The sequence below is a fragment of the Lysobacter rhizosphaerae genome (genome assembly GCF_054779795.1).
Map to the genome: position 1 here is coordinate 230,687 of NZ_BAAGXO010000003.1, position 114,843 is coordinate 345,529.

103 protein-coding genes and 1 pseudogene (2 of these 104 only partly in view) are annotated in these 114,843 nt (G+C 65.8%); 61 read left to right on the forward strand and 43 right to left on the reverse strand.

The genetic code is table 11. From position 1 onward, the window contains the following. From ACYVGE_RS06025 to ACYVGE_RS06050, 6 genes are all read left to right on the forward strand, one after another. A protein-coding gene (locus tag ACYVGE_RS06025) for an FAD-dependent oxidoreductase (RefSeq protein WP_460728007.1) crosses the window boundary here: on the forward strand, positions 1–454 show its 3' portion. The gene continues 905 nt to the left of window position 1, outside the view; only the last 454 of its 1,359 coding nucleotides appear in the window; its start codon lies beyond the left edge, outside the window; it ends in the stop codon at positions 452–454. Between the two features lie 76 nt (positions 455–530). Continuing rightward, positions 531–1,973 (forward strand): exodeoxyribonuclease I, encoded by a 1,443-nt coding sequence (gene sbcB, locus ACYVGE_RS06030; RefSeq protein ID WP_460728009.1) that lies wholly within the window; start codon positions 531–533, stop codon positions 1,971–1,973. Between the two features lie 33 nt (positions 1,974–2,006). Further along, positions 2,007–2,693, forward strand: a complete 687-nt coding sequence (locus ACYVGE_RS06035) for a DUF2461 domain-containing protein (protein ID WP_460728011.1) — start codon at positions 2,007–2,009, stop codon at positions 2,691–2,693. Positions 2,694–2,757: 64 nt separating this feature from the next. Beyond that, the gene (locus ACYVGE_RS06040; RefSeq protein WP_460728013.1) at positions 2,758–3,327 is read left to right on the forward strand and encodes a DUF2939 domain-containing protein; all 570 of its coding nucleotides are present in this window, start codon (positions 2,758–2,760) and stop codon (positions 3,325–3,327) included. Positions 3,328–3,536: 209 nt separating this feature from the next. Further along, positions 3,537–4,592, forward strand: a complete 1,056-nt coding sequence (locus tag ACYVGE_RS06045; RefSeq protein WP_460728015.1) for a glycosyltransferase family 4 protein — start codon at positions 3,537–3,539, stop codon at positions 4,590–4,592. Between the two features lie 2 nt (positions 4,593–4,594). After that, a complete protein-coding gene (locus tag ACYVGE_RS06050) occupies positions 4,595–6,709 on the forward strand; it encodes an amylo-alpha-1,6-glucosidase (protein ID WP_460728017.1) in 2,115 nt (704 codons plus the stop codon). A 52-nt stretch (positions 6,710–6,761) separates the two neighbouring features. Here ACYVGE_RS06050 and ACYVGE_RS06055 read toward each other — a convergent pair whose 3' ends face one another. From ACYVGE_RS06055 to ACYVGE_RS06070, 4 genes are all read right to left on the reverse strand, one after another. Next, entirely contained in the window at positions 6,762–7,670 is a 909-nt protein-coding gene (locus ACYVGE_RS06055) for a 5'-nucleotidase (RefSeq protein WP_460728019.1), read from the reverse strand. A 148-nt stretch (positions 7,671–7,818) separates the two neighbouring features. Then, positions 7,819–8,592 carry an NAD kinase gene (locus tag ACYVGE_RS06060; RefSeq protein ID WP_460728021.1) on the reverse strand — a complete coding sequence of 258 codons (774 nt, stop codon included), beginning with the start codon at positions 8,590–8,592 and terminating at the stop codon, positions 7,819–7,821. A 194-nt stretch (positions 8,593–8,786) separates the two neighbouring features. Then, on the reverse strand, positions 8,787–13,829 hold the full coding sequence (locus tag ACYVGE_RS06065) for an NAD-glutamate dehydrogenase (RefSeq protein ID WP_460728023.1): 5,043 nt from the start codon (positions 13,827–13,829) through the stop codon (positions 8,787–8,789). Between the two features lie 108 nt (positions 13,830–13,937). Further along, positions 13,938–15,134 (reverse strand): acyl-CoA dehydrogenase family protein, encoded by a 1,197-nt coding sequence (locus ACYVGE_RS06070; RefSeq protein ID WP_460728430.1) that lies wholly within the window; start codon positions 15,132–15,134, stop codon positions 13,938–13,940. Positions 15,135–15,246: 112 nt separating this feature from the next. Here ACYVGE_RS06070 and ACYVGE_RS06075 point away from each other — a divergent pair. The 3 genes and pseudogenes from ACYVGE_RS06075 to metH all read left to right on the forward strand — a co-directional run. Next, a pseudogene (locus tag ACYVGE_RS06075) lies at positions 15,247–16,170 on the forward strand (ArsR/SmtB family transcription factor); the annotation flags it as partial. Positions 16,171–16,219: 49 nt separating this feature from the next. Then, complete coding sequence (locus tag ACYVGE_RS06080; protein WP_460728025.1) at positions 16,220–17,317, forward strand: homocysteine S-methyltransferase family protein; 1,098 nt, start codon at positions 16,220–16,222, stop codon at positions 17,315–17,317. Further along, positions 17,317–20,007, forward strand: a complete 2,691-nt coding sequence (gene metH, locus ACYVGE_RS06085) for a methionine synthase (protein ID WP_460728027.1) — start codon at positions 17,317–17,319, stop codon at positions 20,005–20,007. The genes ACYVGE_RS06080 and metH overlap by 1 nt, the downstream gene beginning before the upstream one ends. Positions 20,008–20,076: 69 nt before the next feature. Here metH and ACYVGE_RS06090 read toward each other — a convergent pair whose 3' ends face one another. From ACYVGE_RS06090 to ACYVGE_RS06110, 5 genes are all read right to left on the reverse strand, one after another. Beyond that, complete coding sequence (locus tag ACYVGE_RS06090) at positions 20,077–20,712, reverse strand: DUF2058 domain-containing protein (RefSeq protein ID WP_460728029.1); 636 nt, start codon at positions 20,710–20,712, stop codon at positions 20,077–20,079. Between the two features lie 42 nt (positions 20,713–20,754). Next, positions 20,755–20,988: a SlyX family protein gene (locus ACYVGE_RS06095; RefSeq protein ID WP_460728031.1), complete on the reverse strand. Its 234-nt coding sequence runs from the start codon at positions 20,986–20,988 to the stop codon at positions 20,755–20,757. Positions 20,989–21,004: 16 nt separating this feature from the next. Next, positions 21,005–22,354 (reverse strand): UDP-glucose dehydrogenase family protein, encoded by a 1,350-nt coding sequence (locus ACYVGE_RS06100; RefSeq protein WP_460728033.1) that lies wholly within the window; start codon positions 22,352–22,354, stop codon positions 21,005–21,007. Positions 22,355–22,493: 139 nt separating this feature from the next. Further along, the gene (locus tag ACYVGE_RS06105; protein ID WP_460728035.1) at positions 22,494–23,276 is read right to left on the reverse strand and encodes an FKBP-type peptidyl-prolyl cis-trans isomerase; all 783 of its coding nucleotides are present in this window, start codon (positions 23,274–23,276) and stop codon (positions 22,494–22,496) included. Positions 23,277–23,388: 112 nt separating this feature from the next. After that, positions 23,389–24,327 carry an FKBP-type peptidyl-prolyl cis-trans isomerase N-terminal domain-containing protein gene (locus tag ACYVGE_RS06110; RefSeq protein WP_460728037.1) on the reverse strand — a complete coding sequence of 313 codons (939 nt, stop codon included), beginning with the start codon at positions 24,325–24,327 and terminating at the stop codon, positions 23,389–23,391. 551 nt (positions 24,328–24,878) lie between these two features. Between ACYVGE_RS06110 and ACYVGE_RS06115 the strand changes: the two genes are divergently transcribed. From ACYVGE_RS06115 to ACYVGE_RS06135, 5 genes are all read left to right on the forward strand, one after another. Continuing rightward, on the forward strand, positions 24,879–25,220 hold the full coding sequence (locus ACYVGE_RS06115; RefSeq protein WP_460728039.1) for a hypothetical protein: 342 nt from the start codon (positions 24,879–24,881) through the stop codon (positions 25,218–25,220). A 3-nt stretch (positions 25,221–25,223) separates the two neighbouring features. Beyond that, a complete protein-coding gene (locus ACYVGE_RS06120; protein ID WP_460728041.1) occupies positions 25,224–25,595 on the forward strand; it encodes a GntR family transcriptional regulator in 372 nt (123 codons plus the stop codon). After that, positions 25,592–26,476, forward strand: coding sequence for an ABC transporter ATP-binding protein (locus ACYVGE_RS06125; protein ID WP_460728043.1), 885 nt, complete (start codon positions 25,592–25,594; stop codon positions 26,474–26,476). Before ACYVGE_RS06120 ends, ACYVGE_RS06125 begins: the two co-directional genes overlap by 4 nt. Next, entirely contained in the window at positions 26,473–27,516 is a 1,044-nt protein-coding gene (locus ACYVGE_RS06130; protein ID WP_460728045.1) for an ABC-2 transporter permease, read from the forward strand. The genes ACYVGE_RS06125 and ACYVGE_RS06130 overlap by 4 nt, the downstream gene beginning before the upstream one ends. A 320-nt stretch (positions 27,517–27,836) precedes the next feature. Continuing rightward, positions 27,837–28,613 (forward strand): YggN family protein, encoded by a 777-nt coding sequence (locus ACYVGE_RS06135; protein ID WP_460728047.1) that lies wholly within the window; start codon positions 27,837–27,839, stop codon positions 28,611–28,613. 64 nt (positions 28,614–28,677) lie between these two features. On the opposite strand, the gene ACYVGE_RS06140 is transcribed toward ACYVGE_RS06135, so the two are convergent. Continuing rightward, on the reverse strand, positions 28,678–30,096 hold the full coding sequence (locus tag ACYVGE_RS06140) for a class II fumarate hydratase (RefSeq protein ID WP_460728049.1): 1,419 nt from the start codon (positions 30,094–30,096) through the stop codon (positions 28,678–28,680). 156 nt (positions 30,097–30,252) lie between these two features. Here ACYVGE_RS06140 and purB point away from each other — a divergent pair, with 156 nt between their 5' ends. From purB to pilH, 12 genes are all read left to right on the forward strand, one after another. Beyond that, positions 30,253–31,623, forward strand: a complete 1,371-nt coding sequence (gene purB, locus ACYVGE_RS06145; protein WP_460728051.1) for an adenylosuccinate lyase — start codon at positions 30,253–30,255, stop codon at positions 31,621–31,623. Positions 31,624–31,708: 85 nt separating this feature from the next. After that, complete coding sequence (locus ACYVGE_RS06150; RefSeq protein WP_460728053.1) at positions 31,709–32,110, forward strand: VOC family protein; 402 nt, start codon at positions 31,709–31,711, stop codon at positions 32,108–32,110. Between the two features lie 26 nt (positions 32,111–32,136). Then, on the forward strand, positions 32,137–33,381 hold the full coding sequence (locus ACYVGE_RS06155; RefSeq protein ID WP_460728055.1) for a JmjC domain-containing protein: 1,245 nt from the start codon (positions 32,137–32,139) through the stop codon (positions 33,379–33,381). Continuing rightward, positions 33,378–34,295, forward strand: coding sequence for a GNAT family N-acetyltransferase (locus ACYVGE_RS06160; protein WP_460728058.1), 918 nt, complete (start codon positions 33,378–33,380; stop codon positions 34,293–34,295). Before ACYVGE_RS06155 ends, ACYVGE_RS06160 begins: the two co-directional genes overlap by 4 nt. Before the next feature lie 382 nt (positions 34,296–34,677). Further along, positions 34,678–37,509, forward strand: a complete 2,832-nt coding sequence (locus ACYVGE_RS06165) for a 2-oxoglutarate dehydrogenase E1 component (protein WP_460728432.1) — start codon at positions 34,678–34,680, stop codon at positions 37,507–37,509. 65 nt (positions 37,510–37,574) lie between these two features. Further along, on the forward strand, positions 37,575–38,807 hold the full coding sequence (gene sucB / locus ACYVGE_RS06170; protein ID WP_460728060.1) for a dihydrolipoyllysine-residue succinyltransferase: 1,233 nt from the start codon (positions 37,575–37,577) through the stop codon (positions 38,805–38,807). A gap of 88 nt (positions 38,808–38,895) precedes the next feature. After that, entirely contained in the window at positions 38,896–40,323 is a 1,428-nt protein-coding gene (lpdA, locus tag ACYVGE_RS06175) for a dihydrolipoyl dehydrogenase (protein WP_460728062.1), read from the forward strand. A 93-nt stretch (positions 40,324–40,416) separates the two neighbouring features. Next, the gene (locus tag ACYVGE_RS06180) at positions 40,417–41,274 is read left to right on the forward strand and encodes a class I SAM-dependent methyltransferase (RefSeq protein WP_460728064.1); all 858 of its coding nucleotides are present in this window, start codon (positions 40,417–40,419) and stop codon (positions 41,272–41,274) included. A 10-nt stretch (positions 41,275–41,284) separates the two neighbouring features. Continuing rightward, entirely contained in the window at positions 41,285–41,878 is a 594-nt protein-coding gene (locus ACYVGE_RS06185) for an LOG family protein (protein WP_460728066.1), read from the forward strand. An 84-nt stretch (positions 41,879–41,962) separates the two neighbouring features. Further along, on the forward strand, positions 41,963–42,253 hold the full coding sequence (locus ACYVGE_RS06190; RefSeq protein ID WP_460728068.1) for a GIY-YIG nuclease family protein: 291 nt from the start codon (positions 41,963–41,965) through the stop codon (positions 42,251–42,253). A gap of 81 nt (positions 42,254–42,334) precedes the next feature. Continuing rightward, entirely contained in the window at positions 42,335–43,327 is a 993-nt protein-coding gene (locus ACYVGE_RS06195; RefSeq protein ID WP_460728070.1) for a YhdH/YhfP family quinone oxidoreductase, read from the forward strand. A gap of 67 nt (positions 43,328–43,394) precedes the next feature. After that, positions 43,395–43,760, forward strand: a complete 366-nt coding sequence (gene pilH / locus ACYVGE_RS06200) for a twitching motility response regulator PilH (RefSeq protein WP_310052862.1) — start codon at positions 43,395–43,397, stop codon at positions 43,758–43,760. Positions 43,761–43,810: 50 nt separating this feature from the next. On the opposite strand, the gene ACYVGE_RS06205 is transcribed toward pilH, so the two are convergent. After that, on the reverse strand, positions 43,811–44,716 hold the full coding sequence (locus tag ACYVGE_RS06205) for a DnaJ C-terminal domain-containing protein (protein ID WP_460728072.1): 906 nt from the start codon (positions 44,714–44,716) through the stop codon (positions 43,811–43,813). A gap of 169 nt (positions 44,717–44,885) precedes the next feature. Here ACYVGE_RS06205 and ACYVGE_RS06210 point away from each other — a divergent pair, with 169 nt between their 5' ends. Beyond that, positions 44,886–45,374, forward strand: a complete 489-nt coding sequence (locus tag ACYVGE_RS06210; RefSeq protein WP_460728074.1) for a redoxin family protein — start codon at positions 44,886–44,888, stop codon at positions 45,372–45,374. A gap of 79 nt (positions 45,375–45,453) precedes the next feature. Here the strand turns inward: ACYVGE_RS06210 and ACYVGE_RS06215 are convergent, their stop codons facing one another. Next, positions 45,454–45,882: an EF-hand domain-containing protein gene (locus tag ACYVGE_RS06215; RefSeq protein ID WP_460728077.1), complete on the reverse strand. Its 429-nt coding sequence runs from the start codon at positions 45,880–45,882 to the stop codon at positions 45,454–45,456. Between the two features lie 168 nt (positions 45,883–46,050). Here ACYVGE_RS06215 and ACYVGE_RS06220 point away from each other — a divergent pair, with 168 nt between their 5' ends. Both ACYVGE_RS06220 and ahr read left to right on the forward strand, forming a co-directional pair. Continuing rightward, positions 46,051–47,061: a methyltransferase gene (locus ACYVGE_RS06220; protein WP_460728079.1), complete on the forward strand. Its 1,011-nt coding sequence runs from the start codon at positions 46,051–46,053 to the stop codon at positions 47,059–47,061. Positions 47,062–47,149: 88 nt separating this feature from the next. Next, positions 47,150–48,160, forward strand: a complete 1,011-nt coding sequence (ahr, locus tag ACYVGE_RS06225) for an NADPH-dependent aldehyde reductase Ahr (RefSeq protein ID WP_460728081.1) — start codon at positions 47,150–47,152, stop codon at positions 48,158–48,160. A 42-nt stretch (positions 48,161–48,202) separates the two neighbouring features. Here the strand turns inward: ahr and ACYVGE_RS06230 are convergent, their stop codons facing one another. Beyond that, positions 48,203–49,744 (reverse strand): phospholipase D-like domain-containing protein, encoded by a 1,542-nt coding sequence (locus ACYVGE_RS06230; RefSeq protein ID WP_460728083.1) that lies wholly within the window; start codon positions 49,742–49,744, stop codon positions 48,203–48,205. Positions 49,745–49,940: 196 nt separating this feature from the next. Between ACYVGE_RS06230 and ACYVGE_RS06235 the strand changes: the two genes are divergently transcribed. The 5 genes from ACYVGE_RS06235 to ACYVGE_RS06255 all read left to right on the forward strand — a co-directional run bounded on the left by ACYVGE_RS06235 (position 49,941) and on the right by ACYVGE_RS06255 (position 58,520). After that, positions 49,941–50,573 (forward strand): DUF4136 domain-containing protein, encoded by a 633-nt coding sequence (locus ACYVGE_RS06235; protein ID WP_460728085.1) that lies wholly within the window; start codon positions 49,941–49,943, stop codon positions 50,571–50,573. A gap of 150 nt (positions 50,574–50,723) precedes the next feature. Beyond that, positions 50,724–51,500, forward strand: coding sequence for a phosphatase PAP2 family protein (locus tag ACYVGE_RS06240; RefSeq protein ID WP_460728087.1), 777 nt, complete (start codon positions 50,724–50,726; stop codon positions 51,498–51,500). Positions 51,501–51,917: 417 nt separating this feature from the next. Then, positions 51,918–57,557 (forward strand): NEW3 domain-containing protein, encoded by a 5,640-nt coding sequence (locus ACYVGE_RS06245; RefSeq protein WP_460728089.1) that lies wholly within the window; start codon positions 51,918–51,920, stop codon positions 57,555–57,557. Positions 57,558–57,731: 174 nt separating this feature from the next. Continuing rightward, positions 57,732–58,160 (forward strand): GFA family protein, encoded by a 429-nt coding sequence (locus ACYVGE_RS06250; RefSeq protein WP_460728091.1) that lies wholly within the window; start codon positions 57,732–57,734, stop codon positions 58,158–58,160. Positions 58,161–58,247: 87 nt separating this feature from the next. Beyond that, the gene (locus ACYVGE_RS06255; RefSeq protein WP_460728093.1) at positions 58,248–58,520 is read left to right on the forward strand and encodes a hypothetical protein; all 273 of its coding nucleotides are present in this window, start codon (positions 58,248–58,250) and stop codon (positions 58,518–58,520) included. A gap of 128 nt (positions 58,521–58,648) precedes the next feature. On the opposite strand, the gene ACYVGE_RS06260 is transcribed toward ACYVGE_RS06255, so the two are convergent. Beyond that, on the reverse strand, positions 58,649–59,140 hold the full coding sequence (locus ACYVGE_RS06260) for an EF-hand domain-containing protein (RefSeq protein WP_460728095.1): 492 nt from the start codon (positions 59,138–59,140) through the stop codon (positions 58,649–58,651). 379 nt (positions 59,141–59,519) lie between these two features. Between ACYVGE_RS06260 and ACYVGE_RS06265 the strand changes: the two genes are divergently transcribed. Further along, a complete protein-coding gene (locus ACYVGE_RS06265) occupies positions 59,520–61,127 on the forward strand; it encodes a tryptophan halogenase family protein (RefSeq protein WP_460728097.1) in 1,608 nt (535 codons plus the stop codon). 39 nt (positions 61,128–61,166) lie between these two features. Here the strand turns inward: ACYVGE_RS06265 and ACYVGE_RS06270 are convergent, their stop codons facing one another. Next, complete coding sequence (locus tag ACYVGE_RS06270) at positions 61,167–62,306, reverse strand: glycoside hydrolase family 18 protein (RefSeq protein WP_460728434.1); 1,140 nt, start codon at positions 62,304–62,306, stop codon at positions 61,167–61,169. A 203-nt stretch (positions 62,307–62,509) separates the two neighbouring features. On the opposite strand from ACYVGE_RS06270, the gene ACYVGE_RS06275 reads away from it, so the two are divergent. Next, the gene (locus ACYVGE_RS06275) at positions 62,510–63,247 is read left to right on the forward strand and encodes an rRNA pseudouridine synthase (protein ID WP_460728099.1); all 738 of its coding nucleotides are present in this window, start codon (positions 62,510–62,512) and stop codon (positions 63,245–63,247) included. A 111-nt stretch (positions 63,248–63,358) separates the two neighbouring features. Here the strand turns inward: ACYVGE_RS06275 and ACYVGE_RS06280 are convergent, their stop codons facing one another. The 3 genes from ACYVGE_RS06280 to ACYVGE_RS06290 all read right to left on the reverse strand — a co-directional run bounded on the left by ACYVGE_RS06280 (position 63,359) and on the right by ACYVGE_RS06290 (position 66,145). Then, positions 63,359–63,580, reverse strand: a complete 222-nt coding sequence (locus tag ACYVGE_RS06280; RefSeq protein ID WP_460728101.1) for a hypothetical protein — start codon at positions 63,578–63,580, stop codon at positions 63,359–63,361. Then, positions 63,577–63,750 carry a hypothetical protein gene (locus tag ACYVGE_RS06285; protein WP_460728103.1) on the reverse strand — a complete coding sequence of 58 codons (174 nt, stop codon included), beginning with the start codon at positions 63,748–63,750 and terminating at the stop codon, positions 63,577–63,579. Before ACYVGE_RS06285 ends, ACYVGE_RS06280 begins: the two co-directional genes overlap by 4 nt. Before the next feature lie 325 nt (positions 63,751–64,075). Further along, a complete protein-coding gene (locus tag ACYVGE_RS06290; RefSeq protein ID WP_460728105.1) occupies positions 64,076–66,145 on the reverse strand; it encodes a M13 family metallopeptidase in 2,070 nt (689 codons plus the stop codon). Positions 66,146–66,389: 244 nt separating this feature from the next. On the opposite strand from ACYVGE_RS06290, the gene ACYVGE_RS06295 reads away from it, so the two are divergent. Continuing rightward, on the forward strand, positions 66,390–66,695 hold the full coding sequence (locus tag ACYVGE_RS06295) for a PilZ domain-containing protein (protein WP_310052883.1): 306 nt from the start codon (positions 66,390–66,392) through the stop codon (positions 66,693–66,695). A gap of 34 nt (positions 66,696–66,729) precedes the next feature. Here ACYVGE_RS06295 and ACYVGE_RS06300 read toward each other — a convergent pair whose 3' ends face one another. Continuing rightward, positions 66,730–67,590, reverse strand: a complete 861-nt coding sequence (locus ACYVGE_RS06300) for a PA4780 family RIO1-like protein kinase (protein WP_310052884.1) — start codon at positions 67,588–67,590, stop codon at positions 66,730–66,732. 166 nt (positions 67,591–67,756) lie between these two features. Beyond that, complete coding sequence (locus ACYVGE_RS06305; RefSeq protein WP_460728108.1) at positions 67,757–68,677, reverse strand: M14 family metallopeptidase; 921 nt, start codon at positions 68,675–68,677, stop codon at positions 67,757–67,759. Between the two features lie 370 nt (positions 68,678–69,047). Here ACYVGE_RS06305 and ACYVGE_RS06310 point away from each other — a divergent pair, with 370 nt between their 5' ends. Then, complete coding sequence (locus ACYVGE_RS06310) at positions 69,048–69,785, forward strand: OmpA family protein (RefSeq protein WP_460728110.1); 738 nt, start codon at positions 69,048–69,050, stop codon at positions 69,783–69,785. A gap of 160 nt (positions 69,786–69,945) precedes the next feature. Next, entirely contained in the window at positions 69,946–70,290 is a 345-nt protein-coding gene (locus ACYVGE_RS06315; protein ID WP_460728112.1) for a hypothetical protein, read from the forward strand. A gap of 253 nt (positions 70,291–70,543) precedes the next feature. Here the strand turns inward: ACYVGE_RS06315 and ACYVGE_RS06320 are convergent, their stop codons facing one another. Continuing rightward, on the reverse strand, positions 70,544–72,439 hold the full coding sequence (locus ACYVGE_RS06320) for a putative bifunctional diguanylate cyclase/phosphodiesterase (protein WP_460728114.1): 1,896 nt from the start codon (positions 72,437–72,439) through the stop codon (positions 70,544–70,546). A 136-nt stretch (positions 72,440–72,575) separates the two neighbouring features. Between ACYVGE_RS06320 and ACYVGE_RS06325 the strand changes: the two genes are divergently transcribed. Then, positions 72,576–74,045, forward strand: a complete 1,470-nt coding sequence (locus tag ACYVGE_RS06325) for an FGGY family carbohydrate kinase (RefSeq protein WP_460728116.1) — start codon at positions 72,576–72,578, stop codon at positions 74,043–74,045. Between the two features lie 18 nt (positions 74,046–74,063). Here ACYVGE_RS06325 and ACYVGE_RS06330 read toward each other — a convergent pair whose 3' ends face one another. Together ACYVGE_RS06330 and ACYVGE_RS06335 are read right to left on the reverse strand one after the other, a co-directional pair. Next, on the reverse strand, positions 74,064–74,975 hold the full coding sequence (locus tag ACYVGE_RS06330; protein ID WP_460728118.1) for a phosphatase PAP2 family protein: 912 nt from the start codon (positions 74,973–74,975) through the stop codon (positions 74,064–74,066). Between the two features lie 33 nt (positions 74,976–75,008). Beyond that, entirely contained in the window at positions 75,009–75,785 is a 777-nt protein-coding gene (locus tag ACYVGE_RS06335; protein WP_460728120.1) for a COG4705 family protein, read from the reverse strand. Between the two features lie 267 nt (positions 75,786–76,052). On the opposite strand from ACYVGE_RS06335, the gene ACYVGE_RS06340 reads away from it, so the two are divergent. Continuing rightward, positions 76,053–77,564 (forward strand): ArnT family glycosyltransferase, encoded by a 1,512-nt coding sequence (locus ACYVGE_RS06340; RefSeq protein WP_460728123.1) that lies wholly within the window; start codon positions 76,053–76,055, stop codon positions 77,562–77,564. A 100-nt stretch (positions 77,565–77,664) separates the two neighbouring features. On the opposite strand, the gene ACYVGE_RS06345 is transcribed toward ACYVGE_RS06340, so the two are convergent. Continuing rightward, complete coding sequence (locus tag ACYVGE_RS06345) at positions 77,665–79,683, reverse strand: M13 family metallopeptidase (RefSeq protein WP_460728125.1); 2,019 nt, start codon at positions 79,681–79,683, stop codon at positions 77,665–77,667. 86 nt (positions 79,684–79,769) lie between these two features. After that, positions 79,770–80,681 carry a LysR family transcriptional regulator gene (locus ACYVGE_RS06350; RefSeq protein WP_460728127.1) on the reverse strand — a complete coding sequence of 304 codons (912 nt, stop codon included), beginning with the start codon at positions 80,679–80,681 and terminating at the stop codon, positions 79,770–79,772. 136 nt (positions 80,682–80,817) lie between these two features. On the opposite strand from ACYVGE_RS06350, the gene ACYVGE_RS06355 reads away from it, so the two are divergent. Next, entirely contained in the window at positions 80,818–82,245 is a 1,428-nt protein-coding gene (locus tag ACYVGE_RS06355; protein WP_460728129.1) for an MFS transporter, read from the forward strand. 53 nt (positions 82,246–82,298) lie between these two features. Here the strand turns inward: ACYVGE_RS06355 and ACYVGE_RS06360 are convergent, their stop codons facing one another. The 3 genes from ACYVGE_RS06360 to ACYVGE_RS06370 form a co-directional block, all read right to left on the reverse strand. Then, entirely contained in the window at positions 82,299–82,688 is a 390-nt protein-coding gene (locus ACYVGE_RS06360; RefSeq protein ID WP_460728131.1) for a DUF1801 domain-containing protein, read from the reverse strand. 169 nt (positions 82,689–82,857) lie between these two features. Beyond that, positions 82,858–83,262, reverse strand: a complete 405-nt coding sequence (locus ACYVGE_RS06365; RefSeq protein WP_460728133.1) for a VOC family protein — start codon at positions 83,260–83,262, stop codon at positions 82,858–82,860. Continuing rightward, positions 83,259–83,702: a helix-turn-helix transcriptional regulator gene (locus ACYVGE_RS06370; RefSeq protein ID WP_460728436.1), complete on the reverse strand. Its 444-nt coding sequence runs from the start codon at positions 83,700–83,702 to the stop codon at positions 83,259–83,261. Before ACYVGE_RS06370 ends, ACYVGE_RS06365 begins: the two co-directional genes overlap by 4 nt. Positions 83,703–83,968: 266 nt before the next feature. Here ACYVGE_RS06370 and ACYVGE_RS06375 point away from each other — a divergent pair, with 266 nt between their 5' ends. The 4 genes from ACYVGE_RS06375 (at position 83,969) to ACYVGE_RS06390 (ending at position 86,008) form a co-directional block, all read left to right on the forward strand. After that, on the forward strand, positions 83,969–84,493 hold the full coding sequence (locus ACYVGE_RS06375; protein WP_460728135.1) for a DUF2975 domain-containing protein: 525 nt from the start codon (positions 83,969–83,971) through the stop codon (positions 84,491–84,493). A 3-nt stretch (positions 84,494–84,496) separates the two neighbouring features. Beyond that, positions 84,497–84,721, forward strand: a complete 225-nt coding sequence (locus tag ACYVGE_RS06380; RefSeq protein ID WP_460728137.1) for a helix-turn-helix domain-containing protein — start codon at positions 84,497–84,499, stop codon at positions 84,719–84,721. Positions 84,722–84,723: 2 nt separating this feature from the next. After that, the gene (locus tag ACYVGE_RS06385) at positions 84,724–85,188 is read left to right on the forward strand and encodes a hypothetical protein (RefSeq protein ID WP_460728139.1); all 465 of its coding nucleotides are present in this window, start codon (positions 84,724–84,726) and stop codon (positions 85,186–85,188) included. A 142-nt stretch (positions 85,189–85,330) separates the two neighbouring features. After that, a complete protein-coding gene (locus ACYVGE_RS06390) occupies positions 85,331–86,008 on the forward strand; it encodes a hypothetical protein (RefSeq protein ID WP_460728141.1) in 678 nt (225 codons plus the stop codon). Between the two features lie 75 nt (positions 86,009–86,083). Here the strand turns inward: ACYVGE_RS06390 and ACYVGE_RS06395 are convergent, their stop codons facing one another. After that, on the reverse strand, positions 86,084–87,022 hold the full coding sequence (locus ACYVGE_RS06395) for a transporter (protein WP_460728143.1): 939 nt from the start codon (positions 87,020–87,022) through the stop codon (positions 86,084–86,086). A gap of 240 nt (positions 87,023–87,262) precedes the next feature. Between ACYVGE_RS06395 and ACYVGE_RS06400 the strand changes: the two genes are divergently transcribed. Next, on the forward strand, positions 87,263–88,105 hold the full coding sequence (locus ACYVGE_RS06400; RefSeq protein WP_460728145.1) for a class I SAM-dependent methyltransferase: 843 nt from the start codon (positions 87,263–87,265) through the stop codon (positions 88,103–88,105). A gap of 196 nt (positions 88,106–88,301) precedes the next feature. Further along, positions 88,302–89,105, forward strand: a complete 804-nt coding sequence (locus ACYVGE_RS06405; protein WP_460728147.1) for an isocitrate lyase/PEP mutase family protein — start codon at positions 88,302–88,304, stop codon at positions 89,103–89,105. A 10-nt stretch (positions 89,106–89,115) separates the two neighbouring features. Here ACYVGE_RS06405 and ACYVGE_RS06410 read toward each other — a convergent pair whose 3' ends face one another. The 4 genes from ACYVGE_RS06410 to ACYVGE_RS06425 form a co-directional block, all read right to left on the reverse strand. Next, complete coding sequence (locus ACYVGE_RS06410; protein ID WP_460728149.1) at positions 89,116–90,060, reverse strand: alpha/beta fold hydrolase; 945 nt, start codon at positions 90,058–90,060, stop codon at positions 89,116–89,118. A 40-nt stretch (positions 90,061–90,100) separates the two neighbouring features. Then, positions 90,101–91,105, reverse strand: a complete 1,005-nt coding sequence (locus ACYVGE_RS06415) for a bestrophin-like domain (RefSeq protein ID WP_460728151.1) — start codon at positions 91,103–91,105, stop codon at positions 90,101–90,103. A 25-nt stretch (positions 91,106–91,130) separates the two neighbouring features. Continuing rightward, entirely contained in the window at positions 91,131–91,664 is a 534-nt protein-coding gene (locus ACYVGE_RS06420; RefSeq protein WP_460728153.1) for a hypothetical protein, read from the reverse strand. A gap of 157 nt (positions 91,665–91,821) precedes the next feature. After that, positions 91,822–92,484 (reverse strand): glutathione S-transferase family protein, encoded by a 663-nt coding sequence (locus tag ACYVGE_RS06425; RefSeq protein ID WP_460728155.1) that lies wholly within the window; start codon positions 92,482–92,484, stop codon positions 91,822–91,824. Positions 92,485–92,640: 156 nt separating this feature from the next. Between ACYVGE_RS06425 and ACYVGE_RS06430 the strand changes: the two genes are divergently transcribed. After that, on the forward strand, positions 92,641–92,871 hold the full coding sequence (locus tag ACYVGE_RS06430) for a DUF4287 domain-containing protein (protein ID WP_457097634.1): 231 nt from the start codon (positions 92,641–92,643) through the stop codon (positions 92,869–92,871). Positions 92,872–92,904: 33 nt separating this feature from the next. Here ACYVGE_RS06430 and ACYVGE_RS06435 read toward each other — a convergent pair whose 3' ends face one another. From ACYVGE_RS06435 to ACYVGE_RS06445, 3 genes are all read right to left on the reverse strand, one after another. Beyond that, positions 92,905–94,641, reverse strand: coding sequence for a TIR domain-containing protein (locus tag ACYVGE_RS06435; RefSeq protein WP_460728157.1), 1,737 nt, complete (start codon positions 94,639–94,641; stop codon positions 92,905–92,907). Between the two features lie 354 nt (positions 94,642–94,995). Then, positions 94,996–95,511, reverse strand: coding sequence for a M23 family metallopeptidase (locus tag ACYVGE_RS06440; RefSeq protein WP_460728159.1), 516 nt, complete (start codon positions 95,509–95,511; stop codon positions 94,996–94,998). 32 nt (positions 95,512–95,543) lie between these two features. Next, the gene (locus ACYVGE_RS06445; protein ID WP_460728161.1) at positions 95,544–96,137 is read right to left on the reverse strand and encodes a hypothetical protein; all 594 of its coding nucleotides are present in this window, start codon (positions 96,135–96,137) and stop codon (positions 95,544–95,546) included. Positions 96,138–96,433: 296 nt separating this feature from the next. On the opposite strand from ACYVGE_RS06445, the gene ACYVGE_RS06450 reads away from it, so the two are divergent. From ACYVGE_RS06450 to ACYVGE_RS06475, 6 genes are all read left to right on the forward strand, one after another. Further along, a complete protein-coding gene (locus ACYVGE_RS06450) occupies positions 96,434–97,453 on the forward strand; it encodes a TIGR00266 family protein (protein WP_460728163.1) in 1,020 nt (339 codons plus the stop codon). Between the two features lie 529 nt (positions 97,454–97,982). Continuing rightward, positions 97,983–98,375, forward strand: a complete 393-nt coding sequence (azu, locus tag ACYVGE_RS06455; protein WP_460728438.1) for an azurin — start codon at positions 97,983–97,985, stop codon at positions 98,373–98,375. 46 nt (positions 98,376–98,421) lie between these two features. Then, positions 98,422–99,189, forward strand: a complete 768-nt coding sequence (locus ACYVGE_RS06460) for a DUF2189 domain-containing protein (protein WP_460728165.1) — start codon at positions 98,422–98,424, stop codon at positions 99,187–99,189. A gap of 403 nt (positions 99,190–99,592) precedes the next feature. Further along, positions 99,593–100,216, forward strand: a complete 624-nt coding sequence (locus ACYVGE_RS06465; RefSeq protein WP_460728167.1) for an outer membrane beta-barrel protein — start codon at positions 99,593–99,595, stop codon at positions 100,214–100,216. A gap of 196 nt (positions 100,217–100,412) precedes the next feature. After that, positions 100,413–101,963 carry a serine hydrolase gene (locus tag ACYVGE_RS06470; RefSeq protein WP_460728169.1) on the forward strand — a complete coding sequence of 517 codons (1,551 nt, stop codon included), beginning with the start codon at positions 100,413–100,415 and terminating at the stop codon, positions 101,961–101,963. A gap of 241 nt (positions 101,964–102,204) precedes the next feature. Further along, entirely contained in the window at positions 102,205–102,945 is a 741-nt protein-coding gene (locus ACYVGE_RS06475; protein WP_460728172.1) for a LuxR C-terminal-related transcriptional regulator, read from the forward strand. Positions 102,946–103,076: 131 nt separating this feature from the next. Here ACYVGE_RS06475 and ACYVGE_RS06480 read toward each other — a convergent pair whose 3' ends face one another. Together ACYVGE_RS06480 and ACYVGE_RS06485 are read right to left on the reverse strand one after the other, a co-directional pair. After that, positions 103,077–103,460: a hypothetical protein gene (locus ACYVGE_RS06480; RefSeq protein ID WP_460728174.1), complete on the reverse strand. Its 384-nt coding sequence runs from the start codon at positions 103,458–103,460 to the stop codon at positions 103,077–103,079. Between the two features lie 195 nt (positions 103,461–103,655). Continuing rightward, a complete protein-coding gene (locus ACYVGE_RS06485) occupies positions 103,656–104,678 on the reverse strand; it encodes a lysyl oxidase family protein (protein ID WP_460728176.1) in 1,023 nt (340 codons plus the stop codon). Between the two features lie 467 nt (positions 104,679–105,145). On the opposite strand from ACYVGE_RS06485, the gene ACYVGE_RS06490 reads away from it, so the two are divergent. Further along, the gene (locus tag ACYVGE_RS06490; protein ID WP_460728178.1) at positions 105,146–106,492 is read left to right on the forward strand and encodes a DUF2254 domain-containing protein; all 1,347 of its coding nucleotides are present in this window, start codon (positions 105,146–105,148) and stop codon (positions 106,490–106,492) included. Between the two features lie 194 nt (positions 106,493–106,686). Continuing rightward, entirely contained in the window at positions 106,687–107,487 is an 801-nt protein-coding gene (locus ACYVGE_RS06495; protein WP_460728180.1) for a TSUP family transporter, read from the forward strand. A 42-nt stretch (positions 107,488–107,529) separates the two neighbouring features. Here the strand turns inward: ACYVGE_RS06495 and ACYVGE_RS06500 are convergent, their stop codons facing one another. The 3 genes from ACYVGE_RS06500 to ACYVGE_RS06510 all read right to left on the reverse strand — a co-directional run bounded on the left by ACYVGE_RS06500 (position 107,530) and on the right by ACYVGE_RS06510 (position 109,959). Further along, positions 107,530–108,087 (reverse strand): DUF3228 family protein, encoded by a 558-nt coding sequence (locus tag ACYVGE_RS06500; RefSeq protein WP_460728182.1) that lies wholly within the window; start codon positions 108,085–108,087, stop codon positions 107,530–107,532. Positions 108,088–108,184: 97 nt separating this feature from the next. Continuing rightward, positions 108,185–109,423, reverse strand: a complete 1,239-nt coding sequence (locus ACYVGE_RS06505; protein WP_460728184.1) for a CapA family protein — start codon at positions 109,421–109,423, stop codon at positions 108,185–108,187. Positions 109,424–109,503: 80 nt separating this feature from the next. Continuing rightward, entirely contained in the window at positions 109,504–109,959 is a 456-nt protein-coding gene (locus ACYVGE_RS06510) for a PaaI family thioesterase (RefSeq protein WP_460728186.1), read from the reverse strand. A 189-nt stretch (positions 109,960–110,148) separates the two neighbouring features. Between ACYVGE_RS06510 and ACYVGE_RS06515 the strand changes: the two genes are divergently transcribed. From ACYVGE_RS06515 to ACYVGE_RS06530, 4 genes are all read left to right on the forward strand, one after another. Next, the gene (locus ACYVGE_RS06515; RefSeq protein ID WP_460728188.1) at positions 110,149–110,628 is read left to right on the forward strand and encodes a VOC family protein; all 480 of its coding nucleotides are present in this window, start codon (positions 110,149–110,151) and stop codon (positions 110,626–110,628) included. 97 nt (positions 110,629–110,725) lie between these two features. Beyond that, entirely contained in the window at positions 110,726–111,343 is a 618-nt protein-coding gene (locus ACYVGE_RS06520; RefSeq protein WP_460728190.1) for a dihydrofolate reductase family protein, read from the forward strand. A 347-nt stretch (positions 111,344–111,690) separates the two neighbouring features. Continuing rightward, positions 111,691–113,442 carry a tetratricopeptide repeat protein gene (locus ACYVGE_RS06525; protein ID WP_460728192.1) on the forward strand — a complete coding sequence of 584 codons (1,752 nt, stop codon included), beginning with the start codon at positions 111,691–111,693 and terminating at the stop codon, positions 113,440–113,442. A gap of 106 nt (positions 113,443–113,548) precedes the next feature. After that, positions 113,549–114,046: a hypothetical protein gene (locus ACYVGE_RS06530; protein ID WP_460728193.1), complete on the forward strand. Its 498-nt coding sequence runs from the start codon at positions 113,549–113,551 to the stop codon at positions 114,044–114,046. A gap of 140 nt (positions 114,047–114,186) precedes the next feature. On the opposite strand, the gene ACYVGE_RS06535 is transcribed toward ACYVGE_RS06530, so the two are convergent. Both ACYVGE_RS06535 and ACYVGE_RS06540 read right to left on the reverse strand, forming a co-directional pair. After that, the gene (locus tag ACYVGE_RS06535) at positions 114,187–114,555 is read right to left on the reverse strand and encodes a hypothetical protein (RefSeq protein WP_460728195.1); all 369 of its coding nucleotides are present in this window, start codon (positions 114,553–114,555) and stop codon (positions 114,187–114,189) included. Beyond that, a protein-coding gene (locus tag ACYVGE_RS06540) for a zinc-dependent alcohol dehydrogenase family protein (RefSeq protein WP_460728197.1) crosses the window boundary here: on the reverse strand, positions 114,548–114,843 show its final stretch. The gene runs 757 nt beyond the window's last position; 296 of the gene's 1,053 nt are visible here — the last part of the coding sequence; its start codon lies off the right edge, out of view; its stop codon occupies positions 114,548–114,550. The genes ACYVGE_RS06535 and ACYVGE_RS06540 overlap by 8 nt, the downstream gene beginning before the upstream one ends.

Genomic DNA, 114,843 nt, shown 5'->3' on the forward strand with positions numbered 1-114,843 from the left:
TGCCGCGCACGCCATGGTGCCGTTCCATGGCCAGGGCATGAACTGCGCTTTCGAGGACTGCGTGGCGCTGGCGAACCACCTGGAGCGCAATGCGGATCGCGCCGCGGCGTTCGCCGCCTTCCAGGAGGAGCGCCTGCCGAACGCGCGCGCAATCCAGCAGATGGCGCTGGAGAACTACCTGGAGATGCGCGACCGCGTCGACGACGAGGATTACCTGCTGCAACGCGCGCTCGAGCGGAGCCTGGCCGAACGCCACCCCGACCGTTTCGTGCCGCGCTACGCGATGGTGACATTCCGTCGCCTGCCGTACGCCGTGGCGTTCGAGCGCGGGCAGCTGCAGCGCGAGCTGCTGGTGGAGCTGACGCGGGGCCATGCGTCGCTGGACACGCTGGACTGGGACGCGGTCGATGCCGTCGTCCGCGAGCGCCTGAAGCCCTTGCCGGTGGAAGCCTGACTTCCACGGTTAGCCGCCCCTCTTCCTGTCGCGCCGTTCTCAGCTCCTGAGACCGGCCCGCGCTATAGCGTCGCCCATGCCTGCCAGCTTCCTGTTCTACGACCTCGAGACCTTCGGCGCGGACCCGCGTACCAGCCGCATCGCGCAGTTCGCGGCGATCCGCACCGATGCCGACCTCAACGAAACAGAAGAGCCGGTCAACATCTTCGTCAGGCCCGCGGACGACCTGCTGCCTTCGCCGGTCGCCACGCTGATCACGGGTATCGCGCCACAGGCGGCACTGCGCGAGGGAATGAACGAAGCGCAGGCATTCGCCCTGATCTTCGATGAAATGGCGCGCCCCGAGACCTGCACCCTGGGCTACAACTCGTTGCGCTTCGACGACGAATTCGTGCGCCACGGCCTGTTCCGCAATTTCTACGACGCTTACGAGCGCGAATGGCGGAGCGGCAATTGCCGCTGGGACCTGCTGGACGTGCTGCGCCTGGCCCACGCACTGCGACCCGAGGGCCTGGTCTGGCCGCAGCGCGAGGACGGCACGACCTCCTTCAAGCTCGAGCACCTGGCGGAAGCCAACGGCGTTCGCCTGGGCGACGCCCACGAAGCGTTGTCGGATGTGCGCGCGCTGATCGGGCTCGCACGCAGGTTCAAGCAGGCGCAACCCCGACTGTGGGAATACGCGCTGAAACTGCGCGACAAGCGTTTCGCCGCGAGCCTGATCGATGTTGCCTCGATGACGCCCGTGCTGCATGTCTCACAGCGCTTCCCCGCCAGCCGCCTGTGCGCCGCACCGGTCGCGCCGCTGGCCCGGCATCCGCGCATCGACAACCGGGTGATCGTGTTCGACCTGGCACAGGACCCGTCGGCCCTGCTCCGTCTGTCGCCGCAGGAAATCGCCGATCGTCTGTACACACCCGCGGCCGACCTGCCCGAAGGCGAGGCACGCATCGCGCTCAAGGAAATCCATCTCAACCGCTGCCCGGCGCTCGTCGCATGGGACCACCTGCGCCCTGCCGACTTCGTGCGCCTGCGGATCGATAGCGCCGAAGTCGCCCAGCGCACTGCGATGCTGCGCTCGGCGGGTCCTGCGCTGGCCGAGAAAGTCCGCCAGGTATTTTCCAGGGAGCGCGACCGCATCCCCTCCGATGTCGATGCCTCGCTCTATGACGGCTTCATGGGCGACGGCGACAAGCGTGCGTTCACCGAAGTACGCGCGACCCCGCCCCAGGCACTGGGCATGAAGGCGTTCGGTTTCCGCGATGCGCGCCTCCCGGAGCTCCTGTTCCGCTATCGCGCCCGCAACTGGCCGGACACGCTGTCGACGGATGAACGGGCGCAATGGAACGACTACCGCCGCCGGCGCCTGCGTGATGAAGGCGGCTTGTCCGAATACAGCTTCGAATCCTTCCGCGCCGAAATCACGGCGTTGCGGACGGCAAACGCCGGCGACGGCGCCAAGCAGGTGCTGCTGGACCAGCTGGACACCTGGGGTCTGGAGATCGAGGCAAGCCTCGCCTGACAGCTGGCCGCCGGCGTTCCGTAAAATCCTTCCATGGCCACCTACTTCTCCGACGCCAGCTTCAAGTTCCTGCGCGGCCTTGCCCGCAACAATGAGCGTGCATGGTTCCTGGCGCACAAGGCGGACTACGAGGCCCACGTGCGCGGGCCGTTCCTGAGCCTGCTCACCGACCTGCAACCCGCACTGGCACAGGTCAGCGAGCATTACCGTTCCGAGCCCAAGGGCAACGGCGGCTCGCTGTTCCGCATCCACCGCGACACGCGTTTTGCCAACGACAAGACGCCATACAAGAACTGGCAGGGCGCGCGCCTGTTCCACGCGCGCAACAAGCAGGTGGAGGCGCCTGCGTTCTACCTGCACTTGCAGCCGGGAAACTGCTTCGTCGCCGCTGGCGTGTGGCATCCACAGCCGGAAACACTGCGCCGTATCCGGCATTTCATCATCGACAACCCGGGCAGTTGGAAGGCAGCCGCGCACGGCGCCAGCTTCCGCCGGCGGTTCGACCTCGATGACGACGAGATGCTGACGCGCATGCCGCGCGGCTTCCCACAGGACTTCGAGTTCGCCGACGATCTGCGCCGGAAAAATTTCGCCGCGTTCCGCGCCATCGACGACGCCACCATGACCGGGCCGCGCCTGCGCAAGACGATCGAAACCGACCTGGCCGGCCTCGCACCCTTCGTCGATTACCTCTGCGCCGCGCTCGACCTGGAATTCTGACCCTGCGGCACATCCCCGCTTTACTGGCGCGGTATGCTGGATGCATGCACCGTGGAGTCCGCGCATGAAGAAGTGGCTGATCCTGGTCGTCGTCATCTTCCTGGCCATCGCGGGCTGGATCGCCGCAGGCCCCTTCCTCACCATCCACGCCATCCGCGGCGCGATACAGGAACAGAACGCCGCCAAGCTGTCGCAATACGTGGATTTCCCCGCACTGCGCGCCAGCCTCAGGCAGCAGGTCGACGATTACGTCGTGCGCCGGGCCGGACCGGACATGCAGGCCAACCTGTTCGGCGCCGTGGCATTGCAGTTGGCGAGTGGCGCAACGGACGGCATCGTCGATGCGCTGGCGACACCTGCGGGCCTCGCCGCAGTCATGGAAGGCCGCAACTTCTGGTACTACCGGTTGAGCGGCCAGCGCAGGGACGCGGACTCCCATGCGAGCACCGCACCACGCGATCCGCTGGAAGGCGCACGCTACGCGTTCGAATCGCCTTCCCGCTTCACCGCCACGGTGAAAAATGCCGACGGCGCTCCCGTGGTGTTCGTGCTCGCGCGACGCGGGTTCTCCTGGAGAGTAACAGAGGTCATACTTCCCTTGGCCATCGAGGCAACGCCGACGGACGGCAGCTGATTTTTACATCCCCGTAATCGTCGCTGGTGCATTTTCCGGCGACGGCCATCGCTCTCCGGGGGGCGCCATCAGGCGCATCCATGCTCGACACTGCCAAGTCCGTGCGCTGCTTCGCACGCGCGGAATGCATATTCATCTTCTGCCGTCGACACACTGCATCCACGTCGCAGGAGGCACGATCGGGTCTGCATTGACCCTGTAGCTCCCCCATGAAGATCGCCCAGATTGCCCCCCTGTATGAGGCTGTTCCGCCAAGGCTGTACGGTGGCACCGAACGCATCGTCGCCTATCTTTCGGATGCGCTTTCGGATCTCGGCCACGACGTCACGTTGTTCGCGAGCGCGGAAGCGGAAACACGTGCAACGCTGGTACCCGTTCGCGACCAGGCGATCCGGCTCGATCCGGCGCCATTGAAATCCGATCTCGCGGCGCACCTGGCGATGCTGCACGAAGTGCGTCGCCGTGCGCACTGCTTCGACGTGCTGCACTTCCACGTCGACCTGATCCATTTCCCGATGTTCGAGGACATGGCCGATCGCACCGTCACCACCTTGCACGGCCGCCTCGACCTCAAGGACCTGCCCAACGCGTACTGGTGCTGGCCCATGTTTCCGCTGGTATCCATCTCCGACCACCAGCGCAGGCCGCTGCGCTTCGCGCGCTGGCTCGGCACGGTGCAACACGGCATACCGGCGTCGCTGCTGCCGTTCTCGGCAAGGCCCGAAGGATACCTGGCATTCCTCGGTCGAATATCACCGGAGAAACGCCCGGACCGCGCGATCGCGATTGCCAAGCGCGTTGGCATTCCGTTGAAATTGGCTGCCAAGGTCGACCCTGCCGACCGCAACTACTTCGCCAATGAGATCCGGCCGCTGCTCGATGATCCATTGATCGAATACATCGGTGAAATCAATGACGCCGACAAGGGCGCCTTCCTCGGCAACGCGCTGGCATTGCTGTTCCCGATCGATTGGCCCGAGCCGTTCGGGCTGGTGATGATCGAAGCCATGGCCTGTGGGACGCCGGTGGTCGCGTGGCCCTGTGGTGCCGTGCCTGAAGTGATCGAGGACGGTGTCACCGGCCGCATCGTCGACACCGAAGATGCCGCCGTTGCGGCCGTCGCCGATGTCGCCGGGTTTGACAGGCGGCGAATCCGCCACGTATTCGAGCGCCGTTTCTCCGCCGAGGTCATGGCGAACAACTACGTGTCGCTCTATCGCCAGCTGCTCCACAGCGGCGATGCCGAGCGCGTGCGCACGGCCTGAGCATGGAACCCATTGCGAGCAGCGCTCTCTCGTACGTCCTGAAGGACGGCGACTGCTTCATCGTGGCGAACGCGGCCGGCGATATCGAGGGCGGCAGCGATGGCTTCTTCCACAACGACACGCGGCTGCTCTCGCGCTTCAGCCTGCGCCTGGGCGAGTCGCAGCCCGCGCTGTTGAGCGCCACGGTGAGCCGCGACAACGTCATGTTCGTGGCCCATCTCACGAACCGCCCCCTGCCACCGCTCGGCGGCAGTCCCGCGGCGCAGGGTGTGATCCACCTGCAGCGGGAACGCTTCCTGCGCGGCGACCGCCTGTACGAACGCATCGCCTGCGTGAACTATGGCCAGGACGTCGTCCGGCTGCCACTGCGGCTCTGGTTCGCTGCCGATTTCCGCGACATGTTCGAAGTGCGCGGAAGCGTGCGTGCGGCGCGCGGGGAGCTGTGCGCGGTCGAACCTACCCCCGACGCCGTGCTCTTCCGCTACCAGGGATTGGACCAGGCCTGGCGGTCATCGGTGCTGTCGTTCTCGAGGCAACCTTCGCTGTTGTCCGAGGAGATGGCGGAGTTCCTGCTGGAGCTCGGACCCGGCGCTCGCGAGGAGGTGCATCTCGAATGCGGCATTGCCGCGGCTGCACCCCCGTCGTCCAAGCACTTCCGTAACGGAGCGGTGCACGCGCGCGTGGCCATGCGCACCCGCCAGCGCCGCGGCAGCCAGGTCCACAGCGGCGGACCGCTCTTCGATGCCTGGATGGACAAGTCGCGCGCCGACCTGGCCTTGTTGACCAGCGAACTTGAAACAGGTCCGTATCCCTACGCGGGCATCCCCTGGTTCTCGACGCCCTTCGGCCGCGATGCGGTGATCACGGCACTGCAGACGCTATGGCTCGATCCCGGCATCGCACGCGGTGTGCTCGCCTTCCTCGCGCACCACCAGGCCCAGGAAGAATCGGCGTTCCTCGATGCGGCCCCCGGCAAGATCATGCACGAGACGCGCAAGGGCGAAATGGCGGCGACGCGCGAGCTGCCATTCGGCCGCTATTACGGAGGCGTCGATACGACACCACTGTTCGTCACGCTTGCCGGCGCGTTCGCGGAACGCACGGGCGACCTGGCTTTCATCGAACGCCTGTGGCCTGCGCTGCGCGCGGCAACGGAATGGATAGAACGGGTGTGCGATGCCAACCGCGACGGGTTCCTCGACTACGCGCGTGGCTCGGACACCGGGCTCTCCAACCAGGGCTGGAAAGACAGCGAGGATTCCGTCTTCCATGCCGATGGCCGCTTTCCACCGGGTCCTATCGCGCTGGTCGAAGTCCAGGGCTACGCCTATGCCGCGTTCCGCGCGATGGCGATCCTGGCGAAACGCCGCAACGACGTCGATGTCGCCATGCACTGGCAGGAGCGCGCAGAGCGCATTCGCGAAGCGGTGGAGAACCGTTTCTGGATGAGCGAGTTCGGCTTCTACGGCATCGCCGTCGATGGCGAGGGCGAGCTTTGCCGCGTGCGTGCGAGCAATCCCGGCCATCTGCTGTTCGCCGGCCTGCCGGAACCCGAGCGCGCGGCATCGGTCGCGGCAAACCTGCTGACGCCCGCATTCCACACCGGTTGGGGACTGCGCACGCTCGCGTCGGGCGAAGCGCGATACAACCCGATGTCGTACCACAACGGCTCGGTCTGGCCGCACGACACCGCGCTGTGTGCCGCTGGCATCGCGCGCTATGGCGATCGCGCCGCGGCCGTGCGGCTGCTGCGGGGAATGTTCGAAGCCGCGGTGCACTTCGACCTGCGCCTGCCGGAACTGTTCTGTGGTTTTCCACGCGCGCAGGGTTCCACCCCCGTCGCCTACCCGGTGGCCTGCCTGCCGCAGGCATGGGCCGCGGGCTCGGCCTTCATGCTGCTGCAGGCCTGCCTCGGCCTGGAGATCGATGGCTGGCGCGGGGAGATCCGGGTCGAGCGCCCGATGTTGCCAACGGGAATCGACTACGTGGCAGTGCGGCGTGTTGCCGTGGACAACCGGCGCGTGGATGTGGTGTTCCAACGCCAGGGGGAGCGCGTCAGCGTGCACCTGGAAGGACGTGATGCGGCGGCGGTGCCGCTGCGATTCGTCGGAGGGTGATGCGGCGGTGCGATTCGTCGGAGGGTGACGCTGCGGCTGCGGCGCCGGCGCTTCACGGCTTGTTCGCTACGCCATGCGGCACGTGGCCGGCGGCGACGTGGTCGCGTGCGGACACGATGTTGTGCTCGGAGTCGTCGAAGAAGATGTCGGCACCGAACGCCTCCAGGAACGGCCCCTTCGAGCGGCCGCCGAGAAATAGCGCCTCGTCCAGGCGGATTCCCCACTCGCGCAGCGTGCGGATGACGCGCTCGTGGGCCGGTACCGATCGTGCCGTCACCAGGGCGGTGCGGATCGGCGCGGCCTGGCCCGCGGGAAACGCCGCCTGCAACCGATGCAAGGCATCGAGGAAGCCGCGGAACGGCCCGCCCGACAGCGGCTCGCCGGCATGGGCACGCTCGTGCGCGGTGAAGGCCGCGAGCCCGCCCTCGCGCGACACACGCTCGCCCTCGTCGTCGAAGATCACCGCATCGCCGTCGAAGGCGATACGCAACTGGTCATGGCGTTGCAGTGGAGCTTTCGCCGGCAGCAGCGTGGCCGCCGCGATCCCTGCCGCCAGCGCACTGCGCACATCCTGCGCATGCGTGGACAGGAACAGGTCCGCTCCGAACGGACGGATATAGGGATACGGTGCGGCGCCATTGCTGAAGGCGGCGCGCTTGATCGCCAGGCCGTGGTGCGCGATCGAGTTGAAGATGCGCAGCCCGGTATCGGCGGAATTGCGCGAGATCAGGATCACCTCGACGCGCGGCGCCTCGGGCGGCGCGCCCTCGTTCAGTGCCAGCAGCTTGCGCACCAGCGGGAAGGCGATGCCCGGCTCGAGGATGTCGTCCTCGTGCGCACGCTGGAAGTCGGCATAGGCGGCAATGCCCTCGCGCTCGAAGAGCGCATGGCTGTCCTCCATGTCGAACAGGGTGCGCGAGGAGATCGCGACAATCAGCGGATCGGCGTCACGGTCGGGCATGCGCCTATTCTGCCCTGATCCCGGTCGCGCGGGTTGCGACTGACCCGCGACTGCAACCAAACCGCCATCAGGATCAGGGCCGCGTCCGCGGTCGGCGGTGGCGCCGCTGGCCTTGGAACTATGGCAAGACCGGCCCGCCAGCCCAAGCTCACCCGCTGGTGAACTGCTCGGCGAGGATCCGTTCCTCGAGGTTGTGCTCGGGATCGAACAGCAGCGTGACCGTGCGATCGCGGGACTCGCGGATGGTGACTTCGACGACGTCGCGGACTTCATGCGAATCGGCCGTAGCGCTGACCGGGCGCTTGAACGGGTCGAGCACGCGGAAGCGCACCTCGGTATCCGCCTTGAGCACGGCGCCCCGCCAGCGGCGCGGGCGGAAGGCGGCGATCGGCGTCAGCGCGATCACGTTCGCGCCCAGCGGCAGGATCGGGCCGTGCGCGGAGAAGTTGTAGGCGGTGCTGCCCGCGGGCGTGGCAACCAGCACGCCATCGCAGATCAGTTCATCCAGGCGGGTCTGGCCGTTGAGATCGATCGACAGGTGCGCGGCCTGGCGGGTCTGCCGCAGCAACGAGACTTCGTTGTAGGCCAGCGAGCCGACGGTCGCCCCGGACTCGGTCTGGGCCACCATTTCCAAGGGCCGCAACACGGCGGGTTCGGCGGCGTGGATGCGCCCGATCAGATCCTCGCTGCGCTGGTGGTTCATCATGAAACCGACCGTGCCCAGCTTCATCCCGTATACCGGCTTCGACAGCCCGGCGTGGCGATGCAATGTCTGCAGCATGAAGCCGTCGCCACCGAGAGCCACCAGTACGTCGGCATCCTCGGGCGCGTGCTCGCCGTAGCGTGCGGTCATCTGCGCGAGCGCGCGTTGCGCCTCTTCGGCTGGACTGGCGAGGAAAGCGAGACGTGGCGTCGCGGTCATCGGCGGCTCCGTTGCGATGGGCGGAGGATACCGCGGGGAGGTGGCGAGGGAAGCATGTGTCAGCGTCGCGTCAACGATGCCGATGCCATCCATGGCGAGACAGACCGGGCTTCGGATCGCCCTGCCCGGCCATCCATGGCCGGGCGTTCGCAAACGCAGCCGATGCCGATAGGGCATCGGCTAAGCGCGTTTGCTCACCCTCGTGACGCCAGTTGCGACAGGCGCTGCACCGCCACCGAGGCCGTCGGATAGTCGAGCGACTTCTGCGCCGCCAGCTCGTTGAGCATCGACAGCGTGAAGCGCAGCGAGGCATCGTCGCGGTCCAGCCAGGCGCGCACCTTGGCATCCGGCGTGGAACCCGGCATCGCCAGGGCCTGCTGCACCAGCGCACGCTGCTGTGTCGCCAGCTCCTCGCGCAGCACGCCACGCGCCACGGCGTGCCAGCGGCCGTCGACGGCGAGGTCCTCGATCTGCGACACCAGCCACGGCAGGTTGAGCGCCTCGCCAAGGCGGAAGTGGACCTTGGCGACTTCGACCACCTTCATCTTGCGCTCGCGCGCCAGTTCGATGATGTCGCACGACGGCTCGAGGTACGGCAGTGCGGCCAGCTGGCCACCCAGGTCCGCAGGCAGGCCCTTGGCCTTCCAGTCGCGGATCGCGGCCTCGTAACCCGGGCGCTGCCCCGGGCCGAGGATGTTCTCGCCGGCGCGGATGTCCTTGTAGCCATCGTGGTAGCGGCTCACCGCCGTGGCGATGTCCGGAATTGCGCCCGGACGCGACAGCAGCCAGCGCGTGAACGAGCGCTGCAGGTTCCAGATGACCTGCAACGCATCGATCTGCACGGACTCGTGCACCTTGCCATCGAGCGCGTCGATCTGCTTCCACAGACTCCGTGCATCCAGCGCTTCGCGGGTGATCGAGAACGCCTTGGCCACTTCGCCCGGCGTGCGGCCGCTGTCCTCGGTCATGCGCAGGGTGAACGTCGCGCCCATGCGATTGACCATCGAGTTGGTCACCGCGGTGGCGATGATTTCGCGCTTCAGGCGGTGGCCTTCCATCGCCTTGGCGTACTTGTCCTGCAGCGGCTGCGGGAAGTAGCGCACCAGCTCCTTCGACAGGTACGGATCTTCCGGCACGTCGGACTCGACCAGTTGCTGGAACAGCACGATCTTCGAGTACGACAGCAGGATCGCCAGTTCCGGACGCGTGAGGCCCTGGCCGCGCGACTTGCGTTCGACCAGTTCGGCATCGCTGGGCAGGTATTCGATCTGGCGATCGAGCAGCCCCTGCGATTCCAGCGTGCTGATGAAGTGGCGCTTGGAACCCATGCGCGCCACGCTCATCCGCTCCATCAGGCTGATCGCCTGGTTCTGACGGTAGTTGTCGGCGAGCACGAGGTGGGCGACTTCGTCCGTCATCGAGGCAAGCAGCTTGTTGCGTGCGTCGAAGGTGAGCTTCTTCTTCTGCACCTCGCCGTTGAGCAGGATCTTGATGTTGACCTCGTGGTCCGAGGTGTCCACGCCGGCGGAGTTGTCGATGAAGTCGGTGTTGAGCCGCACGCCATGCTGCGCGGCCTCGACGCGGCCGAGCTGGGTCAGGCCCAGGTTGCCGCCCTCGCCCACTACCTTGCAGCGCAGCTCGCGGCCGTCCACGCGCAGGGCATTGTTGGCGCGGTCGCCGACCTGCTGGCTGGTTTCGCTGGTCGCCTTGACGTAGGTGCCGATGCCGCCGTTCCACAGCAGGTCGACCGGCGCCTTGAGGATGGCGTTCATCAGCTCGTTGGGGCTCAGCGCCGTCACGGCGCCGCCTCCATTGGCACTCTCGATGCCCAGCGCCGCGCGGATTTCCGCCGATACCGGGATCGACTTGGCCGAGCGCGGGTACACGCCGCCGCCCTTGCTGATCAGCTTCTTGTCGTAGTCGTCCCACGACGAACGCGGCAGCTTGAACATGCGGTCGCGTTCCTTGAACGAGATCGCGGCGTCCGGATTCGGGTCGAGGAAGATGTGGCGGTGGTCGAACGCGGCCAGCAGTCGGATGTGCTTCGACAGCAGCATGCCGTTGCCGAACACGTCGCCCGACATGTCGCCGACGCCGACGACCGTGAAGTCTTCCTTCTGGCAGTCGCGGCCCATCGCGCGGAAATGCCCCTTGACCGACTCCCAGCCACCGCGTGCGGTGATGCCCATGCCCTTGTGGTCGTAGCCGACCGAACCGCCCGAGGCGAACGCATCGTCCAGCCAGAACTTGTGCGCCGCCGCGATGCCGTTGGCGATGTCGGAGAACGTCGCCGTGCCCTTGTCCGCGGCAACGACGAGGTACGGATCGTCCCCGTCATGGCGCACGACATTGGCCGGATACACGATCTTGCCGTCCGGCGTGATGTTGTCGGTAATGTCGAGCAGGCCGTTGATGAAGCGCTTGTAGCAGGCCACGCCCTCGTTGAACCAGGCGTCGCGGTCGACGGCCGGGTTGGGGGACTGCTTGCAGTAGAAGCCGCCCTTCGAGCCCACCGGCACGATGACGGTGTTCTTCACCATCTGCGCCTTCACCAGGCCCAGCACTTCCGTGCGGAAGTCCTCGCGGCGGTCCGACCAGCGCAGGCCGCCACGCGCGACCGGGCCGAAGCGCAGGTGCACGCCTTCCACGCGCGGGCCGTAGACGAAGATCTCGCGGTACGGGCGCGGCTTGGGCAGGTCCGGCACCTTGCTGGAATCGAACTTGAAGCTGACGTAGTCGGCCGGGCCACCATCGGCGCGCACGCCGTTCTTGTACTGGATGTAATAGCTGGTGCGCAGCGTGGCATCGATGACGCCGAGGAAGCTGCGGAAGATGCGGTCCTCGTCGAGGCTGGACACGCGATCCAGCAGGCCCCTGAACGCGTCGCGCGTGGCTTCGAGCTGCGCGTCACGCTTGCCGGCGCGGGCTTCCACGACGGGGTGCACCGCTGCCAGCATGGCCGCATCGGTGCCCGCGAGCGCGGCGAGCTGCTGGCCGAAGCGCTCCATGCCGGACTTGATCTCGGCCTTGCTCTCGTTGCCGGTGCTGGGATCGAACTTCGCCTCGAATAGCTCGACCAGCAGGCGTGCAAGGATCGGATAGCGCGCGAAGGTGGCTTCGACGTAGCTCTGCGAGAACGGCACGCCGACCTGCAGCAGGTACTTGCAGTAGCCACGCAGCATTGCGACCTGGCGCCACGACAGGCTGGCGCCCAGGATCAGGCGGTTGAAGCCGTCATTCTCGGCATTGCCGCGCCAGATCTGGGCGAAGGCGTCCTCGAAGTTCACGTCGAGGTTGGAGAGGTCGAGCTCCGCACCGGTGGTCTCGACTTCGAAATCCTGGATGTAGAACACCTGGCCAAAGACATTGAGCCGGTACGGGTGCTCGGAAATCACCCGCAGTCCCATGTTCTCCATCATCGGCAGCGCATCCGACAACGGGATGTCGTCGCCCTGGCGATAGAACTTGAATCGCAGGCCACCCACGCCCTTGTGCGTGCGGCGCAGGTTCAGGCGCAGGTCGTCCGGACCGGTCAGCGCGGCGAGGTTGGCGATGTCCTGGGCGGCGGCTTCGGCACCGACCTCCTCGATATAACCCGCCGGCAACGCGCGGCCATAGCGGTTGGCGAAAGCGAGGCCCTGCTCTTCGCCGTGAGTGGCGACCAGCTTCTCGCGCAGGTCGTCCTGCCAGTTGCGGATGATCGCGGCGAGCGCAATTTCTATCGCGGAGTTGTCGACCTCCACCACCTCGCCCGCCTTCGGACGGATGACGAGGTGCAACTGCGCCAGCGGCGATTCGCTGAGCTGGACGTTGGTATCGACGAACTCGCCGTGCAGCATCTGCTTGAGCAGCGCCTCGATTCGACGGCGCACGTCGGTGTTGAAGCGGTCGCGCGGGATGTACACGAGGCCCGAGAAGAAGCGGCCATAGCGGTCGCGGCGCAGGAACAGCTTGCTGCGCACGCGTTCCTGCAGGCCGAGGATGCCGGTGGCGGTGCGCAGCAGCTCGGGTCCGGTGGATTGGAACAGTTCGTCGCGCGGCAGGGTCTCCAGGATGTGGCGCAGCGCCTTGCCGCTGTGGCTGTTCGGCGCGAGGCCCGATTCCTGCATCACGAGATCGTGGCGCTGTCGCACCAGCGGGATGTCCCACGGACGGCGGTTGTAGGCGCTCGAGGTATAGAGGCCGACGAAGCGCTTCTCGCGCACCGCCTTGCCCTTGGCGTCGAAGTCGAGCACGCCGATGTAATCCATGTAGCCGGGACGATGCACGGTCGAGCGCGCATTGGTCTTGGTCAGGATCAGGGTATCCGCGCCAGCCTTGTTGACGCTGTGCGCAGGAAGCGATTTCACCGAACGCGGCTTGCCCGCATCGTGTCCACGCATCAGGCCCAGGCCGGTGCCGTCGACGGCGCGCAGGACTTCGTCGCCGTCCTGCTTCACCACTTCGTATTCGCGATAGCCGAGGAAAGTGAAATGGTTGTCGGCGGCCCAGCGCAGGAACTCCTCCGACTCGTGGCGCTCCGCGGGATCGACGGGAAACTTGCGTGAGCCCAGTTCGCCCGCGACCTGCAGCATGCAGTCGCGCATCTGGCTCCAGTCGCGCACGATCGCGCGCACGTCCGCCAGGGCGGCTTCGACCGCCTGCTTGATCTTCGGCATCTGGTCGACCGACTGGCGGTCGATCTCCAGGTGCATCAGCGATTCCGGCGTGCCATTGCCGACCGCCACGAGCTTGCCGCCCTTGTCGCGCTGGAAGGTCACCACCGGATGGCCCAGCACGTGCACGCCGATGCCCTGCTCGGCCAGCGCCATGGTCACGGTGTCGACGAGGAACGGCATGTCGTCGTTGGCGATCTGCAGCACGGTATGGGCGGACTCCCAACCGTGGCTCTTGATCGTCGAGTTGAACAGGCGCACCAGCGCCGTGCCCGGCTTGCGTGCACGGGCGAAGTCGAGGAAGTCGACCGCCAGCGCGGCCCAGCCATCGGCGCTGTGCTGCGGCAACTCGTCCTCGCTCATGCGGCGATAGAACGAATTGATGAACGCCTCGCCTTCGCCGTGGCGCGCCTTGGGCAGGCGCTTGCGCATGGCGGCGAGGATGGGCTCGAGCGAAACGGCCTGGCTGCCGTTGGCGGGCGCGGCCTTGGTGGCGGTGGTGGTCTTGCCGGCGACGCTCTTGAGGTTGGCGGTGGCGGCAGTCTTGGCTGCTTTGCGAGGAGCTTTGGGTGCGGTGCTCATGGCAACGTGGGAGTCCAGTCCGTGATGGGGGTTTAGTGCAAATACGTCAGACGAGAGGCGAAGCAATCAGGCCCGCACTTTTGGTGCGGGCCCTCGGGGTCAACCTGTTCAGCGCAAGCCGGTTTCGTTGCGCGCAATCACCAGGCGCTGGATCTCGCTGGTGCCTTCGTAGATTTCGGTGATCTTGGCGTCGCGGAAGTAGCGCTCCAGCGGCATTTCCTTCGAATAGCCCATGCCACCGTGGATCTGCACCGCCTGGTGGGTGATCCACATCGCCGCTTCCGAGGCGGTCAGCTTGGCGATCGCGGCTTCGTTGCTGAAACGCGCACCGCCCTTTTCGAACTCGCCCTTCTGCCAGGCCGCGCGCAGCGTCAGCAGCGTGGCCGCGTCGAGCTTGCACTTCATGTCGGCGATCTTGGCTTGCGTCATCTGGAAGGTGCCGATCGGCGCACCGAAGGCCTTGCGCTCCTTCACGTACTCGATGGTCTTTTCGTAGGCGGCGCGGGCGATGCCGATCGCCTGCGAGGCGATGCCGATACGGCCGGCATCGAGCACGCTCATGGCGATCTTGAAGCCGTGGCCTTCCTCGCCCAGCACGTCTTCCGGCTGGGCGACGTAATCGGCGAACTCGATCTCGCAGGTGGCCGAGGCGCGGATGCCGAGCTTGGGTTCGGTCTTGCCACGGTGGAAGCCGGGCTTGGCGGTGTCGATCATGAATGCGGTGATGCCGCGGGCGCCCTTGTCCGGCTCGGTCATCGCAAACAGCACGATGTACTTGGCGACCGGACCGGAAGTGATCCAGCTCTTCTTGCCGTTGATCAGGTAGGTGCCATCGGCCTGCTTGATGGCCTTGCAGCGCATCGCGGTGGCATCCGAGCCGGACTGCGGCTCGGTCAGGGCGAAGGCGCCGATCTCGCGGCCTTCGGCGATCGCGCGCACGTACAGCTGCTTCTGGTCCTCGGTGCCGAACTTGAGGATGCCGTTGCAGAACAGCGAGTTGTTGACCGACACGATGGTCGAGTGCGCGGCATCGCCCGCGGCGATCTCGATCATCGCCAGCACGTAGGACACCGGATCCATGCCCGCGCCGCCGTATTCGGAGGGCACTTCGATGCCCATCAGGCCGTTTTCACCGAGGGTGCGGATGTTCGCCAGCGGGAACTCGCCGGTCTGGTCGTGGTGCTCGGCGCTGGGCGCGATCTTCTCCTGCGCGATGCGGCGCGCCACGTCCTGGATCATCAACTGTTCTTCGGTGAAGCGGAAATCCACGTCGGTACCCTTTGCTGATTCGGCGAAGACGCGAATTGTAGCCCTCGCGGGGAAATAACCCCACCTTTTGACCCCGATTGCTTGACCCACGGCACGCGCCGGCCCACACTTATCTCTATATCGCGATAGGTTGATAAAGGCATTCCGCATGGATCTCGAAGGCTGGTCCACACGCCTCAAGGTTTTCGCCGACGCCACGCGCGTCCGCCTGCTCGCCCTGCTCGAGCGGGAAGAGATGACCGTGGCCGAGTTGTCGGCGATCACACGGCTGGCGCAGCCGCGCGTTTCCACCCATCTGTCCAAGCTCAAGGAAGCCGGGCTGGTGCGCGACCGCCGCTCCGGGGTGTCCGCCTACTACCGCTTCGACGAAGGCGCACTCGATGCGGCCCAGGCTGCGCTCTGGCAGACCCTGCGCGAGGGCAGCGACGATCCGCTGCTGCGCCAGGACAAGGACCGCGTCGCCGCCGTGCTGGCCGCACGCGCCAGCGAGCAGAACTGGGCGGACTCGGTTGCTGGCGACATGGAACGCCACTATTCGCCGGGCCGCACCTGGGAAGCGCTGGCGCGCTCGGCCGTACCGCTGCTGCAGCCGGGCGACGTGCTCGACATCGCCTCCGGCGACGGCGTGTTGGCCGAACTGCTGGCCCCGCATTCGAACCGCTACGTCTGCCTCGACTCGAGCACCAAGGTCGTGCTCGCCGCATCCGAGCGCCTACGCAAGCTGGAGAACGTCGAAGTCCGTGAAGGCGACATGCACGGCCTGCCGTTCACCGCGGCGCAGTTCGACCTGGTGGTGCTGATGCACGCGCTGACCTACGCCGAGCATCCGGCTCAGGCCGTGGCCGAAGCCGCGCGCGTGCTGCGCCCGGGCGGCCGCCTGCTGCTCACCAGCCTGGCGAAACACGAACACCGCCAGGTGGTCGAGGCCTTCGGCCACGTCAATCTCGGCTTCAGCGAGAAGGAACTGCAGAAGTTCGTCGCCAAGGCCGGTCTCGACATCATCAGTAGCGAAACGATCACTCGTGAACGCCGGCCTCCGCATTTCGAAGTCATCGCGCTGATGGCCCGCAAGGCCGCCGACCCCACCCCGATAGCGCGTAAGAGCACGAAGAAGAACTGAAATGAACACGCTACCCTGGCTCCATCCCGCCCGTGTCGAGGCGCTGCAGCGGCAGCTGCGCGACCGCATCCTGGTGATCGACGGCGCGATGGGCACGATGATCCAGCAGCACCAGCTGGAGGAAGCCGACTATCGCGGCACGCGCTTTGTCCACGGCTACGACGACCACCACGCGCCCTCCGGCCACGCCCATGGCGATGGTTGCGGCTGCGCGCGCGACCAGCGCGGCAACAACGACCTGCTGAGCCTGACGCGCCCCGAGGTCATCCGGGAGATCCACGAGCAGTACCTCGAAGCGGGCGCCGACCTGATCGAGACGAACACGTTCAATTCCACGACCGTCTCGCTCGCCGACTACGGCCTCGAACACCTCGCCCGCGAACTCAACGAGACCGGTGCGCGCCTCGCGCGCGCGGCCTGCGATGCGATCGAAGCAAAGGATCCCTCGAAGCCGCGTTTCGTCATCGGCGTCCTCGGCCCGACCAGCCGCACCGCATCCCTGAGTCCGGACGTGAACCGTCCCGGCTTCCGTGCCATCAGCTTCGACGAATTGCGCGTGGCCTACCGCGAAGCCACCGACGGGCTGATCGACGGCGGCAGCGACGTGATCATGGTCGAAACCATCTTCGACACGCTCAACGCCAAGGCCGCGCTGTTCGCGGTCGAGGAAGCCTTCGAGGCACGCGGCGCACGCCTGCCGGTGATGATCTCCGGCACGATCACCGACGCTTCCGGCCGCACCCTGTCCGGGCAGACGGCCGAGGCGTTCTGGTACTCGCTGCGACACGCGCAGCCGCTGTCCATCGGGCTGAACTGCGCCCTGGGCGCGAAGGACCTCCGTGCGCACGTCGACGTGCTGGCGCAGGTGGCCGATACGTATGTCAGCACGCATCCGAACGCCGGCCTGCCCAACGCGTTTGGCGGTTATGACGAAACTCCGGAAGACATGGCCGGGGTGCTGCGCGAGTTTGCCCAGGCCGGCCTGCTCAACCTGGTCGGCGGCTGCTGTGGCACGACTCCGGCGCATATCGCCGCCATCGCCGAAGCGGTTGCGGATGTCGTTCCACGCGAGGTTCCGCAGCTAGTGGACGCCGCCTGATGTCGCAAGTGCTGCCCCGCCAGACCCGTCTCAGCGGTCTCGAACCGCTGCAGATCACCCCGCAGAGCAACTTCGTCAACGTCGGTGAGCGCACCAACGTCACCGGCTCGGCCCAGTTCAAGAAGCTGATCCTCGAGGGCCGCTACGACGAAGCCGTCGTCGTGGCGCGCCAGCAGGTCGAGAACGGCGCGCAGGTCATCGACGTCAACATGGACGAGGGCATGCTCGACTCCGAGCAGGCGATGGTCACCTTCCTCAACCTGATGGCGGCCGAGCCCGATATCGCCCGCGTACCGGTGATGGTGGACAGCTCGAAGTTCAGCGTGATCGAGGCCGGCCTGAAGTGCCTGCAGGGCAAGGGCATCGTCAACTCCATCTCGATGAAGGAAGGCGAAGCCGAATTCCTGCGCCAGGCGCGGCTGGTGCGCCGCTACGGCGCGGCGGTGGTGGTCATGGCCTTCGACGAAGCCGGCCAGGCCGACACCATCGAGCGCAAGATCGAGATCTGCTCGCGCGCCTACCGGCTGCTGACAGAGCAGATCGGCTTCCCGCCCGAAGACATCATCTTCGACCCCAACGTGTTCGCGATCGCCACCGGCATCGAGGAGCACAACGACTATGCGGTGGCCTTCATCGAGGCCTGCCGCGAACTCAAGCGCCGGCATCCTTTCAGCCATATTTCCGGCGGTGTTTCCAACGTCTCGTTCTCGTTCCGCGGCAACGAGCCGGTGCGGCAGGCGATCCACGTGGTCTTCCTCTACCACGCGATCAAGGCCGGCATGGACATGGGCATCGTCAACGCCGGTGCCCTGCCCCTGTACGACGACCTGGACGCACTGCTGCGCGAACGTGTCGAGGACGTGGTGCTCAACCGCCGCGCCGACGGCACCGAGCGCCTGCTGGAAATCGCCGACCGCTACAAGGGCAAGAAGGGCGAGAAGAAGACCGAGGACCTGGCGTGGCGCGACAAACCGGTCCGCGCGCGCCTCTCGCATTCGCTGGTCCACGGCATCGACCAGTACATCGAAACCGATACCGAAGAGGCCCGCGCGCAGTCCACGCGCCCCCTCGACGTGATCGAAGGCCCGTTGATGGACGGCATGAACGTCGTCGGCGACCTGTTCGGCGCCGGCAAGATGTTCCTGCCGCAGGTAGTGAAGTCGGCGCGCGTCATGAAGAAGGCCGTGGCCTACCTCCTGCCCTACATCGAGGCCGAGAAGCTGCGCACCGGCGATGTCGGAAAGTCCAACGGCAAGATCGTGATGGCGACCGTCAAGGGCGACGTGCACGACATCGGCAAGAACATCGTGGGCGTGGTACTGGCCTGCAACAATTTCGAAGTGATCGACCTGGGCGTGATGGTCCCGGCGCAGACCATCCTCGACCGCGCCAGGGCCGAAAACGCCGACCTGATCGGCCTGTCCGGCCTGATCACGCCGTCACTGGAAGAAATGAGCCATGTCGCCCGTGAGATGCAGCGGCAGGGCTTCGAGATGCCGCTGTTGATCGGCGGTGCGACCACCTCGCGCGCGCACACTGCGCTCAAGATCGACCCGCATTACAAGCAGCCGACGGTATGGGTGAAGGACGCGTCGCGCGCCGTAGGCGTGGCGCAGTCGCTTATCAGCGCCGATCTGCGCACGCCCTTCGTTGCTGCCAACGACGCGGACTACGCGGAGATCCGCCAGCGTCATCGCAACCGTGGCGACGGCAAGCGACTGGTGTCGCTGGAGAAGGCCCGCGGCCAGAAGTTTGCAGGCGACTGGAGCGAGTACACCCCGCCGATGCCGAAGCAGCCTGGCCTGCATGTCCTCGACGACTATCCGCTGGCCGAACTGGTCGACTTCATCGACTGGACGCCATTCTTCAACACCTGGGAACTGGCGGGCAGGTATCCCGCGATCCTTACCGACGAGATCGTCGGCGCCCAGGCCAGCGAGCTGTTTCGCGACGCCCGCGCGATGCTGAAGAAGCTGGTCGAGGAAAAGTGGCTGACCGCCCGGGCGGTATTCGGTCTGTGGCCGGCGAACTCGCTGGGCGACGACGTGGTCGTCGAAGCGGATGGCAAGCCAACGACCCTCTGCTTCCTGCGCCAGCAGGTGGACAAGCCCGCCGATCGACCCGACTTCTGCCTCGCCGACTTCATCGCGCCGAAGGACTCCGGCAAGCAGGACTGGCTCGGCGGATTCGCGGTTACGGCGGGCATCGGGATCGAGGAGCACGTAGCGCGCTTCGAAGCCGACCATGACGACTACAACGCGATCCTGCTCAAGGCCCTGGCCGACCGTCTCGCCGAAGCGTTCGCCGAGCGCCTGCACGAACGCGTGCGCAAGGAGTTCTGGGGCTACGCCGGCGACGAGTCGCTCGACAACGCTTCGCTGATCGACGAAAAGTATCGCGGCATCCGCCCTGCTCCCGGCTACCCCGCGTGCCCGGAACACAGTGAGAAAGCGACCCTGTTCCGCCTGCTCGATGCCGAGCGTAACGCCGGGGTGAAGCTCACCGAGAACTTCGCCATGTATCCAGCGGCCGCGGTATCGGGCTACTACTTCAGCCACCCGCAGAGCCAGTATTTCGTGGTGGGCCGCGTGTCGAAGGAGCAGGTCGAGGACTATGCGCGGCGCAAAGGGGTGAGTCTGGCGCAGGCGGAGCGTTGGTTGGCCTCGAACCTGGACTACGATCCCGAGTAGTCATTTTCCCCACCCGCGGCGGCGCGACATGCATCGCTACCGCTCAACGGCTGAGGCAGCGCGGCAGCGTTACCAGACCAGGTCGTCGGGGACCTGGAATTGCGGGTCGGCGTAGGGATCATCTTCGGCCGGCGCATCGGGATCGACCCTGAGCGCGATGGCCGCGGGAAAGATCTCGGCTGCCTGCGCCATCAGCTCGGACGAGACCAGCACGTAGCGGCCGTCGAGCTGCAGCACGCCCAGTTCGCCCGCGTTGAGCGCTTTCAACTGTTCCGCGGTGACATAGACGCGCTTGATCTTGCCGCCGTAGGGAAAGTGGCGGGCGATGTCGGCATCCGCGTTGTTCAGCGCCTTGTCCTTCACCAGGTCGGTCAGCTTGGCGCGGGCTTCGCGGCGCTTGCGGGCTTCCTCCTGCTTCGCGGCTTCGGCGGCGATGCGTTCGTCCTTCTCGCGTTGGGAGCGCAGTGCATAGGCCTTGGCGAGGTCGATCTCCTCGCGTGAACGCTGACCCGGCTTCGCGCCCGGCTTGTGTGCAGGGCGTTGCTGCGGCTTTCCGGTCGGAGCGCCACCCTGCCGGCCATGCGACGGCTTGCCGTGTTGCGGCTTGCTCTGCGATGCGCCGGGCTTGTTGCCCGCGGGACGTTCGGGTTTGGGCGCCGGCTTGAAGCCGAGGCCGAGAAGTTGGTCGCGAAGACTGTCGCTCATTGCATGTACTGCTGTTTTGCCAATGGGGGATTGCGGGGAGGATCAGTAGTGCGGAGGCGGCGGTTCCTGCGAGGCATCGCCGGTCAACGGGGTCGCCGATAGGGTACTGCGGATCGCCTTCAGCTCTTCCAGGGCGCGATGCAGCAACAGCGCCGTGCGGCCCTCCTCGTCCCGCGCGGCGGCCAGCGCGTCGCTGAGGTCGATCAGGGCCTGTTCCTGGAAAGCGACGCGCGTTTCCAGGTCGGCCAGGCGGTGTTCGAGTTGTTCCGGCGTCATCGCACGCATCCCAGGCTCAGGCGGAGCCATTGCCCTTGATCGAACGGCCGCGGCCAATGCCGTAATACGCCAGGCCCGCCTGCTCGACTTCGTGCGGTTGGTACAGGTTGCGGCCGTCGAAGATCGCCTTGTCGGTCAGTGTCGCGTGCAAGCGGCCGAAGTCGGGGCTGCGGAACTGCTTCCACTCGGTGACGACGGCCAGTACATCCGCGCCATCGATCGCATCGCGCGCCGATTCGCACAGCACCAGGTCATCGCGCTTTCCGAAAATGCGCTCCGCCTCGTGGCTCGCTTCCGGATCGTACGCGCGCACCTTGGCCCCGGCTTCCCACAGGCGTGCGAGCAACGTGCGGCTGGAGGCTTCGCGCATGTCGTCGGTGTTGGGCTTGAACGCAAGGCCCCACACGGCAACGGTCTTGCCGGCGATATTGCCGTTGTAATGGGCGTTGATCAGCTCGAACAGGCGATGTTTCTGGCGTCCGTTGACCGCCTCGACGGCCTCCAGGATCTGGGCGTTGTAGCCATGCTGCCGTGCGGTGCGCTCCAGCGCCTGCACATCCTTGGGGAAGCAGGAACCGCCGTAACCGGCGCCGGGATAGATGAAGCTGTAGCCGATGCGCGGATCCGAACCGATGCCGTGGCGCACGTGCTCGATGTCGGCGCCTACGCGTTCGGCGATGTTCGCCATCTCGTTCATGAAGCTGATCTTGGTCGCCAACATCGCATTCGCGGCGTACTTGGTCAGCTCGGCCGAGCGCACGTCCATCGCCACGATGCGTTCGTGGTTGCGGTTGAACGGCGCGTACAGGCGCTTGAGCTGTTCGATCGAAGCAGGATCGCTGGCGCCGATCACGATGCGATCCGGGCGCATGCAGTCCTTGACCGCATCGCCCTCCTTGAGGAATTCGGGATTGGAGGCGACGTCGAACGCGATCTGGACACCGCGGGCTTCGAGTTCGGCCGCGATCACCGCACGCACCTTGTCGGCCGTGCCGACGGGCACCGTGGATTTGTCGACGATCACCGCGGGCTGCTTCAGGTTCTGCCCGATCGTCCTGGCGACTGCCAGCACGTACTTCAGGTCGGCGCTGCCATCCTCGTCGGGCGGCGTGCCCACCGCGATGAAGATCGTGTTGCCGTGCTGGATGGCGGTGGCGGCGTCGGTGGTGAAGTTGAGGCGTCCGGACGCATGGTTGGCCTTGACCATCGGTTCGAGGCCCGGCTCGTAGATCGGGATGACGCCGTTGTTGAGGCCTTCGACTTTCGCCTTGTCGATGTCGACGCAGACCACGTCATGGCCAACTTCGGCCAGGCAGGTTCCCGTGACGAGGCCGACATAGCCGGTGCCGAAGATTGTGACGCGCATGGATTCGTTTCCTTTCCTTTGCGGATGACAGCGGAAGCGGGAGCGATCGCTGGAATCCGCTTTCGCGAGTGTCCTGCGACACTCGCGACCTTGGCGGTGGCGGCTTCACGGCGAAGCCGCCTCTCTCGTTGTGGAACCCTTACTTCCCTTCGGGCTTCACGATTTCAAGCAGTTCGACTTCAAACACCAACGTGGCGTTCGGGCCGATCGGGCCACCCTGGGTGCCCGCTTCGCCATAACCGATCGACGCCGGGATCCACAGCTTGTACTTGCTGCCCACCGGCATCAGCGCGAGGCCCTCGCGCCAGCCCGGGATCACGCCGGCCAGCGGGAAGGTGGCCGGCGTACCGCGGTCGTAGGAGCTGTCGAACGTCTTGCCGTCGAGGAGCGAGCCCTTGTAGTGCACGCGAACGACGTCGCTGTCCTTCGGCTTCGGGCCCGTGCCCTCGGTGATGACCTGGTACTGCAGGCCCGACGGCGTGGTCTTCACGCCCGGCTTCTTGGCGTTCTCGGCGAGGAACTTGGCGCCGGCTTCCTTGTTGGTCTTCGCGTCCGCCATCATCTTGGCGATCTGCTTGGCCTGCATCTTCTGGCCGAAGGCTTCGGCGATCTGCTGCGCCTGCTTCTCGTCCATCAGCATCTTCTCGCCCGCAACCGACGACTTGATGGCCTTGGTGAGGACCTCGACATCGACCTCGTCCTTGACCTGTTCCAGCGACTTGCCCATCTGCATGCCGATCATGTAGCTGACCTTGTCCTTCTCGGTCGGCAGGCCGGCGATCTGCGGACCGGAATCCTTCGCGCTCTCTTCGGTCTTGGCGTCGGACTTGGCCTTGTCGGCGGGAGGGTTGCAGGCGGTGACGGTGACTGCGAGTGCGGCCGCAGCAAGGGCCACGGAAACGTGGCGGTTAAAACGGGTCATCAGAAGCTCCTGGGGATTTCACATTTGGCAAGGCCGGACACGCTGGGGGCGTCCGGCTGAACATCGCGTAAGAACGTTGGGTAAGAACTCGGGCGATTCGCGCCTGGAAGGCTTACTGGGGCGTGATCGCCAGCAGTTCGACATCGAACACCAGCGTGGAGTTCGGGCCGATGCCACCCTGGGGCATGCCCTGGGGGCCGTAGGCGAGGTCGCCAGGGATCCAGAAGCGGTACTTGGCGCCCACCGGCATGAGGGTCAGGCCCTCGGTCCAACCCTGGATTACCTGGTTGAGTCCGAATTCGGTCGGCTGGCCACGTTCGTAGGAGCTGTCGAACACGGTGCCGTCCAGCAGCGCGCCCTGGTAGTTCACACGGACATGGTCCGAGGCGCGCGGACGCGGGCCGGCGCCCTGGCGCAGAACCATGTACTGCAGGCCGGACGGCGTGGTGAATACGCCCTTCTCCGTCTTGTGCTTGGCGAGGAAATCGGTGCCCGCCGCCTTGTTCTTGTCCGCCGCGACCGCGGCCTTTGCCTGCAACTGCGATTGCACCTTCTGCGAGAAGGACTCACGGACCGCAGCCAGCTCCGCTTCGCTCAACAGCAGCGTGCCGTTGCCCATCGCGGCGCGTACGCCCTGCAGGAACACCGGAAAGTCGATTTCCTCATGGATCGGTGCCAGCGAGCGGCCAACGTCGGCGCCCACCAGCAGGCCGACCTTGTCCTTGCCGATCTCAGGAACCGTGGCACCCGCGGCCGGGCTGTTGCGCGCGCTGATGCGCGCCATCAAAGCCTGGCCGGTGCTCTTGGCTTCATCGGGGGTCAACAGCGGCTTGCCGCCGGTGAAGGCGTTGCGGACGGCTTTCTCGAACGCGGCCATGTCGAGGTCCGGGCCAACGGGTGCGATCGAATGACCAATGTCGGTACCGACCATGTAGCTGGCCTTTTCGCGGTCGGTGGTCAGCACGGTCTTGTCCTGGGCAGAGGCAGCGGTACCGAACAGCACCGCCGCAGTGGTCAACAGCGCAGCAACGCCGCGCAGGAAGGGCTTCATGAAGACTCCTGAGGGACACGCCGCGAGCGCGGCGCGAAGCCACTATTGTCGCGGCCGATTGCAGCAGGGGCAATGCGGCGCGCGCACGGAGTCCCCGATCTGCGGCATGCGCCCCGTTCAAGCCCGGGTCAACCCACCCCGCAATTCAGCGGTCGGAAGAATTCGCAGCTCTCCTGATCTCCAAGCTTGTTCTTTCGCAAGCCAGGGACGTAATCAAGGCAGCACTCCCGCCGCGCCAGATGCAGCTGCCTTGAGGGCTCCGACTCGGCGAGCCCCAACACGGATCAAACACCCCACGTTCAGCGCATTTGGCGGTGGACCGGCCGCGCCTCCCTCCGGGCGGCGCGGTTTCGCCTGACCGGCTCTGGGAGCCGAGCACTTAGCAATGACGCACAACTTATTGATATGTATGCATATTTCACAAGAAGGTCGGCGTGGCTCGGCAATGGCCCGTACCGTGACTTCAGTTGGGGTACGTCCCTGTTGACGTCACGTGTTTAGGTGTTATAGTTGCATACAACACCGGTCTACCAACGAGCAGGACGTTCGCCATGAACAGCAAGCTCCGCAACTCGCTCTCCGCCTTCGCAGCTTCCTGCGCCACGCTGGCCATCGCCCTGATGGTCGCCGTGCCCGCCGGTAACACGCCTGTGCAGGACGTCGTGTCGCAGGACCTTTCCCCGGCCTCGGCCACCCGCCAGCGCGCGAGTGAAATCGACTCGCTGGCCAAGGCCGTCGCCCTGTCCGCTGAAATCGCCGCCGCTTCGGCGCTGGCGCTGGAATCGAACAGCGGCATGGATGCCCAAGCCAAACAGCGCATGCCCCTCCAGGGCTCGCGCCACCGCCGGCAGACCGTCGTCATGCCGTACTTCTCCTTCTCGCCGCGGGGCTGAACCATGACCGCAATCCAGTGGAGCGACAGCGCTCCCATCTACCGCCAGCTGAAGGAGCGCGTCATCGCGATGATGCTCGATGGCCTGCTCAAGCCCGGCGACGCCCTGCCCTCCGTGAGGCAGGTGGCCGCCGAGTATCAGCTCAATCCAATCACCGTCTCGCGCGCCTATCAGGAACTGGCGGACGAGGCTCTCGTCGAAAAACGCAGGGGTCTGGGCATGTACGTCACAGAAGAAGCCGCAAGGAAGTTGCTGTTCAATGAACGTGATCGCTTCCTGCGCGAGGAATGGCCGCAGGTGGTCGAGCGCATCAAGCGCCTGGGCCTGAAGATCGAAGAACTGCTCGCGACCGGCGGCATGGAAGGTGTGCAATGAACGCCCCCTCAACCATTGCCACTGGCACGGTCGTCGACGCCCGCAACCTGCGCAAGCACTACAAGAACAAGCTCGCGCTCGACGGCACCAACTTCCATATCCCCAACGGCCGCATCATCGGCCTGATCGGTCCCAACGGCGCCGGCAAGACCACCGCGCTGAAGGCGATGCTGGGCCTGATCCCGTTCGAGGGCGAACTTTCCGTCCTTGGACGCGATCCGCGCACACAGCGCGATGACCTGATGAGGGATGTCTGCTTCATCGCCGACGTGGCCGTGCTGCCGCGCTGGATCAAGGTGAAGGAAGCCATCGAATTCGTCGCCGGGGTGCATCCGCGCTTCGATCGCGCCAAGTGCGAACGCTTCCTCGCTCACACCCAGCTCAAGCCCGAACTGCGGGTGCGCGAACTCTCCAAGGGCATGATCGTGCAGCTGCACCTGGCCCTGGTGATGGCGATCGACGCCAAGCTGCTGGTGCTGGACGAGCCGACGCTCGGCCTCGACATCCTCTACCGCAAGCAGTTCTACCAGCGCCTGCTGGAAGACTACTTCGACGAGGAGAAGACCATCATCGTCACCACCCACCAGGTCGAAGAGATCGAACACATCCTCACCGACGTCATGTTCATCCGCGACGGCAAGATCGTGCTCGATGCGCCGATGGAGGCCATCGGCGACCGCTACGTCGAACTCCTGGTCAATGGCGACCGGACGGACGAAGCGCGCAACCTCAAGCCCATCGACGAACGCGCCCTGCCATTCGGCAAGACCGTGATGCTGTTCGACGGCATCGAACAGGCCCGCCTGTCCGCGCTGGGTGAAACCCGCACCCCGGGCCTGGCCGACCTGTTCGTCGCCACCATGAAAGGGACCTACGCATGAACGCCGTTGCAGAAACCCGCACTCATTCCGCGGCTGCACCCCACTCCACCCACAAGCTCAAGCTGCTGCTGAAGCGCGAGTTCTGGGAGCACAAGGGCGGCTTTTTCTGGGCGCCGCTGGTGGCCGGTGGCATCTCGCTGCTGATCACGATCCTCGGCATCATCTTCGGCGAGATCACCGCGCGCCGCGCCGTGGCGGACGGCAAGCTGAAGTTCGATGACGGCGTCGTCATCAACGGCCTCGACCTGGGCGCCCTCACCGGACGGCTGGGTCCGGAAGACATGACCAAGCTCGGCCACGGCATCGACCTGAGCCTGTTCGTCGCCTCTTCGTGGCCCTTCATCGTGCTCGGCTTCGTGGTGTTCTTCTATTGCCTGGGTGCGTTGTACGACGATCGCAAGGACCGCAGCGTGCTGTTCTGGAAATCGCTGCCGATCTCCGATCGGGACACCGTGGTCTCCAAGGTCCTGAGTGCACTGCTGGTCGCGCCGATCCTGGCCCTCGCGGCTTCGTTGGTGACGATGGTCGGCTTCATGCTGGTGCTGAGCGCGGTCGTGCTGCTGCACGGCGGCAATCCGTTCACCCTGCTGTGGAGCCCGGGCAGCCCGCTCTCCGTGGTGAGCGCGTTCATGATCGGCCTCCCGGTATACGCCCTGTGGGCGCTGCCTACCGCCGGCTGGCTGCTGCTGTGCTCGGCCTGGGCGCGCAGCAAGCCCTTCCTCTGGGCGATCATGATCCCGGTGTTCTCCGGCATCTTCGTGAGCTGGTTCGATCTCACCAGGCTGTTCAACCTGGACTCGTCCTGGTACTGGAAGCACATCGTCGGTCGCATGCTGCTGGGCACCTTCCCGGGCACGGACCTGCTCTACCAGGACGACTTCGGCAAGGGCGTCGGCGACGTGGCCGGCTCGCTGCACCAGATCTCGGCGGCGACCGCACTGCACAGCCTGGCCATGCCGGAACTCTGGATCGGCGCGGCCGCTGGCCTGGCAATGATCTTCGGCGCGATCCGCCTCCGCCGCTGGCGGGATGAGGGGTGAGCGACCGCGCTTTGCCGATGCCCTATCGGCATCGGCAGCGGTCGCGAACGCCCGGCCATGGATGGCCGGGCAGGACTCTCCGAAGCCAGTGATGTCTCGCCATGGATGGCAGCAAATACATAAGGCACTGCCGCGCGGCCTGCCGAACGCCCGGCCATGGATGGCCGGGCAGGACTCTCCGAAGCCAGTGATGTCTCGCCATGGATGGCAGCAAATACATAAGGCGCGAGCCGCACTGTCACGAACGCCCGGCCACGGATGGCATCGACACCACTAAGCAGCGCCCAACTTCGAAATCTGCTCGACCAAAGGATTTCCAAATGAAACCACTCCACATCATCGCCATCGCCCTGCTCTCCTGCATGCCGCTGGTTGCCTGCAGCAACACCAACACCCCGCCTCCCAAGCCTGAGCCGTCCGCATCGGCTCCCGCTCCCGAAGCGAACACCGCGCTGGGCCGCGTCGTGCAAAAGGAAATCCGCCAGGCCCGCGAAAAACTCGCCACCGAAAACGTCAGCGTGGGCAGCGTCCACGTCCGCGGCGGCCACGACGGCCACAGCGGCGTCAACATTTCCACCGATGACAACGACAATCTCCCGAAAGCCGAGATCACGCCCAAGGGCGACTTGCTGATCGAGGGCAAGGCCGTGGCCATCAATGCCGAACAGCGCGCGCTCCTGATGGAATACCGCGCGCACATCATCGGCATCGCCGAAAGCGGGATGGACATCGGCATGCAGGGTGCCGACCTTGCCGCCAAGGCCGTGGGCGAAGCCTTCAAGGGCATCTTCTCCGGCAAGTCGGAGCAGGACATCGAGAAAAGCGTCGAAGCCCAGGCCACCGGGATCAAGATGGCGGCCGCCAAGCTGTGCGGACGCCTGCCGGACATGATGGCGTCGCAGCAGAAAGTCGCCGCCGCCGTCCCGGAGTTCAAGCCCTACGCGACGATGACGAAGGAAGACATCGAGGATTGCTTCGAGGAATCGAAGCAGCAAGCCAATTCGTCGATGAACGCCGCCGAGCGCGCGGCGGCCGCCGCGACCGAAGCGAACACGCAGACGAAGGCGGCGACGAAAGCGCCGACGAAGTCGAACTGACGCACCGAACTGACACACGTGGAGCCGAAGCGTGGGCGCAGGATCGCCCACGCTCTCCGGTGGCCTAGCCGCCGCCTCCGGCTCCGCCGTCCTGGATTCCCCCCTTCGTCAAGGCGGTGGCATCGAGCATCTTCCGCAATTGAGCTTCCGGCAGGCCGCTGCGCTCAAGCGCCACTTCCAGGACCGGACGACCTTCCTTGTAGGCCTGCTTGGCGATCGCCGCGGCCTGCTCGTAGCCGATGATCGGATTGAGCGCCGTGACCAGGATGGGATTGCGGTCCAACGCCTCGCGCACGTGGTCCGCGCGCACGCGCAGGCCGGCAATGGCGGTATCGGCCAGCAGCCGCATCGAGTTGGATAGCAGCCGGATCGAATCCAGCAGGTCGTAGGCAATCAGCGGCAGCATGACGTTGAGCTGGAAGTTGCCGCTCTGCCCCGCAATGGTGATGGCGGTGTTGTGCCCCATCACCTGGGCGCACACCATCGTCAGCGATTCGGGAATCACCGGATTGACCTTGCCCGGCATGATCGAGCTCCCGGGCTGCAGCGCCGGCAATTCGATTTCACCGAAGCCCGCGATCGGACCGGAGTTCATCCAGCGCAGGTCGTTGGCGATCTTCATCAATGCCACCGCCAGCGCGCTCAATTGCCCCGAGAGTTCGACCGCGTCGTCCTGGGAAGCCAGGCCCTCGAACTTGTCCGGCGCCGATTCGAACTTCGTGCCCGCCAGCGACGACAGCGCGCGCGCCATCGCACGACCGAAACGTGGATCGGCGTTGATACCGGTGCCGATCGCGGTGCCGCCGATCGGCAGCCTTCGCAACCGCTTGAGCGCATCGTCGATACGGGACTCCGCGGAGGCGAGCTGCGCAGCCCAGGCCCCGAACTCCTGCGCAAAAGTGAGGGGCATCGCATCCATGAGGTGGGTGCGACCGGTCTTGGTGACCTTGCCCAGCGACTTCGCCCGGCGCTCGATGGTCTTGCGCAGGTGACGAAGCGCTGGCAGCAACTGCTCCGTCACCGACAGTTGTGCGGAAACGCGGATCGCGGTCGGGATGACGTCGTTGGAACTCTGCGCCAGGTTGACGTGGTCGTTGGGGTGGACCTTGGCGCGGCCCGAGCGCGAAGCGAGCGTCGCGATCACCTCGTTGGCATTCATGTTGCTCGACGTGCCAGAGCCGGTCTGGAAGACGTCGATCGGAAACTGCGCGTCATGCCTGCCCTCCGCCACCTCCAGTGCCGAGGCTCGGATCGCCGTCGCCGCGCCCTTGCCCAGCAGGCCGAAGCCGCCGTTGACCTCGGCCGCAGCCGCCTTGATCAGGCCCACCGCGCGGATGAATTCACGCGGCATCGGGACGCCGGATACGGGAAAGTTCTGCACGGCACGCTGGGTCTGCGCCCCCCACAACGCGTCGGCGGGTACGCGCAGTTCACCCATGCTGTCGTGTTCCAGGCGGACACCTGCCACGGTCTTCTTCGCCATGCCGCTCTCCTTGTTCGAGGCCATGGCCAGCTTACGCTCCACGGGAAGGAGCGGCCGCACCCGGAGCCGTGGACCGGCCGGCCGGGCCAAGCCTGTAGGCCAAGCCTGTAGACCAAGTCTGTAGAATTGCGGTTTGCCTTCGCTGCCCCGGCCGCCATGTCCGTCGAAACCCAGCTCCTCGCCCTCTCCCCGCTCGATGGCCGCTATGCCGGCAAGGTCGATGCCCTGCGGCCGATCTTTTCCGAATTCGGCCTGATCAAGGCCCGCGTGAAGGTCGAAGTGGAATGGCTGCTGGCGCTGGCCCACGAGCCGGGCATCACCGAGTTGACGCCGTTTTCCGAAGCTGCGGCCGCGCGGCTGCGTGCGCTGGCCGACAACCTCAGCGTCGCCGACGCGGCGCGGGTGAAGGAAATCGAGCGCACCACCAACCACGACGTCAAGGCAGTCGAATACCTGATCAAGGAAAAGCTCAAGGGCGATGCCGAGCTCGGCCCGGCGCTGGAGTTCGTCCACTTCGCCTGCACCAGCGAGGACATCAACAACCTCAGCTACGCCCTGATGCTCAACGAGGCGCGCCAGGAAGTGCTGCTGCCCAGGCTCGACCAGCTGATCGAGAAGCTGCGGGCGATGGCGCACGAGCACGCGGCGGTGCCGATGCTCTCGCGCACCCACGGCCAGACCGCCTCGCCGACCACCGTTGGCAAGGAGCTGGCCAACGTCGTCGCCCGCCTGCAGCGCCAGGGCGAAGTGCTGGCCGGCCTGCCGATGCCGGGCAAGATCAACGGTGCGGTGGGCAACTACAACGCCCACGTCGCCGCGTATCCCGATCTCGACTGGACCACCTTCTCGCGTCGCTTCGTCGAATCGCTGGACCTCACCTGGCAGCCCTACACCACCCAGATCGAGCCGCACGACGGCGTCGCCGAGCTGTGCGACGTGTCCAAGCGGATCGACACCATCGCCATCGACCTGTGCCGCGACATCTGGGGCTACATCTCGCAGGGTTACTTCAAGCAGGCCGTCAAGGCCGGCGAAGTCGGCAGCTCGACCATGCCGCACAAGGTCAACCCGATCGACTTCGAAAACGCGGAAGGCAACTTCGGCATCGCCAGCGCCTTGTTCGAACACTTCTCCGCCAAGCTGCCGATCAGCCGCTGGCAGCGCGACCTCACCGATTCGACCGTGCTGCGCGCGCTGGGCACCGCGTTCGGCCACATGCTGATCGGCTTCGAGTCGCTGCAGCGCGGCCTGAACAAGCTCAGCATCAATCCTGAGCGCCTTGCCGCCGACCTCGATGCCGCCTGGGAAGTGCTGGCCGAAGCCGTGCAGACGGTAATGCGCCGCCATGGCCTGCCCAATCCGTACGAGCAACTAAAGGCACTGACCCGCGGACAGGGCATCACCGAAGCCTCGATGCGGGAATTCATCGCATCCCTGGACCTGCCGGCCGATGCCAAGAAGCGCCTGCTGGACATGACGCCAGGCAGCTACATCGGCGTGGCCGATCGCCTCGCCAGGGACGTCTGAGTGCAACGCGGCTAACCCCGCCGCAACACGCCCCGAACCCGCCACGAAGTAGAATCCGCGGCCTCGCCTCCGCAGGGTCGCCGCCGTGAAGTTGCTGCTCAACATCGATGTCCCTGAGATAGCGACCGCAGAAGCCTTCTACACCGCGGCCTTCGGCCTGCACGCGGGTCGGCGCTTCGGCTCCGACGGCCTCGAACTGCTGGGCCTGGAAGTACCGCTGTACCTGCTGGCCAAGCCGGAAGGCAGCGTCGGAGCCGGCGATTCGCAACGCAGCTACGCGCGGCATTGGTCGCCGGTGCATTGCGACTTCGTCGTCGACGACCTGGACCTCGCGCTCGTCCGCGCCATCGCCGCGGGCGCGGTGCAGGAAGGCGCCACGCGCGACGCCGTATGGGGACGCATCGTGCAGATCGGCGATCCCTACGGCCATGGCTGGTGCCTGATCGAGTTCCGCGGCCGCGGCTACGATGAAATCGCGACGAACTGAGTTCGTCCCCCCCACCGGCGAAGACCATGGCACGACAGAAATCCAAGCACCCCACACGAAGCAGCGCCAGGCAATCCAAGGCGCTGCCGATCGAGGTCGATGCCTCCGCCCAGCCGCCCCTCGGCATGCCACCTGCGCAGTTCCTGCGCGACTACTGGCAGAAGAAGCCGCTGCTGATACGCAATGCCTTCCCCGGCTTCGAATCGCCTATCCAGCCCGAGGACCTCGCCGGCCTGGCCTGCGAGGAAGGCACCCTGTCGCGCATCGTCGCCCACGATCGCGCACGCGACGCCTGGTTGCTGCGCCACGGCCCCTTCGACGAAGGCATGTTCCCCGACATGCCGCACCACGACTGGACCTTGCTGGTGCAGGACGTCGACAAATGGGACAGCGACATCGCCGCATTGCTCGACGCGTTCGACTTCCTGCCGCGCTGGCGCATCGACGACGTCATGGTCTCGTTCGCGGCACCCGGCGGTTCGGTCGGTGCGCACGTGGACCAGTACGACGTATTCCTGCTGCAGGCGCTGGGGCATCGGCGCTGGCAGGTAGACGCCGGCGACAACCCCTCGACCGAGTTTCGCAACGACGTCGAACTCAAACTGCTGCGCGAGTTCCATCCCACGCACGAGTGGCTGCTGCGTCCGGGCGACATGCTGTACCTGCCGCCGGGTGTGCCGCACCACGGCGTGGCCGAAGACGCGTGCCTGACCTTCTCGGTGGGGATGCGCGCGCCGAGCGCTGCCGAACTGCTGGGCGATTTCGTCGACACCCTGGCAGCCGATGCCGATGACGGCCTGCGCTTTCGCGATCCCGACCTTGCGCCGGCGAGCGATCCGGCCCTGATCGACGACGATGCGATGCGCCGCGCGATCGAGGCGCTGAACATGCTGCGCATGAACGACCCCGATCGCCTGGGCGACTGGTTCGGCCGCTTCATCACCCTGTACCGCAACGCCGGCGAGGTGATGGCGGCGCCAGAGAGCGGGCGTTCGCGCATCGAGATCGAATGGGACCTGCAGCACGGCGCCGCGCTGGTGCGGCATCCCTATTCGCGCATGGCATGGCGCAAGGCCGGGCGCGGGGCCAAGCTCTATGTCAACGGCCAGGACCATGACTTGCCGGTGCGCGATGCGAAATCCGTTGCCAATGCCAAGGGGATCGATGGCGCAACCTATGCGGCGCTCTCCGAGGCGGGGCGCGACCGCGTCCACGAATTGCTGCAGGCCGGCCACTACAGCCTGACCGTCGAGGGCGAGGAAGAGGAATGAGCGTCGTGACCGCTCCAGAACAGGTTTTCACCGTCGAAGCCGTCGACTACCAGGCCGCGCTGCCCCACCTGCGCACCGTGCGCGACGCCGTCTTCGTGCAGGAACAGGGCGTGCCAAGGGAGCTGGAGTGGGACGAACTCGATCCGCTATGCCATCACGTCCTTGCCCGCGATGCCCAAGGCCAGCCTATCGGTACGGGCCGGCTGACGCCCGAGCACAGGATCGGGCGCATGGCCGTGCTTCCGGATTGGCGCGGCCGCGGCGTCGGCGACGCCCTGCTGCTGGCGTTGATCGATACCGCGCGCAAGCTGGGCTGGCATGACCTGTCGCTGCATGCGCAGGTATCGGCGTACGGTTTCTATGCACGCCACGGCTTCCTGCCCTACGGCGATCGCTTCGTAGAAGCCGGCATCGACCATCAGTCGATGCGGCGCCTGCTCGATGCCACCAACGCCGTGGAAACGCATGACGCCGCGATCGCCGCCCTGCTCGGCATCATCGGCACCGCGCGTCGCGAACTGTGGATCTACAGCCGCGAACTCGATCCCGGTCTGCTCGACCAGGCGGATGTGCTCGCGGCGCTGCGCCGTTTTGCCACCCAGCGCGGCGTCGCCCACATCCTGCTCCAGGACGCACTCGCCCCGCAGTCGGCGCATGCGCCCCTGATCGGCCTGTCACAGCGCCTGCCGAGCGCGTTCCTGTTGCGGGTCATCGAGGAACCGGTGGATCGCGCCTATGCCGCGGCATTCATCGCCAATGACCGTGGTGGGTGGTATTTCCGTCCGCTGGGCCATCGGCCCGAGGGCGAGACCCGCATCGACCAGCCGGCGCGGGCGAAGCAACTGCAGAACGTGTTCGAGCCGGTGTGGGAGCGGGCCCGACCTTGCAGCGAGTACCGCACCCTGGGGATCTGAGAGCACGTCCCGAAACTCCGGACCACCCCGGACTGCACCTGCGGCCATGCCCCCATCCCAACCTTCCCCCGCTGCGCGGGGGAAGGAGCCAGGAACAGCAGCACGAAGAAATACGAAGGGGCCGAGCCGCCCATTACCGCGGCATTTTCCGTGTAAAAGGCGCGTCGTTGCGGCTTTCCGGCCTTGGAACGCTGGCATGTGCGCCCATCTCCTTCGCGGGTCGCGCGGCACTCATGCCATAACTGCTTGATGCAGCGCGACATTGGCTGCGGCTATAATTTTGACCCTTTCGCGTCCCCCGCAGCCCGACGCACCGGCGTTCCCCTGAAATCCTCGCCGGATCAACCGCTTGCCCTACAACTTGGATCTTCCCGACATCATCGTGGACAGTCTTCTCAAGCAGTTTGCCCAGTCGTCGCAGCTCGGCGCCAACGCCGCCTATATCGAAGACCTGTACGAGCAGTACCTGGTCGACCCCGACAGCGTCGGGGCCAAATGGAAGACCTATTTCGATGGCCTCAAGGGCCGCGAAGCCGGTGATGTGCCCCACTCGGCCGTCATCGACCAGATCGCCATGGCCGGCAAGCTCGCCGCCGCTGGCAAGCTGGCGGTGGCCACCGGGGGTGGCGACGAGCGTGAACGCGGCGTCGGCAAGCTGATCACCGCCTACCGGTCGCGCGGCCACCTTGCCGCGAACCTCGACCCGCTGGGCATGATGGCCAAGACCGAAGCCCCGGACCTCAACCTCGGCTTCCACCACCTGTCCGAGAGCGACCTGTCGGCGGAGTTCAGCACCGCTGGCGTCGGCGGCAAGGACCGCATGAAGCTCGGCGACCTCGTCGCCCTGCTCAAGGCCACCTACACCGGTCCGATCGGCGCCGAGTTCATGCACATCACCGACGTCGAGCAGCGTCGCTGGATGCAGGAGCGCATGGAGACCGCGGGCGGCAAGTTCGGCCGCACTGCCGAAGACAAGAAGCGCATCCTCGAGCGCCTCACCGCCGCCGATGGCCTGGAGCGGTACCTCGGCACCAAGTACGTAGGCCAGAAGCGTTTCTCGCTCGAAGGTGGCGACGCCCTGATCCCGCTGATGGACACCACCATCCGTCGCGCCGGCGAACAGGGTGCCAAGGACGTGATCATCGGCATGGCCCACCGCGGCCGCCTCAACGTGCTGGTCAATACGCTTGGCAAGCCGCCGCGCCAGTTGTTCGACGAATTCGAAGGCAAGTTCGAGCACGTCCACAACGACCTCGCCCACCAGGGCGACGTGAAGTACCACATGGGCTTCAGCGCCGACATCGCCACTCCCGGTGGCCCGGTGCACCTGGCGCTGGCCTTCAATCCCTCGCACCTGGAAATCGTCGACCCGGTGGTCGCCGGTTCCGTGCGTTCGCGCCAGACCCGTCGCGGCGACAAGGGCCGCCAACAGGTCGTGCCGGTCCTGATCCACGGCGACGCGGCATTCGCCGGCCAGGGCGTGGTGATGGAACTGTTCCAGATGTCGCAGGCCCGCGGCTTCCAGGTCGGCGGCACGATCCACCTGGTCATCAACAACCAGGTCGGTTTCACCACCAGCGACCGCCAGGATGCCCGCTCGACGCTGTACTGCACGGACGTCGCGAAGATGATCAACGCGCCGATCCTGCACGTGAACGGCGACGACCCCGAAGCCGTCGTGTTCTGCGCCGAACTCGCGCTCGACTACCGCAGCCGCTTCGGCCGCGACGTGGTCATCGACCTCGTGTGCTACCGCCGCCACGGCCACAACGAGGCCGACGAGCCGGCCGCGACCCAGCCGCTGATGTACCAGGTCATCCGCAAGCACAAGACGCCGCGTGAGCTGTATGCCGCGAAGCTCGTCAGCGAAGGCGTCATCACCGAAGCCGACGCACAGGCGCTGGTCGACGGGCTGCGCCAGAAGCTCGACGACGGCGTGGTGACCACCGAACTGGTCGCGACCAAGGCGGACGAGTTCACCATCGACTGGTCGCCCTACCTGAAGGGCAAGCTCAGCGACAAGGTCGACACCACGTTCGACGGCAAGAAGCTGAAGAAGCTTGCCGAAACGATCAACGACGTGCCGGCCGAAGTGAAGCTGCATCCGCGCGTCGCCAAGATCTACGAAGACCGCCGCAAGATGACGGCCGGCGAACAGCCGGGCGATTGGGGCTTCGCCGAGAACCTCGCCTACGCGACGCTACTCGACGAAGGCTACAAGCTGCGCCTGGTCGGCCAGGATTGCGGCCGCGGCACGTTCTTCCACCGCCACGCGATCCTGCACGAGCAGACCACGGATGAATACGTGCTGCCGCTGCGTCGCCTGGTCAAGAACCCGTCCGACGTCACCATCATCGACTCGCTGCTGAGCGAGGAAGCCGTGATGGCGTTCGAGTACGGCTACTCCACCGCCGATCCCATGACGCTCGACATCTGGGAAGCGCAGTTCGGCGACTTCGCCAACGGCGCGCAGGTGGTGATCGACCAGTTCCTGTCCTCGGGCGAGGCCAAGTGGGGCCGCCTGTGCGGCCTGGCCCTGTTCCTGCCGCACGGTTACGAGGGCCAGGGACCGGAGCACAGTTCCGCGCGCCTGGAGCGTTTCCTGCAGCTGTGCGCGCTGGAGAACATGATCGTCTGCACGCCGACCACCCCGGCGCAGGCCTACCACATGATCCGCCGGCAGATGCGCATGACCACGCGCAAGCCGCTGGTGGTGATGACGCCGAAGTCGCTGCTGCGCCACAAGCTCGCGGTGTCGACGATGGACGAGCTGTCGAAGGGCGGCTTCCAGACCGTCATCCCCGACAAGACCGCCGACGCCAAGAAGGTCAAGCGCGTGGTCGTGTGTGGCGGCAAGGTGTACTACGACCTGCTGGAAGAGGCACAGAAGCAGAAGCTCGACAACGTCGCCATCGTCCGCGTCGAACAGCTGTATCCGTTCCCGCGCGTCGAACTGGTGGCCGAGCTGAAGCGCTTCAGCGCGGCGACGGATATCGTCTGGTGCCAGGAAGAGCCGCAGAACCAGGGCGCGTGGTACCAGATCCGCCACCACCTCGTCGCGAGCCTCACCGCGAAGCAGTCGCTGCATTACGCGGGTCGCGCACGCTCGCCGTCGCCGGCAGCAGGCCATTTCGCCGACCATGTCATCGAACAGACGGCGCTGGTCGCGGATGCCCTGGTCAACCCGCTGCGTGGCGAGAACGGCCCCGAATAACCTGACTTGCCGATCAACAGATTCCTGCTTCGTTCGAAACGCATTCCCTTCTTAAGGACTCATCCATGAGCACCGAAATCAAAGTCCCGGTCCTGCCGGAATCCGTCTCCGATGCCACCATTGCCACGTGGCACAAGAAGGTCGGTGACGCGGTCAAGCGCGACGAGAACCTGGTCGACCTGGAAACCGACAAGGTCGTGCTGGAAGTGCCCTCGCCGGTCGACGGCGTGCTCAAGGAAATCAAGTTCGCCGAAGGCACCACGGTCAACAGCCAGCAGGTGATCGGCGTGGTCGAGGCCGGTGCGGCGGCTGCTGAAGCACCGAAGGCGGAAACCGCGAAGGCCGCGTCCGACGACGCCAAGAACAAGGCCGCCACCACTGCGGAGGCGCAGCCGGTGATGTCCAAGGCCGCCGCAGCCGCCGCTCCGGCCGCCGCCAAGGCCGCCGGGGTCGAGCTGCCCCCAGGTGCGCGCTTCGCCGCCGCCACCGCCGGGGTCGATGCCGGACAGGTTGAAGGCACCGGCCGCCGCGGCATGGTCACCAAGGAAGACATCGTCAACTACGCCTCGGGCAAGACCGCCGGCGTGGGCGGTGGCGCGCGTCCGGAAGAGCGCGTGCCGATGACCCGCATGCGCGCCCGCATCGCCGAGCGCCTGATGCAGTCGAAGAACTCGATCGCCATGCTCACCTCGTTCAACGAAGTGAACCTGGGCAAGGTCATGGCCATGCGCAAGGAGCTGGGCGAGCAGTTCGAGAAGGCCAACGGCATCAAGCTGGGCTTCATGAGCTTCTTCGCCAAGGCCGCCGCCAACGCGCTGCAGAAGTACCCGGTCGTCAACGCCTCGGTCGATGGCAACGACGTCATCTACCACGGCTACGCCGACATCTCGATCGCGGTGTCGACCGACAAGGGCCTGGTCACCCCGGTCGTGCGCAACGTGGAACGCATGTCGTTCGCCGACATCGAAGCGCAGATCGCCGAATACGCCAAGAAGGCGCGCGACGGCAAGCTCGGCCTCGACGACCTGCAGGGTGGCACCTTCACCATCACCAACGGCGGCACGTTCGGCTCGCTGATGTCGACGCCGATCGTCAACCCGCCGCAGTCGGCCATCCTCGGCATGCATGCCATCAAGGAACGCCCGATTGCCGAGAACGGCCAGGTCGTGATCGCGCCGATGATGTACATCGCGCTGTCGTACGACCACCGCATCATCGACGGCAAGGACGCGGTCCTCTTCCTGGTCGACATCAAGAACCAGCTCGAGAACCCGCACCGCATGCTGCTGGGCATGTGATTCGCTCCCTCCCCCGCCAGCGGGGGAGGGCAGCCAAACCTTCCCCCGCAGTGCGGGGGAAGGAGCCAAGAACAACCGCGAGAAGAAAATGAGCGAACAGCAGAACTTCGACGTAGTCGTCATCGGCGCCGGCCCCGCCGGATATCACGCGGCCATCCGCGCCGCGCAGCTCGGCCTTAAGACCGCCTGCATCGACGCCGCGCTCGGCAAGGACGGCAAGCCCGCCCTGGGCGGCACCTGCCTGCGCGTGGGCTGCATTCCGTCGAAGGCGCTGCTCGACAGCTCGCGCCAGTTCTGGAACCTCGGCCACATCTTCGGCGAGCACGGCATCAGCACCAAGGACGCTAAGATCGACGTCCCGACGATGATCGGCCGCAAGGACAAGATCGTTAAGCAGTTCACCGGCGGCATCGCGATGCTGTTCAAGGCGAACAAGGTCACCACGTTCTATGGCTTCGGCCAGCTGCAGCCGGGCAACGTCGTCAAGGTGAAGCAGCATGACGGCACCGAGATCGAGCTCAAGGGCACCAACGTCGTCATCGCCGCCGGTTCGGATTCGATCGAACTGCCGTTCGCCAAGTTCGGCGAGCACATCGTCGACAACATCGGCGCGCTCGATTTCGAAGCCGTGCCCAAGCGCCTCGGTGTGATCGGCGCCGGCGTCATCGGCCTGGAACTGGGCAGCGTGTGGAACCGCCTCGGCTCGCAGGTCACCATCCTCGAAGCGCTGCCGAACTTCCTCGCCGCCGCCGATGCCGAAGTGGCCAAGGTGTCCGCGCGCGAGTTCAAGAAGCAGAACCTCGACATCCGCCTCGGCGCCAAGGTCACCAAGACCGAGGTGAAGAAAGACGGCGTCCATGTCACCTACACCGACGACAAGGGCGAACAGACCATCGTCGTCGACAAGCTGCTGGTTTCCGTCGGCCGTCGCGCCGCGACCAAGGGCCTGCTGGCCGATGGCACCGGCGTGAAGGTCGATGCGCGCGGCATGATCGAAGTCGACGAGCACTGCCACACCGGCGTCGACGGCGTCTGGGCCGTGGGCGACTGCGTGCGCGGCCCGATGCTGGCGCACAAGGGTTTCGAGGAAGGCATCGCCGTGGCGGAACTGATCGCCGGCCTGCCTGGCCACGTCAACCTCGACACGATCCCGTGGGTGATCTACACCGAGCCGGAAATCGCGTGGGTCGGCAAGACCGAGGAGCAGCTCAAGGCCGAAGGCATCCCCTACAAGGCCGGCAGCTTCCCGTTCGCCGCCGTCGGCCGCGCCGTGGCCATGGCCGAACCGGCGGGCTTCGTGAAGGTTCTGGCCCACGCCGAAACCGACACCGTGCTCGGCATGCACCTGGTCGGCGCCAACGTCTCCGAGCTCGTGCACGAGGGCGTGCTGACGATGGAGTTCAAGGGATCCGCCGACGACCTCGCCCGCATCTGCCACGCTCACCCGAGCATGTCCGAAGCCGTGCACGACGCAGCGATGGCCGTACACAAGCGGTCGATCCACAAGGCCAACTGAGCCGGATCCGGACGACTGCGGTAAATTGGAACGGCGCGCCTCGGCGCGCCGTTCTGCTTTCCGGCCACCTGCTCCCACGCACGGAGTTCGCCCATGACATCGGAAAACCCGATCCGCAACGTCTCCGACACGGCGCTATGGGTCGCGATCTACCGCGCGATGGAAAGCGAGCGCCCCGATGCGATCTTCCGTGATCCCTATGCGCGCCGCCTTGGCGGCGAGCGCGGCCAGGCGATCGTCGATGCCATGCCGCGCGGCAAGGTCATGAGCTGGCCGATGGTCGTGCGCACCGCGGTGATGGATGAGATCGTCCTGCGCTGCGTCCGGCAAGGTGCGGCGACGGTGCTGAACCTGGCCGCCGGGCTCGATGCCCGCCCCTATCGCCTCGATCTTCCGCCGACCCTGCGCTGGCTGCACGTCGACCTGCCCGACATGGTCGACTACTTCCGTTCGCACATGGCCGGCGAGACGCCGCGCTGCGAGCTTGAATTCATTGCCGCCGACCTGCGCGAAGCCGACGCGCGGCGCGACGTGTTCGCGCGTGCGGCCCAACACGGCCCGGTCCTGGTCATCACCGAAGGGCTGCTGGTTTACCTCGAACCGGAAAACGTCGCCGAGCTGGCGCGCGACCTGCACGATGTCGCCAAGGCCCGGTGGTGGCTCTCCGACCTCGCCTCGCCGATGCTGCTGAAGTACCTGGAGCGTCAGTGGCAGCCGCTGCTCAAGCAAGGCAATGCCCCCTTCCGTTTCGGCCCTGCCGAAAGCACGGGATTTTTTGCCCCTTATGGCTGGCGCGAACTCGAATATCGCTCCCATTGGGACGAGTCCCTGCGCCTGAACCGCACCATGCCCAACATGTGGATGTGGAAAATCCTGCGCTGGCTGCAGCCGAAGAAACGCCGGGAAGCAATGAATCGTTTTTCCGGCATCATCCTGCTCGAAGCCAACTGAGCTGCCACACATGCGTTCCGTCTGCGTCTATTGCGGCTCCAATGCCGGCAACAAGCCCATCTATGCCGAACGCGCCATCGCCCTCGGCAATCGCCTCGCGAAAGAACGCCTGGCGCTCGTCTACGGCGGTGGCAACGTCGGCCTGATGGGCATCGTCGCCGATGCGGTCCTCGAAGCCGGCGGCGAGGTGATCGGTGTGATTCCAGAGCAGCTGGTCGAATGGGAGGTCGCGCACAAGGGCGTTACACGGCTCGAGGTCGTCGCCAACATGCACGAGCGCAAGGCACGCATGTTCGACCTCTCCGACGGCTTCGTCGCCCTGCCCGGCGGTTTCGGCACGCTGGACGAAATGTTCGAAATGCTGACCTGGCGCCAGCTGGGAATCGGCGACAAGCCCTGCGCCTTCCTCGACGTGGACGGCTTCTACACGCCGTTGCTCGCGATGCTGGATCGCATGGTCGAGGAACGCTTCCTCCACGCCGACCAGCGCCGCGATCTGTGGCATGGCGACGACATCGAGGCGCTGCTCGACTGGATGCGCGCCTACCGTCCGGCGGATGCGAACAAGTGGATGGACGAGAAGCGGCGCAAGGACCTGCGCTGAGGCTTTTCGCTCGTCATCCCGGCGCAAGCCGGGATCCAGTGCTTTCGCCGTTGCTTTGCCGCTGCTTCATTCAAGGACGAATCAATGAAGGATCCGTGCGCCTACATTCTCGCAAGTCAAAGGAATGGAACTCTGTACATCGGAGTAACCTCGGACCTCATCAAGCGCGTTTACGAACACAAGACCGACGCCGTGGAGGGTTTCACCAGTAAGTACGGCGTCCATACTCTGGTCTGGTACGAGCAGCATCCGACGATGGCGTCCGCGATCGAACGTGAGAAGGCGCTCAAGGAGTGGAAGCGCACCTGTAAGTTGAAACTGATTGAGACTTCAAATCCAGAATGGCGTGACCTGTATCCGGAAATTCTCGGCTGATACACACCGATCCGGATGCCGGTTGCGACACAATCAAAGGCACTGGATCCCGGCTTGCGCCGGGATGACGAGCAAAAACAAATGTCCACACCCACCACTTTCAACGCCTTCCGCATCCACAACGACGACCATGGCTACCGCAGCGGCATCGAACAGGTCTCGCTCGACCAGCTCGCTGCCGGTGAGGTCGTCATCAAGACAGCGTTCTCCTCGGTCAACTTCAAGGACGCCCTCGCCGGCACCGGCCAGGGAAAGATCCTGCGCCGGTTTCCGCTGGTGGGTGGCATCGATGTCGCAGGACATGTGGTCGCATCGAGCGACCCCGGGTTCAAGGAAGGCGACGCGGTGCTGGTCACCGGTTGCGGCCTGAGCGAGACGCGCGACGGCGGTTACGCGGAATACGCTCGCCTCGAGTCGAAGTGGGTCATCCCCTTGCCCGATGGCTTGAGCCTGCGCGAGAGCATGATCCTGGGCACCGCCGGCTTCACCGCCGCGCTGGCGTTGTACCGCATGAAGGACAACCGGCAGACGCCGGAACTGGGTCCTCTGGCCGTCACCGGTGCCACCGGTGGCGTGGGCTCGCTGGCGGTGGACATCTTCAGTCGCGCCGGCTTTGAAGTGCATGCCGTGAGTGGCAAACCCGATCACGCGGACTATCTCAAGGAGATCGGTGCCAGCGAGGTATTGGGCCGGGATGCGCTCGGCAGCACGCGCCCGATGGATTCGGCGCGCTTCGGCGGCGGCCTGGACAACGTCGGCGGCAACATGCTCGCCAGCCTGCTGGCGCAGACCGCACCCTATGGCAATGTCGCCAGCGCCGGCCTCGCCGCGAGTGCCGAACTGCCGACCACGGTGATGCCGTTCATCATCCGCGGCGTGTCGCTGGTCGGCGTGGCCTCCGCCGGTACCGCGCGCGATATCCGCGAAGCAGTCTGGCAACACCTCGCCAGCGACTGGAAGCCGCGTCACCTGGACCGCATCTGCACGCGCGAAATCACGCTGGCGCAACTGCCCGGAGTGTTTGCGACCATGCTCACAGGCGGATCGTTCGGCCGCACGCTGGTCGCCCTATAACAGCTTGTGCGGCTTGCAGCGTCATACGGCCGGGCTACAATCGGTTCATGTTCATGGGGAAAACCTGATGGCCCGCATCCTGATCGTCGACGACTCGCCCTCGCAGCTGATGGGCATCCGCCGCATCGTCGAGAAACTCGGCCACGAGGCGCTCACGGCCGAAGACGGCGCCGCGGGCGTGGAAGTGTGCACGCGCGAACTGCCCGACCTGGTGCTGATGGACGTGGTGATGCCGAACCTCAACGGGTTCCAGGCCACGCGTTCGATCAGCAAGAACCCGGCGACGCAGCACATCCCGGTCATCCTGGTAACCACGAAGGACCAGGACACCGACCGCGTATGGGGCATGCGCCAGGGCGCAAAGGCCTACATCACCAAGCCTTTCAGCGAGAGCGATCTCGCCGACATGATCGTCCAGGTGATGAACAAGTAAGCGGGAAAAGGCGGGCCGAGGCCCGCCTTTTTCATGCCAGGGAACCAGCCCTACGCGCGACGCCAGTCGTCGGCGAACGCATCCCGCATCGCCTCGTAGGCCGCGCGCTGTTCGGGTGTGTGCACCTTGGGCGCCAGGATTTCCAGCTCCACGATCTGGTCGCCTGGCGGCGTGCCTGGCAGACCGCGGCCGCGCAGCCGCAGCTTGCGGCCGCTTTCGGACTGCTGCGGAATCTTCAGGTCGACCGGACCACCCAGCGTGGCCACGCTGATCGTCGCCCCCAGCGCCGCTTCCCAGGGAGCCACGGGCAGTACGTAGATGATGTTGCGCCCATCGACTTCGAACTGGGGATGCGCCGCATATTCGATTTCCAGCAGCAGGTCGCCGCGCGAGCCATCGCGCCCAGGGTTGCCCTGCCCGGCAAGGCGGATCACCTGGCCTGGCTTGATGCCTTTCGGGATGCGGACGTCCAGCGTGCGGTTACCCACGCCAATGCGCGCGCTGCTGCCTTCGTAGACCGATTCGAGCGATACCGCGAGCTTGGCCCGCGTGTCCCCGCGCGGCTGTGGCGCCGGGCCACCGCCGAACCCGCCCGCGCGCCCGCGGCCGAACAGTTGTTCGAAGAAGTCGCTGAAGCCACCACCGGCCCCGCCACCCGCGAATATCTCATCGAAATCCACGCCGCCGTGGCCCCCGCCAAAACCGCCCGGTGGTGGTTGCACGTCGTCGCCTGGTCGATAGCCGCGTGCCCGCAGCTGGTCATAGGCCGCGCGCTTCTGCGGATCGCGCAGCGCCTCATAGGCCTCGTTGACGCCCTTGAACTTGTCCTCGGCGCCGGCTTCCTTGCTGACGTCGGGATGGTACTTGCGCGCGAGCCGGCGGTAGGCGCTCTTGATCTCCGCGTCGCCGGCACCGGGCTCAACGCCGAGGATTTCGTAGTAGTCCTTGAATTGCATGTCGAGCCTTTCCGGCACTTGGCCCGCGGCGGGGCTCCAGTGAAAAGGTTAGCCGATGGCGGCGGAATCCGTTGTCATGCCTCGCGCGCATGGAGGCCGGGCGCGGCCATTGACGCTTTTTTCCTGTCCGCGGCCTAGACTGGAGCATGACCACTCTCGAGTTCCCCGCATGGCTATCCAGGTAGGCGATCGCATCCCCGAAGTTAACCTGCAGCGTATCCGCAACGGCGTCGAAGTCGTCGATACGCCGACGTTGTTCGACGGCAAGAAAGTGGTGCTGTTCGCCGTCCCGGGTGCGTTCACGCCGACCTGCTCGGAGCGGCACCTTCCCGGCTTCGTGCAGCATTTCGACCAGTTCAATGCACGCGGCATCGACGTGCTGTGCATGTCCGTCAACGATCCATTCGTGATGCAGGCCTGGGGACAGAGCCAGCACGTGCCCGAAGGCTTGTTGATGCTGGCCGATGGCAACGCCGACCTCACCCGCGCGTTGGGGCTCGAACTCGACGCCAGCGGGTACGGCATGGGCATGCGCTCGCGCCGTTTCGCGCTGTACGCCGAGGACGGTGTGGTGAAGAAGCTGTTCGTGGAATCGCCTGGCGAGTTCAAGGTGTCGTCGGCGGAATACATGCTCGGGGAGCTGGCGGAACCGGTCTGATTTCCAACGTCGGATCGACGGGCACGGTCGCCGGCCTGGGCTGCCTCCGCCCTTGGCGACCGGTCCTGGTCCAACCGCGCTACGGCCGTACGTAGGGAACCCCGAAGCCCGACTTCAATTCGGCCAGGTCCAGGTTGCCGTCGCTGTTGCGATCGAGCTGCTGGAACCTTGCCTCGGCGGCGCGGCGAAGTTCCTCGTCGCTGATTTCGCCGTTCTCGTTGAGATCCACTTGCCGGATCCGATCGTCCGCGGACGGGGCGCCATCCCGCTGCGGCCCAAGGACCGCTTCCAGTTCGTCCGCGGTGATCTTGTAGTTGTGGTTGCTGTCCAGCTTCGCGAACAAGGCGGAACTGAGGTATTCGGACTTGTCCACCAGGCCGTTCTTGTTGGTATCGAGCGCCTCGAAGGAGGCGGTTGCGGTGGAAGCAAGGACCTGGGCGACGCAGACGCCTGCCGGAACGGAGCCGCAGACGAGCAGCAGGACGGAGTAGCGGCAAAGGGCGGACATGGCGGGTTCCCGGGCGCGGAGGGCCTGCCTGATCCAACGCCGCCGGTTGGGCAGAACGGACATGACGACCTCACCCGTTCGGGTGGGCGGGCAAAGATGGCCGATGAAAGATGCGTCAATACGTGCCCTCCCGCCCCCTTCCATTGCAGTCCGCATCGGAGCACGCCCATGAATGAAGTGCCCTCCCCCGCTTCGATCCTCCAACTCGGATTCGGATTCTGGGGCTCCAAGACCCTGCTGAGCGCAATCGAACTGGGCGTCTTCACCGAACTCTCCAAGGCACCGCTCGACGGCAAGGCGTTGGCGCAGCGACTCGGCCTCCACCCGCGCAGCGCGCGGGACTTCTTCGATGCGCTGGTGGCGTTGCGCATGCTCGAACGGATCGGCGATCGCTACTCGAACACCGCCAACGCCGAACTCTTTCTCGACCGCAACAAGCCCTCCTACGTTGGCGGAATACTCGAGATGTGCAACAAACGGCTGTATCCGTTCTGGGGATCGCTCACGCAGGCGCTGCAGACCGGCGAGCCACAGAACGAAGGCAAGAAGGGAGAGAACTTCTTCGCCGCACTCTATGCGGACCCCGGCCGGCTGGAGGACTTCCTCAAGGCGATGAGCGGCATCAGCCTAGGCTCGGCGATGGCCATCGCGCAGAAATTCCCGTGGCACGAGTACCGGACGTTCATCGACGTGGGCTGTGCGCAGGGCGCGGTGCCCGTGCAGCTTGCACTGGCGCACAAACACCTTTCCGGTGGCGGCTTCGACCTGCCGCAGGTGCGTCCGATATTCGAGCAGTACGTCGCGGCGAATGGACTGAGCGACCGGTTGCGCTTCCATCCGGGCGATTTCTTCAACGACCCCTTGCCCGGCGCGGACGTGCTCATCATGGGACACATCCTGCACGACTGGGATCTCGACGAAAAACGTCGCCTGCTCGCCAAGGCACACGATTCGCTCGCGCCGGGCGGCGCGCTGATCGTCTACGAGGCGCTGATCGATGATGACCGCCGCGAGAACGCATTCGGCTTGCTGATGAGCCTGAACATGCTGATCGAGACGCCTGGCGGTTTCGATTACACCGGCGCTGACTGTGTTGGCTGGATGCGCGAAGCGGGCTTTCGCGAGGCACGCGTGGAGCACCTGCTTGGCCCGGATTCGATGGTGATTGGCATCAAGTAGCGGGCATGTCCTGCGCCCCCGGAACTATCACGCATCGCTAGCGCACTGCTTCGCAGAATTCCCCCGCCTCCAGCATCAGGAACCCGCCATGTCCACGATCCATGCATGGGCCGCGCATGCGGCCGGTGCCCGCCTCGAACCCTTTGAATACGATCCCGGCCCGCTCGGCGACGAGCAGGTCGAAATCGCGATCGAACACTGCGGCATCTGCCATTCCGACCTGTCGATGCTCGACAACGAATGGGGCATGACCGTGTATCCGTTCGTGCCGGGCCATGAAGGCATCGGCCGGGTGGTGGCACGCGGGCCCCAGGCACTGGGGTTATCGGTCGGCCAGCGCGTAGGCATCGGCTGGAATGCGCACAGCTGCCTGCACTGCGAGCAATGCATCGCGGGCCGCCAGCACCTGTGCGCGCAGGTCCAGGGCACGATCACCGGACGCCATGGCGCGTTCGCCGATCGCGTGCGTTGCCACTGGGTGTGGGCCGTGCCGCTACCCGATGCGCTGTCCGCGGCGGACAGTGGTCCGTTGCTGTGCGGCGGCATCACCGTGTACTCCCCGCTCGAACTGCACGGCATCCGTCCGACCGATCGCGTCGGTGTCATTGGCATCGGCGGACTGGGACACATGGCGCTCAAGTTCTGCCATGCCTGGGGCTGCGAGGTCACCGCCTTTACCTCCAGCGCCAGCAAGGAGGAAGAAGCACGCGCATTCGGCGCACACCGCGTGGTTTCCAGTCGCGACACGGCGGCGATCAAGGCCTTGGCCGGGACGTTCGACCTCATCCTCGACACCGTCAACGTGACGCTCGACTGGAACGCGCTGCTCGCCGCGCTCGCGCCCGGCGGCCGCCTGCACGTGGTCGGCGCCGCCCTCGAGCCGATCCCGATCCCCGCCTTCAGCCTGATCTCGGGACAGAAGAGCGTGTCCGGCTCGCCGACCGGCTCACGCGGCAGCATCGACGCGATGCTCGCCTTCGCCGCTCGCCATCGGATCGCGCCGCAGACGGAACACTTCCCGATGAGCAAGGTCAACGACGCCATGGATCACCTGCGCGCAGGCAAGGCCCGTTATCGGATCGTGCTGGATGCCGGCTGAGGACGGAGCGGGAACTGCGGTGCAGATCGCGGACGCGGAACTTCACAACTGCGACTGCAGCGGCAGCCAACTGGCCAGCCAGGCCTGCAGGCGGCGGCTGGCGCGCGCCTGCGGATCGCGGGTCCAGGTGGCCTGGCCGTCGCTCCAGCGCAATCGGCCATCCGTCTGTTGCACCTGCCAGGCGTGATCCCCCGCGAGATGCTCGTCGAAGATGAGCGTGAGCTCCCGCGCCAGATCCGGGTTGGCGATCAACACGCCCTGCTCGGTATTGATCGCCGTCGAACGCGGGTCAAGATTGTAGGACCCGATGAACACGTGGCTGTCGTCGATCACCATCGCCTTGGTGTGCAGGCTGGAACCGGACGAGCCGCGCAGGCTGAACTTTGACGGAGCCACGCCGCTGTCGGGCTTGAGCTCCCACAACCGCACGCCTCCGGCAAGCAGGTCATCGCGGTAGCGCGCATAGCCACCGTGCACGGCGGCAACGTCGGTGGCGGCCAGCGAGTTGGTCAGGACGCGCACGTCGATACCGTCGCCCGCCCTGGCGACCAGGAAGTCGGTGCCGGCGCGGCCCGGCACGAAGTACGGCGAGATCACGTTGAGCCCCTGTCTTGCCGCCTGCATCGCGGGCAACAATGTCGCCAGTACCAATGAGCGCTGCCTTGGGGCGCCGCTGTTTTCCAGTTTGAGCGGATCGTCGCTCGCGAAGGACCAACGTTCGCTCCAGTGCAGCGACCCCTCATTGGCCAACAGCCGCTGCACGTCCGGGTCCTCGCGCAGTACTTCGGCGTAGTGGCTGGCGGCCAGTTCGGCCGGCACCGCATCCAGCAGCACGCGCAGCCGGGCCAGTGCATCGGGCGTGGCCGGACCGGCATTCACCAGGGCGATGGGGTAGTTGCTGGTCGCGTTCCAGAATCGATCGAAGCTGGCGCTGACCTCGCGCACCACCGGTCCCACCATCAGCACGTCGAGGTCGACGAAATTGCCGTTCTCGTCGGCGCCGAAATATTCGTTGCCGAGGTTGCGGCCGCCAACCAGGGCGACGCGGTTGTCGACGATCCAGCTCTTGTTGTGCATGCGGTGGTTGAGCCGGCGGAAACCGGTACCGAACTCGCCGAGGCGGCGCAACCCGCCGCTGCGGCTGGCGAAGGGATTGAACAGCCGCACCTCGATGTTGGGATGCGCATCGAGCGCGGCAAAGCCGGCATTCTTGGCGCGCGCATCCAGGTCGTCGATGAGGATGCGTACCTGCACGCCGCGGTCGGCGGCAGCCAGCGCACGCTGCGCAAGCATCTTGCCGGTCATGTCGGCGTGCCAGATGTAGGTCTGGATGTCGAGGCTGTGGGCGGCGACCTGGGCGCTGAACATGCGCGCCGCATAGGCCTCCGTCCCGCTACTGACCAGGCGGAAGCCCGATTGTCCGGCGTGCTGGGCCTCCCCTGTAATCGTACGTCGCGCAAGTTCGCCATCGCTGGCCGGCGGCAATGCGAATGCCTCGGCCAGCGGCGGCCGCGGCGGCAAGGAGCTGCAGGCGGCGAGCAACAGCAGGCAGGCGGTTACGAAAAACCGGACCTTGCGCGTCATGTGATGCGCCCCGTGGTGTGCGGCTGCACGGATGGTACAGCGCAGGGAGCTGCACGACTTCGGCAGTGCACGCCCTCCTCGGCCGTCACCCCTCGCGAATGGGCCGGGCATTCGCTGGAAACCCGTTCTCTCACATGACAGTAATGCCGCGGAACCCAAAGTTGGGCCCTTCAATGTCTGGCCACCAAGGAATGCCATGAGGACCATCGCTCTCGCTGTTGCCTGCTGCGCCCTGATGCTGGTCGTCGCACACGATGCCGCCGCGCGCGAACGCAACGAGCCTGTGGCACAGGTCGAGGTCTCGAAGCCGGCGACCTCCCTGCCGGGCATGCGCTATGCGTGGGTCGAGATGCCGGCGCAACTGGCCGTGGAATTCGACAAGCGCGTGCAGGATCCGAAGCTGCGCACGCGCCTGCAGGCGGCGCTCGACAAAGCGCTGCAAAGCAAAGGGTATCGGCGGGTGGACAGCACCCAGCAGGCCGACATCTTCGTTGCGTATCGCGTCGGCGTGCGCGACGTGCAGCAGGCCACCGTTCGCGACAACGGCCTGCAGAGCGCACGCGAAACGGCCATCGGCTGCAGTGGCGGCGGCTGCTCCCAGATCGTGACGCAGGGACCCAATGGCGTGCCGACGATCAAGATCGACACGGTGGACTTCGTCGAGGGCGGCCTGCTGTTCGAAGTGCTGGAGCCGGGCCAGATCCGCGTACTGTGGCGCGCCCTCTACCGCGGTTCGGTCCGCGCCAAGAGCGCCGCACCGATCAACCTCGATACCGTCGCCAGCAAGACCTTGGCCGCATTGCCCACGGCGGGCGCGGCGAGCCCGTGAAGCCCGCATATCGCATCTATCGGGGGGGGCTGACCCGTGCATTGCGGTTGCGGGGGCCGCTTCGCTCAGTAATGTCCCCCGTTCGGGTGACATGCCGGCCCTGCCGGCTCCGACATTATTCCGACAAATCCCACGTGAGCGGCGTGCGTCATGCAGCCACCTCATTCCCGTGGCCTCGGCGGGCTTGCGAGCATCCCGGCACCACACGCGCCTGAGCGTTTCTTCGCACGCCATCTGGCGTGGCCATTGCTGGCGTTCGCACTGGCAGCCACCGCGCTCGCCTTCTTCGATGGCGATCGCCAGTGGGCCGATCGCTTGTATGCATGGCAGGGCCATGCATGGACGCTGCGGTCGTCATTCGTGGCGGATACGCTGGTCCATGACGGCGGCCATCTGCTCAGCCTCGCCTCGTGGGTGATGGTGCTGCTCATATGGATCGCCTCGCAGGCGCACGCGCACCTGGTGCCGTGGCGCAGGCCACTGGCCTACCTGCTCCTGGCCACGGCGGCCGCGGCCCTGTTGGTGGGCTGGATGAAATCGTGGACCAACATGGATTGCCCCTGGGACATCCTGGGATATGGCGGAACCCGCCCGTACCACGGCCTGTTCGCACCGCGCACCGGTCCTCGCGGCGCGTGCTTCCCCGCCGCCCACGCCAGTGCCGGATACTGCTGGATGGCGCTGTACTTCTTCTTCCTGTCCACGCGTCCGCGTCTTCGCTGGTTCGGCTTGGGCGTGGGACTCGCCCTCGGCCTGCTGCTCGGCATGACCCAGCAACTGCGTGGCGCGCACTTCCTCTCGCACGACCTCTGGTCACTGATGCTGTGCTGGCTCACGGCGCTGGGACTGTACGCGGTGATGCTCAGGGGTAAGGAAGTGGAATCGGAACGCGGAGTCGCCAGTCAAGCTTCGCGTTCGATGAGATAGCGCGCGCCGGCTGCGGCATCGACCAGACGCGACTGCGAACGGCACCCAGGAAACGCCCGCACTGAAGATGTGTCCTCAATGGGCACCGCGAGCCCCTGTGACTCAGCGAGCCTCAAAGTGCACGGCGCGCAAGATTACATATTTTCTGACCAACGGTGCCGAGCCGCGATTTCACGTGGTTGAAGCCGCTTTCCGGCTGATCACGTACAACATCGCATCCCCCCTACGGGGAATTTGCATGCGTTGCAGTCCTCTTCAACATTGCTGCACCGGGGGCCAACCACTCTTTTGGGGGAACAACGCACAAGGGACTGCGACATGCCCTGCAGCCAACGCGTACTGTCGATCCTGCGCGCCCGCTGCAAGGCAAAGCGATCCCTTCCGTTGCTGTTCTGCATTTTGTTGTTGGCAGTGGGGATGCCGGCATCGCAACTGGCACATGCGGATACGTTCTATGTGCGCGTGGACGGCGGCGATGCCATCCAATGCACGGGCCGAAGCGATGCGCCGTATCCCGGTAGCGGTACCGGCCAGGCGTGCGCGTGGAAGCATCCATTCCATGCGCTGGCACCCGACGGCACGCGGCGCATCACGGGGGGCGACACCCTCTTCATCGGCAGCGGCAATTACTTGATGGGCCAGGGTGCATCGGGTGCCGGCAACTGTCTTCCTGCCAACTGTTCGATGGCTTCGATACCGAGCGGAACTGGCGCCAACAGGACGCGCATCCTCGGCAATGCCAGCAATCCGCCGCGGCTGCTGGGCACGCTGGGCGTTACCCGCATCCTCAGTCTGGATGGCAGCTCCAACGTCGAGGTGGGTTACCTGGAAATAACCGACCAGGACGACTGCGTCTACAGCCACACCAACGCGGCAGCCAAATGCCCGGCCGTCGGCAGCGGCAACTGGGGCAAGTACGGGGTGTATGCGCGCGCATCGAGCAACGTCTGGTTGCACGACCTCGACATCCATGGCCTGGGACACACCGGGCTATGGGCCGGTGGACTCACCGATTGGACCATCGAGCGCGTCAAGCTCAATCGAAATGGACGTGCGGGCTGGGACGCCAACACGCCTGCCCCCGCCTCCAACTCGGGCGCGATCACGTTGCGCGACATGGAGATCGGCTGGAACGGTTGCGGTGAGCGCTGGCAGACCGGCGTGGCATGGGCCTGCTGGGCACAACAGGCCGGCGGCTATGGCGACGGATTCGGCACGGTCACCACCGGCGGCCAGTGGCTCATCGAAGATGTCTTCGTGCACCACAACACTTCGGACGGTCTCGACCTGCGCTTCCTGGACGGCGCCGACAGCACACGCGCCACGCTGCGCCGGATCTACGCCGTGGGAAACGCCGGAAACCAGGTCAAGGTCAAGGGAAACGCAACGATCGAGAACTCGGTACTGATCGGCAACTGCGGCTACTTCAAGGATCAGTTCTTCATGCAGACAGGCGACAACTGCCGTTCCGATGGCACTACATTGATGCTTGTGTTCACCGCCAACGACAGCGTGACCGTCCGCCACAACACCATCACCGGCGAAGGATATTCGCTGGTCGGCGTCGCCGAAGGCGATGCCAGCGCTCATGCGCTGATCCAGAACAATGCGCTGATCGGCTTTCCTTATTTCCTCAAACCCGCGGACCTCTCCAGGGTCCAGGGCGGAAGCTCACCCGCGATCACCACCCACGCAGGCAATCTGGTCTGGAACGTCTATGCCGGTGCGTGTCCCGGCGACAGCATCTGCGGCCAGGACCCCAAGCTGACCCGCATGACCCTGGCCACGTTCGACGCGGAACCGCTCGCGGGCTCGCCCCTCGTCGACAAGGTCACGCCGCTCGCCGACCTCACGACCGACTTCGTGCTCAATCCGCGCCCGCGCGGTGTGGCGAGCGACATCGGCGCGTATGAGATGCAGGTTGTCAGTACCTGCGTTCGAAGCACGCCAGCGATCGACCTGAGTGGTGGCAGCACCGCGGTACCGGCCGGAGATGCCGTGACCTACACGCTCACGCTGACCAACACCGACAGCGCCGCCTGCACCGCGACCAGTTTCAGCCTGGGCGATTCGGTCCCGAGCGGCTGGACCGGGTCGCTCGGCAGCACGAGCCTGAATCTCGCGCCGGGCGCCAGCGGCAGCACCACGCTCACCATCACGTCGGCCGCGAATGCCACCGCGGGCGATTACGTCATCGGCGCTGGTGCGAGCAGCGGCGTCGGCACCGTGCATACCGCCAGCGCGACGGCAACCTACACAGTGGCCACGCCTACGCCGGTATGCACGCGTGCCGCTCCGACGATCGACTTGAGCGGCCCAACTTCATCCGTGACGGCGGGCAGTGCCGTCACCTATACGCTGGCGGTCACCAACAACGACAGCGCGGCGTGCCCTGCCACGAGTTTCAGCCTGGCCAGATCGGTTCCGAGCGGGTGGACAGGGACACTGGGCGACGCAAGCTTCACTCTCGGGCCGGGAACCAACGCCAGCACCACGCTCAGTGTGACGTCGGATGTCGACGCCACCCCCGGCAACTACACCATCGGCGCTGGAGTGAGCAGCAGCGTTGGTGCCGTGCACACCGCCAGCAGCTCCGCCTCCTACACAGTCGCCACGCCGACGCCGGTATGCACACGCGCCGCACCGACGATCGACCTGAGCGGTCCTGCTCCCTCCGTGCCGGCGGGCAGCACCGTCACTTACACGTTGGCTGTGACCAACAACGACAGCGCGGCATGCGCCACCACCAGTTTCAGCCTGGCCAGATCGGTTCCGAGCGGATGGACCGGCACGCTCGACAACGCGGGCTTGAACCTGTCGCCAGGCGCCAGTGGCAGCACGACGCTCGACGTTACGTCCGACGTCGGCGCCGCCCCTGGTGGCTACACCATCGGCGCCGGGGTGAGCAGCAGCGTTGGTGCCGTGCACACCGCCAGCAGCTCCGCCTCCTATAGCGTCTCCGCGCCGACGCCGGTATGCACACGTGCCGCACCGACGATCGAACTGAGCGGCTCCACTTCCTCCGTACCGGCGGGCAGCGCCATCACCTACACGCTTTCGCTTACCAACAACGACAGCGAAGCGTGCACCACCACCAGCTTCAGCCTCGCAAGGTCGGTTCCGAGTGGCTGGACCGGCACTCTCACCGCAACGACCCTCAGCCTGGCGCCGGGTGCCAGCGCCACTACCAACCTCGACGTGACCTCGGACGCCGACGCCGCCCCTGGCGGTTACACCATCGGTGCCGGGGTGAGCAGCAACGTCGGTGCGGTGCATACCGCCAACGCCAGCGCGATCTTCACTGTCACCGCGCCGCCGCCTGTGTGCACACGGGCCGCGCCGATCATCAGCCTCAGCGGACCCACGGCCGCCGTACCGGCCGGCAGCGCCGTGACTTACACGCTGGATGTCAGCAACAACGACAGCAGTGCGTGTGCCGCGACAACATTCAACCTTGCCGGTTCGGTTCCCAGTGGATGGTCCGATACGCTCGGTAATGCCAGTTTGAATCTGGCACCGGGCGCCAGCGGCAGCACCGCGCTCAGCGTGACCTCCGCCACCAGCGCGGCCGCGGGCGGCTACACCATCGGCGCCAGCGCCAGCAGCAGCGTCGGTGCCGCGCATGACGCCAGCACCACCGTGACGTACACGGTCTCAACACCGCCACCGGTGTGCACACGGGCCGCACCAACCATCGGCCTCAGCGGACCCACGGCCGCCGTACCGGCCGGCAGCGCCGTCACCTACACGCTGGATGTCAGCAACAACGACAGTAGTGCGTGCGCTGCGACAACGTTCAACCTGGCCGATTCGGTTCCCAGTGGATGGTCCGATACGCTCGGTAATGCCAGTTTGAATCTGGCACCGGGCACCAGCGGCAGCACCACGCTGAGCGTGACCTCCGCCACCAGCGCGGCGGCGGGCGGCTACACCATCGGCGCCAGTGCCAGTAGCAGCGTCGGTGCCGTGCATGACGCCAGCACCACCGTGACGTACACGGTCTCGACACCGCCACCGGTGTGCACACGGGCCGCACCGACCATCGGTCTCAGCGGACCCACCGCCGCGGTACCGGCTGGCAGCGCCGTCACCTACACGCTGGACGTCAGCAACAACGACAGCAGTGCGTGCGCCGCGACAACGTTCAACCTTGCCGGTTCGGTTCCAAGTGGATGGTCCGATACGCTCGGTAATGCAAGTTTGAATCTGGCGCCGGGCGCCAGCAGCAGCACCACGCTGAGCGTGACCTCCGCCACCAGCGCGACCGCCGGCGGCTACACCATCGGCGCCAGCGCCAGCAGCAGCGTCGGTGCCGCGCATGACGCCAGCACCACCGTGACGTACACGGTCTCGAACCCACCACCGGTGTGCACACGGGCCGCACCGTCCATCGGTCTCAGCGGACCCACCGCCGCGGTGCCGGCCGGCAGCCTCGTCACCTACACGCTCGCGCTCACCAACAACGACAGCAGCGCATGCACCACGACCAGCTTCAATCTGGCCAGGACGATTCCGAGCGGGTGGACCGGCACACTCGGCACCGCCAGCCTCAACCTCGCACCAGGTGCCAGTAGCAGCACCACGCTGAGCGTGACCTCCGCCACCAGCGCCACCGCCGGCGGCTACACCATCGGCGCAAGTACCAGCAGCAGCATCGGTGCCGCGCACGACGCCAGCACCACCGTGACTTACACGGTCTCGACCCCGCCACCGGTATGCACGCGCGCCGCGCCGACGATTGGTCTCAGCGGATCCACCGCAGCGGTGCCGGCCGGCAGCCTCGTCACCTACACGCTCGCGCTCACCAACAACGACAGCAGCGCATGCGCCACGACCAGCTTCAACCTCGCCCGGACTGTTCCGAGCGGCTGGACCGGCACGCTCGGAACCACCAGCCTGAGCCTTGCTCCAGGCGCCAGCAGCAGCACCACGCTCAGCGTGACCTCCGCCACCAACGCCACCGCCGGCGGCTACACCATCGGCGCCAACGTTAGCAGCAGCGTCGGTGCCGCGCATAACGCCAGCACCACCGTGACCTACACGGTCTCGAACCCGCCACCGGTGTGCACGCGCGCTGCGCCGACCATCGGCCTCAGCGGATCCACCGCAGCGGTGCCGGCCGGCACTCTCGTCACCTACACGCTCGCGCTCACCAACAACGACAGCAGCGCATGCACCACGACCAGCTTCAACCTCGCCAGGACAATTCCGAGCGGGTGGACCGGCACACTCGGCACCGCCAGCCTCAACCTCGCACCGGGCGCCAGTGGCAACACCACGCTCAGCGTTACCTCCGCCACCAGCGCGACCGCCGGCGGCTACACCGTTGGCGCCAGTGCCAGCAGCAGCGTCGGTGCCGCGCATAACGCCAGCACCACCGTGACCTACACGGTCTCGACCCCGCCACCGGCATGCACGCGCGCCGCGCCGACGATTGGTCTCAGCGGATCCACCGCAGCGGTGCCGGCCGGCAGCCTCGTCACCTACACGCTCGCGCTCACCAACAACGACAGCAGCGCATGCACCACGACCAGCTTCAATCTCGCCAGGGCGATTCCGAGCGGGTGGACTGGCACGCTCGGAAACGCCAGCCTGAGCCTCGCACCGGGCGCCAGCGGCAGCACCACGCTCAACGTGACCTCCGCCACCAGCGCGACCGCCGGCGGCTACACCATCGGCACCAGTGCCAGCAGCAGCGTCGGTGCCGCGCACAACGCCAGCACGTCAACCACCTACACCGTTGCCGCGGCGACCTTCAGCCTGCAGACCGACACGAGCACCGACAAGGCGACCTATCTGCGCGGCGAACTCGTCCGTATCAATGCGCTAGTACGCAACAACGGCATTCCGGTCAGCGGCGCGACGGTGACCTTCGCCATCATCCGGCCGATTGGCGGCAACGTCGTCCAGACCGCGGTCAGCGGCAGCGATGGCTTCGCCCGTACGACCTACCGCCTGAACAAGTCCAAGACCGCAGCGGGCCAGTACCGGGCGCAGGCCAGCTGGAGCCTGGGAGGCGCGACCAGTTCCGGCACTGCGACATTCGTCGTCCAATAGGCAGGACGGCCTGCGTGGACGTCCGGCAATCATTGCAATCAATTACTTCCGCGCACTTGTCGCCAAGCTGGATTAGTTCCGCTCGTGATTGCCCTGCACGTGGCGGCCTGCGCCGGCCGCCGCTGACGTTCAACCAGAGGCGTGTTCCCACCCCAGCTTCATGAGGAGTACTCCATGAGCGACCTGCATTCCGGCACCTGCTTCTGCGGCGCCGTGGAAGTCCAAGTGACCGGCGCGCCCGAGGCGATGGGCTACTGCCACTGCGCCTCCTGCCGCTCCTGGTCGGCGGGTCCGGTGAATGCCTTCACTTTGTGGAAGCCTGAAAACGTGAAGGTCACCCGCGGCGAGGAGCACATCGGCCATTTCAGGAAGACCGACATGAGCGATCGCCAGTTCTGCAAGGAGTGCGGCGGGCACCTCATGACCAACCACCCGCCGCTCGGCCTGATCGATGTCTATGCCGCGACGATTCCCAGCATCGACTTCAAACCCGGCGTGCACGTGAACTACGCCGAGACCGTGCTGCCCATGAAGGACGGCTTGCCGAAACTGAAGGACTTCCCCTCCGAATTCGGCGGTTCCGGAGAGGCGATACCGGAGTAGCGGCACCACCCTGCACGGCCTCCATTGCATTCACGCCGCGGCGCATCGCCGGGCCGCACTCTGTGCGCGTGTTGCGAGGAGACTCCCATGCATCGGAAGGAACGACGCAGCAACAAGCCGGTGTCGCTGGACCCCGAGGCCTTGAGCGAGGGACTCAATCCCGCCCAGCTCAAGACGCTTTCCACGCTGAAGCACTTCCACTGGACGCTGAAGTTCGTCCGTCGGCCGATGTTCCGCGACCCGGTACCGGTGCTGTTCGATCGCGACAACAAACGCCTGCTGGTCATCGAGCCCGACGGCGCGATCAATGAAAACCCGGATCTCGTCCTGCGTGGTGAAGGAGCGGCCGAGGAAGCCTGATCACGGAAGCAAGCCGGCTCGTCGTCCATGCAGCATGGAGCGACGCGCTGCGGCGCGCCCATCACGCGAAAGGCCCGCTTGGAAGAAGCGGGCCTTTCGCGTCCAACATGGATCCGTTCGTTCTTGCGTCAGCCCCCCTTGGGTGGCGTCTTGCCGCGCTGCGCGTCGACTTCGGCACGCGACAGCGTTCCGTTGCCGTCCTTGTCGGCTGCGGAGAAACTCTGCAGCAGCGGATTGGTATCCGTCAGCTCGTCGCGGGAAATGGCACCGTCATGGTTGGAGTCGAGATCGTCGAACGAGGTAGTCGCGTCGGCGGTCGTCTTGGTGGTGCCGGTCATGCCAGTCGTCGGCGCCGGGGGTGTCGTCATCGATTGAGTGCCTGCGACGCTGCTCGTATCCGTTGCCGCGGTATTGGTGCCTTCAATAGCGGGCGGCGGGCTCGTCGCTGGCGTGGCCGTTGGCTCCGTTGTGGAGGGCGCGGTCGTTTCCGGCGTGGTGCTGGCGGTGGTGGCCGGCTCGTTCTTGTCCGTGGACGCGGCCTTGTCACTGCGATTGCAGCCTCCCGCGAACGTCGCGACCGTCAGCGCAATGGCGAGTATCGAAAGCTTGCTCGGTTTCATGGGGTCTTCCTGTTGAGAGTCAGCGCATCTTGCAAGCGCAACCTCGCAGCATCCATGTAAACGAACAGTGAGACTTCCGGAGCAAAACGTATCGAAAAAGTAATCGCTGCCTTCATCTCCATTAAGCGGAGAGAAATATCGTTCCGCAGGTGCCTGGGGCGGCCTTCCGGGCAATGCATCGTTCATCCATCAGCGAGGAAAACCAACCGGTCGCAACCGGTCTCTTCCAGAAGTGCCGAGCCCGGATGCTCGCATCGACGCCGCCGGCTCCGGGGGGTTCATCCAGCGCGCCCGCCCCCCCCGACAGCAGCGCGTGGACACGCCACAACCCACCCCTGCGCCGACTCGGCATTCCGCAGCGCATCCGTTACGCTGGGCCATGACTACCAACCTGCCCCGAATCGATACGGACTTTGCCGCCCAGGGCACGGTCCTTCCGCATGATGCCGAGCCGCCGGTCAAGCACATCTGCGTCGTTGGCGGCGGCACCGCGGGCTGGATGACCGCGCTGCTGCTGGCGAACTCGGCCTACGGGCGGCGCCTGCAGATAACGGTGATCGAATCGCCCCAGGTCGGCACCATCGGGGTCGGCGAAGGCTCCACGCCGTGGCTGCGTGGCTTCTTCGAAGGCCTGGGTATCGAGGAAGCCGAATGGATGCCGGCGTGCAACGCCACTTACAAGGCGGGCATCAGGTTCGACGGCTGGTCGACCCGGCCGGGGTTCGAGAGCTATTTCCATCCGTTCGCGTCGATGCTCGACAACCTGACCATGACCCAGTTCGTGCAGAACGTGCATGCACGACTGGACGGCGCCGACGTCCATGCCCACCCCGACCGGTTCTTCATCGCCCGCCGGCTGGCGGACGAATGCCGCGCCCCCAAGCCCCAGCGCAGCTTTCCGTTCGACGTCGCCTACGGCTACCACTTCGACGCCGGACTGCTGGGGCAGTTCCTGCACCGCAAGGCGCTCGAACGCGGAGTGCACCACGTGGCGCGCCATGTGCAATCGGTATTGCAGGACGAACGCGGCGATATCACCGGCCTGCGACTCGAAGGCGATGAAACGCTGGCAGCCGACTTCTTCGTCGACTGCACTGGCTTCGCATCGCTGTTGATCGGCAAGACGCTGGGTACGCCGTTCGTGCCGTTCGCCGAGAACCTATTCAACGATGCAGCGGTCGCCATGCCCACGCCGATCGACGGGCCGATCATGACGCAGACGGTCTCCACCGCGATGGACCACGGCTGGGCCTGGAAAATCCCCCTGACCGAGCGCTACGGCAACGGCTATGTCTACAGCACCCGCTTCTGCTCGGCGGACCAGGCCGAAACCGAGTTGCGCACCCGCCTGGGGCTGCTCGACGCCGATACGCCTGCGCGGCATCTGAAGATGCGCGTCGGCCGCGTCACCCACGCCTGGAACCGCAACTGCGTCGCCAATGGCCTGGCCCAGGGCTTCATCGAACCCCTTGAGGCCACGGCCCTGCTGTTCGTGCAACGGACCGCAACCATGCTGGTGTCGGTACTCGAGAAAGGCGACATGGGCGAGGACGCGCGACGCGCGTTCAACGACACCATCAACAGCCAGTTCGAGGGCACCCGCGACTACATCGTCTGCCACTACAAGACCAACAGCCGTACCGACACCGAGTACTGGCGTGCCAATGCCGCCAACACCCATCTGTCCGAGCCGCTGGTGCAGTTGCTGCGCACCTGGCTGGACCGCAAGCCGATCATCCCCGGACTGAAAAGCAATACGTTCGGCCGCGCCTATCCGATCGTGTCGTGGTACTGCCTGCTGGCCGGCATGGGCATCTTCCCCGATGCGGAGCTCCGCGCGCCAACTCCCAAGGAAGCGCAGCACAACCTGGCCGCGCTGGACAACATGATCGAACGCAGCGCGATGAACTACCCCGATCACCGCACCCTGTTGCAGGAGATTCCGGCGCGGGTGCACGAGGAGACGCTGCAGCTTTATCTGTGGTGAGCGTGCTTGTGGTGAGCGTGCTTGTGGAGAGCGTGCTTGCTACGGCCCGCTGGCAAACGGCTTCACCATCGCCTGCAGCAGGCTGTGCTGGTCATCGTCGCCGGTGAGCTCCCACATGAAGACGCCACGCAGGCCGCGATCCCTGGCGATGCGGGCGCGGATGGCGATCGACTCCGGGTTCTCGTAGCTGACGAAGATGCGCGCACCGGGATGGAACAGCCACGGCGCCTGCGCGATCGGGTGCCAGTGCTGCTGCCATTGCGGATCGGCCAGCAGCTTTTGCCGGATGGTGCGCCAGTCGCCGGCTTCGTACGGCGCGCTGTAGGGCTGGTAGAGGCCCTCATTCGTCCCTGACGACACGCGGAAACCGCGGCCGTAGAACGGCACGCCGAGCACCAGCTTTTGCGCGGGGACGCCGTGCTGGAGGTAGTAGTCGATGCCGCCTTCGACGTTGTTCCAGCGGCGCAGCGCAGGGTCCAGCGGATCGGCGGGGTCTTCCCGCAGCGGCGCATTGAAGGTGGACACCGCGGAGAAGCCGGTGCCCATGTCGTAGGTCATCAGGTTGATGAAATCGAGCACGCCCGCCAGCTTGCCGAGCTCGAAGCTGCGCGCGGGATCGTAAGGGCCCGCGGACTGCAGGCGCCCCGCCGGCAGCGCGGCGGTGAGCAGGAACGCCTGCCCACGCTGCCTGCCCAACGCATCGAGCTGGCGGCGGAATTCGCGCGCAAGCAGCGTCATGTCGTGCCGGTCCTGCGGTCGCGCGGTGATGTGCGGCGGCCCGCCGTACACGGGAAACTCCCAATCGATGTCGACGCCATCGAAGCTGCCGCGATGCGCGTCGAAGAACAGTGCGATGCACGATGCGACGAAGTGTTTGCGGCTGCGCGCGCTGAGTGCGGCATCCGAGAACCCGCCCGCCTCCCAACCGCCGATCGAGATCAACGTACGCAGCCGGGGATGGCTGCGCTTGAGTTCAGCCAGTGCGGCGAAATGCCCGCCCGCTTCCGCACCAGCGACGCAATGGCCATCTTCGATCCGCGCGAAGGCATAGAACAGGTGCGTGAGTCTGTCGGCCGGAATGCGCGACACCGGATAGCGGTCGGCCGAGCCGCCGGGGTAATAGGCGCCGATGACATTGGATGGAACAGTCCCGGCCGCCTGGGCGACCGCCAGGACCATGCTCGCTGCGAGGATGGCCAGGGTAGGCAGGAATCGGCGAAGCACGTGGCCCTCCTCGGTGACGACTATTCCCCGTTCGCAACGGAGTATCCGGCTCCAGACGGGCAGCATGGAAGCGCCGGGCGTCGAGGCCGCGCGGGTCGCTAAGCGCTGCCCGCGCCGCTGATCGCTACACTGCGTGTCCTGTTTCCCCGGCCCCTGTCATGTCCGCTCCGGTTCGCCTTGCCCATCGCGTCGCCGAACTGTTCGGCTGCTCGCGCGCCGACGCCGAGCAATACATCCAGAACGGTTGGGTGTCCGTCGACGGCCACGTGGTGGAGGCGCCGCAGCACCTGGTGTCCGGCGAACAGGTCGAACTCGACCCGGATGCGCGCCTGGAAGCGGTGGAACCCGCCACCATCCTGCTGCACAAGCCGGCGGGCTTCGATGCCATCGGCGGTCGCAGGCCCGCCGCCGCACTGGTCACGCCGGCGACGCGATGGGCCGACGATCACTCCGGGGTGCGCCTCCTGCAGCGCCACTTCCAGCGCCTGACGCCGCTCGTACCGCTGGACACCGAGGCCAGCGGCCTCATGGTGCTGACCCAGGACGGCCGCGTCTGGCGCCGCCTGACCGAGGACGCCGACCAGATCGAGCACGAGTACCTCGTGGAAACCAGCGGCGAGATCGCCCCCTACGGCCTGCACAAGCTCAACCACGGCTTGCGCTACAACGGCCGCGCCCTGCCCCCGTGCAAGGTCAGCTGGCAGAACGAGATCCGCCTGCGTTTCGCCATCAAGGGCGTGCAGGACGGACAACTGCGCGACATGTGCGCGCAGGTCGGACTGGACGTCGTGTCGATCCGGCGCCTGCGCATCGGCAAGATCCCGCTGGGCAAGGGCCCGAATGGCGCGATGCCACCCGGGGAATGGCGCTACCTGCCCGTGGGCGAGCGGTTCTAGCAGCGGGGGATCACCCCGCGCACGTGATCTCGAGGCGTGGATTCCTCGCCAGCGGGCGGCCTGAGCCGCTCGCTTTCGTTCGGTTTACCGCGCTGCAGGCGCGCAGGTGGATTACCCGCTGCAACCACCGCAACAGATCGATGGGAGTTGCTGGACCTGATCGGGAGTCACCGGGTATCCGGCCTGCGCCAGCAACGAGACCAGTTCGCCCATGTCCAACCATGCGGTCACCCGCAATGCCTGGTCGACGGGATCGATATCGACCAGCGCCGCAGGGTCGACCATCCGGACGGCCTCATCGATCACGGCGGCATCGGGGGCCGTCAAATTCACTCGAAATTCCATGGACTCACCTCTAACAGGACGATGGGCAGGCTCCTCCGTGGGTCGCGCTTCGCGCCACCGTCCCCGGCTTTCTTCCGGGCTTGCGCGTGCTTGCCGCGCATCTCGGCGTGCCGGGCAAACTCGTCGCGGCTTATCGCGCCGCTGCGGTCGAGGTCCATGGCACTGGAATTCTCTTCCTGGGCGTTGCTTGAGTCCCTTGCGACGGAGTGTCCCGCGGACCAGGCAGGCGCGCAGGCTGCCGCCAGCACGAGAGCGAGGGCGGAAGACCGGGATTTCATGGGATTTCCTTCTGATCTGGAACCGCAGCCATGCTGGCAACCCGCGCCGCCCCCTGCGCTGACCCAGGTCAAGCGGGATGGCATCCCCAGAAAGAAAGAGGCCGGGCCTCTCATCGCATGCGATGAGAGAACCCGGCCCCATTCCAATCAGATCCATCACCGAGGCGAGCAACCAGACTCGCTTCAGGCGGATCCTTTCAGGTCCTTACCAGATCCGCACGCGCTGCTCCGGCGGCAGGTACAGCGCGTCGCCCGGCTTCACGTCGAACGCGGAGTACCACGGGTCGAAGTTGCGTACCGGACCGTTGGCGCGGAACTGTCCCGGCGAGTGCGGGTTGGTCTTGATCAGGTTGAGCAGTGCCTCGTCGCGGTACTTGCCCTTCCATATCTGGCCGAAGGCGAGGAAGAAGCGCTGGTCGCCCGTCAGGCCATCGATCACCGGCGCAGGCTTGCCACCCAGGCTCATCTTGTAGGCCGTATAGGCCATCGAGATTCCGCCCAGGTCGCCGAGGTTCTCGCCCATGGTCAGCGCGCCATTGACGCACTGGCCCTGCAGCGGGCAATAGGCGTTGTACTGCGCACCGAGCGCCTTGGTACGCACCTCGAAGTTGGCGCGGTCTGCGTCGGTCCACCAGTTGCGCTGGATACCGGCGAAGTCGGACTTGCTGCCCTGGTCGTCGAAGCCGTGGCCCATCTCATGGCCGATCACCGCACCGATGGCGCCGTAGTTCACGGCCGCGTCGGCGTTGAGATCGAAGAACGGCGGCTGCAGGATCGCCGCCGGGAACACGATCTCGTTGAAGGTGGAGTTGTAGTACGCGTTGACCGTCTGCGGCGTCATGTGCCACTCATCGCGGTCGGTACGGGTGCCGATACGGCGGTTCTGGTCGTCGCGTTCGTAGTGGCGGAATTGCATGGCGTTGGCCATGAGGTCGCCGGGCACGATGGTGACGCTGCTGTAATCCCGCCACTTGCTCGGGTAGCCGATCTTCGGGCGGAAGGTTTCCAGCTTGTGGTAGGCCTCGGCCTTGGTCGCCGCGCCCATCCAGTCGAGCTGCTCGATGTTCTTGCGCAGCGCTACGCGCAGGTTGGCCACGAGCTGGTCCATCGCCGCCTTCGCCTGCGGCGAGAAGTGGCGCTCCACATAGAGCTTGCCCAGCGCATCGCCGAGGCCGTCCATTCCGCCGACCATCGCCACCGCACGCTTCCAGTCGTCGCGCTGCGCCTTCTGTCCACCCAGCACGGTGCCGTTGAATGCGAACGCGGCGTCGTCGATTTCCCGGCTCAGCAGCGGTGCGTTGTTGTCCACCGCATGGAAGGCCAGGTAGTCGCGCCACACCGGCAGCGGCGTCTTCGCGATCACGTCGAGGATGGGCTTGAGCGCGCTCGGGGTCACCACGTTGACGCGATCGAACTTGCCCATGCCCTGGGCGCGCGCCTGCGCCGCCCAGTCGTAGCCGGGGTACTGCTTGCCGAGGTCGGCGAAGGCGACCACGTTGTAGGTCTTGTCGCGGTCGCGGATCTGCGCGCGCTCCCACATCGGCTTGGCGAGCTCGGTCTCCAGCGCGAGGATGGCCTCGGCGCGTGCCTTGGCATCCTTCACACCGGCGAAGCCGAGCATGCGCTGGATGTGTTCGACGTACGCACTGCGGATGGCGACGAAGCGCGCATCCGTATTGAGGTAGTAATCGCGGTCCGGCAGGCCCAGGCCGCCGACGCGCAGGCTCACCAGGTACTGGTCGGGATCCTTGCGGTCCAGGTCGACCGACAGCGACACGGGCGCGCTGCTGCCATCGAGGTCCGCCTGGCCGAACGCCGCCACCAGCGCGTCCTTGGAACGGATCTTGTTGATGCGGTCGAGCGTCGGACGCAGCGGCGCGATGCCGGCGGCATCGCGCGCGGCGCGGTCCATGTAGCTGGCGTAGTAGTCGCGCACCTTCTGTGCGTCGCTGCCGGCGGCCAGGTCCTTGCGCTGCTGCAGTTCCTCGATGATCGCCTTGACCTGGGCCTCCGACTGGTCGCGCAGCGCATTGAACGAGCCGTAGCTGACTTCGTAGTCCTTGAGCTGGTAGGTCTCGATCCAGTGGCCGTTGACGTAGCGGTTGAAATCGTTGCCCGGCTTGGCCGACAGGTCGCGCGCATCCAGGTCGACGCCGAACGTGCCCAGCTGCGGCTTGGCGGCGGCGGAGGCGGCGGTGTCGGCCGCGAGGGAGGGAACGGCGGCGGCAACCGACAGCGCGGCGGCGAGCGCGAGGCTCAGGGAGGATGACTTCATGTGCGACCCGTTGGTGAGAAGTTCCGGCACGCTACACCGGCCCGGCCGGCCTCGTCCCGTGACTTAAGTCCGCATCGCTTTGCATCAGAAGGCGGTATGCCCCGGAACCACCGAGTCCGACATGGCCGGGGGAATGGCGCACCGGGAACGTTGCGGCAGGCGCCGACGCGGTCGCCCTGGCCCACGGCGGCCTGTTTTCCCGGGCGTTGGCGTTCCTCCTGTTACCCGGGCATGGGTTTCCCCCATGGAAATCGAGAGACGCCGTCATCCTCGCCGCGACACCCTGACAGCCATCATGGTCGCGCCGAATGGCAACGAGCACAGTGCCGCCGTGATGGACGTGTCCGCGGGCGGAGCGCGCATCTGGTTGCCGGAGGACGACTGGACGCCGTCTGCCGGCGCTGCCCTGCGCCTGTCCTTCGAAGTCGACCCTGCCCAGACTTTCGTGGTCCGGGGCGAGGTGGTTCGCGTCTGTGTCGACCACCTGGGCGTGCAGTTCGCTCCCGACCAGGAGCAGCAGATCGCCGACTTGCTCGTGAGCCTCAACTAGGCCGAACAGGCGCTCTCAGCGCCCTGCCGCTTCCCTACGCTTCGGCTTCCGCTGCCGCCTCGCGACCCTGCTGGCGGATCAACGCTTCCTCGCGCGCGTCGTTGATGGCATGGCGGACGCTGTCGAGGTCGACCGAGGATTCGTCGGGTTCGAACTCGCCGGTCAGTTCCATCTCCGGATGCAGCGCGCCGGCTTCGAACAGCGCCCACATCTCCTCGCCGTACCAGGTGTCCAGCAGCTCGGGCGCCCAGCGGCCGAGGCTTGCGGTGAGATTGTTGACGTCACGCAGCAGCATGGTGCGCGCGGCATTGTTGCCCCCCGCACTGACCACCTGCGGGAAATCGATCACCACGGGGCCATCCGGCCCGACCAGCACGTTGTAGGCGGACAGGTCGCCGTGGATCAGGCCGCAGCACAGCATGCGGACGACCTGCCGCACCAGGACGCGGTGGAAGTCGCGTGCCTGCTCCGCATCGAGTTCGACTTCGCCCAGGCGCGGCGCGGAGAAGCCTTCGGCATCCGTGACCAGCTCCATCACCAGCACGCCGTGGAAATAGCCGTGCGGCTCGGGCACGCGCACGCCGGCCGCGCGCAACTGGTACAGCGCGTCGACCTCGGTGTTCTTCCAGGCGGTTTCCTGCTGCTTGCGGCCGTACTTGCTGGCCTTGCCGACCGCGCGCGCCTCGCGGCTGCCACGCACCTTGCGGCCTTCCTGGTACTGCACGCGCTGCTGGAAGCTGCGCTGCGCCATGTCCTTGTAGACCTTCGCGCAACGCACGTCGTCGCCGCTGCGGACCACGTACACCGCGGCCTCCTTGCCGCTCTTGAGCGGACGCAGCACTTCATCAATGACGCCGTCGTCGATCAGCGCCTGCAAGCCTTGGGGGGTCTTCACGGAATCTCAGGAGAACGGCTGACGCGGCGAGGCCTGCGCTACCGGGGCGCGAATCTTCGCATCTTCAGGTAGACGGGGCCATCGGAGAGATACGGGGACCGCGCCCGGCTTACCTGACTGGGGCCGGCAGGTCCGGAAACCGGGCAACTCCATGGGCGTCTTCCGGCTATTGGTGCGCCAACGCGTAATCGATGGCCGCGCATACCGCCGCCACCTGCGCTGCATTGCATTGCGCGGGCGTGGCACGGGGGCTGTCGGGGTAGACCTCGGTGGTCGTCCGGTAACGCGCATCGGTGATGCCTGCACACAGACCGAGCTGCCTGACCGGGTAGTTGATGACGCCCGGCGCGACCACGGGCGAGCCGATGATCTCGCCGTTGGCATCGGCCGGGGCGATGTGGGTCACCTTCGCCACCGCCGCGATCACCGCCTGCTGGAATTCGGGTTGCGGGTTCTCGCTGTCACCGCACAGGTAGAAGCCGTCGGGGATCTCCCCGGGCTCATGCGGCTTGCCATCGCGGGCGGCGAGTGCGGGCCGGAATTCGGACTCGTCGGTGTCGGTGGTTTCGTGCAGGTCGATGTGCACGAGCACGCGATCACGTAGCGGTGCGACCAGTTGCATGAGCGCGGCCGATTCCTGCGCGGGGCTGTTGTCGCGGAACGAGCGGTTGGGATCGATGGCGTTCGCATTCCAGCGATGGATGCGTTCGTAGGCCCATGGGCTGATGCACGGCGCGACCAGGAGGTTGACGCGGCCTGCATAGTCGGCCGCATGCTGCTCGACGAACTGCAGGGCGCCATGCACGCCGCTGGTTTCGTAGCCATGCACGCCGCCCGTCACCAGCGCAGTGGGCAGGTCGTCGCGCCAGTCGCGGCTCCTGATCGCCAACAGTGGGTAGCCATCCGGGCCGTAATCCAGGCGGCCGTACTCCACGACATCGAAGTGCGGACGCAACCGCTCGATCACGCTGAGCACGTCCGTTGCGTAACTGCGCTGGCGGGACTGACGCGCCAACCATTCGGCCTTCTCCGCTCCGCTCCAGGGTTGGCCGGGCGTGCCGATGGGATGGAAGGCCTGGGGAGTCATGTTGTCGCTCGCTCTGCTGTGTTTCGTGGAAGGCGCAGACTTTATCACTGGCGCGAAATGCGCCCGATGGACAGCCCTCAACCCGCTGACCCCGGCGCCAGCCAGCCAGATGAAGCTGCCGCTTTTGCTCAAGGACCACGGATGTTGGCCCAAGGGCCAATAGCAGCCCAAGTGCGGTTGTGGAACCCTGCCCTTCGTCCCCGGCCTTGCCCGCCGGGCAACTCGCTGTTGGCTGATACGTATCGATGCAATCCGCCGATACGAAGACGCAAGCCTCTTCAGCTTGCTTCACGTATTGGTCCTCCCCCCGCTTTTCGAACGGCCCAGAGGGGCACCCGCCATGATTACCAGGAAGCATCCGAAACAACTGATGTTGATTGCCGCATTCGTGGCCATGCTGGCCGCGTTGCCGGGCTTTGCCGCAGAGAAGAGCACGATCCGGGGCATGATCACCGCGATCCAGGGCGATACGATCACCGTCAAGGACAGCAACAACGCCGAACACACCATCACGGTGTCGTCGGCCACCACCTACAAGAAAACCAAGGGCCTCACCGGCGCCATCAGGGAGAAGGCTGAGCACAGCTCGCTGATCCCGGGCCTGCCGATCATCGCCGACGGCATGGTCGAGGGTTCGACCTTCACCGCGACCGCGATCTCGTTCAAGTCGGACGACTTCAAGACCGCGCAGCAGGTCCAGGCTGGTCTGGCACCGACCACGGCACGCATGAATGACTTCGGCAGCTACGAGGCGCTCGCTACCACCGAAGTGCATTTCGCATCGGGCAAGACCACGCTATCCGAGAAGGGCAAATCGGACCTGATGGCACTGGCCGCGAAGGCCAAGGAAACCAACGGCTATCACATCGTGCTGCAGGGCTTTACCGACTCGGTCGGTGATGCCGCCGCCAACCAGCGGCTCAGCACGATGCGCGCCGCCTCCGTCGCGAACTTCCTGCAGCAGAAAGCCGGCCTGATGCCCGGACGCGTCCATGCCGGTGATGGGATGGGCGTTGCCGCCGACGCCGGCTCGGGCAGCAATGAAAACGCGCGCAAGGTCGTGGTGAAACTGGTAGTCGACAAGGGTGTGAACGCTGCAAATAAATAGGCGACTACGCCACCCGCTGACACTGGAAGCCCCGCTTCGGCGGGGCTTTTTTTTTTCGCTTCGTGGATCGTCTTTGCATCTGCGCTCATGGCTGCTGCGTTGCAGCACCCGCCGATTGAAAGCCATGCACGACCCGCAGTAGCTTCGAACCGAGGGCCACATGAAGCTGTGGAAGAGGAGAACGAAGATGGGCAAGCAAAGGTTGTTCGCATCGGTCTGTGCACTCGCGCTTGGCGGGTTGTCGGCGGGCGGTGCACTTGCAGGTGAAGTGAGAGGTCCGCCGGGCACGTTGGACAACACGAATTTCACCGGAGCCCCTGCGCACGCCAACTCGAACTGCGCCTATAGCGGGTTGAATGATTTCGACACGCACGATCCGATAGGACAAATGCTTTCGAAAGTGCAGACCGCGGCGGACTCCTGGAAGTTCTACGGCTTCGAGCATGGTTTCCCCGGCAAGGACGGCGCGTGCAGGGGCGGCACCAACGAGTCACGCCAGAAGTAGTACGGATCACCCAAGCGTGCGTCTGATTGCGCCCCCCGATCGGGTAAATGGTCAAAGCAGGCAAGACCCACGCAGACTGCAGGGTTTCGCTGAATGGGGGTTTCTCCGCACGCTGCAGGTCGTGGGGGCGGCGACGTGCAATAGGTACGCCAGGTTCGCTTGCCGTGCAAAAGCAAAGCCCGCCAGATGGCGGGCTTTGCATTCGCGGGATGTCGGCATCAACCGAAACCGGACCGACATATCACCGCAGGCGCTAATGCCGCGTCTGCACTACGTGCTCACCCACCGGTGGCCGCGCCAGCGTCTCCATCAGCACGCCCTGGTCGAGCGACGGCGCGTAGAGCCAGCCCTGGATGCGGCACACGCCGAGGGCGCGCAGGGCGTCGCGCTGTTCGGTGCGCTCCACGCCTTCGGCGACGACGTCGATCTCCAGCGCTTGGGCGAGTTCCCGGATCGCGGTTACCAGCGCGACGTCGAAGCGCTCGTCCGGCAGGCCGGCGACGAAGCTGCGGTCGACCTTGACCGCGTCGATCGGAAAGGTCTTGAGATAGGCCAGTGACGAATAACCCGTACCGAAGTCGTCGACCGCCAGGCCCACGCCCAGGGCCTTGAGCCGCTCCATCGTGCGCAGTGCATTCGAGGTGTCGTGCATCAGCGTGGTCTCGGTGACCTCCAGGCACAGCCGCTCCGGCGCGAGCCCGCAAATCGCCAATGCAGCGGCTACGTCATCCACCAGGCCGGGGGCATCGAACTGCTGCGCCGACACGTTGACGCGCAGGGTCAGCGGCGGCTCCTGCGCCGGCCACGCGCACGCGTCGCGGCAGGCCTGCTCCAGCACGTAGCGGCCGAGCGGCAGGATGAGGCCGGACTCTTCGGCGATATCGATGAACGCGCCCGCGCCCAGCAGCCCCTGCGGCTGGCGCCAGCGCACCAGCGCCTCCGCGCCGACCCAGCGGCCCGAGCGGACATCGCACTCCGGCTGGTACTGGACCAGGAAATCACCGTGCGCCAGCGCGTCACGCATCGCCTGCTCCGTCCGCAGGCGCTCGACCAGCGTCCGGTGCTGGCCGATATCGAACACTTCGTAGCGATGGCGGCCCTGCTCGCCCGCGCGACCGCTCGCCAGTTCGGCATTGCGCATGAGCACGCGCGGTTCGCCCTCTTCCAGATCGCGGGCAAAGGCGACACCGACGGCCGCGCTCGCTTCCACGCCATGCCAACCGGACACGCTGCGCACCGCATCGACACAGCGTTCGGCCATGCCGATCACCTCACGCTCGGGCAGGACGCGATTCACCAGGATCGCGAATCCGTCGGCGCGCACGCGTGCCAGCACGCCCTCCTCGCCGACGGCCTGGCGCAGGCGCATGGCCAGCTCGGCCATGACGTCCTCCGTTGTGGGCGCGTTCGCCGGCATGGCGGCGCCGTACGGAAGTTCCACGTGCACGTGGATCACCGCAACCGTGTCCCGTGCATCGTGCGGCCTGTCCAGGCGTTCGCGCACGTGCTCGAGCAGATGGTCGCGGTTGGGCAGGCCGGTGCCTGGGTCGTTCAGGCGCAGATACGCCAGCTCGGTTTCGGCCCGTCGGCGGCGCTGGATCTCGATGGCCATCGCGACGTAGTCACCCATGCTGCCGGCAAAGGCGATCTCCTCCGGTGTCCATGCGCGCACCGCTCCCACCATCTCGTGGCAGATCACGCCGACGAGTTCGCCTTCCACACGCACCGGCGCATCCAGCAGCGAGCAGATGCCATGCCGATGCAGGTAGTCGCGCAATGCGCCATGCGAAGTCGCGGTGCTTGGATCGATGTCAACGTTCGCGGCATCGATCGCGCGCACCACCTGGAGGAATTCGACGTACTCGCCGTCCATCGGCAGGATTTCGAGGGCCTCGAGTGGCGCATGCTCATCGGTGGAAAGGTCGTAGGCGTGGGTGCATTTGAGACGCAGCGGATCCGGCAGCAGGCGCCAGACATTCACGCGTCCGACTTCCAGTGCGTGTGCCCCGGTCCGGCAAATCACCGCGAGGGCGTCCTGCAGCGTGCAGTCGGGGTGCCAGACGGCCCGGGTCAGTTCAACCAGCGCGCGTGTGTAGCGCGTGCCGGGGGTGTCAGGCAGCGGGGCATCGCGGCCCAGGATGGCGGACATTGCAGCCTCCTCGCGGAACCGCCACCGCCCACTCCGGCGGTGGCACGGCACTCTAGCACCGGGGATGTGCCGGGGCGGTTAGAGTCGCGCGCGCCCACATGGCTTCGTGCACCATATCCCGATGGGCCGGAGCCGTTTGTCACTCGCGCTTGACCAGGGCGGCAGCGCCAGTCGCGCGTTGGTGTTCGATGGCGAAGGCCGCGAGCTGGCAGCGTCGCGAGTCGAAGTTGCCGATCGGCGGCCGCGACCGGGTTGGGTCGAGCAGGATCCGGAAGCCGTCGTCGACTCCTTGCGACAGGCGGCCAGGACGGCCTTGATGCAGCTCGATCCAGCGCAACGCGAGCGCGTTCAAGCCTGTGGCCTGAGCTGCCAGCGTTCCAGCCTGGTCTGTTGGGATCGCGATAGCGGCCTCGCCTTGTCGCCGATCCTCAGTTGGCAGGATACCCGCGCCGCGCAATGGCTGGCCGCGCAGTCATTGGATACCGAAGTGATCCGCGCGACCACCGGCCTGTATCCGAACGCCCATTTCGGTCTCAGCAAAATCCGCTGGTGCCTGGACCACCTGAACGACGTGAAACAGGCGGCCGCCGACGGTCGTCTGCTCATCGGACCGCTGGCCGCCTTTCTCGCTTTCCGCCTGCTTGAGCAGCGGCCCTGCCTGGTCGATCCGGCCAACGCCTCGCGCACCTTGCTGTTCGATCTGGCGCGTGGCGATTGGAATGGCGAGTTGCTCGAGCGTTTTGCCATCGACCCACGCTGGCTGCCGGGAATCGCGCGCAGCGATGCCGAATTCGGCGACCTGGTCGTGCCGTCACTGTCGAATGGCGTGCGCTCGTTGCAACTGCCGCTGCGCCTGCTCAGCGGCGACCAGTCGACGGCTGCGTTCGCCTACGGTGAACTGCGGTTTGAGGCGGCCTACCTCAATGTCGGCACTGGCGCCTTCGTCTATCGCCTGTCCGAGCAGCCAGCGCCATCGCGACTCTTGCGCAGCGTCATCCACTGGAACGAAGCGGCGCAGTATGTGGTCGAGGGTACGGTCAATGGCGCCGGCTCAGCGCTCGCCTGGTTTGCCGGGCAGCACGACATCGGCGATGTTGCCGCGACTCTCGACGAGCACTGGGTGGGCGACGCCCCGGGCGATACCTTGTTCCTCAATGGCATCGGCGGACTGGGTTCACCCGATTGGCGAGCCGGATTCGAATCACGCTTCATCGGCGATGCGACGAGGGAACAGCAGCTCGTCGCGGTAGCCGAGAGCATCGTATTCCTCATCCAGCGCAACCTCAGCCTGCTTCAGGATATCGGCACGCCCTGCACCTACGTGCTGGTCAGTGGTGGACTATCGCACTCGAACCGGTTCTGCCAGGCGCTCAGCGACCTGAGCGGCCTGCCCCTGCGCCGGCCCGCGCAGTGCGAAGCCTCGACGCGTGGCACCGCATTCCTCCTCGCAGGCCGACCCGCAAGCTGGGCTCGGCTACCGGAGCAGCGCTTCGAGCCGCAGCACAGCCCCGCGTTGCTGGCCCGCTATCGGCGCTGGAACGACTACATGGCGTCAGCGCTGCTCGATGAACGTCAGGAGGGCGACACCGAGCGGTCCAACGCGTGAATCCAGCGAGTAGCGGCTTCAGCTTGAATGATTGTCATGGGCAACCTCGGGGGCACGCCTGCCTTTGAGCACCATGACGTAGATCGCGAGAGTGACCACCCAGCAAATGGCAAGCGCCCAGAGATCGTGCGAAAGGAAGTGCGCACCGCGCAGCTGCTGGACGAAACCGAACAGCAGACCGAAGCCCATCGCGATTCCGAATCCCAGCCAGCGCAGATGGGGACGCGTCGCGAGAAAGAAGAAGTACAGCGACAACCAGCAGTAGCCGGCGCTGGCATGGGCAGCGGGGAAGCATTCGCCCTTGGGCCCGGCAGGCCGAGCGGCGAAAAGCCCGTGGTATAGACGCTTACCGCCGAAGTCGGTGAGGTCCCAGGGGCAGTTCACATTTGTCCATGATTTCATCCAGGCGACGATAAGCGCCGCCATGGCAGTCGCCAGGAGCAGATAAGCCAGGGGCCGCCTCCACTGGGAGAGCGCTGGCCGTGCCATTGCCCTGATCCACAGTCCGAGCACGACAAACCATGCCACCACACTCAGCATGCGACCCAGCGTGTGCACCAGTGTCTCGGTGACAAACGACGACTTCCATATCCAGGCATGCCCTTGCCACGCATACAACTTCCCGGCCCACCAGCGATCGATGTCGAACCAAGGCAAAACAAATGCCATCAGCGCGAACGCCACCAGGGGTATCACCAGGTGGCGCGCATAAAACTGCCGGGACGCAAAGGTGCCGGGCTGGCTGCCGGGAACGGCGGCGAATTCGGTGTCTTCCGCTACGTCAGACTGCATCGGCGAAGCCCTCTGCCTGGCAACGCCGAATGTTGGAGAGGAGATGTCGGAACAGTGTCGGAACACCAGCGGCTGCGGGACTAGGGAGACGCCGTCCGCTTCCTCATCGAGGAAGCGGCAATGCAGGCCAGGCTCCACGTTGCCGAAGCCTTGCTGGCTTCCGGGCCACAGTCATCGCCCGTCCGGGTCAGTGCGTCGTGCGTGCTGCGGCAGCAGGACGACGCCCGCTGCAATCAAGCCCAACAGGACCAGCGTCGCGGAATAGCGGCTCAGCTCAAGGCCGCCCTTGGCGACTGGCTTGTCGAGAAAATCGCCCACCGCCGCCCCAAGCGGCCGGGTGAGGATGAAGGCCGCCCAGAACAACAGCGTGTGCGACACCGTCGTCCAGAAATAGAGCGCGGCTACCAGCAGCAGAAGGCCGGAGAAGACGAGGGCCGCGCCCAGGTAACCCAATCCCGCGGTATCTGCCGTCCAATCGCCCAGCGCCGTACCCAATGTCTGCGAGAACATGATCGTCAGCCAATAGAACAGCTCCGATTGCGGCGAGCTCACCGAGGCTACGTCTACGGAGCCCAGCACGCGATGCCACAGGAACAATGACGCGAGCAGCAGTCCCAGCAGGAGCAACGAACCTCCCAGGTAGCCGATGCCGAGGGAGCGATCGGCGAAATCGGCGAGCGTGGTACCCACGGTTGTCGAGGCGATGATCGTCGCCCAGTAAAGGAACGGACTGAAGCGCTTGATGGCGATCTGCGCCGCGACGGCTGCGACGAACGCCGTCATGAAGATGGCGGTGCCAATCAGGTAACCCAGCCCCATCGACATCGAAACGGCATCGCCGCCCGTTTCGCCCACGGTGGTGGCCAGCACCTTGATGGCCCAGAACCCCAAGGTGATTTCCGGGACCTTGCTCGTTACGTCGCTCCGCGCCGCAACAGCGGCCGGCATGCCTGCCATATCCAACCTCCAATCAGCACCAGGGCGATGCTCTTGGGTGACATGTCGGAAATCGGTCGGGCGTCTCGTTCTCACTGGCGCCGTTTGCCATCGGCGCGCACACAACGTTAACAATCCCGACGGGCCCGGCTATCGCGGGAATTGGCAAGAGCAGAGGCCCGACAAATTTGCGACAACGTGCTGACCAGAGTTGGCCACGCGGCTCGCGCGGCTTGCAGCGCGGCGCCCGCCCCTATCCGCCAACTGGTCGGAGTGGAAATGGTTCGCCAATTGAGCAGGCGAGCGACTCGCCTGTTTCCATTGTCAGTTCCAATGTTGCGGATTTCTTCGCGACAGCAATTGTGGTGCCTGCTCACCTTCGCCTGCATCGTTCGCCTGCTCACGCTGGGCGCATATCCGCTCACGGACACGACCGAGGCGCGCTACGCCGAGATCGCGCGCAAGATGCTCGAAACCGGCCAGTGGATCGTGCCGCAGATCGAATATGGCGTCCCGTTCTGGGGCAAGCCACCGCTTTCGTTCTGGTTGACGGCGGCTTCCTTCAAGTTGTTTGGCGTCAACGAATTCGCTGCGCGCCTTCCAGCGCTGTTGCTTGGCGTTGCGGTGTGTGGCCTGACATACGTGCTCGCGGCCAAGCGGCGCGGCACGGATTTCGGGCTGCGGGCCAGCCTGGTGTTGGCGACGACGCTGCTGATGATGGCGAGCGCGGGGGCGGTAATGACCGACCCGACCATGATGCTCGGCACGACGCTGTCGATGGTTTCCTTCTGGCTGGCGATGACGACGCCATCGCGGAGCTGGGGCTATCTGTTCTTCGTCGGCCTGGCCATTGGCCTGCTGGGCAAAGGGCCAGTGGCGACGGTACTGACCTTGGCGCCGATAGGCATTTGGACGTTGCTGAGCGGGCGGGTCGGAGAAACATGGCATCGCCTGCCATGGCTGGCCGGCGCGGTGCTGACGGCGGTTCTGGTCGTGCCCTGGTACTGGGCTGCCGAAGTGCGAAGTCCCGGGTTTCTGCACTATTTCATCATTGGAGAGCATTGGCAGCGTTACACCGTCAGTGGATGGAAGGGTGATCTGTACGGCTCCGGTCATGCCTACCCACGGGGAACGATCTGGCTATACGCATTGCTCGCAACTCTGCCGTGGTCGCCATGGCTGTTGTGGCAGCTGGTCCGGCGGAAAGTGGACATCCCCGTCAGGCCGTCTCCGGCCAGCGATGGCTGGGGGCTCTACCTCGTGTGCTGGGCGCTCGCGCCAGCCGTGTTCTTCACGATGTGCCGCAACATCCTGCCAACCTACGTTCTGCCTGGGCTGGTGGGCTTTGCCTGCCTGGTGGCCGAAGCATGGGAGCAGCGGATTTCACAACGACCTTCACCCTGGATACTGCAATTGAGTACATGGGCACCGATCCTGTTCGCGTTGCTCGTCACGGTGGCGTGGCCACGCGTTGGTTTCCAATCGCAGAAGGAAATCGTCGTGGCCTGCGAGGCGTCGCTGGCGAAACGGCCGCTCTTCATCCTCGACCAGAGGCGCCAGTATTCGGCGGATTTCTACGCGCGCGGACGCATCCAGCATGTCGACGGGGACGAACAACTGCGCCGGGTGCTGGCGGAACACCAGATTGCCTACATCGGCGCCCGGCGCCCCACCTTCGACCAGCTTCCCGAAGATCTGCGCGCGGAGCTGACCGTTGTGACGACCACGTACAACGGTCAGTACCTGCTATTGCGCCATGCGCCCAATCAATCGGGAATCGGGGCTCCCTGAAGGGCATTGCGCTGCAACCGCGGCGTTGCTCGAAACTCCCGCAATGCTCCACAGCAGAAGGCCCGCTTGCGCGGGCCCCTGCTTCATCGATGCATGCGCGTCACCACACGTCGCAGCGATCCTTCTCCGCGCGCACCATCGGCGCATCCGCCTTGCATTGGAACGCGTCGCGGAACGCCGGCAGGTTCGACAACGGTCCGTTGACGCGGTACTTGGCGACCGGGTGTGGGTCGCCCTGGATCATGGTGCGCTGGGTTTCCATGCGCGTTTCGTCGCCGCGAAATTGGCCCCATGCGATGAAGAACTGCTGTTCGGGGGTGAAGCCGTCGATGGTCGGTTCCGGGCCCTTGCCCTCACGCGACTTCAGGTAGGCGCGATACGCGATCTTGGCGCCGGCGAGGTCGCCGATGGATTCGCCCAGCACCAGCTTGCCGTTGTGGTGCACGCCCGGCTCGATGAAGTAACCCTCGAACTGGTCGACCACGCACTGACCCTTGGCCTGGAACTGCTTGTTGTCCTCGCGCGTCCACCAGTTGGCCAGGCGGCCCTGCGCGTCGAACTGCGCGCCCTGGTCGTCGAAGCCGTGGCTGATCTCGTGGCCGATGACCACGCCGATGGCGCCGTAGTTGGCCGCGTCGGTGGCGGTCACGTCGAACGCGGGCGGCTGCAGGATGCCGGCCGGGAACACAATCTCGTTCTGCGACGGGTTGTAGTACGCGTTCGAGGTCGGCGGCGTCATGCCCCAGCGGCTGCGGTCGGTCGGCTTGCCCACCTGGCTGCGGTTGTCGGCAACGTTCCAGCGCGAGGCGGCGACGACGTTGTCCCACGCCGAATCACGCGATATCACCACGCCCTTGTAGTCCTTGAACTTGTCCGGATAACCGAGCTTGGGGAAGAAGGTCGCGCGCTTCTCCAGCGCCTTCTTCTTGGTCGCCTCGTCCATCCAGTCCAGGCCGCGGATGGTGTCGTCCATCGCCAGCAGGATGTTCTTCACCATGTCCTGCATCTTGGCCTTGGCTTCCGGCGGGAAGTACTTCTCCACGTACTTCTGGCCGAGCGCTTCGCCGAGCTGGTTGTCGGTGGCTTCCGCGCAGCGCTTCCAGCGCGGCTTGATCTCGGTGGCGCCGGTGAGGAACTTGCCGTTGAAAGCGAAGTTCTCCTCGACGAACGGCGTCGACAGCGAGTCGGCGGCGGTATTGAGGACATGCCACTGCAGGTAGGTCTTCCACTGCGGGAGCGGCGTCGTCGCGAGTTCCTTCTCGACCTGCTGCAGGAACTTGGGCTGGGTGACGTTCAATGCGTTGCGCGGCATGTGCGCGGCGCCGAAGTACTTCGTCCAGTCGAAGCTCGGCGCCAGCTTGCCCAGGTCGGCGAACGCGGTCGGGTTGTCCAGCAGCTTCGGGTCGCGCAACTGCACGTTGTCGAACGAGGCCTCGGCCAGGCGCTTTTCGAAGGCGAATACAGTCTGGGCGTTCTGCTTGGCCTGTTCCGGCCTGGTGCCGGCGAGCTCGAACATCTTCGCCACGTGCTCGAGGTATTTGGCGCGCGCATCGACGAAGCGCTGGTCGGGCTTGAGGTAGTAGTCGCGGTCGGGCATGCCCAGGCCGCCGGCATAGATGTGGGCGACGGTCTGCGAGGGCTCGTGCAGGTCCTCGCCGGCATACACGATGAAGGGAACGAACACACCCACGTCGTGCAGCTTGCCGATCATGCGCTGCATGCCGGCCTTGTCGCGGATGGCGTCGACTTCGGCGAGCCAGGGCTGGATCGGTTTGCTGCCCAGCGCGTCGACGCGGGACTCGTCCATGCAGGTGGCGTAGAAGTCGCCGGCGAGCTGGCCCGCGCTGCCCTTGGGCCAATCGGTCTTTGCCGACAGTTCGTTGAGGATGTCGCGTACGTGTTCCTTGTTGATCTCGCCGGATTGCCAACGGCGGCTCCAGCGATCCATGTAGTTCGGGATCGGGTTCTGCTGCCGCCACGCACCGTTGGCGTAGTCGAAGAAGTCGGTGCAGGCGTCGCCGTTGCGGTTGATGTCGGCGGGATTGATTCCGTGCACCGCACCTGCCGATGCGGTGGTGACTGCGAGCAAAGCGACTAGCGGAAGACTGGACCTGATCACGTCTACGTCCTTGCTGGGTGGGTGCCGGCCACTATAGCCGCGCGGTTCGGCGCGACCCGTCCCAGAAGTCCTGCATCGACGAACTGCTATGCACCTCGCAGTGCATCGACTTCGGTGCAGACATCCATCACCAGCGCGCGCAGCCAGCGATGCGGCGGATCCGCTTCGAGCCGTGGATGCCAGAACAGGAAGACCGTGAACTCGGGCACTTTCACCGGAAGCGGGAAGCGGTGCATCCCTTCGCACAGCGTGTACGTGTGCTTCTCCGGGACCGTCGCGACCATGTCGGATGCGCGGGCCAGGGCGAGCGCCGCCGAAAACCCGCCGACGGTCGCGACCGCATTCCGGGCCAGGCCAAGTTGCTCCAGGGCCTCGTCGACAGGTCCCATCTCCAGCCCTTTGCGGGAGACAAGGACGTGCGGGCTGCGCGCATAGCGGTCCGGCGTGATGTTTCCTTTCGACAGTGGATGTCCCTGGCGGACGACAGCGACGAAGCGGTCCCGGAACAGGCCGTGCGTGCGGATCTCGGGCCCCATGGTTCGTCCGGTAACCCCTGTCTCCAGATCGACGGTGCCGTCTCGTAGCGGCGTACTGTCCTTGCCCGGTTTCGGCATGAAGCGCAGGCGCACACCAGGCGCCTGTGCGGCAGCACGCGCGATCAGCGCGGGTCCGAAGTTCTCGACGAAGCCTTCGCTGCTGCGAATGGCGAAAGTGCGAGAGAGAGACGCCAGGTCGAGCATCAATGCAGGCCGCAGCACGGACTCGGCGGCGTCCACGACCTGGCGCACCCGATCCCGCAACTCGAGTGCACGCGGTGTCGGCACCAGGCCACGCCCGGCGCGAACCAGGAGTGGATCGCCCGTCGCCTCCCGCAGACGCGCCAGCGATCGGCTCATGGCGGACGGGCTCAACTGAAGACGTTCCGCCGCACGGGCGACGCTGCCCTCCGACAGCAGGACATCGAGGGTGACCAGCAGGTTGAGGTCGGGCGTCGCCATGGGCCGAAGAAGTACCACGGATCGGCCGCGACATGGCGTTTCATGCACGAATGGATTGCGAGCCATGCGTCTTCCGCCCGGCCAGGTGCGGGCCTAACGTGACCGCTCTACTCGCTGCCGTCGCTTATGCGCCTCCATGTCCCTCTCGCCCCCTACTGACGTAACCACCGAACTGCCCACCGCCTCAGCCGGTCGCGGCGCGCTCCTGGCCATGTCCCTGACCATGCTGCTGTCCTCGTTGGGAACCAGCATCGCCAACGTCGCACTGCCGACGTTCGTCCACGCCATGGACGCGTCGTTCCAGGCCGTGCAATGGATCGTGCTGGCCTACCTGCTGGCCGTCACCACCTTCGTCGTGAGTGTCGGCCGGTTGGGCGATCTGTGGGGCCGCCGGCGCCTGATGCTGGCCGGCATCGGCCTTTTCACGCTTGCTTCGGCGGCCTGCGCCGGGTCGACCGGACTCTGGATGCTGATCGCGGCGCGTGTCGTCCAAGGCCTGGGCGCGGCCATCATGATGGCCCTGACCATGGCGCTCGTCGGGGAGGCCGTCCCGAAGTCGCGCGCCGGAAGTGCGATGGGACTGCTGGGAACGATGTCCGCTGTCGGTACCGCACTGGGTCCATCCTTGGGTGGCGTGCTGATCGCGGCGTCCGGTTGGCAGGCGATCTTCCTGATCAACCTCCCGCTCGGTTGCGTCGCGTTGATCCTGGCGTACCGCCACCTGCCGCTGGATCGCCAATCCGTCGCCCGCCCCTCGTTTGATTGGCGGGGCTCGTTCCTTCTCGCAACGACGCTGGCCGCCTATGCGCTCGCCATGACCCTGGGGCGCGGCAACTTTGGTGCGCTCAACGCGGTGCTGCTCTGCATCGCCATCATCGGCGCCGGCCTTTTTGCCGTCATCGAATCCACTGCCGCATCGCCGCTCGTGCGTCCGGCGCTGTTCCGCGATCGCACCGTCCGCACCGGCTTCATCACCAGCGCACTGGTTACGACGGTCGCGATGACGACGCTGGTGGTGGGACCTTTCTACCTGTCCGGCGCGCTCCGTCTCCACGCGGCTGCCGTTGGGCTGGTGATGTCGATCGGACCGCTGGTAGCCGCGCTCGTCGGCATTCCAGCAGGCCGCGGCGTCGACCGTCTCGGTGTCCGCCGCATGACCCTCATGGGCCTGGCCGCGATGGCGTCAGGCGCGGCTGCACTGTCGGTGATGCCGCTTGTGTCCGGCATCGCCGGCTATGTCGTGCCCTTGGCCACCCTCACCGCGGGGTTCGCGATCTTCCAGGCCGCGAACAACACCGCAATCGTGACGGGCGTCGAGTCCAGCCAGCGTGGCGTGGTATCCGGCCTGCTCAACCTGTCCCGCAACCTGGGCCTGGTCACCGGTGCGTCGGTCATGGGCGCGGTCTTCTCCCTCGCGTCAGGGACCACGGACATCGCCACAGCTGGCGTCAACGCCGTCGTGTCCGGAACACACGCCGCCTTCGGCGTTGCCGCTGCCCTGATCGCTGCATCCATGGTTCTGGTTGCCCTCTCAGCGTCGCATGCGCCGGTCGTGGCGACATAGAAGAATCGACTGCGCCGCTTTCACGAACCCCATCCACGGGATCCATCCACGCGCTACGCCCGCGATCCTTTGCTCTTTGGCACCGCATGCGTGGTGTTGTAAGCCACCGCCGCGCGCAGCAACGCCTTCAGCGCTGTCTTGTCGATCTTGTCTCCCTCGAAAATATCCATCGCCCGCCACCTGCTCCCCAGCCCCGCGTTGAAGAGCTGCTTCGGATCGGGGAGCTGCGCTCCGTGGAAGAACGTGAGCTTCACCTTGCCCTTGTGGGGATTGGCGAGGGCGTACATGCCCTCGTGCGACCACACGGGCGTGCCCATCCATTTCCATTCTTCGACCACGTCGGGGTCGACCTCGTGGATGAGCTTGCGGATTTCGGCCAACCGCTCGCCTCTCCAGTCGTGAAGGCTCGCGATCTTCTCGTCGATCCGCTGGGACGCGCTCACGGCGCCTGCTGCCTTGGCGACCGCCTTGCGCGGTTTGGCTGCCTTCGCAGCGACCGGCCTGGCGCTGGTGGTCTTCCTTGCGACCTTCGCGGGCTTCGTGGACGTGCTGTTGGCCATTGCGTTCACTCCAGGACTGCTGTGATCTTGAGTTGAATGGCACGTTGCTCGCTCACCGCGCCTGGATCATCTTCCAGCCGTTCCCCGACGGATCGCGGAAGCTGGCATCCACGGTGCCATAGCGTTCCTCGGGCTCTTGCGTGAACTCGACGCCGTGGGCGCGCATGCGTTCGCAGGAAGCACGGCAGTCGTCGACGATGAGCACGAGCGGCGGCATGGCACCTTTCGCCACTATCTCGCGCACGGTCTGCGCGGTCACCGCGTCGAGCGTCGGTGGCTGCGGCGCGAACAGGCCGAGCTGGAAGGACGGCTGCTCCGGGTGCTGCACCGTCAGCCAGCGGTAGTCGCCGTTACGCGCGTCGGTATGGACGCGGAAGCCGAGCTTCCCGACATAGAACTCGAGGGCTTCGTCCTGATCGCGAACGTACAGCCCGACAACTCCGACACCCTGGCTCATGTGATCTCCTTCGTTTCGATGGAACCGGTTGGTTCGGCGGCATTCTTACCGCCCGCATCCTGCCGGCGCTTCTCCGAAACTGCGATCGTGAGATCGGGCCGGTGGGCGGCGCTCAGATAGCAGCCCGGCACCTGCCCGCGTGCGTGCGGAGCGGCCTGTTCGCGCGCGCGCAGTTCGCTTGGGCTCTCGCCGGTGACGTCGCGGAACGTGCGTCCGAACGTGCCCAGGCTGTTCCAGCCCGTCTGCAGCGCGATGTCGAGTATGGGCAGGTCGGTGTCGCGGAGCAGTGCCGTGGCCCGTTCGATGCGACGCGTGAGCAGGTACCGGTGCGGCGGAACGCCGAAGGCCTCCTTGAACGATCGCGCGAAGTGGGCCGCGGAAACGTGGCTCACGCGCGCCAGCCGCTGGACGGGCCAGTCCTCGTGCGAGGCGGCATCCATCCGGTCCTTCGCGCGCAGCAGGCGGCGCAACAGCTCGGGATCCAGCCCTGTCTGCCCTCTTCCTTGTTGGTTGTCGCGTCCTGTTTCCATGGGTGACCGATCAGGTGTTTCGTCGAGGATCGTAGCCCGCATCGACGTTCATGGCGTCCGGCCGCGCTGGGCGGCGACCAGGGCACACCCCTGCGGCGGCCTCCGCCGAACGGCGCTTGCATATTGTTTTTCGATATGTTTAATATCGTTTTGCGATACAACAGAGGCCGAATCCCGTGACCAGACCCCCGAACGCCCTCCCCCTGGCCCGCCTGCTGATCCGCGGCCTGATCGTCCTCAACGCCCTCTACGCCTGCGCCATCGGCTTGCTGCTGGTCGCCACCCTGCTCTATCCGAAACTGCTGTTCGACGCCCTCGTCGGGCTGGACGGCGCCGACGCCTGGCAGGTGCGGGTCGCGTTGCGCGCGGTAGTGATTGTCGGCATCGCCGGCGCGTACGTCGTGTATCGGGTGCTGCGCGAACTGCTGGCGATCGTCGACACCGTGCGCGATGGCGACCCGTTCGTCGCTGGCAACGCCCGCCGCCTGCAGGCGATCGCCTGGTGGGTGCTGGCCGGTGAAGGCTTGCGGCTGCTGGTGGGCGCGATCGTATGGGGCGCCTCCCGGTTCGTGCCGGCCATCGACAACATCGACGTCGGCTTCTCGTTCGCGCCGTGGCTGGCCGTGCTGTTGCTGTTCGTGCTGGCGCGCGTGTTCGACGAGGGCACGCGGATGCGCGCCGACCTCGAAGGCACGGTGTAGGCCATGGCGATCGTGGTCCGCCTCGACGAAAAACTGCACGAGCGCCGCATGACGCTGACCGAGCTGTCCGAGCGCGTCGACATCACCGTCGCCAACCTGTCGATCCTGAAGACCGGCAAGGCCAAGGCGATCCGCTTTTCCACGCTCGAGGCGATCTGTGCGGTCCTCGATTGCCAGCCTGGCGACCTGCTCGCCTTCGATCCCACGCAGCCGCACCAGGAGGAATGACCATGAACACTCTCGCCCGCTTCTTCGCGTCCGACCCGCAGCGCCACGAAGGCGTTCGTCCCGTGCAGGTCTGGGGCCTGCGGGTGTTCTATTTCCTGATGCTGATATTCGTAGCGCCGACCGCGTGGCGCGTGCTGCTGGCACACGACGGCCCTTGGGATCCGCTGCGCGCGATCGCCTTCGCCGTCTGGGCCACCTACCCTGCACTCGCGCTGTTCGGACTGATCCACCCGCTGCGCTGGCTGCCGTTGATGTTCTTCACCATCGGCTACAAGGCGATCTGGCTCGCGTTCGTCGCATGGCCGCTGTGGCAGGCCGGCACGCTGTGGGGCACGCCGACTGGCGAGATCGCCAGCTCGTTCCTCGCGCTGCCGCTGCTGGTGGCGGTGGTGCCGTGGGGGTATGCGTTGCGGACGTACGTGGCGTGGCCGGGGCGCGCCAGTGCCACGGCAGCGCTGGGCACGTGACGGTCTGTCTTCGAGAGTATGAATCCCGAAATCTACTCTCCCGTCCGTGCTTGGCTCGTCGTTTCCGGATGAACACGCGGATGCACCCGCTTCACGCGCGGGCGCGCTTTATTTCCCGGTGCTTCCGAAGGAGGAATACGCCATGAAACCGCGCTTTTCGCCGTGGCTGCTGGCCAGCATCCTGGTCGCCAGCGCCGCCTGCACGCAGCCCTCCGCACCTGCGGCGCCTACCGCAACTGCCGCCCCTGCGGCCACCGCGGCTCCCGCGACCACCGCCATGCCCGACCGCAAAGCGGAAACCCGGACCGCGATGCGCAAGCTGTGGGAGGACCACATCACCTACACGCGCAACTACATCATCAGCGCCCTCGCCGGCCTGCCCGACACCGATGCCGTGGCCGCGCGCCTGATGAAGAACCAGGACGAGATCGGCGCGGCCATCAAGCCCTATTACGGCGATGCCGCGGGCGACAAGCTTGCCGGCCTGCTGCGCGACCACATCAGCCAGGCAGCCGAGGTCGTCAAGGCCGCGAAAGGCGGCGACAAGGCGCAACTGGACGCGGCCCAGGCGAAATGGTCCGCGAACGGCAAGGAGATCGCAGCGTTCCTCAGCAGCGCGAATCCGAACTGGGCGAAAGCAGACCTGGAAGCGATGCTGCAGAAGCATCTGGACCTGACCAGCGGCGAGGTCGTCGCCAGGTTGCACAAGGACTGGGCTGCCGACATCAAAGCCTACGACGAAGGCCACGAGCACATGCTGATGTTCGCCGACACGCTCACCGACGGAATCGCCAAGCAGTATCCGGAAAAGTTCCAGTAACGCGTCGGGCCTAGCCCTGCCTTCATCGCCGCCATGCCTTCATCGCCACCATGGCGACGGCGACGCGCGCGCGCCCTACAACCCGCCGCCCCAGCGGTACTGCCATGCCACGCCGAGCGCGTCGAAGTTGTTGCCCGTGCGCGCGGACACGCCACTGCTCGCGGAGAATTTGATCGAGTTCAACGGGCCCACCGGAATCGCCAGGATCGCGCCCACGCGCCAGTTCTGCTGCAGGTCGTTTTTGGGCACATCGTCGATCCGCGAGCGCCCGCCAGCGAAGTAGGTGGCATCGACCGACAGCCATTTGCCCGACGCGAAGCCATGGATGACATGGCCCTGCAGCGAGTAGATCGGATCCTGCGAGCGCGTGGTGCCGCCGTAGAAGTCGTCGTTGTCTGTGAAGAAGGTGGCCGCCGCCTGCAGCTCCAGTGTCCACCTTCCAACGGCTTTGGAGACACCGACCTCCGGCTCGAACGACCAGCGATTGGTGCCGATGTTGACGAGCCGGTCGGGGTCGTACTGTCCCCAGGGCGGCGCGACCTGGAGGCTCGCGCCGACGATCAGGTCCTGCTTCCAGGTGCGGAACTCCTTCAGCCCGAGCGCCGGCGCGCCGTGGAGGTTGACCGAAATCCGGAACGCCGGTCGGCCGAACCCGGTGACATTCCGCTCTATCGGCTGGCCCAGGTAGTCGGCCGTTCCCGACAGACGGGTGTACGGCACGATCGCGTCGAACTTGCCCGACTTCCCCCACAGGTCGAGCGACCTCGCGTAGGCGAGGACGAGGCTGCTCGTTTCAAGCTTCGCATCGGTGAGCGGTATCGAGGGATCGAACGACAAGCCGCCTTGCGTTCGCACGACGCCGGCAATCAGGAAGTTCACGCCCACCGGCGTGTTGGAATACGCACGCGGCTCGATGTCCTGCGCCCATGCGCTCGCCGTGGATACGGCCAGCACCAGCATGGCGGCCAGCCGGATCGCGTTGACGGCACAGGCTCCAACCCGTGGCAGGCGCATCGGTTGCGTGCTCCTCTTCCTGACGACCGTCCGCGCATTGGCCCTGGCAACGGGTCATCCGGCGAGCGCCTTGGGATCAGCTTATGGGAACGGAAAAACGCCCGCGATGCGGGCATTCTCCGTTGGCCGGCCCCTATCGCGGACCCGGGATTCCCGGCGAAACCACGTTTGCACGCGTGCCACACTTGCGGCATCGGCGATGATATTCCCCACTTCGTCCCCAGGAAGAAATCGAACGACATGCCGCACTACTCCGGCCCGCTGCTCACCCGCGCCATCGGCGAAGCCCTGCTGGCCGCGCGCGATGCCGGCGCAGGCACATGGACCGGATCGCTGGACCTGGGCAAGTCGAGCGGCGACGCGACGCTGGAAGCCGATGTCTGGCAGTGGCGCGAACAGCGCTATCCGTTCCCGCACAAGCTGAAAGACCGCACCCTCTATTACTGGGACGGCGATGGGTTCGAGCCGGTGTCGCGCTACTCCGGCGCGCTGATCAAGCTGGTGCCGACCGAATGGGGCGCGCCCACCTTCGAGATCGACGGCATCAAGATGCTGCCTACGTCGAAGGAATCGCCCTTCGAGGACGCACGCCGCAAGGTGGCGCTGGTGGAACCCAAGGGCAAGACGATCCTGGATACCTGCGGCGGCCTGGGTTACTTCGCCGCGCTTTGCCTGGAGGCAGGCGCCGCGCGTATCCAGTCGTACGAGAAGAACGCCGACGTGCTGTGGCTGCGCACGCTCAACCCGTGGTCGCCGGATCCGGATGCGCCCGCCAGCGGCGGCCGCCTGCAGCTCACCCATGCCGACGTCTCGCAGGCGATCGCGCAGATCGGCGACGCCTCGATGGACGCCCTGCTGCACGACCCACCTCGCTTCGGCATTGCCGGCGAGCTCTACTCACAGGCGTTCTACGACCAGCTTGCACGCGTGCTGCGTCGCGGCGGCCGCCTGTTCCATTACACCGGCAGCCCGAACAAGCTCACCACCGGGCGGGACGTGCCACGCGAAGTGGCCAAGCGGCTCGAGAAAGCGGGCTTCAAGGCGCAACTCGCACTGGACGGCGTGCTGGGGACGCGGCGCTGAAGCAACGGCGAAAGCTGCGCCCACCGCAGTCGCCTTTGCGGCTTCATTGCGCACCACCACTACCGCGCACGGACAGAGCCCCGGGTGCGCTTCGCTTACCCGGGCTACATCCGGCACACATCGTTGTCCGGAAGTGGCCTGTACCATCAGCATGCATCTGCGACCATCGCGGATCTTCCGACTGCCGAGGCTTCCCATGCGCAATGCCGACCATGCCGCCCTTTTCCGCAGCCTGCATGCGCAGGGTCTCCTGCGACTCGCCAATGCGTGGGACGCCGGTAGCGCGCGGCTGATCGAGAGCCTCGGCGCGCCGGCGATCGCCACCACGAGCGCCGGCGTGGCGTGGAGCCGGGGTTACGCGGACGGCGACCAGCTCCCCATCGAACACCTGCTCACTGCGACCGCCGAGATCGCACGCGTCATCCGCGTGCCGCTGAGCGTGGACGTGGAAGGCGGTTATTCGGACGATCCGGATGTCGTCGCCGGCAACGTCCTGCAGCTGGCGGAACTCGGCGTGGTCGGGATCAACCTGGAGGACGGCGCCGGCGCGCCCGCGGCGCTGTGCGCCAAGATCACGCGCATCAAGCAGACGCTGGCTGCGCGCGGGCTCGACGTTTACATCAACGCGCGCACCGACGTGTACCTGCGCGGGCTCGCGCCGGCCGAACGCCGCGTCCGCGCCGTGCTCGAGCGCGCCACGCAATACCGCGATGCGGGCGCCGACGGCCTGTTCGTGCCGGGCCTGGTGGAGTCCGGTGCGATCCGCGACATTGCCGCTGGTGCAGGGCTGCCGCTCAACGTGATGCTGCGCCCGACGTTGCCGGCGGTGGCCGAACTCGAGGCGCTGGGCGTACGCCGGCTCAGCGCGGGTTCGGACCTGGCCGAGGCGGTGTTCGCGCATGTCGGCCAACTGGCGGGCTCGTTCCTGCAGGACGGCCGCGCCGCAGCTGCGCCGCGCATGGCCTACGGCGAGATCAACGCGCTGTTCGGAGCGCGATAGTTCCGTACGCCTACTTTCGCAGGAACGTTTCGATCACCTCGATCGCCTGCTCCGGCTGCTCCTCCATGATCCAGTGGCCAGAGTTCGAGATGACCGCGCCTTGCACGTTGGTGGCAACGTATTCGATCTCGGTCTTCATGGCCGCACCGTAAGAATGATCGCCGCCTACCGCCAATACGGGCAGCTTCAGCTTGCCGCCCTTGGCCAACAAAGCCTTGTTGTCCACGGCGTCCCGTGCGAATGCCGCGAACTGACCGCCGAAGGCATTGTGGATTGCCCCGGGCCGCGCATACAGCTCGGAATAGTGGATGCGGGTCTGCTCGTCGATGCGGGTCGGATCGGCGGACATGTCGTTATAGAACCGATCGAGCAGAATGCGCTCGCGGCCACTGACCAACCGCTCGACATCCGGGCCGCGGAAGTTGAAATGCCAGACCTTGGGATTGAGCAGCTGTGATTCCCAGGTCCCCAAGCCTGGCAGCGGAGCGTCCATCACAACCCACTTTGAAACACGCTCCGGAAACTGCGCCACCAGGGCATAGCCGACCATGTTGCCGATGTCATGGGTCACCAGCTGCACGCTCTTGACCTTCATCTTGTCGAGAATCTGCTTCAGATCGCGTGCCTGCGCCGTCTTCTCATACCCATCCTCCGGATGGGACGACAAGCCCATGCCACGCAGGTCCGGCACGATCACCAGATGATCCTTGACCAGGCGTTCGGCCAACGGCTGCCACATGTCGCCTGTATCACCAAAGCCATGGAGAAGCAGCACGGCCGGTCCATGCCCTCCCACGCGTACGTACTGCGTTCCCCCGCTTACAGGCATATCCGTGCCGCGAAACGCCTGGGAGAACGGCCGCACTTCGGCTTTGGCCTGACGCGACCAAGGAAGCGCCAGCATCAAAGCGCAGAGGCCGAGTGACAAACAGCGACTACGCGCGTTGAGGTTCATGAGCTTCATCATTTCCTCTCAAGTTGTGGGCTCGCTTCTTTCAGGTGCGCTCGTCCGCAGCGATGAAATGCTGCAGGTCGATGAGCGGTTGCTGCGTCACCTTGATGAAATCGGGTCGATCGAGCGATGCGATCAGTGCGATCACCATGCCGAAGGAAATGGCGACGATCCACGTGGCCTTGGATCGCTTGGATCCGGCGATTCCGGCGTGGTACCCCATGCTCATCATGCCGAGGATCGTGAGGCTGTAGAGCGTGATCCAGATGCCCAGCGGCAGCCTCGCGCGCACGCCGATCGCCAACCTCATGGTCTGTACCGAGCTGAGTTCGTTGATCGCCTCGATGTAGAGCGCGCCGACATCCGAATTCATGTCCCGCTTCGCATTCGCCACGGCAATACTCCACAGGCGACGCTGGGTGCGATCCGTTTCGGCGAGCAACGGAGCAAGATCGCGTCCGATGACGCCCTGGTGGGCAAACGCCAGGCGCTCGTCGAGGTAGACCTTGAGCAGGCGCTTGCTTTCGCCGCGCTCAGTCTCCGGCAGGAAGTCGGCGCGTACGTAGGCCACCCGGATTGCGTTCGCATCTTCGCGCACCAGGTCCTTGCGGGTCTGGTAGCGTTCCGCGACGACCGCGAACGTGAAAGCCATGATGAACGCGGTCAGGCCCAGAACGGCGCCTGCGACGCCGGAAACCGGGGTTTCCTTTTCCTCTGCCGACTTGCGATGGGCGACCTTGCCCAACAGGTATCCCACCTCGATGAATGCCATCACGAGGAGAATCGTGCCGAGGAAAAAAACCCAGATGGGCACCGAGTCCAAATTCATAGCTGTCCCGGGTTGCGCCGCGTGCCAGTCGGACGGTTGGGCTGCAGTTGCAGGGATCGCCGATACGGGAACCGGGCAATCCCTCCGGGCCAACGCGGCCAGCTCGGGCGAGCGGCCAAGCTTCAGGATCGATGGCCCACCCTCGGCGCCACCACGTACGCCATTCCGATCCCGATGCCGCCCGCTGCGGCAACAGTCAAGACCCGTCCAGCGCGGCAACACTCTTCCAGTCAGCTCGCCGGCCTCACAGGGTCGAGGTCACATCGCCGCCGTGAGCGCGCAGCAGCTCCGCGGCCTGATGGCGCTGCTCCATGGAGAACGCGTGCACGACGACCGTCGTCTTGCCGGCCGCCATCGCGTCGCGCGCGGCCTCCACGTAACGGTCGTGATCCGGCCGCAGCGAGACAAACCCGCCGAGGAACAGGCCCGCGACCGCGCCGAAGAACAGCATGACCAACCCCGCCGCTACGGGCGAGTTGACGATGAATGGCAAGCCCATCGCATATAGCGCGGCGAACACCAGCAAACCGGCCACCGCGCCGGCGATGCCCAAGCGCACATGCGCGACGACAATCGTGTGCCAGATGCCGCGGCTCTCCGGCTCCAGCTTGCGGCCCGGGTGAGGTTCGCCCGGCGTGATCACCTGCACCTGCGCCGAGCCCAGTGACAGCGCCGCGGACACCGCCTGCGCCGCATCGCGCGCGGCGGACTCGAGTGGGAACACGCCAGCGACCTTGCTGTTCGACAACTCACCGGTGATGGGGGAGGTTTCCGACATGGGAATTCTCCAAGGATCCGACGGCGACAGGATCGCAAAAAGCCGGTCTCCGGCGCGTGAGTGATTGTTCCCTGCGCACTTGGAGAAAGCGCATTTTTGCGTGGTCAGGTAGCGATTGCTGGACCCGATTACACGCCTGACGGCATCTCGTGCCGCTTCAATCCCGATCCGGCGCCCCCAACGGGAAATACACACGGTACGGCCGTGCTTCGTCCACGGCGCGCTTGAACGAAGGGCGTGCGAGCAGCCGCTCGCGATAGGCGTGGACGCGGGCGAAGCGGGCGTCGATCGCGTGCGTCCAGTCGGCATAGAAAAGGAAGGGCGCCGCGGCGCAGTCGGCCAGGGTGAAGGTCGCGCCGACGGCCCATTCGCGCGTGGCCATGCGCCGATCCAGCCAGGCGTAGGCGGTCTCGAGCATCGCGCGGGCTTGCGTGACGCCGTACGGGTCGTGGTCGGCTTCGGAACGCATGCTGTCGAATACCAGCTTCTGCTGCGGGGTGGAGACGTAGTTGTCGAAGAAGCGGTCGAGCATCCGCACTTCGAGCGCGCTGTCGCGATCTTCCGGGATCAGCTTCACAGGGCCGGGGTAATGCAGGTCGAGGTATTCGATGACGCTGGTCGCTTCGATCACCGTGCGGTCGCCATCGACCAGCACGGGGAAGCGCCGCATCGGCCACAACGCCGCCAGCTCGGCGTTGGCTTGTGCGTCTTCCAGGTTGCGGTAGTCGAACTCGGTCTGGTTCTCGTACAGCGCGATCAAGGCCTTCTGGCTGTAGGAGGAAAACGGGTGGGCATACAGGCGGGGACGGGCAGCAGGCATGCGGAACTCCGGGTGGGTTTGCCTATATGACGAACGGGCGCGCCGCGCGTCGACATTCGGACAAGAGAGGGGCGGAAGCAGGATGTCGATCCGCCGCTCCCCCGTTCGTCGACAAGGCAAGAGCACCGGACAGTCCCCAACCCAAGGAGTCGCCCCATGTCCTTCCAGGCCTATCTCGACAACATCCAGACCAAGACCGGAAAGTCCCCCGCCGACTTCCGCGCCCTCGCCTCCAGGAAAGGCTACGCCAATGCCAGGGGATTGCTGCCTGGCATCAAGGCAGGTGAGATCGTGGCATGGCTGAAGCAGGATTTCGCGCTCGGACACGGTCACGCGATGGCGATCGTGGCACTGCTGAAGGGCATGAAAAAGGAAGGAGACAAGTAGCCGGGCAATGAATGCCCTGCCCCCTGTTTTTCCTTACGCTAGTTGCGCCGCCTTCGGTGCCAGCCGAAGCCTGGCGCCTTCGATCATTCCCGCGTAGCGCGGATAGGACCGGATGCCGTCCAGATCGGAGTCGGTCTCGATCCAGCTCAGCATGCCCAGCGAGGACCGGTCGGCCACGCCCTGCAGGATGTTGAGCGCCTCATCGTGCTCGCCAAGCAGGGACATCGCACACGCCAGGTTGTACTGCAGGTTCGCGTTGTCGGGGTCGATCAGGCGCGCACGCGTTGCCCACTCCATCGCCCGTTCCTTCTGCCCCAGCGTGACCAGGATGGAGACGCCGAACCCGATCGCCCGACCATGCCCCGGATCATCGGAAACGATCTTTTCGATCCGCTTCATCGCCTTGGCTGCCGCCAGTTGCGTGGCCTCCTTGTCGTTCATGACTTCGTGGCATTGGACGATGAAGCTGGCGGCCGTGAAATCCGACTCCATCAGCGCGGCCGCGGTTTCGAAGTAACCGATCGCCTGGTCGTACACACGCAGTCCCATGCAACTCAGGCCGGCGAGCCGGTTCGCCACGTAGGACGCGGGTTCGAGTTCGACGGCCCGCTTGGCCGAGGCCAGGGCGCCCTTGAAGTCCCCGGCACTGCGCTTCACCGCGGCCTGCGCCGCATGGGCGTCGGCCAGGTGCGGACCGAGTTCCAGTGCGCGCATCGCCGGATATTCCAGGTCTTCCTGTTGCTGGTCCACCTGCCAGAACAGGTTCCACTTCGCCAGGCCCATCGTTGCCCAGGCCTGGGCATAGTTCGGATCCAGTTCGACCACGTGCTTGCAGATGCGGATGACGATCTCGTTGTTGCGCTCGTTGTCGCGCAGCCAGAACTGGCGCGCCATCAGGTAGAGCTTGTAAGCCTCCGCATTGCTGGTGGAACGCTGCGCCAGGGCCTCCTTCTCCTCGGGTAGCAGGGTCAGCTTCAGCGCGGAGACGATGGCCTTGGAGATCTCATCCTGCAGCGCAAAGATGTCGTTGAGTTCACGGTCGTAGCGCTCGCCCCAGACCTGCGCATCCTTGGCCGCATCGATCAGCTGCGCGGTGATGCGCACGCGCTCGCCAGCCTTGCGCACGCTCCCGGTCAGCACATGCGTGGCGTGGGTCTTGCGACCGATGTCCGCCACGCCCCCGTTCGCGCCCTTGAACGAGAACGCCAGGTTGCGCGACACGACCGACAGCGCCGATACCTTGCCCAGGTCGGTGGTGATGTCCTCGGTGATGCCGTCGGAGAAGTAATCCTGCTCCGGGTCGCCGCTCATGTTGGCGAACGGCAGCACGCAGATGCTGACCTGCGTGCTTTTCGGCATCGCCACGGCCACTGGTTTCGCCGCTCCCAGCTTGGCCTCCAGCGCCTTGCAAAGGCTCAGGAACGCGGCGTGCCCGGGATCTTCGTTCCATTCGTCCAGATCGGTGGCGTGCAGGGCGCGGAAGTCGATCGGCAGCTTGGCGTGCTCGAAGCGCACCGTGACCAGCACGCCGCGGTCGGCCGCATCGCGCGCCTCGCCGCGGACCCAGCGCGATTCCACCGAGTGCGGCGTCCAGACCACGATCAGGGTCCTGGCGGCTTCGAGTTCGCGCGAAATCAGCGAGTCGAATTCCTCGCCGGGAGAGATGTCCGGATCCCACCACACCGACCAGCCTTGCGCCTCCAGCGCTTTCACCAGCGGCGCCACACGCTCGCGGTCGTGGCGGGAATAGGAAACGAAGATGTCAGCCAAGGAAGCGCCTCCCGAACGGATTACGCCATCACGCGCCGCACCCGGACCTGCCGTGGTCCGCCCGTCTGTACGGTGCCGTGAGTCACGCTTTCCGTCGCGCCGGCAAAGTAGGCGCCCGATTTCGGTTCGGGTCAATGACGCAGAGGGGCGATGCCAAGCCATCCGGTCGTAGCCGTGCCTCCAGCCGAACGGGGCGCCGCCACCCACCCGACGGCATCACCCAAGTCAGCTACCGGCAGGCCCATCTTCCGCGCCAACGCGGCGAATCGCGGGTCGATGCGGAGCGAGGCCAGCAGGGGCGAAGTTGTTCGCAAGTCAGCCATCCCGCTGCGCGTAGCCATCCCAATGGACCTGTCAGCCAGGTGTACGGCCTACGACACCATTTGGATCCAGAAAAAACATGCGCTTCCAACCCTGCGTGGCACTGCTTATGCGCCACGGCCTGGGCAATAGCGACGTGATGGCGTAATGCAGGTGCGGGGGCTTTCCGGCGGCATTGCCAGACGTGCCTACCTGCCCGACAAGCTGGCCGCGTGACACGAACGAAAGTGGCGACACATGCCATTGACTGAGGTGCGCAAAGTAGTGGAAGTGCCATCGAGGGCCAAGAATGATGACGGCACGGCCACCCATTCCCATATCCCCGCGAAACAGCACGATGCCGCCAACGGGTGCGACGACAGGCCTGCCATATGGCGCAAAGATATCTATCCCCTTGTGCACGCCAGACCGGCCCCACGGCTCATGCCAGAAGGAGCTGGAATTCCAGTCGCGCTTCGAGGCGCCTTGCACGGGAATGATGGCGTGCTCGGGAATCAAGTAGCCCACGGCAAGCAGCGCAATCATTACTGCGAGTGAGGCTTTGAACATTCGTGTTCGCCAGAATCGCATCCGCGGCATGCCTACGTCCCCTTCGATTCAATCTGCGCCGCGTTGCGGAACAACTGCGCCGACGCCAGCCACGGCACGGCGAAGCACGCCGTCAGGAATGCCTCCCGGCCGATGCCCGGTCCGCCCTGCTCGTCCATCCCGACCGTCAGGCCGATCGCCAGTCCGACCGCGGCAGCCAGCATCTGCGCCACCGCCGTCGCGCCCATCGCGCGCACCATGCCACGGGCACGGAACCGGGCCCGCAGCGCGCCCAGTGCCGCCACCAGCAGGACGCCCGCGAACATCAGATTGAGCGGGTTGTGCTCGCTGCCGAACATGCCCACCGCCAGGTTGACCCAGACCGTCAGGAACCCGGCCATCACCGCGATCCCGAAGGCCGCCCGATACGCCGGGTTGCCGCTCAGCCACGCGCCGAGTTCGTAGAGCGCGCAGGCGGTCGCCAGCATCGCGCCCATGACGACGAAGTCCGACGCGCTCCAGTTCACCTCCCCGGTGAAGCGCATGGCCACGGCAGGCACCAGCAGCACGACGGCCGCCATGCCCCAGATGTAGGGACGCAGGCGGTTGTGGCCGCGGCAGGCGTCAGGGGTGGACGTGGATGCCATGTGGTGCCTCCGTGTTGAGTGGCTCTCGCGCATGGAGCCGCCAGACAGTCCGGGATCCCGCAGTGCACGGCTCGGAATCAAGACTCGCCCGCGCCGATGAAGCCGCAATGGATTGATTGTGAAGCGAGGACGAAGTCGAAGGCTCGCCTGAACCGCGCCGCCCTGTCTCGATCATGCGGGCGGCATTCTGCGTAGAACCTGCAGGCCGGCGTGCGTCGTGACCGGCGGCACGGGTCGCGGCATCGCTCCACCTGCTAGTTTGCGTGCTGCATTTGGCACAAGGACAAGGACTCCATATGACCAGTTGGTACTTCCATTCCGGCAGCGGCGATCGCATCGGTCCGCTCGACGACAGCGCCGCGCAACAGTACGCGCAGCAACATCCCACCCATTTCTGCTGGCGCGAAGGCTTCACCGGCTGGCGGTCGATCGCCGAAGTCGGCGAACTGCGCCCGGCCGCCGCACCGCAGGAACACCTGCCACCGCCGCTGCCCGCCGCGGGCGCGCGCACGACACCACGCAACGACGACATCGACTACCGCATCGTCGGCAACGACATGCAGTTCGTCGAGGTCGAACTCGATCCGGGCGAGAGCGCCATCGCCGAAGCCGGCGCGCTGATGTACAAGGACGCGGCGGTGGAAATGGCCACCGTCTTCGGCAGCGGCGCGCAGGGCCAGGGCGGCGGCTTCCTCGACAAGCTGATGACCGCGGGCAAGCGCGTGGTCACCGGCGAGAGCCTGTTCACCACCGTCTACACGCACACCGGCAGCGGCAAGGCCCGGGTCGCGTTCGCGGCGCCATACCCCGGCACGGTGCTGGCGATGAAGCTGGACGAGCATAACGGCCGCCTGGTCTGCCAGAAGGACAGCTTCCTCGCCGGCGCGCGCGGCGTGCAGGTCGGCATCCACTTCCAGCGCAAGATCCTCACCGGCCTGTTCGGCGGCGAGGGTTTCATCATGCAGAAGCTGGAAGGCGACGGCTGGGTGTTCGTGCACGCCGGCGGCACCGTGGTCGAACGCGAACTGCGCGCGGGCGAACGCCTCGACGTCGACACCGGTTGTGTCATGGCCTTCCACGACACCGTCAACATGGACGTGCGTGCGGTCGGCGGCATCAAGAGCATGCTGTTCGGCGGCGAAGGCGTGTTCCTTGCGACGCTCACCGGACCGGGCAAGGTGTGGCTGCAGTCGCTGCCGTTCTCGCGCATGGCCGGCCGCATGCTCGCAGCGGCGCCGCAACGCGGTGGCGGCCGCGACGAGGGTTCGGTGCTCGGCGGACTGGGCCGGCTGCTGGACGGCGACAACAACTTCTGAGCCATTCGAGCTGGAAGCCGGGGCAAGCGCACCTTGCCCCGGCCTCGTCAATCCGACGCAGTGGCTGTCCGCCGGCCGCTGGATAGCGGGCTCAAAGTCATCCCGTTCATCGCGAGCCCCGCCTTTCGGCGGGGCTTTCTGTCTTTGGGTCTGGCGCGAACAACGGTTACCGGGTTTGCAGGACTCGCGCCCCACCCTCGCGGCAGCGTGCGCATGAAGGGGGCTTTCACGCCACATACCCCTCTCCGCGCGAATCATATGCACGCCTGTCCTGCGGGAGTCCCGGCGCATGAATACCCGAACCGTCCTTCTCACCATCGCCTGCGTGCTGGCCTTGTCGGCCTGCGGCAAGTCGCCGCCGCCTGCCGCGGAAACCGCCACCCCGCCAGCGACCACGCCCGAACCTGCCCCGGCTGAAACGCCTCCCGCCACCACCGCAGCCCCGACGCCCGCCCCGGCTGAGACGCCGCCCGCGGCCACCGAAGCCGCCGCGACGCCCGCCCCTGCCGCTGAAAGCAAGCCCGCTGCCGTGGTCGCCAACTGCGGCACCACGATCGAAGGCAACGACGCAATGCAGTACAACGTCGGTTCCATCGCGGTGCCCGCCTCGTGCGGAAACTTCACCATCAACCTGAAGCACGCCGGCAAGATGCCGGTGGCTGCGATGGGCCACAACGTGGTGATCACCAAGACTGCCGACCAGCAGGCCGTGTCCGCCGATGGCATGGCCGCCGGCGTGGCGGCCAACTACGTCAAGGCCGACGATGCCCGCGTCATCGCCCACACCAAACTGGTGGGTGGCGGCGAGAGCACTTCAGTCACCTTCCCGACCAGCAAGATCAAGACGGGCGGTCCGTACGAGTTCTTCTGCAGCTTCCCGGGCCATGCCGCAATGATGAAGGGCACCATCGCGGTGCAATGACCCGGAACCTCCGGGTCGATGTGTCCTTTCCTTCCAGGAGGACGCCATGACAACCATGCATTCGAGTGTACTTTCCTCGCATCCGGGCCACGGAGAACACATCGCCGTAGGCGAACCGTTGCGCTGGATTTCGCAAGGGCTGCACGATTTCCGCCGCGTGCCCGGCTTGGGCATCGCCTACGGAGTGATGGTCACGGTGATGGGCTGGGTGGTCTTCGCACTGGGCAACCATCCCTACTTCATCGCCGCGGCCGTTTCCGGCTTCCTGCTGCTGGGGCCGATCCTGGGCGCCGGATTGATCGAGGCCTCGCGCGCCATGGCGGCGGGTGAGAACCCAACCTTCGAGAGCTCACTGCAAGGACTCAAGCGCAACCTCCCAGCGCTGGAGCGTTTCTCCTTCGTCCTGCTCGCCATCGCCGCCGTGTGGTTTGCGATCTCCACAGCGGTGCTGACCGCAACGATGGGTCCCATCGCCCCCAGCGTCGAGCTGTCGCTATGGGACAACGCACTGCGGATGATGTCGTCCGGACAGTGGTTCGCCTGGGCCGCCATCGGCGGCGTACTGGCCGTGGTGAGCTTTGCGGTCTCCGTCATCGCCGTGCCGTTGATCCTCGACCAGAACGCCAGCGCCGGCGATGCGGTACGCGGCAGCCTGCACGCAGTGGCCCGGCACCCGCTGGCATGCGCCGGGTGGGCACTCATGATCGCGCTACTCACGGCCGTCGGCATCGCAACTGCGCTGGTAGGCCTGATCGTGATCTACCCGGTGCTGGGGCACGCCAGCTGGCATGCGTATCAGGCGCTGCGCGAATAGGCCCAAAAAAGCGTCAATCAATCACCAAACTTCGCAGCGGGCGGCTATGGATAAACGAATCTGACCCCTTTACTCGCGATGACAGCTATCAGTCGCTGCACGGGGTGGAGCGCCTTCTATCCCGTTCTCGCAAACAGAAAGTCCCGCGTTCGACGGGGCTTTCTGCGTTTTGGACGGCCCTACGCGGCTTTTTTCGTCCCGAATAACTCCCTCCACAATTTTGTTTCTTGTTCGGCATACTGCCGCCCGCTTGGGCGGACCATTCGTCCAGCAGCCCGCTGCGCGCGGGAACGAAGATGTGACAGCGGCTTGGGCGCGGTGGATGCGTCTCCCGCTAACCTACTCAACACTGCGGATGCCGCAATGGCGACCGTATCTTTCTCCCCCATCGGAACAGTAAAACATGCGCAAGCTCGGATGCGCGGCTTTGTTCGCCGCCTGTCTCACCGCCGCCCCTGCGGCCTCCGCCGGCAATTTCTTCATCAACGGCCAGCTAGGCCGGATCGAACTCGACAGCAGCGGTTTCGACGATGAACACAGCAACCTCCTCCAGGCGGGTGCCGGTTACCGCTGGGGCATCGGCATGGCCCAGGTTGGCCTGGAAGCGGGCCTCGGCAAACTCGATGACCAGGAAGGCTCACGCCTCGACACCAATGGCTTCACGGATCACGTCTATACGCTGTCCTCGCGCTACGCTTTCATCGGCGCCAACGCGCGAGTCAAGCCACCACTGCTACCGGTGTACGTGATCGGCCGGGCCGGCTACCTGGGCCTGGAACAAAAGCTGGACGACACCTCATACCTGGATGCGCCCACCGGGCACCGCGCATTCAACGAAACCGACGGCGGTACGTACGTTGGTGTTGGCGTGGGCACCACGATCCTGCCGCTGCTCGACGTCGGCCTGATGTACAACCAGTATCGCTATTCGCAGGTCCAGTACGATCCGGTTAGCGACGAGTACGACTTGTCGGACGACAAGCGCGATGCACGCAGCGTGAGCCTGACGGTCGAATACCGCTTTTGAGGCCTGTTGGAAAAGCCCCGGAAAAGGCCCGCTTATTGCGGGCCTTTCCTTTTGATGGCCTTCGCTTCAATCGCCCGGTTTAAACTCCGGGCGCCCCAGCAGCATCCCAGCTTGGCGCGGGCACGTAACCCGCCTCGTCGACCGGCAACCGCCGCGCCGTCGCACGCTGTTTGCCAGCAACAGGGAGCAATGAACCATGCCGCACCCATCCAGGGCCATCGCGACGATCCTCGTGGCCTTGCTGGCACTCGCCGGTCCGGCCGCCTCGCGAACGAAAGCACCCGCCCCGCCGCAGTCGCCTGCATCGAACGGGAGCGCGCAGCGTCTCGACCTCTTCCAGCGCCAGGTCGAAGCCGACCGCAACGCCCTGGGCATCCCCGGCCTGTCGATGGTGGTGATCCAGGATGGCGAAATACTTTCGGCCCGGGGCTTCGGTTATTCGGACATCGAACACCACGTTCCCGCCACCGCCGACACGCTCTACCACATCGCCTCGGTGACCAAGACGTTCACGTCGATCCTGGTCCTGCGACTGATGGAACAGGGCAAGCTCGACCTCGACGAGCCGGTGTCGCACTACTCGAGCGACTTCAAGGACGACTCGGTCAGGATCAAGCACCTGCTCAGTCACACTTCGGAAGGCACGCCCGGCGAGAAATTCAGCTACAACCCCGAACGCTTCGAGTACCTGAAGGCGGTGCTCGAGAAGAAGACCGGCAAGCCATTGCGCCAGCTGTTCGTCGAGACGTTCCTCGACCCACTGCAGATGCGCGACAGCGTGCCCGGCCCCGACGTCGCCGACGACGACACCACCTGGGCGACGCTGGGCAAGGCCAATCTCGCGCGCTACCGGCAGAACCTGAAGAACTCCGCGCGGCCCTACACCTACTGGGGCGACGGGGAAATCGTGTACCCGGGCTACCCGCCCCGCGATTTCTGGGCTTCGGCCGGATTGCTGTCCACCGTGCGCGACATGGCGAAGTACGACGCGGCGATCGACAACCATGTGCTGCTGAAGCCGGAGACGCTCGCGCGCGCCTGGACGCCGTTCCTCTCCAACTCGGGACAACCGCTCGCGATGGGCCTGGGCTGGTATGTCACCGACTACCGTGGCGAACGGCTCATCTGGCACTACGGGCACTGGGGCACCGGCTTCTCCGCGCTCTATCTCAAGGTGCCGGCGCGGCACCTCACGCTCGTCGCGTTCGCCAACAGCGAGGCGCTCGCCGACCACCATTACAAGGTAGGCGAGGACGTCACCAACGACCTCTTCGCCTGCGACTTCATCAACACGTTCGTGCCCGAGGTCGCGCTTCGTGGCGGCGGCCCCAGCCGCGCTGTCATTCCAGAAGGGATCCCGGACTCAGCCCGCAAGACGTTCACCGCCGGCCCCGCTTCCGACTGCGTACTGAGCTCCCGCGCCGCGCTGGCGAACTGGAAAGCCGACCGCCACGCCAAGGCACGCAAGGCCATCCCGCTCGAGCGCGACGTGCTCGCCGCCTACGCGGGTGCCTACAAGCTTCCCCATCGCGTGGTCACCGTCGCGCAGGAAGACGGCCACCTGTACATCGACGTCCCCCAGGGTGAACGTTCGGAGCTGTTCGCCGAAACGCCGACGCAGTTCTTCCTGAAGATCCGGCCATGGACCCTGACCTTCGTGAAGGATGGATCGAAGGTCCTGCGGCTCGACATCCTCGACAACGGGGAAATCGTCAGCGGGCCGAAGGTCGCAGCAGCTCGGGACTGAGGCAGGACAACCGTTGGCAAGGGTTCACCCGAAAGGGTGAAGCAGGCCGTCTACCGTCCTTCACGGGACGCGAAGATCGTTGAACCCACTAGGACGCATTGCATGCGTTCCGATAACGGGGATCGGGCCTTCGGGGTATCTGGGGCTCCTGTCCAAGTCAGCGCGCTTGCTCGCCATGCGCGGCCAGGCGATGTGGCCGCAAGAAAAGTCCGGTAGTTGTTTACCGGGAGGGATGGTCACGATGCACGCAGAACACCACCGCGCTGTGCGTTCAGACGCAGCCGCTTACCCGGCACCGATTGTCCTCGAGGAGTTCGGGATCCCGGCAGACATCACTGTCATGACCGCTTCCGACCGCGAGGCCCTGCATGCGCGCTGGCTGTCCATGCTGGGATGCGAGTCCGGCATCGAGATCGCGGGCGAGCCTGTGATGGACGCGACCCGCCTGGCGGCCTGCGTGGAACGCCACCATCCCAAGGTGCTGCTGCTGGACAAGGCGTTGGCTGACCGGCTGGACCCGCTGTCGCTGCGAAGGATCCGCCAGTGTCAGCCTCCCGTGCGCGTGCTCCTCGTGTCGGAACAGGCTTACAGCAGCGTGGTGACCGAGGTGTTGCGCAAGCGGTTCCACGGGTTCCTGCTCACGACGAGCCCGCCCGATCTCTGCCTCAAGGCGGTCCGGGCCGTCAGCAACGGCGAACTGTGGCTGTCGCGCCGGTTGATGGCCAAGGTGATCACCGACGCGGCGTGGCCGCTGGAAACCGGGACATCCGCGGGGCCGGAGAAACACCACACCATGGAAACGCTCTCGCGAAGGGAGCTGCAGGTCGTCGAGCGACTGCATCGGGGCTGCAGCAACAAGGAAATCGCGCGCGAACTCGGGATCATGGAAGACACGGTCAAGAAGCACCTCAAGAGCGTCTTCGCCAAACTCGGCGTGCGCCGCCGCTCGCTGGTGGTCATCCGGGCGCCGGTTAGCGCTTGACCCACACGGCGTTGCGCAAACACCTATTGGATGTGATCCACGCAGATGCGCAGCGCAGTCGAACGGATGATCCCGCTCGACCGAAGCTGCGCCTCTGCTCATCTTTGTTCGCGTCTTTCCTGGCGCGTGTCTCAGTTACCAGGCTCATCCGGCTGCGGGATGACCCGCGTCGCCAGGCATTCCACATTGGACGCTTGATGGGGACCAATGACCGATGCGAGGTGCAGCGGTGGATCAAACACCATCTCGACGAAACCATCGCCGTGGGCAATATGGGCCGCTGCGGCGTTGTCGCTGGCTCCGATGATGATCCCGAGGAAGTGGTTCGGGGTAACGAGGATGGATCCGCCCCCGTCGAGGGAGTACGAGCAGTTGCCGGTCATGTCGCAGTTGGCGCCGAGGTCCCGCGGTCCGCCAATGTTGTGGCAGATGACGCCCTTCTCCGGCGGCGGCTTGGTATCGCCAGCGCAGACAGTACCGGCCATCAAGGTCGCGCTGACACCCAGCACCGTCATCAGTGATTTCCTGGTAAGCCCAATCATTTCAGTCTCCTTGTCTCAGGTTGGTTGAACGTATGTCCGTGCCCGTGGGACTGGCTTGTAGTGACCCGGCGCCCGCGCGTTCCTTCTGTCCCGACCGCACGGTGCCAGAGTCGAAATCGCGGGGACATTCCACGAAAGAGGTACGCCGGTCGTCCTACACCAGCCGGGCTACTGCGTGACCCTGAAGCCATTGGCCAGGACACCACCGCCGCCGACACGCACGTTCCAGAACGGATCCTTGGTGCCCTTCCCTTTCTTCACCGGCACGGTCACGGTCGCCCTGATCGTGTCCAGCGAGTCGGTGTCGGACGTCAGTTGCACGTTGCTGGCGACAGGCTGTGCGCCCGTGCCGCCAGAGAAAGTGACGCTCATGCCCGGAGTGAATCCGTAGCCGGTGATGGTGACCTGTACGCTGCTGCCTTCGCGCGCCGAGGCCGGGCTGATCGATACCAGCGTCGAGCATTTTCCGCTGCTGTCGAGCACGGTCACGGTGCTCGGCTTCTTGATGCTGAGCAGCACGCACGAAACGTTGTCGTTGTCATTGGACTCGACGATCAGTTTCTTGGGGTCGACCTCGATCTTCAGCTGGTAGATGCCGTCGGCGTCGCCGGTGAAATCGATCGACTGTCCTTCGAGCTGTAAACCATAGGTGTCGCCCCACCCGACCGACATGCCCTGCAGGTCACGCCCGCACGTGCTGTAGAACGATCCCCTCGGTGCGCCCGGCAATCCAAGATTGACCGGGGTGGTATCCATGATGCAGAACGTGGTCTTGGCGCCTGTGCGCAACGACCCACCAGGCGCATTGACCGGCTGCAGCGAGTACAGCGCGTAGTCGTTGAAATGCATGTGGTTGTGCGCGGGGTGGTATTCGAAGGCGCCCGCGAAGTGCAGGACCGGAGGCCCGCTGGTCTGGTAGATGGCCTGGTAGACCCGGATCTTGCCCTCTCCGGTAACCACCTCTCCGGCGGCAAGCTCCAGCGGCCCGGTGCCGCTGTTCCAGCTGGTGACGCTGAACCGAAGCTCGGAACGGCCACCGGCATCCGTCGACAACGTCATGCCGAAGGCCCCCAGTGGAATCAGGTTGGGTGTCAATGCCGTCTGCGCAGCGGCGGTGCCGGCAAGCGAAAGAGCACCGATGAGGGCCGATGCCAGCCACGGCGCGCGCGTGCGAAGTGAGTGAGGAATCATTGCGGCATACCTCTACGGGTCATGCCAGTCCAGTTCGATGACTGGTGGCGCGAAGCCTTCATGACCGATGGATCCGGCAGCCCACGCCGCTGCCCTGCGGCCAACGCGCCGAAGCGGCGGTTGGTCCAGCCAAGCTGTCAGGGTCGGCATGGGCCGGCAATTCCACTAAAGGGGAAGTGCGGAGAGCCGACTCGGCGAATCGCATGTGGCCACTGCACGGCCGGGCCAGGATCGCAAATCCGCCTCGATGGATCGTCTCCTGACCTTCTTTCGCCGGCCCTTCATTGGCCTCGCCTACAGGCGGTTCCCGTTGCTCGTGGTAGACCAGGTCACTTACCGGGATGCCGCCACGACGCCGGAATCACCGGGCCCCAAGCTGGTCGGTATCGCGCGTAGTCCCATCGCGTGCCCTGGGGAAAGACGCGGGAACTGAACCACCGAGGCAGGCGGACCGAAGGAGAACTCACGTGCGCTGGAACCTGAGGAGCGCCATCAAACGCTACATCTCCGGTTCCATGTGGCTCATCCCGGTTTTCGCCCTGCTGTTCTACCTGGTGTTCGCCCGTGCCACTGCGGCCATCGAGACCTGGCTGCTACGTACCGGACGCATCAACGAGACGACTTCCTACCTGGGCCTGTCCGCGGCGGGAGCGCGGTCGATGCTCGAGACGACGATGACGTTGAACCTTTCGTTCCTCGTCTTCACCTTCGGCTCCCTGCTGGTGGCGATCCAGGTCGCCGGCGGACAGTACACGCCCCGAATCATCGCCACGACGCTGTTGCGCGACAACGTCATCCGCTTCACCGTCGGATTCTTCGTCTTCACGCTGGTTTACTCACTGCGCGTGCTTGCGCGGATGGACGCGTCCGTCCAGCAATTCAACACCTTCATTGCGGTACTGCTCGGGCTTATCTCGGTCATGGTTTTTCTGTATCTGATCGACTACGCCGGGCGCCTGTTGCGCCCGGTCAGCCTGGTTGAGCGGGTAGGACACTATGGCGCCAACGTGCTGGAGAACGTCTATCCGGAGAAGACCGTGCGACCCGTTCTGGCCGAGCCCCAAGTCGCGCTCGGGCCGCAGCAACGCATCGTGGTCAACGAGGACAGGCCGGGAGTGGTGCTGGCGGTGGACCTGGCCGGGCTGGTCAGGTTGGCGCAGCAGGCCGACGGGATCATCGAGTTCGTCCCGCAGATGGGCGACTTCGTGGCCCTGGACGAGCCCCTGTACCGGCTTTACGGCGGCGCCGGCGGTCTCGACGAACACCAGTTGCGCGGGGCCGTCCTGCTCGGAACCGAGCGCACCATGGAACAGGATCCGACCTTTGCCTTCCGCATCCTGGTCGACATCGCGATCAAGGCCTTGTCGGCCGCCATCAACGACCCGACGACGGCCGTGCTCGCCCTCGATCAACTGCATCTCCTGCTGCGTGCGGTGGGGCTGCGCGCCCTGCGCGGCGAAACCGTCCGCGACGCCGCCGGTGCAGCCCGGCTGATCTACCGCACGCCAAACTGGGAGGACTACGTGCACCTGGCCTGCGCCGAAATCCGGCTGTGCGGCGCGAGCAGCGTGCAGATCATGCGGCGGATGCGCTCCATGCTCGAAAACCTGGTGAAAACCCTGCCGCCGCACCGTCACCCGGAGCTCCGCCGACAGCTCGAGCTGCTCGATCGCACGATCGAGACGGCGTATACGCTGGCCGAAGACAGGGCGCTGGCGCGCATCGGCGATCCGCAGGGGCTGGGAGGTTCCCTGGGGGTGGAACGCGTGAGCGAATCGTCGATCGCCGAGGGCGGAACGCGGGACGCGCCATGACGCTGAAGGTGCAGACGGCGGCGATGTTCTTCACCGTCAACGACAGGATCTGCACAGTGGCCGATGGCCACCTTGCGGATCGCAGGCCGGCTCCGCCTGCGTGGGTTGACGCATTCCACAGTTTCCGCGCGGGCCGGCCCCGCTGCCGCGGTTTTCCGGGGACAATGCGCGCCCCGTTTCGAGGCTGCTGGTCCATGGAGTTGTCGCTTGAAGTCATCGCGTTCCTGATGTCCGTCGCCTTCGTGGCCGGCACCATCGACGCGATGGCGGGGGGCGGCGGGCTGCTGACCATCCCGGCGCTGCTGGCGGTCGGCGTGCCACCGGTGTCCGCGATCGCCACCAACAAGCTGCAAAGCGCCATGGGCACGACCGGCGCCGTGGTGGCCTTTGCCCGCAAGGGGCACATCGACTTCCGCCGCTTCGCCCTGCCCGCCTTCGCCGCCTTCGTCGGGTCGGCATGCGGCGCCTGGCTGCTGACGCGCCTCGACCCGTCGTTCCTGGGCGGGATCATCCCCGTGCTGCTGATCGCGATGGCCGGCTATTTCGTGCTGGCGCCGCGCATGAGCGAGGACGACAGTCATCACCGCATCGGTCCGTTCGCGCTGGCCGGCGTGATCGGCGCGATCGGCGTGTACGACGGCTTCTTCGGTCCGGGCACCGGATCGTTCATGACTACCGCACTGGTCGCGCTCGGCGGCCTGGGCGTGGTGCGCGCGACCGCGCAGACCAAGTACTTCAACCTCGCCAGCAACCTCGCCGCGGTGGCGGTGATGATCAGCGGCGGCCATGTCCTGTGGACCGCCGGCCTCGCGATGGCGGTGGCCAACATCGTGGGCGGGCAGATCGGCGCCCACCTGGCGATGCGTTTCGGCGGGCGCGCCGTGCGCCCGGTGCTGGTGACGATCTGCTTCGCCCTGACCGTGAAGCTGCTGTCGGATCCCACCAATCCATTGCGGGTGGCGGTGGCAGGCCTGGTCGCGAGCTGGACGGCGTAGCCCCGCGTTCGCATCGCTGGCGAGCGTGGTCCTTGCGCGTCCCTATCCCCGCCAGTTCGCGTGCGTACGCCAGAACTCGACGCTGCGCAGGTACGCCTCGCGATCGAGTGGCACACCCGAGCCGCCTTCCTCCACGCCGAGCGCGTTGCGCATCATGGTGACCGGCGCCATCGGCGTCTCGATCGGCTCGGCCGTGTACATGCAGCCCACCACGCCCCAGTCGGCCGTGGTCGCCGTGCCCTCCTTCGCCAACTGTTCGCGACTGTAGAGGATGGCGATCAGGTAGTCCGCCACCGGCGGCTCGATTCCTTCGAACCAGCGCACCAGTACAGGCAGTTCGTCGCGGGTGCGCGCCTCGTACTCCGAACGCAACAGGCGACGGTTGTCGTCGGTGATCGGCACCGCGAGGCAACGCGTCGAGGTCCAGTTGCGGTGCACGTGCAGCTTGCAGAACGGCGCATAGCCATCGAGCACCTGCACCGGCGGCACTTCGTTGAGGTGCCGCTCGAACTGCTCGGGCGTGCAGTCCTGGATGGTGTTGCGCCGCGGCTCGCGCGGGAACAGGCGGGTGCGGGCGAAGTCGGTGAGGATGATGGACATGCGGCGTCGCCAGGTCGGAGGCCGCGCATTATCGGATGCGTGGGATGGCTCAAGCCAAATCACGGACGCCCTGCCCCATCTGGACGTCCGGCGGCAGCTATCGCTTCCAGCGCACGGCGAAGGCGCCTTCCGCGCTCGCCTCGACCTCGCTGCCCAGCACGCGGCACTCACGCTGCAACATGGCGAGGAGCCAGGCGCGGTCCTCGCCAACGGCATGGTTGACCTGGAACCGGCGTATCCGGGTCGGGACCAGTGCGAGATCGTGCAGGCGTCCCGTGGCGAGGTCGAGCGTCGGGAAATACATCAGGCCGAGTTCGCCGCGGTACGCGTCGTGCCCCTCGATGCCCTCGTAGTCGTTGAGGAAGTCGCCGCAGCCGTACAGGATCGGCCGGTCGCGATACACCTCGATGCCCTTGGGGTGGTGCGACGAGTGACCGTGGACGATGTCCACGCCCGCCTCGTCGATCAATGCATGCGCGAATTCGCGTTGCGCGTGGGAGATCGCGTAGCCCCAGTTGCCGCCCCAGTGCAGCGAGAACAGCACGCGATCGCCGGGGCGCCGATAAGTGCGAACGACGGCGGCGATTCGCGCCACGGTCTTCGCGGAAAGGTCCGGCAGGCGATGCACGCCGGAGCGTTCTGCAGTCGCCGCCCACTGCGCGGGCACGCCACTGTCCCCGGTAGCCGCGGCGAACACCAGCAGGCGCGCGCCCTCGCCCAACGGCAGGACCGCAGGCGCCTGCGCGGCTTCGAGATCCGCACCGGCGCCTGCGATCGCGATCCGTGCGCGCCGCAGCGTGGCGACGGTCTCGGCCAGTCCGTCGTGCTGCCAGTCGAGCACATGGTTGTTGGCCAGCGTGCAGCAGTCGATGCCTGCGGCCGCGAGGCAAGCGACATTGTCGGGATGCATGCGGTAGTTGATGCCCTTCGGCCAGGGCGTGTCGCTGCGGGTGACGCTGGTCTCGAGGTTGATGATGCGGGCAGCGGGCCGGCGTCGTTGCAACTCGGCCAGCGCATCTCCCCAGATGTACGCAAGCGACGCCGGATGCGGTATGTCGCCGCTGGCCCGCTCGGCGAGCGCCAGGTAGCCGCGCGCGTCGTGCATGTACTGCTCCTGCAGTCCGGGTTTCGACGGATGCGACAGGATCTGGTCGATGGCGCGTCCGGTCATGACATCGCCGCAAAGAAACAGCGAAACGGGCGTGACGGCATCGGGCATGCGCGATGGCCGCGGCTGCGGCGCAGTTGCGGGACGAGCGACGCTACGCAGTGCGAACGCCGCAGCTCCGGCCGCGATACCGCCCAGCCACCGGAGGAAGCGGCGACGCCCACGCATGCGCAAAGCATAGGCGCGAGTCTGTTATCTCCGCATGCCGCCGCGGGATGGCGCGCCGGGCTCTGTAGCGTCCTCCGTCCCTACGCTGGCAGGAACTTCGCCACGTCGAGGTTCAGGCCCTTGCCGGGCAATGCCATCAGCGTCGAGGTACCGTGCGCAACCAGTTCACCGGCTTCATCGAACACGCTGGCTTCGGCGTAACTGATCTGCCTGCCCGCGCGCAGGCAGCGTCCCTCGGCGCGCAGGTGGCCGCCCGTTACCGCCTTGAGATAGTTGAGCTTGAGGTCGACGTTCACGAGGCCGGCGTCCTCCGGCAGGCGCATGAACACTGCCCAGAACGTCGCGGTGTCGATCAGCGTGGCCAGCACGCCGCCATGCACGATCCCGAACGGCTGCATGTGGCGCTCACCCAGCGCGAGGTCGATCCGGCAGCTGTCGAATTCGAGCGCGGCGATCGTCATTCCGATGAGCTGGGGATACGGCGCTGCGCGCACGCTGTCCTGGATGGCGGCGACGTATGCGGGATTGGGAATCATGGGCCAAGCCCTCACGTGTGCGGCGGTATTCGCCGCCAACATCGTACGCACCGAACCGGTGATAGCCATAGCGTCCAGGGCGGCACCCAAGCCCGCCTTACACGGATTGCACATCCCCCGTGCTATGGAAGACGGCCGCCTTGCGGCGATACCCACTGCAAGCACCAACCCGGATCCAGGAGATACCCGATGATCAGCAAGAACACGATCTGCCTTTGGTACGACGGCACCGCGCTCGATGCCGCGACCTTCTACGCCAGGACATTTCCGGACAGCGCGGTGGGCGCGGTCCATCGCGCACCCGGCGACTATCCATCGGGCAAGGAAGGCGACGTCCTTACCGTCGACTTCACCGTGCTGGGCATCCCGTGCCTGGGATTGAACGGGGGGCCCATGTTCAAGCACAGCGAGGCGTTCTCGTTCCAGGTAGCGACCGACGACCAGGCCGAAACGGATCGCTTGTGGAACGCGATCGTCGGCAACGGCGGCCAGGAAAGTGAATGCGGCTGGTGCAAGGACAAGTGGGGCCTGTCGTGGCAGATCACGCCGCGCGCGCTGACCGAGGCGTTCCACGACCCCGACCGCGCGGCGGCCAAGCGTGCGTTCGACGCCATGATGGGCATGCGCAAGATCGACATCGCCGCGATTGAAGCGGCGCGGAAGGGCTGAGCGACTTCTCGATTTCGTGCACGCCGGATGTCGATTCACCGGCCCGCCGCGCGTCGAGAAAGAGAGGCGGACATTCGATCCGAACAGGAAGCCCGGCATGAGAAAGCTCACCGTTGCCGCCATGGTCAGCCTCGACGGCGTGATGCAGGCGCCCGGCGGCCCAGAGGAAGACAGCAGCAGCGGCTTCGCCTACGGCGGTTGGGTCTGGCCCCACTACGACGACGCAGGCGAAGACGCGATGGGCGGCGCGTTCAAGCACCCGTTCGAGCTGGTGCTCGGACGCCGCACCTACGACATCTTCGCCGCGTACTGGCCACACGTGCCCAAGGGTGCGCCGCACCAGGACATCGCCGACCTGTTCAATGGCGTCACCAAGCACGTCGCAACCCACAATCCCGAAACGCTCGCATGGCAGAACAGCCGTGCCCTGGGCGCGGACATCGGTGCTGCGGTGCGCGAGCTCAAGCGCGGCGACGGCCCCGGCCTGCTGACCCAGGGCAGCAGCGAGCTCGTGCATCAGCTGCTCGCCACGGACCTGGTCGACGAGCTGCGCCTGCTGGTCTACCCGGTCCTGCTCGGCCGCGGCAAGCGGCTGTTCGACGAGCACGCGCAGGCGGCGGAGTTCCGGCTCGACGAGTCGAGGACCTCGTCCACCGGCGTGCTGATCACCCGCTACGTCCGCGCGGGCGAGGTGCGCACCGGTTCGTTCGGGTAGCCCGAACGGAAGATGCGTACGGCGGTCTCAAGCCCGTTTACGCGGGTTGACCGGTGCGGGCCATGAGGCCGCTTACGACCCAAAGCAGACTTGCGCCGATTCGCGAGTGGCCCACGGGTCACAAGACTGAATAGTGGTGTCGGACTCCGACAACGGTCTGGACCCATGACCACTCGACCTCGCCCGGAGTGGACGCTCGTGGCCTCGAGCGGCGGCGCGGCCCGTTTACGCCGCTGGCTGCGTTCTCCTTCTTGATCCCCCAAGGAGCATCCGGATGACCGACACCCACCGTGGCGCCTGCTTCGGGAGCGGGGGCACGTTGCCCGAATGAGCCATCGCGCACGGCCATGTTGACCATCCACCAGCTGCGCAAACGCAAGGTCGCACAATGGGTGCTCGGCTACACGGCGGTCGCGTGGGCCCTGTTGCAGGGCGTCGGCCTGTTGACCGACACCTACGGCTGGTCACCTACCGTAATGCGCGTTGGCGTGGCGCTTTCGGTGCTCGGGTTCCTGCTCACGCTGGTCATCGCATGGTTCCAGGGTGAGCGCGGGCAACAGAAGGTCACGCGCCTGGAGGTCGCATTGATCGCGATCGTCGTGCTCGTGGGCGGCGCATGGTTGTGGCAGACGGTGCGCTCGACGTCCGAACCGGCGGTAGCCTCCAGGACGACCGTGGACACCGACATCCCGACGATCGAAGAGGACCCCTCGATCGCCGTGCTGCCGCTGGAGAACATGAGCGCCGACAAGGAGCAGCAGTATTTCTCCGACGGTATTTCCGAGGAAATGCTCAACGTGTTGAACAAGGTGCCGGAGTTGCGCGTGATCGCGCGCACGTCGAGCTTCGCGTTCAAGGGCCAGGACCTCGCCGTGCCGGAGATCGCGCGCCGCCTCCATGTGGCGTCGATCCTGCAGGGCAGCGTGCGCAAGGCGGGCAATCGCGTCCGCATCTCCGTGCAACTGGTACGCGCCACCGACGGCGCGCAGCTGTGGGTGGAAACCTACGACCGCAACCTCGACGACATCTTCCAGGTGCAGGACGAGATCGCCGCGTCCGTCGTGGACCAACTGAAGATCAAGCTGCTGAAGGCGCCCACCGTCACGCCCGTGGATCCCAGGGTTTACCCGATGGTGCTGCAGGCGCAGGCCCTGCTCGACCAGCAGAGCAAGGAGGGACGCGCGCAGGCGCTGCTCGTGTTCAAGCAGGCACTGTCCATCGCACCGAACGAAGCGCGCGCGTGGGCGGGCCTGGGGCGCGTGTACGTCAATCAGTCCATCTACAGCGAGCTGCCGCCGGCGGAAGCGGCGAAGCTGGCGCGCGAGGCGCTGAACAAGGCGCTGCGCATCGATCCGCACAACGTCATCGCCATCACCGGCCTGGCTCGCCTGGCCGCGGACTTCGACTTCGACGCGCAGGCGGCCGCCGATTACAACCGGCGCGCATTGCAGATCGAACCGAACAACCTCGTCGCCATCAATACCCTCGGCATCCTGCTCAGCAACGTTGGTCGCTTCGATGAGGCCCTGCCGCTGTACGACTATCGCGTCGCGCACGATCCCGCGAATCCGACGGCCTACAACAATCGCGGCATCACCCGTTACTACGCGCGGCAATGGGATGCGGCAATCGACGACTTCCGCTCCGCGCTGCGCCTCAGTCCCGCCTTTGTCGGCGCGCACACCGGCGTCGCATCGTCGCTGCTGTTGGGCAAGCGGGACGCGCGGGGCGCATTGCGCGAAATCGAAGCGGAGCCGGACGAAGCTTCGAAACTCCAACTGCGGGCACTCGCCTTCCACGCCCTCGGTCGCGCGCGCGAATCTGAAGCGGCAACGCAGGCGCTGATCCGCGGGTATGGCGAGGCGCAACCGGCACTGGTCGGGCTGGTGTACAGCTATCGCGGCGATCGCGACGCCGCCTTCAAATGGCTGGAAAAAGCCGCAAGCATCCACGACCCCGCCGTCACGTCGGTGGCGTTCGACGTTCTGACCGACCCGCTGCGCGAAGATCCGCGCTGGCTGCCCTTCCTGCGCAAGATCGGATACGCCCCGGAGCAACTCGCGGCCATCCGGATCGAGGTGCCGAAGCCGGATATGTGACGCCGCGGGTCAGGCTGACCCGGTTGGGGGATTCGCAACGGCGGGATTTCATCGTTCCCTGTCGAGATTGCCGCCGACCTCCCGTTCCGGCGCTGCGGAGCACAACATGCAGATCAAACGTTCGCATTTTCTGCTCGGCCTGGCCCTGGCGCTGGCCGCGACGGCTGCCCTCGCCATCACCGTCGGCATTCCCAAGTTCCTGCGCGCCCCCAGCGCCCAGCTCGGCTCGCCCAAGGTCATCGTGAGCTGGATCGAAATCGGCCTCGGCAACCCCGATGGCAGCGTCAACTACGTCGCGAGCGCGACGGCCAGCGCCCGCTACCAGTGCGTCAACCGCGGCAACAATTGCCCGGCCGCGGCGAACAAGGAAGACGTGCTGGCCGACCTCTCCGTGGGCGGCACCTTCGAAATCGACAAGAACGGAAGGATCTCCAACACCCTGGTCATACCGGCGCCGCCGGGCACCCTGCAGTGCCCGGGCAACCAGCGCGTGGGCGTGGTCTCCGTCGCCTTCACCAATATCAGGTTGACGGATACGACCAACGGCATTTCGTCGCCGACCAACCCGTCGGCACTGACGTACAACGGACCCGAGTGCCCGTGACACGGCAATGCGTTACGCAAAGAAGCCCGCACTTGTTGCGGGCTTCTTGTTTCAGCAACTTCGCGGGATTCACCCGCACGGGCGAATCCCCCAGGATGTCCGCTTCTGGCCGATAGCCGTCACCTGGGTGCGTATCGGTTTCACGACCCCGCAACAAGACCATGGATCACCTTCGTGATCGTGGGAATCGCTTCGTCAAGGTTCGCATCGAGCTCGAAGCTCACCGTCACGTGGCCACCGTCGACAGGCAGGACGAACGCGACGAACAATCCGTATCGCACGACGACATGCTGCACGCCTCCGCAATCGATGTTGCCGCGTTGCGTGACGAGCTTCAGCAGCGTCGGGTTGACGATGATTTCTTCGTATCGGTCCGAATCGTTCGGGCCCAGCAATTGCACGTCTGCCCGCGAACGCAAACCCAGGTTCCCGTCGAGGTAGGCCGCGACATAGCGCACGTTGGGCGAGGCGGCGAAGCAGGCATCGATGATCCGTGCGTGGTCAGACATGCACCACCACCTTTCCGAAATGCGCCGCTCCTTCCAGGTATCGGTATCCCTCACCCACCTGCTCGAAACGGAACGTGCGATCGATGACGGGCTTCAGTCGGGTCTGTTCGACGAATCGGGCCAGATCGCGGGTCATGGCGAGGCTGCCGACCATCAGGCCGGCCAGGCGCTTCGCACCACCGAACAGCGCTGCCGGATCGAACCGTGCGGGCGCGGTGCCGGTGAGGCGACCGATGATCGCGATCGTACCGCCCACGCGCAGCGCTGTGATCGACTGGCCGATCGTGT

Coding starts and splice junctions, on each gene's coding strand:
- sbcB (WP_460728009.1), top strand. CDS start 531: ATGCCTGCCAGCTTCCTGTTCTACGACCTCGAGACCTTCGGCGCGGAC.
- ACYVGE_RS06035 (WP_460728011.1), top strand. CDS start 2,007: ATGGCCACCTACTTCTCCGACGCCAGCTTCAAGTTCCTGCGCGGCCTT.
- ACYVGE_RS06040 (WP_460728013.1), top strand. CDS start 2,758: ATGAAGAAGTGGCTGATCCTGGTCGTCGTCATCTTCCTGGCCATCGCG.
- ACYVGE_RS06045 (WP_460728015.1), top strand. CDS start 3,537: ATGAAGATCGCCCAGATTGCCCCCCTGTATGAGGCTGTTCCGCCAAGG.
- ACYVGE_RS06050 (WP_460728017.1), top strand. CDS start 4,595: ATGGAACCCATTGCGAGCAGCGCTCTCTCGTACGTCCTGAAGGACGGC.
- ACYVGE_RS06055 (WP_460728019.1), bottom strand. CDS start 7,670: ATGCCCGACCGTGACGCCGATCCGCTGATTGTCGCGATCTCCTCGCGC.
- ACYVGE_RS06060 (WP_460728021.1), bottom strand. CDS start 8,592: ATGACCGCGACGCCACGTCTCGCTTTCCTCGCCAGTCCAGCCGAAGAG.
- ACYVGE_RS06065 (WP_460728023.1), bottom strand. CDS start 13,829: ATGAGCACCGCACCCAAAGCTCCTCGCAAAGCAGCCAAGACTGCCGCC.
- ACYVGE_RS06080 (WP_460728025.1), top strand. CDS start 16,220: ATGAACACGCTACCCTGGCTCCATCCCGCCCGTGTCGAGGCGCTGCAG.
- metH (WP_460728027.1), top strand. CDS start 17,317: ATGTCGCAAGTGCTGCCCCGCCAGACCCGTCTCAGCGGTCTCGAACCG.
- ACYVGE_RS06090 (WP_460728029.1), bottom strand. CDS start 20,712: ATGAGCGACAGTCTTCGCGACCAACTTCTCGGCCTCGGCTTCAAGCCG.
- ACYVGE_RS06095 (WP_460728031.1), bottom strand. CDS start 20,988: ATGACGCCGGAACAACTCGAACACCGCCTGGCCGACCTGGAAACGCGC.
- ACYVGE_RS06100 (WP_460728033.1), bottom strand. CDS start 22,354: ATGCGCGTCACAATCTTCGGCACCGGCTATGTCGGCCTCGTCACGGGA.
- ACYVGE_RS06105 (WP_460728035.1), bottom strand. CDS start 23,276: ATGACCCGTTTTAACCGCCACGTTTCCGTGGCCCTTGCTGCGGCCGCA.
- ACYVGE_RS06110 (WP_460728037.1), bottom strand. CDS start 24,327: ATGAAGCCCTTCCTGCGCGGCGTTGCTGCGCTGTTGACCACTGCGGCG.
- ACYVGE_RS06115 (WP_460728039.1), top strand. CDS start 24,879: ATGAACAGCAAGCTCCGCAACTCGCTCTCCGCCTTCGCAGCTTCCTGC.
- ACYVGE_RS06120 (WP_460728041.1), top strand. CDS start 25,224: ATGACCGCAATCCAGTGGAGCGACAGCGCTCCCATCTACCGCCAGCTG.
- ACYVGE_RS06125 (WP_460728043.1), top strand. CDS start 25,592: ATGAACGCCCCCTCAACCATTGCCACTGGCACGGTCGTCGACGCCCGC.
- ACYVGE_RS06130 (WP_460728045.1), top strand. CDS start 26,473: ATGAACGCCGTTGCAGAAACCCGCACTCATTCCGCGGCTGCACCCCAC.
- ACYVGE_RS06135 (WP_460728047.1), top strand. CDS start 27,837: ATGAAACCACTCCACATCATCGCCATCGCCCTGCTCTCCTGCATGCCG.
- ACYVGE_RS06140 (WP_460728049.1), bottom strand. CDS start 30,096: ATGGCGAAGAAGACCGTGGCAGGTGTCCGCCTGGAACACGACAGCATG.
- purB (WP_460728051.1), top strand. CDS start 30,253: ATGTCCGTCGAAACCCAGCTCCTCGCCCTCTCCCCGCTCGATGGCCGC.
- ACYVGE_RS06155 (WP_460728055.1), top strand. CDS start 32,137: ATGGCACGACAGAAATCCAAGCACCCCACACGAAGCAGCGCCAGGCAA.
- ACYVGE_RS06160 (WP_460728058.1), top strand. CDS start 33,378: ATGAGCGTCGTGACCGCTCCAGAACAGGTTTTCACCGTCGAAGCCGTC.
- sucB (WP_460728060.1), top strand. CDS start 37,575: ATGAGCACCGAAATCAAAGTCCCGGTCCTGCCGGAATCCGTCTCCGAT.
- lpdA (WP_460728062.1), top strand. CDS start 38,896: ATGAGCGAACAGCAGAACTTCGACGTAGTCGTCATCGGCGCCGGCCCC.
- ACYVGE_RS06180 (WP_460728064.1), top strand. CDS start 40,417: ATGACATCGGAAAACCCGATCCGCAACGTCTCCGACACGGCGCTATGG.
- ACYVGE_RS06185 (WP_460728066.1), top strand. CDS start 41,285: ATGCGTTCCGTCTGCGTCTATTGCGGCTCCAATGCCGGCAACAAGCCC.
- ACYVGE_RS06190 (WP_460728068.1), top strand. CDS start 41,963: ATGAAGGATCCGTGCGCCTACATTCTCGCAAGTCAAAGGAATGGAACT.
- ACYVGE_RS06195 (WP_460728070.1), top strand. CDS start 42,335: ATGTCCACACCCACCACTTTCAACGCCTTCCGCATCCACAACGACGAC.
- pilH (WP_310052862.1), top strand. CDS start 43,395: ATGGCCCGCATCCTGATCGTCGACGACTCGCCCTCGCAGCTGATGGGC.
- ACYVGE_RS06205 (WP_460728072.1), bottom strand. CDS start 44,716: ATGCAATTCAAGGACTACTACGAAATCCTCGGCGTTGAGCCCGGTGCC.
- ACYVGE_RS06210 (WP_460728074.1), top strand. CDS start 44,886: ATGGCTATCCAGGTAGGCGATCGCATCCCCGAAGTTAACCTGCAGCGT.
- ACYVGE_RS06215 (WP_460728077.1), bottom strand. CDS start 45,882: ATGTCCGCCCTTTGCCGCTACTCCGTCCTGCTGCTCGTCTGCGGCTCC.
- ACYVGE_RS06220 (WP_460728079.1), top strand. CDS start 46,051: ATGAATGAAGTGCCCTCCCCCGCTTCGATCCTCCAACTCGGATTCGGA.
- ahr (WP_460728081.1), top strand. CDS start 47,150: ATGTCCACGATCCATGCATGGGCCGCGCATGCGGCCGGTGCCCGCCTC.
- ACYVGE_RS06230 (WP_460728083.1), bottom strand. CDS start 49,744: ATGACGCGCAAGGTCCGGTTTTTCGTAACCGCCTGCCTGCTGTTGCTC.
- ACYVGE_RS06235 (WP_460728085.1), top strand. CDS start 49,941: ATGAGGACCATCGCTCTCGCTGTTGCCTGCTGCGCCCTGATGCTGGTC.
- ACYVGE_RS06240 (WP_460728087.1), top strand. CDS start 50,724: ATGCAGCCACCTCATTCCCGTGGCCTCGGCGGGCTTGCGAGCATCCCG.
- ACYVGE_RS06245 (WP_460728089.1), top strand. CDS start 51,918: ATGCCGGCATCGCAACTGGCACATGCGGATACGTTCTATGTGCGCGTG.
- ACYVGE_RS06250 (WP_460728091.1), top strand. CDS start 57,732: ATGAGCGACCTGCATTCCGGCACCTGCTTCTGCGGCGCCGTGGAAGTC.
- ACYVGE_RS06255 (WP_460728093.1), top strand. CDS start 58,248: ATGCATCGGAAGGAACGACGCAGCAACAAGCCGGTGTCGCTGGACCCC.
- ACYVGE_RS06260 (WP_460728095.1), bottom strand. CDS start 59,140: ATGAAACCGAGCAAGCTTTCGATACTCGCCATTGCGCTGACGGTCGCG.
- ACYVGE_RS06265 (WP_460728097.1), top strand. CDS start 59,520: ATGACTACCAACCTGCCCCGAATCGATACGGACTTTGCCGCCCAGGGC.
- ACYVGE_RS06270 (WP_460728434.1), bottom strand. CDS start 62,306: ATGGTCCTGGCGGTCGCCCAGGCGGCCGGGACTGTTCCATCCAATGTC.
- ACYVGE_RS06275 (WP_460728099.1), top strand. CDS start 62,510: ATGTCCGCTCCGGTTCGCCTTGCCCATCGCGTCGCCGAACTGTTCGGC.
- ACYVGE_RS06285 (WP_460728103.1), bottom strand. CDS start 63,750: ATGGACCTCGACCGCAGCGGCGCGATAAGCCGCGACGAGTTTGCCCGG.
- ACYVGE_RS06290 (WP_460728105.1), bottom strand. CDS start 66,145: ATGAAGTCATCCTCCCTGAGCCTCGCGCTCGCCGCCGCGCTGTCGGTT.
- ACYVGE_RS06295 (WP_310052883.1), top strand. CDS start 66,390: ATGGAAATCGAGAGACGCCGTCATCCTCGCCGCGACACCCTGACAGCC.
- ACYVGE_RS06305 (WP_460728108.1), bottom strand. CDS start 68,677: ATGACTCCCCAGGCCTTCCATCCCATCGGCACGCCCGGCCAACCCTGG.
- ACYVGE_RS06310 (WP_460728110.1), top strand. CDS start 69,048: ATGTTGATTGCCGCATTCGTGGCCATGCTGGCCGCGTTGCCGGGCTTT.
- ACYVGE_RS06315 (WP_460728112.1), top strand. CDS start 69,946: ATGAAGCTGTGGAAGAGGAGAACGAAGATGGGCAAGCAAAGGTTGTTC.
- ACYVGE_RS06320 (WP_460728114.1), bottom strand. CDS start 72,439: ATGTCCGCCATCCTGGGCCGCGATGCCCCGCTGCCTGACACCCCCGGC.
- ACYVGE_RS06335 (WP_460728120.1), bottom strand. CDS start 75,785: ATGCCGGCCGCTGTTGCGGCGCGGAGCGACGTAACGAGCAAGGTCCCG.
- ACYVGE_RS06340 (WP_460728123.1), top strand. CDS start 76,053: ATGGTTCGCCAATTGAGCAGGCGAGCGACTCGCCTGTTTCCATTGTCA.
- ACYVGE_RS06350 (WP_460728127.1), bottom strand. CDS start 80,681: ATGGCGACGCCCGACCTCAACCTGCTGGTCACCCTCGATGTCCTGCTG.
- ACYVGE_RS06355 (WP_460728129.1), top strand. CDS start 80,818: ATGTCCCTCTCGCCCCCTACTGACGTAACCACCGAACTGCCCACCGCC.
- ACYVGE_RS06365 (WP_460728133.1), bottom strand. CDS start 83,262: ATGAGCCAGGGTGTCGGAGTTGTCGGGCTGTACGTTCGCGATCAGGAC.
- ACYVGE_RS06370 (WP_460728436.1), bottom strand. CDS start 83,702: ATGGATGCCGCCTCGCACGAGGACTGGCCCGTCCAGCGGCTGGCGCGC.
- ACYVGE_RS06380 (WP_460728137.1), top strand. CDS start 84,497: ATGGCGATCGTGGTCCGCCTCGACGAAAAACTGCACGAGCGCCGCATG.
- ACYVGE_RS06385 (WP_460728139.1), top strand. CDS start 84,724: ATGAACACTCTCGCCCGCTTCTTCGCGTCCGACCCGCAGCGCCACGAA.
- ACYVGE_RS06390 (WP_460728141.1), top strand. CDS start 85,331: ATGAAACCGCGCTTTTCGCCGTGGCTGCTGGCCAGCATCCTGGTCGCC.
- ACYVGE_RS06395 (WP_460728143.1), bottom strand. CDS start 87,022: ATGCGCCTGCCACGGGTTGGAGCCTGTGCCGTCAACGCGATCCGGCTG.
- ACYVGE_RS06400 (WP_460728145.1), top strand. CDS start 87,263: ATGCCGCACTACTCCGGCCCGCTGCTCACCCGCGCCATCGGCGAAGCC.
- ACYVGE_RS06405 (WP_460728147.1), top strand. CDS start 88,302: ATGCGCAATGCCGACCATGCCGCCCTTTTCCGCAGCCTGCATGCGCAG.
- ACYVGE_RS06410 (WP_460728149.1), bottom strand. CDS start 90,060: ATGAACCTCAACGCGCGTAGTCGCTGTTTGTCACTCGGCCTCTGCGCT.
- ACYVGE_RS06420 (WP_460728153.1), bottom strand. CDS start 91,664: ATGTCGGAAACCTCCCCCATCACCGGTGAGTTGTCGAACAGCAAGGTC.
- ACYVGE_RS06425 (WP_460728155.1), bottom strand. CDS start 92,484: ATGCCTGCTGCCCGTCCCCGCCTGTATGCCCACCCGTTTTCCTCCTAC.
- ACYVGE_RS06430 (WP_457097634.1), top strand. CDS start 92,641: ATGTCCTTCCAGGCCTATCTCGACAACATCCAGACCAAGACCGGAAAG.
- ACYVGE_RS06440 (WP_460728159.1), bottom strand. CDS start 95,511: ATGTTCAAAGCCTCACTCGCAGTAATGATTGCGCTGCTTGCCGTGGGC.
- ACYVGE_RS06445 (WP_460728161.1), bottom strand. CDS start 96,137: ATGGCATCCACGTCCACCCCTGACGCCTGCCGCGGCCACAACCGCCTG.
- ACYVGE_RS06450 (WP_460728163.1), top strand. CDS start 96,434: ATGACCAGTTGGTACTTCCATTCCGGCAGCGGCGATCGCATCGGTCCG.
- ACYVGE_RS06460 (WP_460728165.1), top strand. CDS start 98,422: ATGACAACCATGCATTCGAGTGTACTTTCCTCGCATCCGGGCCACGGA.
- ACYVGE_RS06465 (WP_460728167.1), top strand. CDS start 99,593: ATGCGCAAGCTCGGATGCGCGGCTTTGTTCGCCGCCTGTCTCACCGCC.
- ACYVGE_RS06470 (WP_460728169.1), top strand. CDS start 100,413: ATGCCGCACCCATCCAGGGCCATCGCGACGATCCTCGTGGCCTTGCTG.
- ACYVGE_RS06475 (WP_460728172.1), top strand. CDS start 102,205: ATGCACGCAGAACACCACCGCGCTGTGCGTTCAGACGCAGCCGCTTAC.
- ACYVGE_RS06480 (WP_460728174.1), bottom strand. CDS start 103,460: ATGACGGTGCTGGGTGTCAGCGCGACCTTGATGGCCGGTACTGTCTGC.
- ACYVGE_RS06485 (WP_460728176.1), bottom strand. CDS start 104,678: ATGATTCCTCACTCACTTCGCACGCGCGCGCCGTGGCTGGCATCGGCC.
- ACYVGE_RS06495 (WP_460728180.1), top strand. CDS start 106,687: ATGGAGTTGTCGCTTGAAGTCATCGCGTTCCTGATGTCCGTCGCCTTC.
- ACYVGE_RS06500 (WP_460728182.1), bottom strand. CDS start 108,087: ATGTCCATCATCCTCACCGACTTCGCCCGCACCCGCCTGTTCCCGCGC.
- ACYVGE_RS06505 (WP_460728184.1), bottom strand. CDS start 109,423: ATGCGTGGGCGTCGCCGCTTCCTCCGGTGGCTGGGCGGTATCGCGGCC.
- ACYVGE_RS06510 (WP_460728186.1), bottom strand. CDS start 109,959: ATGATTCCCAATCCCGCATACGTCGCCGCCATCCAGGACAGCGTGCGC.
- ACYVGE_RS06515 (WP_460728188.1), top strand. CDS start 110,149: ATGATCAGCAAGAACACGATCTGCCTTTGGTACGACGGCACCGCGCTC.
- ACYVGE_RS06520 (WP_460728190.1), top strand. CDS start 110,726: ATGAGAAAGCTCACCGTTGCCGCCATGGTCAGCCTCGACGGCGTGATG.
- ACYVGE_RS06525 (WP_460728192.1), top strand. CDS start 111,691: ATGTTGACCATCCACCAGCTGCGCAAACGCAAGGTCGCACAATGGGTG.
- ACYVGE_RS06530 (WP_460728193.1), top strand. CDS start 113,549: ATGCAGATCAAACGTTCGCATTTTCTGCTCGGCCTGGCCCTGGCGCTG.
- ACYVGE_RS06535 (WP_460728195.1), bottom strand. CDS start 114,555: ATGTCTGACCACGCACGGATCATCGATGCCTGCTTCGCCGCCTCGCCC.